This is a genomic window from Halostella sp. PRR32 (genome assembly GCF_034808085.1).
GTDB lineage: Archaea > Halobacteriota > Halobacteria > Halobacteriales > Natronoarchaeaceae > Halostella > Halostella pelagica.
On record NZ_JAXHGL010000002.1, the window covers coordinates 815,110 to 925,745 of the forward strand.

113 protein-coding genes and 1 pseudogene (2 of these 114 only partly in view) are annotated in these 110,636 nt (G+C 66.0%); 53 read left to right on the plus strand and 61 right to left on the minus strand.

Annotated elements, in window-relative coordinates:
* Both SM753_RS09210 and SM753_RS09215 read left to right on the plus strand, forming a co-directional pair.
* Nucleotides 1-1,117, plus strand: the 3' portion of a protein-coding gene (locus SM753_RS09210; protein WP_323191369.1) for a phosphoglucomutase/phosphomannomutase family protein. The gene continues 263 nt to the left of window position 1, outside the view; the window shows 1,117 of its 1,380 coding nt (coding positions 264-1,380); its start codon lies off the left edge, out of view; it ends in the stop codon at nt 1,115-1,117.
* Nucleotides 1,118-1,141: 24 nt separating this feature from the next.
* A complete protein-coding gene (locus SM753_RS09215) occupies nt 1,142-1,303 on the plus strand; it encodes a hypothetical protein (protein ID WP_168192905.1) in 162 nt (53 codons plus the stop codon).
* 81 nt (nt 1,304-1,384) lie between these two features.
* On the opposite strand, the gene SM753_RS09220 is transcribed toward SM753_RS09215, so the two are convergent.
* The 3 genes from SM753_RS09220 to SM753_RS09230 form a co-directional block, all read right to left on the minus strand.
* The gene (locus tag SM753_RS09220; RefSeq protein WP_323191370.1) at nt 1,385-1,798 is read right to left on the minus strand and encodes a GNAT family N-acetyltransferase; all 414 of its coding nucleotides are present in this window, start codon (nt 1,796-1,798) and stop codon (nt 1,385-1,387) included.
* The gene (locus tag SM753_RS09225; RefSeq protein WP_135536777.1) at nt 1,795-1,992 is read right to left on the minus strand and encodes a ubiquitin-like small modifier protein 2; all 198 of its coding nucleotides are present in this window, start codon (nt 1,990-1,992) and stop codon (nt 1,795-1,797) included. The genes SM753_RS09220 and SM753_RS09225 overlap by 4 nt, the downstream gene beginning before the upstream one ends.
* Nucleotides 1,993-2,089: 97 nt before the next feature.
* Nucleotides 2,090-3,148: a polymer-forming cytoskeletal protein gene (locus tag SM753_RS09230; protein ID WP_323191371.1), complete on the minus strand. Its 1,059-nt coding sequence runs from the start codon at nt 3,146-3,148 to the stop codon at nt 2,090-2,092.
* Nucleotides 3,149-3,253: 105 nt separating this feature from the next.
* Here SM753_RS09230 and SM753_RS09235 point away from each other — a divergent pair, with 105 nt between their 5' ends.
* Nucleotides 3,254-4,237 carry a replication factor C small subunit gene (locus SM753_RS09235; RefSeq protein WP_323191372.1) on the plus strand — a complete coding sequence of 328 codons (984 nt, stop codon included), beginning with the start codon at nt 3,254-3,256 and terminating at the stop codon, nt 4,235-4,237.
* Nucleotides 4,238-4,252: 15 nt separating this feature from the next.
* On the opposite strand, the gene SM753_RS09240 is transcribed toward SM753_RS09235, so the two are convergent.
* Complete coding sequence (locus tag SM753_RS09240) at nt 4,253-6,115, minus strand: ATP-binding protein (protein ID WP_323191373.1); 1,863 nt, start codon at nt 6,113-6,115, stop codon at nt 4,253-4,255.
* 188 nt (nt 6,116-6,303) lie between these two features.
* Here SM753_RS09240 and alaS point away from each other — a divergent pair, with 188 nt between their 5' ends.
* Together alaS and SM753_RS09250 are read left to right on the plus strand one after the other, a co-directional pair.
* Nucleotides 6,304-9,078: an alanine--tRNA ligase gene (alaS, locus tag SM753_RS09245; RefSeq protein WP_323191374.1), complete on the plus strand. Its 2,775-nt coding sequence runs from the start codon at nt 6,304-6,306 to the stop codon at nt 9,076-9,078.
* Between the two features lies 1 nt (nt 9,079).
* Nucleotides 9,080-9,406, plus strand: a complete 327-nt coding sequence (locus tag SM753_RS09250) for a hypothetical protein (RefSeq protein ID WP_323191375.1) — start codon at nt 9,080-9,082, stop codon at nt 9,404-9,406.
* Nucleotides 9,407-9,423: 17 nt separating this feature from the next.
* On the opposite strand, the gene SM753_RS09255 is transcribed toward SM753_RS09250, so the two are convergent.
* Nucleotides 9,424-10,629, minus strand: coding sequence for an HD domain-containing protein (locus SM753_RS09255; RefSeq protein ID WP_138796447.1), 1,206 nt, complete (start codon nt 10,627-10,629; stop codon nt 9,424-9,426).
* An 80-nt stretch (nt 10,630-10,709) separates the two neighbouring features.
* On the opposite strand from SM753_RS09255, the gene SM753_RS09260 reads away from it, so the two are divergent.
* The 6 genes from SM753_RS09260 to SM753_RS09285 all read left to right on the plus strand — a co-directional run bounded on the left by SM753_RS09260 (nt 10,710) and on the right by SM753_RS09285 (nt 16,244).
* Entirely contained in the window at nt 10,710-10,976 is a 267-nt protein-coding gene (locus SM753_RS09260; protein WP_323191376.1) for a hypothetical protein, read from the plus strand.
* 139 nt (nt 10,977-11,115) lie between these two features.
* On the plus strand, nt 11,116-11,910 hold the full coding sequence (locus SM753_RS09265; RefSeq protein ID WP_135536769.1) for an alpha/beta fold hydrolase: 795 nt from the start codon (nt 11,116-11,118) through the stop codon (nt 11,908-11,910).
* Between the two features lie 92 nt (nt 11,911-12,002).
* Nucleotides 12,003-12,704, plus strand: a complete 702-nt coding sequence (locus SM753_RS09270) for a type 1 glutamine amidotransferase (RefSeq protein WP_323191377.1) — start codon at nt 12,003-12,005, stop codon at nt 12,702-12,704.
* 145 nt (nt 12,705-12,849) lie between these two features.
* Nucleotides 12,850-13,683 (plus strand): hypothetical protein, encoded by an 834-nt coding sequence (locus tag SM753_RS09275; RefSeq protein ID WP_323191378.1) that lies wholly within the window; start codon nt 12,850-12,852, stop codon nt 13,681-13,683.
* 49 nt (nt 13,684-13,732) lie between these two features.
* Entirely contained in the window at nt 13,733-14,920 is a 1,188-nt protein-coding gene (locus tag SM753_RS09280) for an acyl-CoA dehydrogenase family protein (protein WP_323191379.1), read from the plus strand.
* A 151-nt stretch (nt 14,921-15,071) separates the two neighbouring features.
* Nucleotides 15,072-16,244: an MFS transporter gene (locus tag SM753_RS09285; protein ID WP_135536765.1), complete on the plus strand. Its 1,173-nt coding sequence runs from the start codon at nt 15,072-15,074 to the stop codon at nt 16,242-16,244.
* Nucleotides 16,245-16,388: 144 nt separating this feature from the next.
* Here SM753_RS09285 and SM753_RS09290 read toward each other — a convergent pair whose 3' ends face one another.
* The 9 genes from SM753_RS09290 to SM753_RS09330 form a co-directional block, all read right to left on the minus strand.
* On the minus strand, nt 16,389-17,138 hold the full coding sequence (locus tag SM753_RS09290) for a 3-oxoacyl-ACP reductase FabG (RefSeq protein WP_323191380.1): 750 nt from the start codon (nt 17,136-17,138) through the stop codon (nt 16,389-16,391).
* On the minus strand, nt 17,135-18,082 hold the full coding sequence (locus SM753_RS09295; RefSeq protein WP_323191381.1) for an ACP S-malonyltransferase: 948 nt from the start codon (nt 18,080-18,082) through the stop codon (nt 17,135-17,137). Before SM753_RS09295 ends, SM753_RS09290 begins: the two co-directional genes overlap by 4 nt.
* Nucleotides 18,083-18,109: 27 nt before the next feature.
* Nucleotides 18,110-18,568: a 4'-phosphopantetheinyl transferase superfamily protein gene (locus tag SM753_RS09300; RefSeq protein ID WP_323191382.1), complete on the minus strand. Its 459-nt coding sequence runs from the start codon at nt 18,566-18,568 to the stop codon at nt 18,110-18,112.
* A 2-nt stretch (nt 18,569-18,570) separates the two neighbouring features.
* Nucleotides 18,571-19,776, minus strand: a complete 1,206-nt coding sequence (locus tag SM753_RS09305; RefSeq protein ID WP_323191383.1) for a beta-ketoacyl-[acyl-carrier-protein] synthase family protein — start codon at nt 19,774-19,776, stop codon at nt 18,571-18,573.
* Between the two features lie 19 nt (nt 19,777-19,795).
* Nucleotides 19,796-20,041, minus strand: a complete 246-nt coding sequence (locus tag SM753_RS09310; RefSeq protein ID WP_323191384.1) for a phosphopantetheine-binding protein — start codon at nt 20,039-20,041, stop codon at nt 19,796-19,798.
* Nucleotides 20,042-20,111: 70 nt separating this feature from the next.
* Nucleotides 20,112-21,083, minus strand: coding sequence for a zinc-binding alcohol dehydrogenase family protein (locus SM753_RS09315; protein WP_369335346.1), 972 nt, complete (start codon nt 21,081-21,083; stop codon nt 20,112-20,114).
* Between the two features lie 2 nt (nt 21,084-21,085).
* Entirely contained in the window at nt 21,086-21,934 is an 849-nt protein-coding gene (locus SM753_RS09320; protein WP_323191386.1) for a ribonucleoside-diphosphate reductase, read from the minus strand.
* Between the two features lie 175 nt (nt 21,935-22,109).
* Nucleotides 22,110-22,475 carry a DCC1-like thiol-disulfide oxidoreductase family protein gene (locus SM753_RS09325; protein WP_323191387.1) on the minus strand — a complete coding sequence of 122 codons (366 nt, stop codon included), beginning with the start codon at nt 22,473-22,475 and terminating at the stop codon, nt 22,110-22,112.
* Nucleotides 22,475-22,942, minus strand: a complete 468-nt coding sequence (locus SM753_RS09330) for a cupin domain-containing protein (protein ID WP_135536763.1) — start codon at nt 22,940-22,942, stop codon at nt 22,475-22,477. Before SM753_RS09330 ends, SM753_RS09325 begins: the two co-directional genes overlap by 1 nt.
* A 212-nt stretch (nt 22,943-23,154) precedes the next feature.
* Here SM753_RS09330 and SM753_RS09335 point away from each other — a divergent pair, with 212 nt between their 5' ends.
* Nucleotides 23,155-23,478 carry a ferredoxin family protein gene (locus SM753_RS09335; protein ID WP_135536762.1) on the plus strand — a complete coding sequence of 108 codons (324 nt, stop codon included), beginning with the start codon at nt 23,155-23,157 and terminating at the stop codon, nt 23,476-23,478.
* A gap of 93 nt (nt 23,479-23,571) precedes the next feature.
* Here the strand turns inward: SM753_RS09335 and SM753_RS09340 are convergent, their stop codons facing one another.
* Nucleotides 23,572-23,736, minus strand: a complete 165-nt coding sequence (locus SM753_RS09340; RefSeq protein WP_168192906.1) for a DUF6757 family protein — start codon at nt 23,734-23,736, stop codon at nt 23,572-23,574.
* Between the two features lie 37 nt (nt 23,737-23,773).
* Nucleotides 23,774-24,553: a PHP domain-containing protein gene (locus SM753_RS09345; protein WP_135536761.1), complete on the minus strand. Its 780-nt coding sequence runs from the start codon at nt 24,551-24,553 to the stop codon at nt 23,774-23,776.
* A 141-nt stretch (nt 24,554-24,694) separates the two neighbouring features.
* Here SM753_RS09345 and SM753_RS09350 point away from each other — a divergent pair, with 141 nt between their 5' ends.
* Nucleotides 24,695-24,982, plus strand: coding sequence for a DUF2795 domain-containing protein (locus SM753_RS09350; RefSeq protein WP_135536760.1), 288 nt, complete (start codon nt 24,695-24,697; stop codon nt 24,980-24,982).
* 112 nt (nt 24,983-25,094) lie between these two features.
* On the opposite strand, the gene SM753_RS09355 is transcribed toward SM753_RS09350, so the two are convergent.
* Nucleotides 25,095-26,099, minus strand: a complete 1,005-nt coding sequence (locus tag SM753_RS09355) for a DUF5784 family protein (protein WP_135536759.1) — start codon at nt 26,097-26,099, stop codon at nt 25,095-25,097.
* A 125-nt stretch (nt 26,100-26,224) separates the two neighbouring features.
* Here SM753_RS09355 and SM753_RS09360 point away from each other — a divergent pair, with 125 nt between their 5' ends.
* A complete protein-coding gene (locus SM753_RS09360) occupies nt 26,225-26,398 on the plus strand; it encodes a DUF5786 family protein (RefSeq protein ID WP_237561366.1) in 174 nt (57 codons plus the stop codon).
* An 83-nt stretch (nt 26,399-26,481) separates the two neighbouring features.
* Here the strand turns inward: SM753_RS09360 and SM753_RS21370 are convergent.
* Nucleotides 26,482-26,669: pseudogene (locus SM753_RS21370) on the minus strand (YkgJ family cysteine cluster protein); the annotation flags it as partial.
* A 152-nt stretch (nt 26,670-26,821) separates the two neighbouring features.
* Here SM753_RS21370 and SM753_RS09365 point away from each other — a divergent pair.
* On the plus strand, nt 26,822-27,037 hold the full coding sequence (locus SM753_RS09365) for a hypothetical protein (RefSeq protein WP_135536758.1): 216 nt from the start codon (nt 26,822-26,824) through the stop codon (nt 27,035-27,037).
* A 31-nt stretch (nt 27,038-27,068) separates the two neighbouring features.
* Entirely contained in the window at nt 27,069-28,898 is a 1,830-nt protein-coding gene (locus SM753_RS09370; RefSeq protein WP_323191388.1) for an ATP-dependent DNA helicase, read from the plus strand.
* Between the two features lie 89 nt (nt 28,899-28,987).
* Here SM753_RS09370 and SM753_RS09375 read toward each other — a convergent pair whose 3' ends face one another.
* The 3 genes from SM753_RS09375 to SM753_RS09385 all read right to left on the minus strand — a co-directional run bounded on the left by SM753_RS09375 (nt 28,988) and on the right by SM753_RS09385 (nt 31,373).
* The gene (locus SM753_RS09375) at nt 28,988-29,185 is read right to left on the minus strand and encodes a hypothetical protein (RefSeq protein ID WP_323191389.1); all 198 of its coding nucleotides are present in this window, start codon (nt 29,183-29,185) and stop codon (nt 28,988-28,990) included.
* 75 nt (nt 29,186-29,260) lie between these two features.
* Complete coding sequence (locus tag SM753_RS09380) at nt 29,261-30,259, minus strand: class I SAM-dependent methyltransferase family protein (protein WP_323191390.1); 999 nt, start codon at nt 30,257-30,259, stop codon at nt 29,261-29,263.
* Nucleotides 30,252-31,373 carry a 60S ribosomal export protein NMD3 gene (locus tag SM753_RS09385; RefSeq protein ID WP_323191391.1) on the minus strand — a complete coding sequence of 374 codons (1,122 nt, stop codon included), beginning with the start codon at nt 31,371-31,373 and terminating at the stop codon, nt 30,252-30,254. Before SM753_RS09385 ends, SM753_RS09380 begins: the two co-directional genes overlap by 8 nt.
* A gap of 196 nt (nt 31,374-31,569) precedes the next feature.
* Here SM753_RS09385 and htpX point away from each other — a divergent pair, with 196 nt between their 5' ends.
* From htpX to SM753_RS09415, 6 genes are all read left to right on the plus strand, one after another.
* Nucleotides 31,570-32,451, plus strand: a complete 882-nt coding sequence (gene htpX, locus SM753_RS09390) for a zinc metalloprotease HtpX (RefSeq protein WP_135536754.1) — start codon at nt 31,570-31,572, stop codon at nt 32,449-32,451.
* Between the two features lie 87 nt (nt 32,452-32,538).
* Entirely contained in the window at nt 32,539-33,192 is a 654-nt protein-coding gene (locus tag SM753_RS09395) for a hypothetical protein (protein ID WP_138796460.1), read from the plus strand.
* 114 nt (nt 33,193-33,306) lie between these two features.
* The gene (gene glmM, locus SM753_RS09400) at nt 33,307-34,683 is read left to right on the plus strand and encodes a phosphoglucosamine mutase (RefSeq protein WP_323191392.1); all 1,377 of its coding nucleotides are present in this window, start codon (nt 33,307-33,309) and stop codon (nt 34,681-34,683) included.
* Between the two features lie 79 nt (nt 34,684-34,762).
* A complete protein-coding gene (locus SM753_RS09405; RefSeq protein ID WP_323191393.1) occupies nt 34,763-35,476 on the plus strand; it encodes an SDR family NAD(P)-dependent oxidoreductase in 714 nt (237 codons plus the stop codon).
* A 38-nt stretch (nt 35,477-35,514) separates the two neighbouring features.
* Complete coding sequence (locus tag SM753_RS09410) at nt 35,515-36,096, plus strand: hypothetical protein (protein WP_323191394.1); 582 nt, start codon at nt 35,515-35,517, stop codon at nt 36,094-36,096.
* Nucleotides 36,093-36,743 carry a hypothetical protein gene (locus tag SM753_RS09415; RefSeq protein ID WP_323191395.1) on the plus strand — a complete coding sequence of 217 codons (651 nt, stop codon included), beginning with the start codon at nt 36,093-36,095 and terminating at the stop codon, nt 36,741-36,743. The genes SM753_RS09410 and SM753_RS09415 overlap by 4 nt, the downstream gene beginning before the upstream one ends.
* An 11-nt stretch (nt 36,744-36,754) precedes the next feature.
* Here SM753_RS09415 and SM753_RS09420 read toward each other — a convergent pair whose 3' ends face one another.
* Nucleotides 36,755-37,879: an ORC1-type DNA replication protein gene (locus SM753_RS09420; RefSeq protein WP_323191396.1), complete on the minus strand. Its 1,125-nt coding sequence runs from the start codon at nt 37,877-37,879 to the stop codon at nt 36,755-36,757.
* Nucleotides 37,880-38,020: 141 nt separating this feature from the next.
* Nucleotides 38,021-38,179 (minus strand): hypothetical protein, encoded by a 159-nt coding sequence (locus tag SM753_RS09425; RefSeq protein WP_161972977.1) that lies wholly within the window; start codon nt 38,177-38,179, stop codon nt 38,021-38,023.
* A gap of 149 nt (nt 38,180-38,328) precedes the next feature.
* On the opposite strand from SM753_RS09425, the gene SM753_RS09430 reads away from it, so the two are divergent.
* Complete coding sequence (locus tag SM753_RS09430; protein ID WP_323191397.1) at nt 38,329-38,640, plus strand: hypothetical protein; 312 nt, start codon at nt 38,329-38,331, stop codon at nt 38,638-38,640.
* Nucleotides 38,641-38,844: 204 nt separating this feature from the next.
* Here SM753_RS09430 and SM753_RS09435 read toward each other — a convergent pair whose 3' ends face one another.
* Nucleotides 38,845-40,887, minus strand: coding sequence for a helix-hairpin-helix domain-containing protein (locus tag SM753_RS09435; RefSeq protein ID WP_323191398.1), 2,043 nt, complete (start codon nt 40,885-40,887; stop codon nt 38,845-38,847).
* A gap of 466 nt (nt 40,888-41,353) precedes the next feature.
* Here SM753_RS09435 and larE point away from each other — a divergent pair, with 466 nt between their 5' ends.
* Together larE and SM753_RS09445 are read left to right on the plus strand one after the other, a co-directional pair.
* A complete protein-coding gene (gene larE / locus SM753_RS09440; protein ID WP_323191399.1) occupies nt 41,354-42,286 on the plus strand; it encodes an ATP-dependent sacrificial sulfur transferase LarE in 933 nt (310 codons plus the stop codon).
* Between the two features lie 254 nt (nt 42,287-42,540).
* Nucleotides 42,541-42,927, plus strand: coding sequence for a hypothetical protein (locus SM753_RS09445; protein WP_138796468.1), 387 nt, complete (start codon nt 42,541-42,543; stop codon nt 42,925-42,927).
* 96 nt (nt 42,928-43,023) lie between these two features.
* Here SM753_RS09445 and SM753_RS09450 read toward each other — a convergent pair whose 3' ends face one another.
* Nucleotides 43,024-44,016: a twin-arginine translocase subunit TatC gene (locus SM753_RS09450; protein ID WP_135536742.1), complete on the minus strand. Its 993-nt coding sequence runs from the start codon at nt 44,014-44,016 to the stop codon at nt 43,024-43,026.
* 107 nt (nt 44,017-44,123) lie between these two features.
* Here SM753_RS09450 and SM753_RS09455 point away from each other — a divergent pair, with 107 nt between their 5' ends.
* From SM753_RS09455 to SM753_RS09465, 3 genes are read left to right on the plus strand one after another with little or no spacing between them, the layout of a single operon-like run.
* A complete protein-coding gene (locus tag SM753_RS09455; RefSeq protein ID WP_323191400.1) occupies nt 44,124-46,364 on the plus strand; it encodes a twin-arginine translocase subunit TatC in 2,241 nt (746 codons plus the stop codon).
* Between the two features lie 57 nt (nt 46,365-46,421).
* The gene (locus SM753_RS09460; RefSeq protein WP_135536740.1) at nt 46,422-46,604 is read left to right on the plus strand and encodes a ribbon-helix-helix domain-containing protein; all 183 of its coding nucleotides are present in this window, start codon (nt 46,422-46,424) and stop codon (nt 46,602-46,604) included.
* Nucleotides 46,605-46,647: 43 nt separating this feature from the next.
* The gene (locus SM753_RS09465) at nt 46,648-46,851 is read left to right on the plus strand and encodes a hypothetical protein (RefSeq protein ID WP_135536739.1); all 204 of its coding nucleotides are present in this window, start codon (nt 46,648-46,650) and stop codon (nt 46,849-46,851) included.
* A gap of 28 nt (nt 46,852-46,879) precedes the next feature.
* Here SM753_RS09465 and SM753_RS09470 read toward each other — a convergent pair whose 3' ends face one another.
* Complete coding sequence (locus tag SM753_RS09470) at nt 46,880-47,653, minus strand: SAM-dependent methyltransferase (protein ID WP_323191465.1); 774 nt, start codon at nt 47,651-47,653, stop codon at nt 46,880-46,882.
* 240 nt (nt 47,654-47,893) lie between these two features.
* On the opposite strand from SM753_RS09470, the gene SM753_RS09475 reads away from it, so the two are divergent.
* Nucleotides 47,894-48,637 (plus strand): DNA polymerase sliding clamp, encoded by a 744-nt coding sequence (locus SM753_RS09475; protein WP_323191401.1) that lies wholly within the window; start codon nt 47,894-47,896, stop codon nt 48,635-48,637.
* 29 nt (nt 48,638-48,666) lie between these two features.
* Here SM753_RS09475 and SM753_RS09480 read toward each other — a convergent pair whose 3' ends face one another.
* Nucleotides 48,667-49,308, minus strand: coding sequence for a hypothetical protein (locus SM753_RS09480; RefSeq protein WP_138796471.1), 642 nt, complete (start codon nt 49,306-49,308; stop codon nt 48,667-48,669).
* A gap of 311 nt (nt 49,309-49,619) precedes the next feature.
* Here SM753_RS09480 and SM753_RS09485 point away from each other — a divergent pair, with 311 nt between their 5' ends.
* Complete coding sequence (locus SM753_RS09485; RefSeq protein WP_135536736.1) at nt 49,620-50,645, plus strand: DNA primase large subunit PriL; 1,026 nt, start codon at nt 49,620-49,622, stop codon at nt 50,643-50,645.
* A gap of 1 nt (nt 50,646) precedes the next feature.
* On the opposite strand, the gene SM753_RS09490 is transcribed toward SM753_RS09485, so the two are convergent.
* From SM753_RS09490 to SM753_RS09505, 4 genes are all read right to left on the minus strand, one after another.
* Entirely contained in the window at nt 50,647-50,895 is a 249-nt protein-coding gene (locus SM753_RS09490) for a hypothetical protein (protein WP_135536735.1), read from the minus strand.
* Between the two features lie 41 nt (nt 50,896-50,936).
* A complete protein-coding gene (locus SM753_RS09495; protein WP_323191402.1) occupies nt 50,937-51,986 on the minus strand; it encodes an iron transporter in 1,050 nt (349 codons plus the stop codon).
* Between the two features lie 68 nt (nt 51,987-52,054).
* A complete protein-coding gene (locus tag SM753_RS09500; RefSeq protein WP_323191403.1) occupies nt 52,055-52,567 on the minus strand; it encodes a helix-turn-helix domain-containing protein in 513 nt (170 codons plus the stop codon).
* Complete coding sequence (locus tag SM753_RS09505; protein WP_323191404.1) at nt 52,564-52,974, minus strand: hypothetical protein; 411 nt, start codon at nt 52,972-52,974, stop codon at nt 52,564-52,566. Before SM753_RS09505 ends, SM753_RS09500 begins: the two co-directional genes overlap by 4 nt.
* 103 nt (nt 52,975-53,077) lie before the next feature.
* Between SM753_RS09505 and SM753_RS09510 the strand changes: the two genes are divergently transcribed.
* On the plus strand, nt 53,078-53,716 hold the full coding sequence (locus SM753_RS09510; RefSeq protein ID WP_138796475.1) for an SWIM zinc finger family protein: 639 nt from the start codon (nt 53,078-53,080) through the stop codon (nt 53,714-53,716).
* 498 nt (nt 53,717-54,214) lie between these two features.
* Nucleotides 54,215-55,342: a methyltransferase gene (locus SM753_RS09515; RefSeq protein WP_323191405.1), complete on the plus strand. Its 1,128-nt coding sequence runs from the start codon at nt 54,215-54,217 to the stop codon at nt 55,340-55,342.
* 70 nt (nt 55,343-55,412) lie between these two features.
* On the opposite strand, the gene hjc is transcribed toward SM753_RS09515, so the two are convergent.
* Together hjc and SM753_RS09525 are read right to left on the minus strand one after the other, a co-directional pair.
* The gene (gene hjc, locus SM753_RS09520; RefSeq protein ID WP_323191406.1) at nt 55,413-55,928 is read right to left on the minus strand and encodes a Holliday junction resolvase Hjc; all 516 of its coding nucleotides are present in this window, start codon (nt 55,926-55,928) and stop codon (nt 55,413-55,415) included.
* A 156-nt stretch (nt 55,929-56,084) separates the two neighbouring features.
* The gene (locus SM753_RS09525; RefSeq protein WP_135536728.1) at nt 56,085-56,732 is read right to left on the minus strand and encodes an HAD family hydrolase; all 648 of its coding nucleotides are present in this window, start codon (nt 56,730-56,732) and stop codon (nt 56,085-56,087) included.
* A gap of 161 nt (nt 56,733-56,893) precedes the next feature.
* On the opposite strand from SM753_RS09525, the gene SM753_RS09530 reads away from it, so the two are divergent.
* Entirely contained in the window at nt 56,894-57,700 is an 807-nt protein-coding gene (locus SM753_RS09530) for a helix-turn-helix domain-containing protein (RefSeq protein ID WP_323191407.1), read from the plus strand.
* Nucleotides 57,701-57,758: 58 nt separating this feature from the next.
* Here the strand turns inward: SM753_RS09530 and SM753_RS09535 are convergent, their stop codons facing one another.
* Nucleotides 57,759-61,418: a PAS domain S-box protein gene (locus SM753_RS09535; RefSeq protein ID WP_323191408.1), complete on the minus strand. Its 3,660-nt coding sequence runs from the start codon at nt 61,416-61,418 to the stop codon at nt 57,759-57,761.
* A 236-nt stretch (nt 61,419-61,654) separates the two neighbouring features.
* On the opposite strand from SM753_RS09535, the gene SM753_RS09540 reads away from it, so the two are divergent.
* The gene (locus SM753_RS09540) at nt 61,655-61,903 is read left to right on the plus strand and encodes a HalOD1 output domain-containing protein (RefSeq protein ID WP_323191409.1); all 249 of its coding nucleotides are present in this window, start codon (nt 61,655-61,657) and stop codon (nt 61,901-61,903) included.
* A gap of 72 nt (nt 61,904-61,975) precedes the next feature.
* On the opposite strand, the gene SM753_RS09545 is transcribed toward SM753_RS09540, so the two are convergent.
* The 6 genes from SM753_RS09545 to SM753_RS09570 form a co-directional block, all read right to left on the minus strand.
* Nucleotides 61,976-63,262, minus strand: a complete 1,287-nt coding sequence (locus tag SM753_RS09545; protein WP_138796482.1) for an adenosylhomocysteinase — start codon at nt 63,260-63,262, stop codon at nt 61,976-61,978.
* A 253-nt stretch (nt 63,263-63,515) separates the two neighbouring features.
* A complete protein-coding gene (locus SM753_RS09550) occupies nt 63,516-64,580 on the minus strand; it encodes a hypothetical protein (RefSeq protein ID WP_323191410.1) in 1,065 nt (354 codons plus the stop codon).
* A 288-nt stretch (nt 64,581-64,868) separates the two neighbouring features.
* Nucleotides 64,869-66,167, minus strand: a complete 1,299-nt coding sequence (locus SM753_RS09555) for an oligopeptide/dipeptide ABC transporter ATP-binding protein (RefSeq protein WP_323191411.1) — start codon at nt 66,165-66,167, stop codon at nt 64,869-64,871.
* Complete coding sequence (locus SM753_RS09560; RefSeq protein WP_323191412.1) at nt 66,160-67,251, minus strand: ABC transporter ATP-binding protein; 1,092 nt, start codon at nt 67,249-67,251, stop codon at nt 66,160-66,162. The genes SM753_RS09555 and SM753_RS09560 overlap by 8 nt, the downstream gene beginning before the upstream one ends.
* Nucleotides 67,252-68,442, minus strand: coding sequence for an ABC transporter permease (locus SM753_RS09565; RefSeq protein WP_323191413.1), 1,191 nt, complete (start codon nt 68,440-68,442; stop codon nt 67,252-67,254).
* The gene (locus tag SM753_RS09570) at nt 68,439-68,621 is read right to left on the minus strand and encodes a hypothetical protein (RefSeq protein WP_323191414.1); all 183 of its coding nucleotides are present in this window, start codon (nt 68,619-68,621) and stop codon (nt 68,439-68,441) included. Before SM753_RS09570 ends, SM753_RS09565 begins: the two co-directional genes overlap by 4 nt.
* Before the next feature lie 125 nt (nt 68,622-68,746).
* On the opposite strand from SM753_RS09570, the gene SM753_RS09575 reads away from it, so the two are divergent.
* Nucleotides 68,747-69,703: an ABC transporter permease gene (locus tag SM753_RS09575; RefSeq protein WP_323191415.1), complete on the plus strand. Its 957-nt coding sequence runs from the start codon at nt 68,747-68,749 to the stop codon at nt 69,701-69,703.
* A gap of 110 nt (nt 69,704-69,813) precedes the next feature.
* Here the strand turns inward: SM753_RS09575 and SM753_RS09580 are convergent, their stop codons facing one another.
* Entirely contained in the window at nt 69,814-71,112 is a 1,299-nt protein-coding gene (locus SM753_RS09580) for an amidohydrolase (protein WP_323191416.1), read from the minus strand.
* Between the two features lie 118 nt (nt 71,113-71,230).
* On the opposite strand from SM753_RS09580, the gene SM753_RS09585 reads away from it, so the two are divergent.
* Both SM753_RS09585 and hisG read left to right on the plus strand, forming a co-directional pair.
* Nucleotides 71,231-71,809, plus strand: a complete 579-nt coding sequence (locus SM753_RS09585; protein WP_323191417.1) for a stage II sporulation protein M — start codon at nt 71,231-71,233, stop codon at nt 71,807-71,809.
* A 41-nt stretch (nt 71,810-71,850) separates the two neighbouring features.
* Nucleotides 71,851-72,708: an ATP phosphoribosyltransferase gene (gene hisG, locus SM753_RS09590; protein WP_323191418.1), complete on the plus strand. Its 858-nt coding sequence runs from the start codon at nt 71,851-71,853 to the stop codon at nt 72,706-72,708.
* 39 nt (nt 72,709-72,747) lie between these two features.
* On the opposite strand, the gene SM753_RS09595 is transcribed toward hisG, so the two are convergent.
* Both SM753_RS09595 and SM753_RS09600 read right to left on the minus strand, forming a co-directional pair.
* Nucleotides 72,748-73,119 (minus strand): hypothetical protein, encoded by a 372-nt coding sequence (locus tag SM753_RS09595; protein WP_138796488.1) that lies wholly within the window; start codon nt 73,117-73,119, stop codon nt 72,748-72,750.
* A gap of 39 nt (nt 73,120-73,158) precedes the next feature.
* Nucleotides 73,159-73,719, minus strand: coding sequence for a TATA-box-binding protein (locus SM753_RS09600; protein WP_135536715.1), 561 nt, complete (start codon nt 73,717-73,719; stop codon nt 73,159-73,161).
* A gap of 259 nt (nt 73,720-73,978) precedes the next feature.
* Between SM753_RS09600 and SM753_RS09605 the strand changes: the two genes are divergently transcribed.
* Entirely contained in the window at nt 73,979-75,031 is a 1,053-nt protein-coding gene (locus tag SM753_RS09605; RefSeq protein ID WP_323191419.1) for a THUMP domain-containing protein, read from the plus strand.
* Here SM753_RS09605 and SM753_RS09610 read toward each other — a convergent pair.
* Both SM753_RS09610 and SM753_RS09615 read right to left on the minus strand, forming a co-directional pair.
* Nucleotides 75,023-75,430 carry a hypothetical protein gene (locus tag SM753_RS09610; protein ID WP_323191420.1) on the minus strand — a complete coding sequence of 136 codons (408 nt, stop codon included), beginning with the start codon at nt 75,428-75,430 and terminating at the stop codon, nt 75,023-75,025. The two genes, SM753_RS09605 and SM753_RS09610, sit on opposite strands and share 9 nt — an antisense overlap.
* A 233-nt stretch (nt 75,431-75,663) precedes the next feature.
* Nucleotides 75,664-76,662: an AAA family ATPase gene (locus tag SM753_RS09615; protein WP_138796491.1), complete on the minus strand. Its 999-nt coding sequence runs from the start codon at nt 76,660-76,662 to the stop codon at nt 75,664-75,666.
* 125 nt (nt 76,663-76,787) lie between these two features.
* Between SM753_RS09615 and rnz the strand changes: the two genes are divergently transcribed.
* The 4 genes from rnz (at nt 76,788) to SM753_RS09635 (ending at nt 82,037) form a co-directional block, all read left to right on the plus strand.
* Nucleotides 76,788-77,732 carry a ribonuclease Z gene (rnz, locus tag SM753_RS09620; RefSeq protein ID WP_323191421.1) on the plus strand — a complete coding sequence of 315 codons (945 nt, stop codon included), beginning with the start codon at nt 76,788-76,790 and terminating at the stop codon, nt 77,730-77,732.
* 61 nt (nt 77,733-77,793) lie between these two features.
* On the plus strand, nt 77,794-78,756 hold the full coding sequence (locus SM753_RS09625) for a PhzF family phenazine biosynthesis protein (RefSeq protein WP_323191422.1): 963 nt from the start codon (nt 77,794-77,796) through the stop codon (nt 78,754-78,756).
* 54 nt (nt 78,757-78,810) lie between these two features.
* The gene (locus SM753_RS09630; protein ID WP_323191423.1) at nt 78,811-80,790 is read left to right on the plus strand and encodes a DUF460 domain-containing protein; all 1,980 of its coding nucleotides are present in this window, start codon (nt 78,811-78,813) and stop codon (nt 80,788-80,790) included.
* 260 nt (nt 80,791-81,050) lie between these two features.
* Complete coding sequence (locus SM753_RS09635) at nt 81,051-82,037, plus strand: tyrosine--tRNA ligase (RefSeq protein WP_135536703.1); 987 nt, start codon at nt 81,051-81,053, stop codon at nt 82,035-82,037.
* Nucleotides 82,038-82,052: 15 nt separating this feature from the next.
* Here SM753_RS09635 and SM753_RS09640 read toward each other — a convergent pair whose 3' ends face one another.
* Both SM753_RS09640 and SM753_RS09645 read right to left on the minus strand, forming a co-directional pair.
* Nucleotides 82,053-82,538, minus strand: coding sequence for a cupin domain-containing protein (locus SM753_RS09640; protein WP_323191424.1), 486 nt, complete (start codon nt 82,536-82,538; stop codon nt 82,053-82,055).
* An 88-nt stretch (nt 82,539-82,626) separates the two neighbouring features.
* The gene (locus SM753_RS09645) at nt 82,627-82,815 is read right to left on the minus strand and encodes a hypothetical protein (protein ID WP_135536699.1); all 189 of its coding nucleotides are present in this window, start codon (nt 82,813-82,815) and stop codon (nt 82,627-82,629) included.
* Nucleotides 82,816-82,907: 92 nt separating this feature from the next.
* On the opposite strand from SM753_RS09645, the gene eif1A reads away from it, so the two are divergent.
* Both eif1A and rio1 read left to right on the plus strand, forming a co-directional pair.
* Nucleotides 82,908-83,192 (plus strand): translation initiation factor eIF-1A, encoded by a 285-nt coding sequence (gene eif1A / locus SM753_RS09650; protein WP_135536696.1) that lies wholly within the window; start codon nt 82,908-82,910, stop codon nt 83,190-83,192.
* Nucleotides 83,193-83,253: 61 nt separating this feature from the next.
* A complete protein-coding gene (gene rio1, locus SM753_RS09655) occupies nt 83,254-84,114 on the plus strand; it encodes a serine/threonine-protein kinase Rio1 (RefSeq protein WP_323191425.1) in 861 nt (286 codons plus the stop codon).
* 157 nt (nt 84,115-84,271) lie between these two features.
* On the opposite strand, the gene SM753_RS09660 is transcribed toward rio1, so the two are convergent.
* Complete coding sequence (locus tag SM753_RS09660; protein WP_323191426.1) at nt 84,272-85,153, minus strand: alpha/beta hydrolase; 882 nt, start codon at nt 85,151-85,153, stop codon at nt 84,272-84,274.
* Between the two features lie 250 nt (nt 85,154-85,403).
* On the opposite strand from SM753_RS09660, the gene SM753_RS09665 reads away from it, so the two are divergent.
* From SM753_RS09665 to leuS, 6 genes are all read left to right on the plus strand, one after another.
* Nucleotides 85,404-86,522 carry a tryptophan--tRNA ligase gene (locus SM753_RS09665; protein WP_323191427.1) on the plus strand — a complete coding sequence of 373 codons (1,119 nt, stop codon included), beginning with the start codon at nt 85,404-85,406 and terminating at the stop codon, nt 86,520-86,522.
* 75 nt (nt 86,523-86,597) lie between these two features.
* On the plus strand, nt 86,598-87,278 hold the full coding sequence (locus SM753_RS09670) for an MBL fold metallo-hydrolase (RefSeq protein WP_323191428.1): 681 nt from the start codon (nt 86,598-86,600) through the stop codon (nt 87,276-87,278).
* Nucleotides 87,279-87,361: 83 nt separating this feature from the next.
* Nucleotides 87,362-87,910, plus strand: a complete 549-nt coding sequence (locus tag SM753_RS09675) for a pre-rRNA-processing protein PNO1 (RefSeq protein WP_135536688.1) — start codon at nt 87,362-87,364, stop codon at nt 87,908-87,910.
* Between the two features lie 142 nt (nt 87,911-88,052).
* The gene (gene thsA, locus SM753_RS09680; protein ID WP_138798584.1) at nt 88,053-89,741 is read left to right on the plus strand and encodes a thermosome subunit alpha; all 1,689 of its coding nucleotides are present in this window, start codon (nt 88,053-88,055) and stop codon (nt 89,739-89,741) included.
* 235 nt (nt 89,742-89,976) lie between these two features.
* A complete protein-coding gene (locus SM753_RS09685; RefSeq protein ID WP_323191429.1) occupies nt 89,977-90,963 on the plus strand; it encodes an ornithine cyclodeaminase family protein in 987 nt (328 codons plus the stop codon).
* A gap of 266 nt (nt 90,964-91,229) precedes the next feature.
* Complete coding sequence (leuS, locus tag SM753_RS09690; protein WP_323191430.1) at nt 91,230-93,893, plus strand: leucine--tRNA ligase; 2,664 nt, start codon at nt 91,230-91,232, stop codon at nt 93,891-93,893.
* A 10-nt stretch (nt 93,894-93,903) separates the two neighbouring features.
* On the opposite strand, the gene SM753_RS09695 is transcribed toward leuS, so the two are convergent.
* Both SM753_RS09695 and SM753_RS09700 read right to left on the minus strand, forming a co-directional pair.
* Nucleotides 93,904-94,092, minus strand: a complete 189-nt coding sequence (locus SM753_RS09695) for a hypothetical protein (protein WP_323191431.1) — start codon at nt 94,090-94,092, stop codon at nt 93,904-93,906.
* A 48-nt stretch (nt 94,093-94,140) separates the two neighbouring features.
* Nucleotides 94,141-94,572 carry an Hsp20/alpha crystallin family protein gene (locus SM753_RS09700; protein WP_323191432.1) on the minus strand — a complete coding sequence of 144 codons (432 nt, stop codon included), beginning with the start codon at nt 94,570-94,572 and terminating at the stop codon, nt 94,141-94,143.
* 127 nt (nt 94,573-94,699) lie between these two features.
* Between SM753_RS09700 and SM753_RS09705 the strand changes: the two genes are divergently transcribed.
* Complete coding sequence (locus SM753_RS09705; protein ID WP_323191433.1) at nt 94,700-95,110, plus strand: hypothetical protein; 411 nt, start codon at nt 94,700-94,702, stop codon at nt 95,108-95,110.
* A gap of 185 nt (nt 95,111-95,295) precedes the next feature.
* Here SM753_RS09705 and SM753_RS09710 read toward each other — a convergent pair whose 3' ends face one another.
* The 11 genes from SM753_RS09710 to lipA all read right to left on the minus strand — a co-directional run bounded on the left by SM753_RS09710 (nt 95,296) and on the right by lipA (nt 106,572).
* On the minus strand, nt 95,296-95,745 hold the full coding sequence (locus SM753_RS09710; RefSeq protein WP_138796502.1) for a peroxiredoxin: 450 nt from the start codon (nt 95,743-95,745) through the stop codon (nt 95,296-95,298).
* A 71-nt stretch (nt 95,746-95,816) separates the two neighbouring features.
* On the minus strand, nt 95,817-96,668 hold the full coding sequence (locus SM753_RS09715; RefSeq protein WP_323191434.1) for a prephenate dehydratase domain-containing protein: 852 nt from the start codon (nt 96,666-96,668) through the stop codon (nt 95,817-95,819).
* 80 nt (nt 96,669-96,748) lie between these two features.
* The gene (locus tag SM753_RS09720) at nt 96,749-97,519 is read right to left on the minus strand and encodes a heptaprenylglyceryl phosphate synthase (RefSeq protein ID WP_323191435.1); all 771 of its coding nucleotides are present in this window, start codon (nt 97,517-97,519) and stop codon (nt 96,749-96,751) included.
* Nucleotides 97,520-97,611: 92 nt separating this feature from the next.
* Nucleotides 97,612-97,860 carry a 3-methyl-2-oxobutanoate hydroxymethyltransferase gene (locus tag SM753_RS09725; protein WP_369335340.1) on the minus strand — a complete coding sequence of 83 codons (249 nt, stop codon included), beginning with the start codon at nt 97,858-97,860 and terminating at the stop codon, nt 97,612-97,614.
* A 125-nt stretch (nt 97,861-97,985) separates the two neighbouring features.
* On the minus strand, nt 97,986-98,729 hold the full coding sequence (locus tag SM753_RS09730; protein WP_323191436.1) for a hypothetical protein: 744 nt from the start codon (nt 98,727-98,729) through the stop codon (nt 97,986-97,988).
* A 191-nt stretch (nt 98,730-98,920) separates the two neighbouring features.
* Nucleotides 98,921-100,372 carry a dihydrolipoyl dehydrogenase gene (lpdA, locus tag SM753_RS09735; RefSeq protein ID WP_323191437.1) on the minus strand — a complete coding sequence of 484 codons (1,452 nt, stop codon included), beginning with the start codon at nt 100,370-100,372 and terminating at the stop codon, nt 98,921-98,923.
* The gene (locus SM753_RS09740; protein ID WP_323191438.1) at nt 100,372-101,898 is read right to left on the minus strand and encodes a 2-oxo acid dehydrogenase subunit E2; all 1,527 of its coding nucleotides are present in this window, start codon (nt 101,896-101,898) and stop codon (nt 100,372-100,374) included. Before SM753_RS09740 ends, lpdA begins: the two co-directional genes overlap by 1 nt.
* Before the next feature lie 20 nt (nt 101,899-101,918).
* Nucleotides 101,919-102,911: an alpha-ketoacid dehydrogenase subunit beta gene (locus SM753_RS09745; protein ID WP_323191439.1), complete on the minus strand. Its 993-nt coding sequence runs from the start codon at nt 102,909-102,911 to the stop codon at nt 101,919-101,921.
* A gap of 3 nt (nt 102,912-102,914) precedes the next feature.
* Nucleotides 102,915-104,024, minus strand: a complete 1,110-nt coding sequence (pdhA, locus tag SM753_RS09750) for a pyruvate dehydrogenase (acetyl-transferring) E1 component subunit alpha (RefSeq protein WP_138796508.1) — start codon at nt 104,022-104,024, stop codon at nt 102,915-102,917.
* Nucleotides 104,025-104,288: 264 nt separating this feature from the next.
* Nucleotides 104,289-105,518 carry a hypothetical protein gene (locus tag SM753_RS09755; protein WP_323191440.1) on the minus strand — a complete coding sequence of 410 codons (1,230 nt, stop codon included), beginning with the start codon at nt 105,516-105,518 and terminating at the stop codon, nt 104,289-104,291.
* A 76-nt stretch (nt 105,519-105,594) separates the two neighbouring features.
* Entirely contained in the window at nt 105,595-106,572 is a 978-nt protein-coding gene (gene lipA / locus SM753_RS09760; protein ID WP_323191441.1) for a lipoyl synthase, read from the minus strand.
* A 219-nt stretch (nt 106,573-106,791) separates the two neighbouring features.
* Here lipA and SM753_RS09765 point away from each other — a divergent pair, with 219 nt between their 5' ends.
* On the plus strand, nt 106,792-108,189 hold the full coding sequence (locus SM753_RS09765) for an MATE family efflux transporter (RefSeq protein WP_323191442.1): 1,398 nt from the start codon (nt 106,792-106,794) through the stop codon (nt 108,187-108,189).
* Between the two features lie 176 nt (nt 108,190-108,365).
* On the plus strand, nt 108,366-110,636 hold the 5' portion of the coding sequence (locus SM753_RS09770) for a DEAD/DEAH box helicase (RefSeq protein WP_323191443.1). 111 nt of this gene lie beyond the right edge of the window; 2,271 of the gene's 2,382 nt are visible here — the first part of the coding sequence; it begins with the start codon at nt 108,366-108,368; its stop codon lies beyond the right edge, outside the window.

Consider the following 110,636-nt stretch of genomic DNA (forward strand, 5'->3'; position numbering starts at 1 on the left):
CATCGTCGACCGCGACCTCGCGGGGGCGTTCATGGTGACGGCGTCGCACAACCCCCCGGAGTACAACGGCGTGAAGTTCATCCCGGACGACGGCGCGCCGGCGCTACCCGAAGTGACGGACGCCATCGAGGAGCGCCTCGCCGACCCGGACCCGCTCCCGCCCGAACAGCACGGGAGCATCCGCGAAACCGACCTGACGGCGTCGCACTTCGACCACGCGATGGATCTGGTCGACGCGGACCTCTCGGATCTCACCGTGGTCTACGACGCGATGCACGGAAGCGGCCGCGACACGACGGACGCTCTCCTCGAACGGGCGGGCGCGACCGTCGAACGCCGCCGGTGCGAACGCGACCCGGAGTTCGGCGGCGGTGCCCCGGAACCGAGCGAGGAGAACCTCACGGGCCTGGTCGACGCCGTCCGCGAACGCGACGCCGACCTCGGGATCGCGAACGACGGCGACGCCGACCGCATCGCTATCGTCACGCCCGAGCGCGGGTTCCTCGACGAGAACCTCTTTTTCGCCGCCGTCTACGACCACCTGCTCGCGTCGGAGTTGGGGCCCGCGGTCCGGAGCGTCTCGACGACGTTCCTGATAGACCAGATCGCCGAGGCCCACGGCGAGGACGTCGTCGAGACGCCGGTCGGATTCAAGTGGGTCGCGCAAGCGATGGCCGAACACGACGCCCTCGTCGGCGGCGAGGAGAGCGGCGGATTCACCGTCCGCGGTCACGTCCGCGAGAAAGACGGCGTGCTGATGGCGCTGCTCGCCGCCGCCGCGGCGGACGAAGAGTCGCTCGACGCCCGCGTCGCCCGCCTGCTCGACGAACACGGCGAGATCCATCAGGGCAGGATCTCCGTGGACTGCCCCGACAGCGAGAAAGACCGCGTGATCGACGAACTCGAAGGCGTGATTCCCGACGAGGTAGCCGGTGCCGCCGTCGAGGATATCGTCACCGTCGACGGGTTCAAACTGCTTCTCGACGACGGGTCGTGGACGCTCGTCCGTCCGAGCGGGACGGAGCCGAAACTCCGGGTGTACGCCGAGGCCGACAGCGAGGAACGGGTCGAGGCGTTGCTGGCGGACGGGCGTGAACTTGTGAAACCGCTGATTTAACTCGCCGGGCCGCGACGGGGAGGTATGGTCTCGCAGGAGACGAAGATATCGCTCGCATTCGTCCTCGCCGGCGTCGTCCTCTGGTATCTCACGTCCATCACCGTCGAGAACGACCTGTGGGCGTGGATCGTCCTCGTCGGGGTCGGCGTGCTCGCGCCGACCGTCATCAACGAACGCCGCGGTTAGCCTATAGCAGAAATCAAACGCAATGACACACTCGACCAGCACCCGGAGTGCCGGTCGATGTGTACATAGTTTCAATTCCTGCTATATCGTCCCGCGAAGGCGCTCCTCGCCCTCGCCGGTCGGCTCTATCTCGAATCCCAGCGACTCGTAGAACGGGCGCACGCCGGGATCGAAGTCGGCGGTGAGGCGGTCGGCGCGTTCGGCCGCGGCCTCGACGAGCGCGGTCCCTATCCCCTGTCCGCGCCGTGAGCGGCGGACGGCGACTGCCTCGACGTGCGCGCCCCTATCCCGCGGGTCGAGGACGAGCGCGCCGAGGACGGTGTCGTCAGCGACGGCTACCAGCGCGTCTCCGCGGTCGATCGCGCCCGCAACGTCGCCCGGTTCGAGCATCGCGGCGTCGAGAACGCGGCGGACCGCGACGCGCTCGGCCGGCCGAGCCTCGCGGACGGCGACGGCGTCGGTCGCGCGTGAGCGCCCGGACTCGGACCCCGTCATCCGCCCTTGATCAACCGAACGACGGTGACGCGGTCGGTCTCGACCGGCTGGTCCTCCGGGACGGGCCGGCCCTCGACCATCACCGACACCTCGTGCGGCGAGAGGTCGATCTCGGCGAGCAGGTCGGCGTAGGTCGGATCCGGCACGGATAACTCGTGCGTCTCCTCGCCAGCGACCTCGACGGTGACGTCCATAGGCGAGCCTTGCCGACGGTCGGTCGTAAGCGTGTCGTCACGGGAGCGGAGCCGTTCTTGCGACCCGCTCTCCGACAGCCTCAGGAGACGGACAGCCTCAGGAGAAGTCGACGGACGGGTCGTCGGTCGCCGCTCCACCGCGGCGGCGGCGACGGTAGCCGCCGACGAGGACGCCGACGAACGCGCCGAGGCCGACCAGGAACACGAGCAGTCCGAACAGGCCGCCGGCGATCGGGACCTGCGTCACCAGCGCGACGACCACGAGACCGACGACGAGCGCCAGCCAGCGGTTGGCGATCTCCGTGAGCGAGAGGAGTCCCTCGCCGACGACGTACGCGCCGTAGACGCTGCCGACCCACGCGAGGAAGAGAAAGAGAAAGAGCCACACGAACGCGAGCGGGATGCCGACGATCGTCACGAGGAGCAAGACGAAGAGGACCGGCGCTATCAGCAGTGTCGCGAGACCGAACCCGCCCGCCCGGAACGGGTTGTTCAGACCGTAGCCGGCGACGCGGGCCGAGAACGACGGGAGAAGCGCCAACAGGAGCGCGCCGAGTAGCAGGTTCGTGAGGAACCCGTAGACTGTCCCCGCCCACGCGAAGCGGGGCGGTTGCGGACCGGGTGCTATCGACGCGTCGCGGATCGTCTCTCCGCCTATCGTCGCACCCTCGGCGACGGTTAGCTCCCCGTCGTACCGCAGGTCGGACTGCACGACCGCCGTCGACCCGAGCGTTATCGACCCGGAGGCGATCTCGGCCGCGCCGACCGTGCCGTCGACGGTCACCGACCCCGCGGCCGCTTCGAGGGTCCCGCTGACGGTTCCGTTCTCGGCGATCACGACGTTGCCGCCGGCCGCTGTGACGTCGCCGCCGACGTCCCCGGCGATCCGGACGTTGCCGGAGAACGCCTCGACGTTGCCCTGCACCTCGCCCTCGATGATCACGTTACCGCCGGCGACGGTAAGGTCGCCGGTGACGGTTCCCCTGACGATCACCGTTCCGCCGGCGGCGGCGAGGTCGCCGCCGACGGTTTCGTCCGCACTGACGACGACCGTGTCGCCGCTGCGTGTCTCCTGTGCTACCGCGACGCCGGGCAGGAGCGCCAGGACGACGAGCAGGGCGAGAACGGCGGCGGGCGCGCTTCGACTGCGGTTCATACGCGTGTAGACGACGGATACGGCAAAAAGTGTGCGCCCGTCGACCGGACCGGTACGCTGTCGACTCTCGGGGGCTTTATCATCGTCAGGGCCCACCACCGAGATATGAGTACGGCGGACGCCGACGACGAACCGACGCCGGGTCGGAACGAGATCTGGATCGAGAAGTACCGCCCGACGTCGCTCTCCGACATCCTCGGACAGGAGGAGATCACGGACCGTCTGAAGAGCTACATCGAGCGCGACGAACTGCCCAACCTCATGTTCTCGGGCGAGGCCGGCATCGGCAAGACGACCGCGGCCACGAACATCGCCCGCGAGGTGTACGGCGACGACTGGGAGGAGAACTTCCTCGAACTCAACGCCTCCGACGAACGCGGGATCGACGTGGTCCGGGGTCGCATCAAGGACTTCGCGCGGGCGAGTTTCGGCAACTACGATTACCGCATCATCTTCTTAGACGAGGCGGACTCGCTGACCAGCGACGCCCAGTCCGCGCTGCGCCGGACGATGGAGCAGTTCTCCGGCAACACCCGCTTCATCCTCTCCTGTAACTACTCCAGCCAGATCATCGACCCGATCCAGTCTCGCTGTGCGGTCTTCCGGTTCTCGCCGCTGTCGGACGAGGCCGTCGAGGAACAGATCCGCCAGATCGCCGACATCGAGGGGATCGAACTCACCCAGGACGGGGTCGACGCCATCGCTTACGCCGCCGACGGCGACATGCGCAAGGCGATAAACGCCCTCCAGGCCGCCGCCGTGATGGGCGAGACGGTCGACGAGGACGCAGTGTTTACCATCACCAGCACCGCCCGCCCCGAGGAGGTGCGTGAGATGGTGACGACGGCCCTGAACGGCGATTTCGTCGCCGCGCGGTCGACGCTCGACGAACTGCTCACCGAGAAAGGGATCGCCGGCGGCGACGTGATAGACCAGTTACATCGTTCGGTCTGGGAGTTCGACCTCGGCGACGAGGCGGCCGTCCGACTGATGGACCGCGTCGGCGAGGCCGACTACCGCATCACCGAGGGAGCGAACGAACGCGTGCAGTTGGAGGCGCTGCTGGCGTCGCTGGCGCTCGAAGACTGACTCCGACCGACTGTCTCACTCTCCGACCGAGAACTCGAATCGCGCGCCGCCGCTTTCGCTCTCGACCACATCGACCGTCCAGCCGTGGGCCTCGGATATCTGTTCGACGATGGAGAGGCCGTAGCCAGTTCCGTTCTCGTGAGTCGTGTACCCCGACTCGAAGACGAGCGACCGTTCGTCTTCGGGGATGCCGGGACCGTTATCAGCGACGAAAAAGCCGCCCTCGAAGTCGCCGACGCGGACGCGAGCCGTGTCGGACCCGCGGTCGCGCGTCTCGTCGGTGTCGGACTGGTCGCTCGTCGACCCGTGCTCGATGGCGTTCCTGAAGAGGTTACGGAGAAGGTCGCCGAGGCGGTCCTCGTCGGCGTCGACGACTCGTTCCGTCTCCACGAGTAGCGTGCACTCATCGGTGTCGACCGACGCCCAGGCCTCGGTCGCCACGACGCGGAGTTCGACCGGGCCCATCTCGCCCACGATGTCGCCCTGTCGGGCGAGCGAGAGGAGTTCGTCTATCATCCGTCCCATCCGGTCGTGAGCGGCCGCCACCTGGTCGAAATGCTCGCCGTCGCCGGACTCTCGCGCCAGGTCGAGGAAGCCGCTCGCGACGTTTAGCGGGTTGCGCAGGTCGTGGCTGACGATGCTCGCGAACTCGTCTAACCGCTCGTTCTGCCGTTCGAGTTCCCGCTCTCGGCGCTTCTGGTCGGTGATGTCGGTGTAGACGGAGTAGCCCTGTTGGCTCCGTTCTCCCACCTCAAGGGGAGCGACGTGCAGGAGGAAATCGCGGACGCCGTCGGCCGTCTTTCGGCGGACCGTGGTCTGGAACCGCTCGCCCGCGACCACCGACTGGTTGATCTCCTCCGCCGCCTCGACCCGTCCGTCGGGAACGACGTAGTCGTCGAGGTTCTCGCCGACTATCTCCGCGGCGTCGTAGCCGAACGTCTCCTCGAACTGGCCGTTGATATCCGCGACGACCGGGGCCCCGTCCTCGATCTCGTAGCTGACGACCGAGTCGGGGACGTTCTCGAACAGGGCGGCGAACCGGTCCCGTTCGGTGACGAGTTCCGCTTCGCGCCCCAGCAGCGCCTCCTCGGCGAGGATCCGCTTTCGCGTCTCCGCGACGTGCGAGAGGAGCAGTTCCGCGAGTTCGCGGTCGCGTTCGTCGAACGCACCGATCTCCGTCGCCGCCGCCTGGAAGAGCGCGGCGTCACCGACGGGGACCGAGAGGATAGAGCGGTATCGGTCGCTCGCCAGTTCGGCGTCGTCGTCGTTTCGAACGTCGTCGACGAGCACCGATTCCCCCGTCCGGTGCGTCCGGCCAGCGATACCCTCTTCGACGGAGAGTCGGTTGAACCCCTCGTCGGCCATACCGGTTGAAACGGACCGCGGGATGAGGTATCCGTCCTCGACTTTGTCGATGCCGCAGATGTCGAAATCGAGGATCCGCTCCGCGGCCTCGATCGTCCGGTCGAACAGTTCCTGTTCCGTCCGGCAGGCGACGAGGTCCGCGGCGCTCGCGTGGAGGGCCTCGATCCGCTCCATGTTCGACTCGGACCGGGTGGCCCACGTCGCCTGGTCGACTACTCGGTCGATGTCCGGGTCGTCGGGGTCGTAGCGGACGTAGCCAGCGGTCCCGTCAACCGGAATCTCCGAGGGTGGGTCGGCGCTCCACACGACGACCGGAACCGAAAGGTCCGCGTGGCGACAGTCGCGGACGAACGCCGCGTCCGCAACCAGGCAGTCGACAGTCGGTGAGGAGGAGACCGCATCGGGCGACGACACGTCGGCTGACAGGTCCGGCCGCCCGTCGATAGCGTCGGCTGTTTCGGCTCGACGCACCGCGTCCGAAACGACGAAGAGAACGCTCAGCGACCGCACCATCGTGCATCAGTCATTCAAGTTAGGTTACATTAGTTAGAACTAGTGACAGTATAACGGTTGTGGTTGATCGTTCACATACAACCGAGAACGGGAACAGTCGCCGATACGGCTGCACGCGACGGGCCGCAGGCGGGCGATCCAGCGTTTACGGAACTGTTATACGGGCTGCGGAGCCACATTCCTGTATCATGAGCGAGCTCGAAGCGGAGTACCGTCTCGAATATTTCGAGACGAACGACTTCGTCCGAAAGGAGTGTACGGAGTGTGGCGCTCACTTCTGGACGCGGGACGAGAGCCGCACGACCTGTGGCGAACCGCCCTGCGAGGAGTACGGGTTTATCGACAATCCCGGTTTCGACGACGAACACAGCTTAGAGGAGATGCGCGAGGAGTTTCTCTCCTTTTTCGAGGCACACGACCACGAGCGCATCGACCCCTATCCGGTCGCGGCGAACCGCTGGCGCGACGACGTGTTGCTGACTCAGGCGTCTATCTACGACTTCCAGCCGCTGGTCACGAGCGGCCAGACGCCGCCGCCGGCGAACCCGCTCACCATCAGCCAGCCCTGCATCCGGATGCAGGACATCGACAACGTCGGGAAGACTGGCCGGCACACCATGGCGTTCGAGATGATGGCCCACCACGCGTTCAACACGCGAGAGGACGTCGACCCCGACAAGTACGCCTACCACGGCGAGGTGTACTGGAAGGACCAGACCGTCGAGTACTGCGACGAGTTCTTCGAGTCGATGGGCGCGAACGTCGAGGAGATCACCTACATCGAAGACCCGTGGGTCGGCGGCGGCAACGCCGGGCCGGCAATCGAGGTCATCTACCGCGGGGCCGAACTCGCCACGCTGGTCTTCATGTCGATGGAGCAAGACCCCGACGGCGAGTACGAGATGAAAGACGGCAACCGCTACTCGAAGATGGACACCTACGTCGTCGACACCGGCTACGGGCTGGAGCGGTGGACGTGGGTGAGCCAGGGGACGCCGACCGTCTACGAGGCGGTCTACCCCGACATGATCGACTTCCTCAAGGACAACGCCGGGGTCGACCTCACCGACCACGAGGAGGCTGTTGTCCACCACGCCGCGAAACTCGCCGGCCACATGGACATCGACGAGGCCGAGGACATGGAGGCCGCCCGCGACACCATCGCCGACGAGATAGGCATCGACGCGGCGGACTTAGAGGAACTGATGGAGCCGCTGGAGGACATCTACGCCATCGCCGACCACTGCCGGACGCTCGCGTACATGCTCGGCGACGAGATAGTCCCCTCGAACGTGGGGACGGGCTATCTCGCCCGGATGGTGCTCCGACGGACGAAGCGGCTCTGTGACAACGTCGGCGTCGACGCGCCGCTGGACGAACTCGTCGACATGCAGGCCGAGCGCCTGGAGTACGAGAACCGCGACACCGTCCGCGACATCGTCCGAACGGAGGTCGAGAAGTACCGCGAGACGCTAGACCGCGGCTCCCGTCGCGTCGAACAGCTCGCCGAGGAGTACAGCCAGTCGGACGACCCCATCCCGACCGAGGAACTCATCGAACTGTACGACTCGCACGGCATCCAGCCGGACATGGTCGAAGAGATAGCCGACGAGAAGGGCGCGTCGGTGGAGACGGTCGACGACTTCTACGGTCTCGTCGCCGAGCGCCACGACACCGGCGGAGCCCTCGAAGCGGAGACCGAGGGGGACGAGCGCCTGCAGGACCTGCCCGAGACCGACCGCCTCTACTACGAGGACCAGGAAGGCACCGAGTTCGAGGCCGTCGTCCTCGACGTGTTCGAACGCGAGGACGGGTACGACGTCGTCCTCGACCAGACCATGTTCTACCCGGAGGGTGGCGGCCAACCCGCCGACACCGGGTCACTCTCGACTGACGAGGCGACCGTCGAGGTGACCGACGTTCAGCGCGTCGACGGCGTGATCCTCCACCGCACGGACGGAGAACCGGGGAAAGGCGAGTTCGTCCGCGGCAAGATAGACGCCGGCCGCCGCCGGCAGTTGATGCGTCACCACACTGCGACGCACGTCGTCATCCACTCGGCGCGCGAGGTGCTCGGCGACCACATCCGACAGGCGGGCGCACAGAAAGGCGTCGACTCCTCGCGGATCGACTTCAACCACTACGACCGCATCTCCCGCGAGGAGATAAAGGAGATAGAGCGGGTCGCAAACGAGATCGTGATGGAGAACACGTCGGTCAGCGAGGAGTGGCCCCACCGCAACGAGGCCGAGGCGGAGCACGGCTTCGACCTCTATCAGGGCGGCATCCCGCCGGGAACGAACATCCGTCTCATCCACGTCGCCGAGGACGTGCAGGCCTGCGGCGGGACGCACGTCAACAGGACGGGCGACATCGGCGCGATCAAGGTGCGCTCGACCGAACGCGTCCAGGACGGCGTCGAGCGGATCACCTTCGCCGCGGGCGAGGCCGCGATCGAGGGCACCCAGCGGTCCGAAGACGCGCTCTACGAGGCCGCCGAGATACTCGACGTGACCCCCGAGCAAGTGCCCGAAACCGCCGAGCGGTTCTTCGGCGAGTGGAAAGAACGGGGCAAGCGCATCGAGGAACTGAAGGAGGAACTCGCCGCGGCGCGCGCAGGGGGCGCGGGCGGCGGCGAAGAGGTCGATGTCGGCGACGCGACGGCGGTCGTCCAGCGACTCGACGCCGACATGGACGAACTCCGCGCCACCGCGAACGCGCTGGTCGAGGAGGGGAAGATAGCCGTCCTCGGAAGCGAGTCCGACGGTGCGCAGTTCGTCGTCGCGGTGCCCGAGGGCGTGAACGTCAACGCCGGCGACGTGGTCGGCGAACTCGCCGGAAAGGTCGGCGGCGGCGGCGGCGGACCGCCAGACTTCGCGCAGGGCGGCGGCCCCGACACCGACGCGCTCGACGACGCGCTCGACGACGCGCCGGACGTACTCAGACAGGTACGGAACGCCTGACATGGACGGGTCCGAGTACGACGCGCTCGTCGACCGCCTCGCCGACAGGGTGATCGGTTCGCTCCGCGACGAGGACGGACGCCGGATCGACGGCGCGGACGACGACGACGCACTCTGGTCGGCCGTTGGTGCGTTCGTCCCCGAGATGGAGGCGGACGTCTGCGAAGCGGTGCTCGACAACGCCGCCGCAGAGCCCCTCGACGACCTCGTCGAGGAGGTCGCGGCCATGCGGGAGTCGGACGAGAACGAGCAGTTGCGAGCGGAGGCGTTCACCGTTCTCCTGCAGGACGTCAACGCTCGCGTCGCGGCGCGGGACGGCTACCAGTAGAGCGTCTCGTCTCCGGGTTATCGCACCGGGTCGCCGGCCGCCGTTTCCACCGTCGCGTCCCCCGCGTCGAGGTCGAGTACCGCAACGGCGGCCCGTCCGACTGTTTCTGCGAGTTCCTCGGGCGCGTACACGCCGAGTCGCCACTGCGTCCGCTGGGCGGCCTGTAACCCCTGGACGAGCGCGGACTGCTCGTGGAGGCGGCGGACGTCGCCGTTGACGACGACCCGCGTCGAGGACTCCGGCATACTGGGGCGACCCGGACTGTCCAGGATCACCGCCCGCTCGGGGACGCCAGCGTCCTCGGCTATCTCGGTTTCGAGCGCGCGCACTCGCTCGTGGTCCGCCCCGACAACCGTTTCGGGGACGGCGTCGAGTTCCGCCCACACTGCGCGCTTGTACAGGTCGCGCGTCGCAAGGCGGGCCGCGCCCTCGGCCGTCTCGTCGTGCCGGCGCAGCGCCGCCATCAGTTCGTCGTCGGTCATCCGGGCGAACTCCTCGGGTGCGAGGTCCGTCGCGTCGAGCAACCGCTCGCAGACCCGTTCGAGCATCGCACCGGCGATCCGCGAGACGTGGTGGCGGTACACCGTCGCGTTCATCAGCGCCCGAGCGACGAGTACGCTCTCCGCGGTTGCGACGTTGCCCTCGGCCAGCGCCAGGTCGCCGTCGACCAGCGTGAGCGACCGGAGCAGGCGGCCGTGGTCGATAGTGCCGTACGGCACGCCGGTGTGGTGAGCGTCCCGCACCAGGTAGTCCATGCGGTCGACGTCCAGTTCTCCCGAGACGAGTTGGCCGAGTTCCCCCTCGCCCGCGACCAGGTCCGCCACGACGTCGGCGTCGAGTCCGTGCGATTCGAGGACGGCCGCGAGTTCCCCTTCGCCGAGGAGGCCGTGGATGTCGTCGTGGTGACGGCCGAGTCGCCGCCTGATGATCCCCTCCGTCTGGTGGCCGTACGGCCCGTGACCGACGTCGTGCAGGAGCGCAGCGGCCTGAACCGCCTCGGCCCGGGAGCCGTCGACGCCGAGTTGGTCGAGCGCACGTCCGGCGAGGTGGTAGACGCCGAGGCTGTGTTCGAACCGCGTGTGGTTAGCAGAGGGGTAGACGAGACGAACGGTCGAGAGTTGCTTGACGTAGCGCAGACGCTGGACCGCTTCGGCGTCCAGCAGGTCCCGCGCCACGCCGTCGACGTCGACGTAGTCGTGGACGGAGTCCTTGATCGCGTTCATGCACACCCTGTGACAGCGCGGGGGCAAAAACCGGTCGGGATGGCGAACGGTTTATTGTACGCCCGCCGTTCGGCGAACGTATGCATCCGAAACGGCTGGCGGACATCCTGTTTTTCTACGCGGGCGTACTGAACGTCGCGCAGTACGTGACCGCTCACGGCGTGCAGGTAGTGCCGGGGTCGGCGTGGCAACTGTTCACTGGCTTCCTGTTCTGTCTGTACGCGGCCTACCGGTGGACCCGTCTGGATGACGAGGCGGGTCCGACCGAGTACGGCCCGTTTATATACTTCCTCGTTGCTCTGTGCGTAGTGCTGACGGTGATCACGGTCGGTTTCGCTGCTTCCTGACCGCCGCTGGTGGCGGACGGAGCGACGCTGCACCGAATGGGTCGATAGACGAACCGGTACGGCCGACGCGACTGATGCGGGCGTCGAACCGGCGTGACAGCGAGGCGGTTAAGATGCCGGCGGACCGTAGCCACGACAGATGCCGACCGCGAGCAACGAGGACACGTCGCTGTACTACGACATATCGGGCGAGGGAATCGCCGGCGAAACCGTCGCGTTCGTCGGGGACGTGGGGTACGGCGCGTGGCTCTGGGGGTGGCAACAGCCGGCCGTATCGGGGCCGTTCGAGGCGCTGGTCTGGGACTTGCGCGGGACGGGTCGCTCGGACGCGCCGCCGGGGCCGTACGACGTCGCAACGCTTGCCGACGACCTGGAGGCCGTGCTGTCGGACGCCGGCGCGCGGAACGCCCACCTCGTCGGCGTTGGACTGGGCGGGCTGGTCGCGCTGGAGTACGCCCACCGACACTCGCGGGCCGAAACGCTGACTCTCATGAGCACCGCCGCGAGCGGCGACGAGTTCGAAGCGCCGGAACGGAACCTGTTTGCAGACCCCGGCGACGAGGCGGCGCTCCGCGGGTCGCTCGACGCGGCGTTCTCTCCCGGGTTCCGCGAGCGCCAACCGGACGTGGTCGATGGTATCGTCGAGTGGCGACGCGACGGCGACGCAAAACCGGACGCCTGGCGGGCGCAGGCCGCGGCGCTGGAGAGCTACGACGCCGGACCGCTGTACGAGATCACGTGCCCCGCGTTCGTGATGTGCGGCGAGGACGACCCCGTAGTGTCCGTTTCGGCGGCCGAGAGCCTCGCCGCGGAACTGCCGAAGGGCGAACTGGCTGCGTTCGAGGGTCGCCACCTCTTTTTCGTCGAGCGGTCGCGGCCGGTGAACGACCGACTGCAGGGCTTCCTGGAGGAACACGCGGACCTCGAACTGTGAGCGGTGCCGCGGCGCGACCGCCTGTCACGAACTTCGGCAGAAGTACCGGACAGGCGAAACGCACTTCTCCCCGGGTGTACTGAATGCAACTGATGAGTCGACCGCGTATCGCCGTGCTGAACGCCGCACACGATCCCGAGCACAACCGTCGAAACTTCCGGCGGGAGCTCGACGCCGATGTCGTGGAGTTCGACGTCGTCAGTCAGGAGCTCCCGGAGACGTTCGATTTCGACGGCTGTCTCGTCACGGGCTCTCGGGCGTCAGTATACTGGGACGAGGAGTGGATCGACCCCACCAAAGAGTGGGTCGAGACGGCTATCGACCGCGGCCTTCCGTTCCTCGGCGTCTGTTGGGGACACCAGCTCCTCGCAGACGTGCTCGGCGGGCGCGTCGAACCCATGGGCGAGTACGAGATCGGCTACCGGACGGTCGAGCGAACTGGCGAGTCGCCGCTGCTCGCTGGCGTCGACGAGGCGTTCACTGCGTTTACCACCCACTCCGACGCCGTCGTCGACCTGCCGCCGGGCGCGGAGCGCCTCGCGGAGAACGACTACTCGATCCACGCCTTCCGAAAGGACCGCGTCTTCGGCGTCCAGTTCCACCCCGAGTACGACATGGAAACCGCCGAGTCGGTGACGAAAGGAAAGGACCTGCCGGACCAGCGGATCCAGGCCGTGCTTGACGGCATCAACGAGGAGAACTACGCGGCCGCCTGCGAGGCCAAGACGCTGTTCGACAACTATCTCGAGTTCGTGCGGGAACTCCGAACCGGCGAACCGTCGGCCGCAGACTGATACTGTCGGCTGTACTCCCTTGAAGAATATCGGACCCCCCGGAGGCCCGAGTATCGTTACGAAGGTACAGCCGACAGTCTGAGTCCGCCGAACCGACCGCGTTGCGACTGAACTTATTTACTTCGCGAGAATGAAACCGGGACCGATGAGTGCCCCGTGCGCCCTCGATTCCCTTCGCCAACCGGAGTACACCGGCGATAACCGCTGTACGCCGTGTACTCTCGTAAACGTCGCGCTCGCGCTCGCTGGTAGCGCCGCCGCGGCGTGGCTGACCGCGACCACGGTGGGGCCGACCGTGGGCACCGCCGCGGGTATCTCGGCGTTTGCCCTGGCGACGGTGACCATCTACCTTCGCGGCTATCTCGTCCCCGGGACCCCCCGACTCACGAAGCGCTACCTTCCCGACCGCGTGTTGGGATGGTTCGACAAAGCGCCGGAACCGGCGACCGGGGCGACCGCCGCGGAGACCGCGCCGGAGGAGAACGTGAATCCCGAGCGGGCCCTTCTGGACGCGAACGCGGTCGAACCCTGCGAGGACATCGACGATCTCTGTCTGACCGACGCGTTCCGCGACGCGTGGCGCGACGCGAGAACCGAGGATATCACCGCCGAAGACGCCCTCGATGCCCTGGGCCTCGACCGGTCGGACTGCACGCTCGAATCGCACGACGACGCCTACCGCCTCACGCAGGACGGACGGCATCTCGCCCAGTGGCCGTCGAAGGCCGCGCTGATGGCCGACGCGGCAGGGGCACGGGCGCTCGCGGACAGCTATGCGGGGTGGTCCGGTCTCGCTCCCGCGAGTCGCGGACGACTGCTGAGCGGGCTTCGCCTGTTCGTAGAGACCTGTCCAGTCTGCGACGGACAGGTGTCGCTCGGCGAGGAGACCGTCGAATCCTGCTGTCGGTCGTACGAGGTAGTGGCGGTCACGTGCGAGGACTGCGAGGCCCGTCTGCTGGAGGAGCGCTGGCAGGGATAGTGGCAAGACTTGCGGTGCGCTTTTTACGAACCGGCCGAGAGGGTAACGCATGCTTGACTACGTAGGACTGGAGGCGGACCTCGGCGAGGAAGAGCGCATGATCCGGGACACGGCCCGGGAGTTCGTGGAGGACCGCGTCGATCCCACCATCGGCGACCACTTCGAGGACGGGACCTTCCCCGAAGAGCTGATCCCGGAGATGGGCGAACTGGGCTTTTACGCTCCGAACCTGGAAGGGTACGGCTCACCGAACGTCAGCGAGACGGCGTACGGGCTCCTCATGCAGGAACTGGAAGCGGGCGACTCCGGCATCCGTTCGATGGCGAGCGTTCAGGGCGCGCTCGTGATGTACCCCATCCACGCCTTCGGGAGCGAGGAGCAGAAAGACCGCTGGCTCCCCGACCTGGGCCGCGGTGAGGCAGTCGGCTGTTTCGGGCTGACGGAACCGGAACACGGGTCGAACCCGTCCGGGATGGAGACCCGCGCCGAGCGCGTCGACGACAGCGCCGGCGGCGGCACCGCGGGCGAGTACGTCCTGAACGGCTCGAAGACGTGGATCACCAACTCTCCCATCGCCGACGTGGCCGTCGTCTGGGCGCGGGACAAATCGGCCGAGGACGACCCCGTCCGCGGGTTTCTCGTAGAGACCGACCGCGACGGCGTCACGACGAACAAGATCGACGACAAGCTGTCGATGCGAGCCTCCGTCACCGGCGAGATCGGTCTGAACGACGTGGTCGTTCCGGAGGAGAACGTCCTCCCCGGCGTCTCCGGAATGAAGGGGCCGCTGTCGTGTCTCACCCAGGCCCGATACGGGATCGCCTGGGGCGTCGTCGGCGCGGCGCGAGACTGCTTCGAAACCGCTCGCCAGTACGCCACCGACCGCGAGCAGTTCGGCGGTCCCATCGGACGGTTCCAGCTCCAACAGCAGAAACTCGCGGAGATGGCCACTCAGATCACCACCGCGCAACTGCTGGCTCACCGCCTCGCGGACCTCAAGGAGCGCGGTGACCTCCGCCCGCAACACGTCTCGATGGCCAAGCGCAACAACGTCAACATGGCGCGCGAGCAGTCGAAGGTAGCCCGCGAGATGCTCGGCGGCAACGGCATCACGACGGACTACTCTCCCATGCGCCACATGGCGAACATGGAGACGGTGTACACCTACGAGGGCACTCACGACATTCACACGCTGATCCTCGGCGAGGATCTCACCGGGATTCCAGCCTACGAGTAGCGAGCGGCGACGCCGTCTTGAACGAACAGCGGAGCCGTGAGTAACGTGCCAGCGCTTCGGAACCTCGTTCCCGGACTGCCGGAATCGACGCTCTCTTTGGGCGACCGATATGATTTCCACGCGTAACCGATGACGACCGGTTAGTGACTCGATGGAGTGGCGATACAAGGAAACGGTCCTCGTACTGAGCACGCTGGCGTTTTTCGCGACGATGGCCGCGCGACTGGTTATCAGTCCGGTCATCCCTGCGATCACCGACGAGTTCGGCGTCTCGAACGCCGTCGTCGGCGTCGCGATGACGGGGCTCTGGATGGCGTACTTCGCGTCGCAGTTCCCGAGCGGCGTGCTCGCCGACCGGTTCGGCGAGCGGTCAGTTATTCTCGTGGCGGTGAGCGGGACAGCGGTGACGAGTCTGCTCATCGCGGTTGCGCCGCTGTTCGCCGTGTTCGTCGTCGCGACGGTACTGCTCGGCGCGGTCGCGGGCCTGCACTACAGCGTCGCGGCGACGCTTTTGGCTCGGACGTACGACGACATCGGAATCGCGATCGGGTTTCACAACTCCGGCGGGCCGGCCGCGGGACTGGTGGCACCGGTGCTCGCCGCGTGGGTTGGCGTCCGATACGGCTGGCGGCCCGCGGTAGCGATCGGAGCGGTCGTCGCCGTTCCAATCTTCGTGCTGTTCGCCTGGCGCGTCCGGCCGACCGAACCGCGCCGGCCGGACGAACCGATGCGAAACCGGTTCGAACTCGAACCGGTCGTCGAACTGATCTCGCGGCCCAAGATCGCCTTTACCGTCTGTCTCGCGATCGCCGGGGCGTTCGTCTGGCAAGCGACGTCCTCGTTCCTGCCGACGTTTCTCGTCGAGTACCGCGGGCAGTCGACGACGACGGCGGGTGCCGTCTTCTCGGCGTACTTCGTCGTACAGGCGGTCACGCAGGTCGGCGTCGGGGCCGCGTCGGACCGCTACGGCCGCGAGATAGCGACCGCCGGCTGCATGGCGCTCGCCGCGGCCGGCTTCGCGGTACTCATCGCTGTCCCCGGGTTCGTCGCCGTGGCGGCGGCGGTGATCCTCGTCGGGACCGGACTCGGCTGGGGCGGCGCACTCCTCCCGCGGTTCATGGACGAACTCTCCGAGAGCGAGCAGGGTGCCGGGTTCGGCCTCGTTCGGACCGTCTACGGCGTCGTCGGATCGCTCGGATCAGTTGCGACCGGGTTTTTCGCCGACGCCTTCGGATGGGCAGTCTCGTTCAGCGTGCTAACCGCACTGCTGGCGCTCGTGGTCGTCGCACTCGCCGTCAACTGGGCGCTCGGACTTGGGTACTAACGCTCGAACGAGCGCGCCGAACAACCCGCCAGTTCCGGGGCGGGTACGAGTCGGCGGAGTGGATGCGCGAATTCGTCTTCGCAACGCTCGACGAGTTAGAACACGGGGGATGAGAAGCGACGCGCGGCCGACGATAGCCCGCCCTCACAGCGCTAACCCGTCGTCGACCCGCACGACCTCGCCGTTGACGTACGACGCGGCGTCGCTGGCCAGGAAAGAGATCACGCCGGCGACTTCTTCAGGCGTGGCGACGCGGCCGCTCGCAGTGTCCGCCTCGACGGCCGACTCGTGGCCCTGCGACCCCTCCAACAGCTCTGTGTCGGTGTAACCGGGCGCGACGGCATTAACGCGGATACCCTTTCCGCCGAGTTCGCGGGCCGCCGTCCGGGTGAGGCCGAGAACGCCCGCCTTGCTCGCGGCGTAGTTGGCCTGCCCGGCCCAGCCGCGCTGGGCCACGACGCTGGCGACGTTGACGATCCGGCCGCCCCGGTCGTCGCTCCGAAGCATCCATCTGGCCGCTTCCCGCGTACAGTTGAACGTCCCCGTGAGGTTGACATCGATGATGCGTTGCCACTGCTCGGGCGTCATTCGAAGCAATAGGCCGTTGTCCATCGTCCCGGCATTGTTGACGAGGATCGACGGGGCTCCGAAGCGCTCGGCGACGGTCTCGAAGGTCGCCGCCACCGCGTCGTAGTCGGCGACGTCGAACCGCTCGACGGCGGTGTCGGCGCGGGAGTCGGCCAGCGCGGTCTCCGTCCGCTCGGCGGCCGCCTCGTCCTCGTGGTACGTGGCGACGACGGTCGCACCTCCCTCGGCCAGTTCCTCCGCAACCGCACGGCCGATACCCCGAGTTCCGCCGGTGACGACCGCCACCTCGCCGTCGAAATCCGTCACGCGAACGCCTCCCGAGCGTCCGCGGGCGTTTCGAGCGAAATACAGTCTGCTTCCGGAGCGACGCGCTCGACGAGGGTCGACAGCACACCGGCCGGCGGGAACTCGACGAACCGCTCGATACCCCGCGTGCGGAGTCGCTCGACGACGCGCACCCAGTCGACCGGCGACGTTATCTGCGCCGTCAGGTCTCGGCGTGCGACGCTCGGATCCGTATAAACCTCGCCTGTCACGTCCGAAACGACGGGTATCCCGGCCTCGCGGAGCGTCACTCCCGTCATCGCCGTTTCGACGCAGTCGACCGCCGACGCCATCACCGGCGAGTGGAACGCCGCCCCGGTGTCGAGTTCGCGAAACCGGGCGGGCGTCCGCTCGTCGAGCGTCTCTCGCACCGCCGCCACTCCCTCGGCGGTGCCGCTAACGACGGTCTGTTTCGGCGCGTTGTACAGGGCGACCCCGACGTCTTCGCGGGCGGAACACGCCTCCGCGACGGCGTCCGGGTCGGCCAGCAGGACCGCCACCATCGTCCCCGGGCCGTCGGCGGCCGCCGCCCGTTCCATGCACTGCCCACGCTGGCGGGTGAGTTCGACCGCGGCTTCGGGGTTCATCGCTCCCGCCGCGGCCAGTGCGGTGAAGTGGCCGAGGCTGTGGCCGGCGACGAGCGCCGGTTCGACGCCGAACCGGCCCGTGACACCCTCGTATACCGCGATTCCGGTCGCCAACAGCAACGGCTGGGTGTTGCTCGGGCGTCGTATCGCATCCGCGGTCCCGTCGAAACACAGGCCCCGAAGGTCGCGGTCCAGCGCGGCGTCGAGTCTGTCGAACGTCTCGCGCACCTCGGGCCAGTCGTCGTGGAAATCCCGACCCATGCCGACGGTCTGGCTCCCCTGTCCGGGGAAGAGAAACGCAGTCCCGTCGAGCGTCGTCGGTGCCTCCTCGGAAACCATGTTGGTGGTGTGAGTCGAAGCAACCGCTTAGTCGTGTCGGCTCGCCGTACTCACAACGGTCACTGACCCGACGGCGTAGCCCGCAGTCAGGTCGTGGCTGAGGCTGACAGCGGTGTCGGCCGCCTCGGGCGAAACGCCTCGCTCGTCGAGCGTCGCGGCGAGGGCGTCGGCCGCGGCGGGTGCTAGCGACAACCGCGGCCCGTCGGCTCGGCGCTCGATTTCGATGGCGGCGGTCGGCACGCTGGGGGAGGGATCGGACAGCGATTTCAGAAACGCCTCCTTGGCCGCCCAGCGGGCGGCGTAGTGCTGTTGCGGGGTCCCCTGACTCTCACAGTAGGCCTGCTCGTCCGGGGTGAACACCCGGTCGCGGAACGAGTCACCGAACTCCGCGAGAAGGTCGGCAATGCGAGCGATAGACACAACGTCGACGCCGTGGCTGACCGCGAGATCGGCGTCGACGGGCGGGTCCGGCACGTTTTCGGGCATAGTCACGGCCGCTCGAATACGAGTGCGCCGTTCGTCCCGCCGAAGCCGGCTGACGTACTCACGGCGAGGTCGACGTCCGCTTCGCGGGGCTCGGTGACGACCGGCACGTCACAGTCCGGGTCGGGCGTCTCGTAGTTCACCGTCGGCGGGAGGGTCCCCTTGGCGATGGTCCGTGCGACGACGGCGGCCTCGATGGCGCCGGCGGCCCCGAGCGAGTGCCCGAGATGACCTTTAACGCTCGTGACCGGCGGGATCTCAGTGTCCGCAAACACCGCTTCGAGAGCGTCGGCTTCACGGGCGTCGCCGACGGGGGTACTCGTCGCGTGGGCGTTGACGTGGTCGACGGCGCTCGGCTCGCTGCCGGCGTCGGACAGCGCCCGCTCGACACAGCGCCGGAGTCCGTCCCCCGATTCGGCCGGCCGCGTGACGTGGTGTGCGTCGGCGGTGCGGCCGGACCCCGTGACGGCGGCGTACGGCGTTGCACTGCGTTCGCGGGCGTGGGCCCGTGACTCCAGCACGACGATACCACATCCTTCGGCGAACACCAGCCCGTCCCGGTCGGCGTCGAACGGGCGACTCGCCGCGCCGGGGTCGTCGGTGCGCGTGCTGAGCGCCCGCATCGCGTCGAAGCTCCCGACGCCAAGCGGCGATACCGCCGCGTCGGTCCCGCCGGCGACGACCACGTCGGCCCGCCCGCAGCGAATGTCGTCGGCCGCGGCGGCGACAGCGTGGGTGCCTGCCGAACACGCCGTCCCCGGCGCGCGGTTTGGCCCCTTCGCGTCGACGTACATACTGACGTGCCCGGCCGCCAGGTTCGTCAGCGCGGTCACGAGAAAGGAGGGCGATGGACGGTCGCCGGTCGCGGCTTCGATCTCCGAAAGCCCGGCCAGGCCCGAGCCGACGCTGGTCCCGGCCCGTTTCGGGTTCCAGTCGGGGCCAGCGGGGTCGAACCCGGCGTCTTCGAGCGCCTCGGCGGCGGCGACGACGGCGAACTGCGCGTACCGGCCCATGGTCCGGTCGTCGATGCGGTCGGACGACTCGACGGCGGCCGAATCCGCTCCGACCTCGCAGGCGATGTCGGCTCTCACGCCGGCCTCGTCGGGGTCGAACCGCGTTATCGGTCCAGCCCCGCTGGTACCGTCGAGCAGTCCCGCCCAAGTGCTGTCGGCGGTTTCGCCGATCGCGGTCACCAGTCCGAGGCCGGTCACGACGACATCTCGGCCCACGTCAGGCGCGCTCGTCGACGTACGTTACGAGATCGCCGACCGTTTCCAGGTCTTCGAGGTCCTCGTCGGGGATGTGGACGCCGATATCGGCTTCGATGGCTTCGGCGATCTCGACCATGTCCAGCGATTCAGCGTCGAGCGCCTCCCCCTCGAATCGCGTCCCATCGTCGAACGCGTCCGAGTCGACGCGCAACCGGTCCGTGACGATGGTTTCGACGCTGCTACTGACGTCCAGAGTGTCGGACATGTGCTGGCCTTTCCTAACTATCGTTAAAACCGTCCCGGTTTCTGTCGATCCGGGTTGCCTGCCACGCCGCTTAGGGTTCGAGGACGACCGTTCCGGCGGTTTCGCGGTTCGCAAGGGCCTCGTGGGCCTGCCGGGCCTCGGAAAGCGGGACCGTTCGGTCGACGACGACCCCGACCCGGCCGGACGCGAGGTGGTCGGTCAGCGCCGGGAGCGCTCCCAGCACGCGCTCGGGAACGTGGTCGAGCGCGTGTACGAGATGGTAGCCAAGGACCGACTGGTTCGCAAAGAACAGTCGCGGCGTCGCCACGGTCGGGACCGACCCGCTTGCCATCCCGAACGAGACGATCCGACCGACCGGCGCGAGCGCCTCGACGCTGGCGGCGAAGGCGTCGCCACCGACTCCGTCGACGACGAGGTCGACGCCGGCACCGTCAGTCCGGGCCAGCACGGCGTCCGCAACGTCCGTCTCCGTGTAGTCGATAGCGTGGTCGGCACCTAGCTCCCTGCTGCGGTCGCGTTTTGCCGCGGTACTCGCTGTTGCGAACACGGTGGCTCCGGCCGCGTCGGCCAACTGGACGGCGAGTGAGCCGACGCCGCCCGCTCCGGCGTGAACTAGCACCCGCTCCCCGGCCGACAGGTCGCCCCACTCGTGGAGGACGTTGTGGGCGGTCAGTCCCTGAACCGGCAGCGCCGTCGCCTCGGCCCAGGGAAGCGACTCGGGTATCCGGAACGTCCGCTCGACCGGTGCCGTCGCCCTCGCCGCGTACCCACCGCTGGACGTGAGGGCGGCGACCCGGTCGCCGGCTTCGAGGTCGCTCCGCGCCGGGGCGGCCGTGACGGTGCCGGCGACCGCAAGACCGGGGACGAACGGCGGCGACGGCCCGTCGTGATAGTTCCCCCGGCGTTGCTCGATGTCCGCGAAGTTGACGCCCGCGGCCGCGACGTCGATGCTGACCTCGTCCGCGTTCGGGGTCGGCGCTGGCCGATCGGTGACAGTCAGAACCGAACTGTCGCCGTATCCGGGGACTTCGACGGCTCGCATCTTCATTCTGCGGCCCTCCGTCCGGCGCCGTCTCCGTCGGGCAGTTGCGTCAGTCGGTCGCGGCGCTGCTGGACGGCAAATGCCGCGAGACCGTCGCTGTCGGGGCCCGGAAGGCGTTCCCAGCCCATCTTCTCGACGACGGCGTCGACTGGTTCGGCGAGTCCCGCGACGGTCTCCTCGACGAACGACCGCTCGACCCTCTTGCTCCGCAGGAGGTCGGCGAGTCGGTCCATCCCGTAGCCGACGTGTCGGCCCTCGTCCTGTCGGATGGCCTCGAACCCTTCGACGAGGGCCGGCAGCGACGGTCCGTCCGTCTCCGGGCCGAAGGTCGCTTCGACGGCGTGGAAGCCGGTCTGGCCGAAGACGCTCTCGACCGTGAGGTGATAGTGACAGAACGCGCTGGCGCGGTTCGCGGGCGTGTCCGCGTCCAGCAGTCGGTTCATCGCCGTCGCCGTCCGGTCGAACACCGTCTCGTAGGGGTCGGTGAACCACCGTCCGTCGGTCGGTTCGGTCGGTTCCAGCCCCCGGGCGTCTTCGGCCGGTCTGATGGCTTCGGTCCAGTAGCGGTCGAAGAACGCGGCGTGCTTGGCCTCCTCGTAGAGGTGGCTGGCGACGAACCGCTGGTCGCTTTCCCTGTTTACGGTCGCGGCCAGCGGGACCAGGTCCTCGGTCACGCTCTCCTCGCCCGCGCCGAACATGGCGACCGTCGCGCGCAACTGCGTAAACGCGGACCGGCTAAGCTCCGTGAGGGTCTCCCTGTCGGCCGTCAGGTCGACCTCGTACGGACTCCAGTGGCGCTCGACCGCGTTCCTGAAGTATCGCTTTGCCGTTGCCCCGTCCTCGGTTGGCATGTCCACCCCGTTGGACCAACCGAGAAATAAGACTGGTCGTTCCAGCCCGCGAGTCGACTCTCTCAGGGTCGGTAGGACCCCGGCGTGGACGACCGCTGTTGCGACCGCCGCGAACGACCGCTGTTGCGACCGCCGCGAACGGCCGCTGGCGCGACCGCTGTGTAGCCCAGTCCGGTCACCGACGGAGCAGTTTTCCCCACAGCGACCGACGGTCGGCCACCCACATGTACAGCGGTTCTCTGACCCGTCCACTGCCCGGTGCGGCTCGGAAGAGCGCGACGGCGAAGCGGTGCGAGAGTCCGAGTTTCGCGGTCGCTATCTCGATGGCCTCGCCGCAGGAGTAGACGGCGTCTTGCGTCAGCAGGTGCGCGCAGTCCTCGTACTCGTCGGGCAGGCGGGCGCGCTGGTCAGGCGTCAGTTCGGCGAATCCGACGAGTTCGAACGTCCCACGGGCGGCGGCGTACTCTGCACACCAGGTGCAGAAGCCGCAGTCGTCGTCGTAGACGAGGCGGGGCGGCGGCGACGCGTCGGAGTCGGCCATCAGTCGAAGCGACCGGTCTCCGCGTCGCACTCCTCGCACAGCGCGACGACGGCGTCGCGGTCGTCAGTCATCTCGATGCGCTGGGGCGTCGGTTCGCCGCAGTCGGCGCAGTCACGGAGGATCTCCGTCTCGCCGGCGTCCTGGGGCGCACCGAGTGCCAGGGCTACGACGCGGTCTTCCCCGCGGTTGACCCCGCGCTGGTACTCGCCCGGTCCGAACCGGACCAGTTCACCGGCCTCGACTTCGATGTCGCCCTCGCTCGTCGTGAACGTCACCGTTCCCTCCTGGACGTAGAACACCTCCTCCTGCTTCTCGTGGGCGTGGAACCCGTATCCGAAGCTATCGTCCGGCGCGAGTTCGTAGTAGTTCAGCGCCAGGTCCGTCGCTCCGAGCGCGTCGGTCAGCGGCCGAACCACGTCCGCCGGTCCCATCCGGGACTCCATGTCGTCGAGAGTCTGTCGCTTCATGTGCGAACCGTCGTGACGAACGAGGAAAAACCCACCACAGTCCGACTGTGACGAGGTATCGGTGTGCGGGGGTTTATTTACTCCCGGCTCACGTCCGTCCGAACACGTTCGGATGCGTGCAGGCGGTTTTATCGTCAGCCGCCTGGATATTGCCGCTCAGTTTTATAAGTCAAAGCGTGGGTTTAAGGCGACGAGCCACCAGTACGTCGTACATGGCTATCGACCCGCAGTTCCACGAAAACCGCGAGAAGGTCGACGAACACGAGGGCCACGACGTGTGGGGCCCGGTCGAGGAACCGGAGAAACTCGGCATTCACGGGACTCACGTCGCCGTGGACTTCGACATCTGTCTCGCGGACGGGGCGTGTCTGGAGGACTGTCCCGTGGACGTGTTCGAGTGGGTCGACACGCCGGACCACCCCGAAAGCGAGATCAAGGCCGACCCCGCGAACGAGGCCCAGTGCATCGACTGCATGCTCTGTGTCGACGTCTGCCCCGTCGACGCTATCGACGTCGACGCCGGGCGCTCAGGGTAGCGACAGTAGTACTAACCGATCCTGAAAAGGTCACTCACTCCGCCCGGTCCACATTCAATCGACGTGAACCGGTACAACGTTCGGATAAAACCCTCACTCCGCCCGGTCCACGTCGACTTTCTCCTGTATCTGCTCTAACGCGTCAGATTCCGACAGCTCTTCGAGGCGGTCACGGAAGTGATCCTCGCAGAGCCCCACCCGGATGCCGTCCGATTCAGCGGCGAAGGCGGCTTCCCGGTCGCAGTAGTGGCACTTCATACGCGAAGTAAGGGCGCGAGTGCGTTTGAACCCTACGCTACGAGAACCGACCCCGGATCGCGTGGAACTCGGACTCGGAAAGACCGGCGACGCCGAGCGTGTCGTCGTGAGCGTCGCTCCCCCCGGTTCCGACGAGGTCGTGTTCCGCGATAGCGCGTTCGACGGGTCGCACGTCGACCGCGTCGCCGTACGGATAGAACCGCTCGACGCCGTCGAGATACTCGGTGAGTGCCAGCGCCTCGTTCGGGTTCGGATACCGTAGCGGATGCGCCAGCGAAACGAGGTCACAGGCGGCAGAGAGCAGGTCACGTCCGCGGTCGAACGGCGTAACGTCTCGTGCGACGAAGCAGTCGCAGTCGCTGCCGATCAGTTCGCTGAACGCGTCCTCGTAGTCGTAGTCCGCGTCCGGGTGTTCGTCGACCGCCCGAGCGATGTGCGGGCGGCCGATCCCTTCGCTGATGTCCACGTCCAGTTCCACGCCGATGCGGTCCTCTATGTTCTCGACGATGGAACGACCTCGCTCGATCCGGTCCCGTTGGAGTCGGTCCAGTTCGTCTTCGAGGGCCGGCGTCGGGGAGACGCCGTAGCCGAGCAGATCGACGCGCTGGTCGCCGGTTTCGACGCGGAGTTCGATTCCCCGGATGAGTGTCACGCCCTCGTGCTGTGTGACGGGCGCGTCCAGGTCCGGGTGGATGCGGTCGTGGTCCGTGATGGCCGCGACGCTGACGCCCGCCTCGCGGGCGGCGGCCGGCACGTCCGACAGCGACATCTCGCCGTCGGAGCGCGTCGTGTGAACGTGAAGATCCGCGTACACCATACGGTCGATATCGTTCCCAGCGACAAATCCCTGCCTATCGCGTGGTGTATAAGGACAAATTATGAAGGAAAGGAGTACCGTCAACTGGAAGGTCGTATATGGACAATGTTTATAATTATCTTTCACCCAGTATGGATTACGATGCTACGCGGCACCACCGATCGACTGCTAGATGAGACGGAGTTTCCGACAACGTCCGAACAGTTCGTCGAGCGCCACGGCGACAAAGAACTCGAACTGCCCAACGGAACGGAGACTATCGCCGAGGTACTCGCCCACGCCGACGCCGAGACGTTCGATACGGCCGAGGACGCCCGTCTTACGGTCTACTCCTCCCTCAGCAGTAAGGCCATCGGGCGCAAGGGCTACAGCGACCGCGACCCCATCACGCCGGGGAGCGAGTACGGTCCAGACCAGATCTCGTTCTGAGACGACCTTTTTCTCGTCGGGTGTCCTCGCGAGCCTCTAGCTCGCTGCGGGCATCCTCCTCGAACGTTTCACCGCGCGAGCGGAGAGCGCACCCGAAGCGAAAAAAGGCCGTTTATACCCACTCGATAGCGCCGCCTAGATCGAGCGGAACCGCTCCCTTGGAGTAGCCTTGGACTCGGCCGTCCGGACGGACGCGATAGACGACCGCGGGACGGTGGCGGACTTCCGGTTGCTCGCCACTGACCGCCTGCCACTCGTCGTCGCGGAAGCTAGAGCAGTCCACGAAGAGGACGGCACCGCCGCCGTGTTGGCTGAGTTGCCCGTTGGTTTTCGTCTCGGCTGTCTCGCGGACGGCGGCGACAGCGGTACTTGCCGCACGCTGGGTCGGCGGCCGGGGTCGCGTCACCTCGACGAGCGGCTGGTGGTCGCCGCGGGCCGCCCGGAAGTCGAGCGAGTGGCCGGTCGTCACCTCTATTTCGGGCGTTATCCGGTAGCCCGCGTCGGTGAGTATCTTGGCGGCGGCGAACTCGGCCATCGCGGAGCTCATACGGACCACGTCGAACTGCTCGCTGGTGCCGAGTTTGCCGGCCATCTCGTCGCGGTAGGGGTCGAGAACGCCGGTCGAGAGGAACGACTCGTAGAATCCGAGCGCCTCGTCGCGGGTCGCGTCGGGAAAGCCGGCGGCGTGGTCGTGGAAGAATCTGCGGGTCGTCTCTCGGCCGTCCTTCGACATGAAGACTGGGAGGAAAAACCACGAGATGTGGGGGTACGGTTCCAGCCACGGGGACCCCTCGTAAAGGTCAGCGAGCAGTTCCCGCTGTGCCCAGCGGGCGACCTGATAGGGGATGTCGTCCCAGTCGTACTTGTCCGTCCGCCAGAGGGCGCTCGGTGTCTCCGTGTTGCCCATCCAGTACGCCGCGTCCTCGTCCCAGATAAACAGGGCGACGTCGCCGTTGTCCATCTCGAACCGGCGGGTCTCCCACTCGCCGGCGGGCTTGAAGCGGGGGTCGACTGACGTCGCTCCGAGGTTCTGGTCGAGGTCGGTAAACAGTTGGTCGTGAACTCGGGACGCGGTCCAGCGTTCTGGAGAGCGCCGAAATCGGAGCGGACGTGCCACGAGAGGTGATACGTGATGCGGCGGTATACCTCTTGTCGTCGGCCGGACGTGTACGCCGCGCAGCGTCTTTCCTGAACGACCGTTACATTGAAATACGACAGTTTCCTATCCTGTAAATGAGTGCCATGTCAATGGGTGCCTATGACGATGACGAACACGAGCGGCGCGAGCAGAAAAACAGCGAGGTAGACGCCGACTTCGACGACGAGCGAACCGTCTACCGCGGATCCGTCGAGTACGAGTCCGGCGAATCGACAGAAGACCTCCTGAACCAGTTCGAGCAGATCAAAGAGCAGTAGCGCCGCTCTCTTCTTCGGCCTTACCCGTTCGTCGGCCATCTGGCCGGCGAAGCACCGTCCGGAGTGACTACCATCCGGGCGCACCGCGGTCGAATGGCGTCGCCCGTATCGGCGTCGAGAAAGGCCCGCACCTCGTCTCGGGTGAGCGCGACTAGGTCGTATGCGTCGTCCAGCGGGTCGTACGGACCGCGGCGCTCGCGGTCGAGGTCACATCGGCGAGCGAGCGCCAGTCCAGACAGCAGCCCGCACAGCCCTCGCAGTTGACCTCCATGTCCCCGGGTTTGAATCCTCGGCGAAAAGCGCACCGGGGGACTCGCTTCGACCCGGAGTGTGGCGTACTGCCGGCAGTGTCCCCTTTGCAGAAACTCGCCACCCCGGCGAAGGGTATCCCTTTAGGTGAGTACGGCCGACAATGTACGTGTCATGACCACGGACCCATGTGACGGGTGCGACCGTCCCGTGAAGATCGCCGGCGGCATCGCTAACCTCTGGTCGTTCGAGGGGGACCAGACCGGCGGCGTCACCCTGGAGTTCGACGCCGACGGGACGGAACATTTCCTCTGTTTCGACTGCATCGAGGACCTCCCGGACGATCCGGCGGCCGCGGACGTCGCGGCGTTGCCCGGACGCGATAGGTAGGTTTAGGACGCCGGACGACCGTCCACCGACAGTGAACCCCGAGCGGATCCACGACGGATTTCCCGCGCCCTCCTACCGCGGCAACCAGCGGCAGGCGCTCGACGACATCCGGACGGCGTTCGCCGACGGAAACGACGTCGTCCTCGTGCGCGCGCCGACCGGAAGCGGCAAGTCCCTCCTGGCGCGGGCTATCGCCGGTTGCGCCCGTCGCGGGGAGGACGCCTCGCCGAGCGACGCTACCGACGCCTACTACACGACGCCGCAGGTGTCGCAACTCGACGACGTGGCGGCCGACCCCCTGCTCGAAGACCTCAACGTTATCCGCGGGAAGGGAAACTACACCTGCATCCTGCCGAACGAGGAGAACACGCCCGTCAACCAGGCCCCCTGCGTCCGAGAGTCGGGGTACGACTGTTCGGTGAAACACCGCTGTCCGTACTTCTCCGACCGCGCCATCGCATCGAACCGCCGCATCGCCGCGATGACGCTCGCGTACTTCATGCAGACCGCTGGCTCCGACGTGTTCCGCAAGCGCGACGTCTGCGTCATCGACGAGGCCCACGGCCTCGCGGAGTGGGCCGAGATGTACGCGACTATCGAACTCGACCCCCGCTCCGTCCCGATCTGGGAGGAGCTTCGAGTCCCCGAAATAGATTCCGTGGAGCGCGCAGTCACATACGCCGACGGCCTCGTCGACATCTGTGAGCGCCACAAGGACGACCTGCTCGCGCAGGGCGAACTGACGGCGGAGGAGGTGCGAACCCGCGACCGCTTACAGGAACTGCTCTCGGAACTCAACTGGTTCGTCGACGACTACCGCGACCCTCAGAGCGCGACCGAGTGGCTCGTCGACCAGAGCGACCCCCCGGACGGTGATGCGAGCGATGGCGAGGGCGGCCCGCTCACGATCAAGCCGATGAACCCCGAGAAGTACCTCAAACACACCGTCTGGGACCGCGGCAACCGCTTCGCGCTCCTCTCGGCGACCATCCTGAACAAGGCCGCGTTCTGCCGTCAGGTCGGTCTCGACCCCGCGAACGTCGCGCTGGTCGACGTCGGCCACACCTTCCCCGTCGAGAACCGACCGCTGTACGACGTGACACAGGGGAAGATGACCTACGCCGAACGCGACGAGACGCTCCCCGACCTCGCCAGGACGCTGGTCCGAATCATGCAGAAACACGACGACGAGAAGGGTATCGTCCACTGCCATTCCTACGCCATTCAGGAACGACTGCGCGACCATCTCGTCGAGTTCGGCGTCGCCGACCGCGTCCGCTCGCACGACCGCGACGGCCGCGACGACGCCCTCGAAACGTGGAAGGCGACGGACGACCCCGACGTGTTCCTCTCCGTGAAGATGGAGGAGGCGCTGGATCTGGAGGGCGACCTGGCCCGCTGGCAGGTGCTTTGCAAAGCCCCGTTTCCCAACACGAACGACTCGCGGGTCGCCCATCGCCTCGAAGACGACCAGTGGGCGTGGTACTACCGAACGGCGCTTCGGACTGTCATCCAGGGCTGCGGCCGCGTCGTCCGCGCGCCCGACGACCACGGCGCGACCTACCTCGCGGACTCGTCGCTGCTCGACCTGTTCGACCGCGCCAAGACGGATATGCCCGACTGGTTCCGCGAACAGGTCGACCGGATCTCGCGGCCGGACCTCCCGGCGTTCGACGCCGACGCGGCGGGCGACGGACGGGCGCGGCGGTCGTCCCGGTCGAGCGCGGGCAACGGCGGAACGGGGAGAAGTTCGGGGTCCGGCGGTCGGACGAACGGCACGAACACGTCGAGCGGTTCCGGCGGATCCAGCGGGCGCTCGGAGAAGAAAAGCCCCATCTCCGACGTGTGGGACGTGGACTGACCCTGTCGCGTCATAGGGGCTGCTGTGAGTTGATTCGGCAGGTCGCCGACCCGGGTCGGCGACTACCGGCATCCAGTTACGACAGTCTCTCAGATGATAGTCGCCGCGTAGGCGATAGACGACCCGAGCATCAGGAACACGAGTACGAGCGAGATGATCTGTTGGCGGTCCATATCCCCAACTCGCGGCCGGACGAACATGAAACTGTACTTTCGGCCGCACCCGTTCGCACGCGCTCGTCGGAGGTGAGACTGCTGTGCTGACGGCCGACAGTATATAGTAGCCACTGAAAGTCATTGTACACCCGATCGCACGACGGCTGTGCGATCGGTGTGTAAACCGTTTCAGTTGTTACTATAGGTCTACTCCACCCGCGCGTCGACCACGACGTGTGCGACGCCCTCGCTGTGGCTCTTGACGCGCCGGCGGTTCAGCACGCGGACGGTCCGGCCGCGCTCTGCGGCCGCGCTCTGTACGTGTCCGACGGGTCGCTCCCACAGCAACTCGTCGGGACAGGCCTCGTGCATGTGGACGACGCCGCCGGGTTCCAGCGCGTCGAGGGCGGCGTCGAGATACTCGTACGCGTCGTAATACCCCATCACGACGCGCTCCGCCGACACGTCGACGTCGCGGCAGTCCGAGCGGTAGAGGCTGACGCGCTCCTGTACGTCGTTGAGAACCGCGTTCTCTGTGAGATATCGGAACGCCGTCGGGTTGATCTCGGTCGCGGTGACCTGTGCCCCCGCCCGGGCCATCGGGAGCGTGAAGTAACCGACGCCGGCGAACATGTCGAAGACGCGTTCGCTCTCACCGACGGTTGCGCCCATCCGCGCGCGCTCGGCCTTGTTTCCGGGACTGAACATCACTTCCGCCAGATCCAGCGCGTAGCGCGTGCCGTGTTCGGTGTGGACGGTCTCGGTATCGCCCGTTCCGGCGACGACGCGGGTTTCGGGTTCGCGCAACTCGCCGGAGACGCCCTCGGTCGCGAGAACGGTGTCGGCCTGTCCGTGCAGTTCAAGCAGCGCCTCGCCGACCTCTCCCTCGCGGGGACAGTCCTCGAACGTCACGAGGACGACGGTGCCGACGACGGCCCACGACCCCGGCGCACGCGCTATCTCCTCGTCCGTCCACCCGCGTTCGCGGAGCAACGTCTCCAGGTCCGGACTCCGCGGTTCGGGGTCGACCTGCCGAACGACCTCCCGCACGGCCGTCTCAGACGGCGGTTCCGTCACGGGCAGGGCAACGGCCGCGTCGCCGTACTCGCGGACTTTCCGCGCGTCGTCGTACACACCTTCGGTGCGAAGCTCCTCGATAGCGATCTCCGCGCGGGATTTCTCGACGACGGCGGCGAGATCACTCATCGTCGGGCGTCGCGGACTCGGGGAGGACGTGCAGGCCAGCACGACTCTTCAATACGGGCACGGTGTCGGCGTCCGGGTCCACGTAGTCGGGGCGGGCGATGGTCTCGGCCCGGTAGGTCTCCGGGTCGAGCACCTGTACGGCGTTCTCGTCCTCGACGGTGACGAGCGTCGTCTCCTCGGCGTCCTCGACGGTGCCGAGCTTCCGGGCCTCGGGCGCGTCGCCGTCCTCGAACGACGCCTCGTACGCCTCGCCCGTCGTGACGCGCGTCCCCTTCAGGTTCCCCTGGACGCTCCGGACGAGGACCGGCCCGTCGTCGTCGGCGGTGTCGATGACGTCGCCGGGCCGGAACGGCGGCAGGCGGACGGCGTAAGTGACGCGGTACACCTCGTTCCCGTCCTCGTCTTCGGTGACGAGCGTCTCGTAATCGCCGACGGTGCCGCCGAACTCCTCGACGGTTTTGCGGGCGATCTTCTGGCCGATCTTGTTGGTCGAGACCTTGAGATTCAGCCCGTCGTCCGTCTCGCTGGCATCCGTGACGAAGGCGTTGCGGTCGCCGGTGTCTTCCATCTCGGCGACGACCTCGTTCGCGATCGCCTCCGCCCGTTCGACCTCTTCCGTCGTCGGCGTCCGGTCGGCGGCCCGTATCTGGACGATGCTCGCGTAGTAGTCGCCGGCGATACGGCCGCACCGGTCGCAGGTCCCCCGAGAGATCTTCACCGGGACGACGATGTCTTCCTCCAGCGGCGTATCGCGGACGATACCGGTGAAATAGCAGTGCATCCGGATCGTGTTCTGGTCGACCTGCTCGGGGTCGACCTGCCAGGACACCTCGGTCGCGTCGACGTGGACGCCCAGCGACTTGCTGACCTCCTCGATGGCGATGTCGGTGTAGTCGCGTGCGTCGACGTCGACCCAGCGGTTGCCGCGGTGAACGGCACCGCACCGCGAACAGACCTGAACCTCGATCCGCTCGGGCGCATCCACGAGGTCGAAATCCTCGAAGTAACACGCGTCACAGAGGTTGGGGTCGCTGCGCGCCTCACCCGGGCGCAACCCCTCTCGCTCCGCGACGGGGTCGCCACAGCGAGGACAGAACGCGCGTGATTCGCTCATTACCCGTGGTACGGCGCTCTCGCTTTTAAACGGCGCGTTCGGTGGTCGTCCGGCATTTCGGTTCCTCGCATCGCTGTAACGCGACGCTTTATACTGTCGGCTGTACCTTCGTAAAGATAACCGGACCGAGAGGGTCCGATATTCTTCAAGGGATTACAGCCGACAGTATTAGGCGTCAGGTCCCGTACGAAGACCCATGCAGTGGAAAACGGACTGGGGGCTTCGCCTGCGGATGTTCGTGACGATGTTCCTGCTGTTCGCGCTGTACATCGTCTTCGCCGCGGTGATCGTCCAGTACATCGGCGGCGGCATCCTGATGATGGGACTGATCTTCGGCGGGTTCTCGCTCGTACAGTACTTCTTCAGCGACACGTTGACGCTGTGGAGCATGGGCGCAAAGGAGGTGTCGGAGGAGGAGTATCCCGAACTTCACGCCGCGATGTCCCGGCTCTCGCAGCAGGCCGACCTCCCCAAGCCGAAGGTCGCGGTGGCGGACGACAAGGTTCCGAACGCCTTCGCCACCGGTCGGTCTCAACGCAATGCGGCCGTCTGCGTGACGACCGGCCTCATGCGGACGCTGAACCAAGACGAACTAGAAGGCGTTCTCGCCCACGAACTCGCCCACGTCAAGAACCGCGACATGATGGTGATGACGCTCGCCTCCTTCCTCTCGACGGTCGCGTTCGTCGTCGTCCGCTGGGGCGCGTTCTTCGGCGGCGGCCGTCGCCGCGACGGGGGCGGTGGCGGCATCATCGTCGCCATCGGCGTCTCGTTGCTGGTGTGGATAATCAGCTACGTTCTCATCCGTGCGCTGTCGCGCTACCGCGAGTACGCCGCGGACCGCGGCGGTGCGAGCATCACGGGCCGGCCGTCGGCGCTCGCGAACGCCCTGCTGAAGATATCGGGCGAGATGGACAACATCCCGAAACAGGACATGCGCGACGAGGCGGAGATGAACGCCTTCTTCATCATCCCGATCTCGAAAGGCATGATCTCCCGCCTGTTCAGCACACACCCGCCGACGGAGAAACGCGTCGAGCGCCTGCGCGACCTCGAACGGGAGATGGAAGGGTACTGACGGCTCTCCGCCGTCCGGATGCGAGTAGCGGGTGCAATCGCACTCCCAACCGTCAGTATAAGGCCCGAGCGGTCCGACGGTTGAACCATGGGACTGCTCGACGGGTTGCGCGAACTGCTCGGCACCCGCGCGGAGTCAGACGCGACGCGGGACGCTGACCCCGAGGACCTGTTCGGCATGAGCACCGCCTACCTGACCATGCAGGCGGAACTGGGCTACGACACCGTCGACGAGGCTGCCCTGTGTTTCGCCGGCGTCGACAGCACGGACTTCGCCGATACGGTCGACGAGGTCGTCGCCATCCTCGAACGCGGGCAGGAGGAAACCGGCACCGAGGCGGAACTCCACGAGGACGGCCACGGCTACCGCTGGGTCGTCCTGCGCGACGAGGACGACTACGAGGACCTGGTGACCAGCATGCATTTCGCCGCGGACACGTTCATCGAACGCGACTACGGGTCGCGCCTGCTCGCGGCCGTCTTCGGGTTCGAGAAGAGCGATGGCTCTGCGAGCCATCGAGGGGGAGGCGGTGGAACCGCCGACCGCGACCCGGCCTACTGGATCTACTCCTTCCGCCGCGGCGCGTACTACCCGTTCGCCCCGCGTCCGGGCAACGAACGCGACTCCAGCGTCGAGTTCAAACTGGAGAGCGTGCTCGACGGCGAACTCGGTGTGGAGAGCGACAAGGAGTACTGGTATCCGCTCTGGCCGAGCGAAACGGGCGAACACCCCTGGGAGTAGCCGGCGAACGCCGTTGAGAACTGACCGTCTGCAGAACAGGGCCAACTCGCGCCGGAACTGTTCGTGCTTTCGGATCCCGCATCGCTTTTCCCACCCGCCATTGTCCTCACTGGTATGTTCGGAACGAGCGGTATCCGCGGGAAAGTCGGAGAGGACGTGACGGCGGACCTCGCGCTCTCCGTCGGTCGGGCGCTCGCCGTCGAGGCCGACTGCGTCGTCGTCGGCCGGGACCCCCGAGAGAGCGGCGCGTTCCTCGCCGACGCACTGACCGCCGGGCTCCGGGAGTGCGGCACCGACGTCGTCGACCTGGGGCGGGCGGCGACCCCCACGGTCGGCCGCGCGGTCGCATGGCAGGATGCGGACGCCGGCGTCGCCGTGACTGCGTCGCACAACCCCGCGCCGGACAACGGGATCAAGCTCTGGTCTCCGAGCGGGCAGGCGTTCGACGAGAGCCGGCGCGAGACGATGAAAGAGCGGATCCTGGCGGACGACCACGACCTGCGCGAGTGGGACGCCTTGGGGACCCAGCGCCGGTGGGACGGCGCGTTCGACCGCCACGTCGAGGCGCTCGCGGCGTCGGTGACCGTCGACGACCCGCCGAGCGTCGCCGTGGACGTGGGCAACGGGATGGGCGGCGTCACCGTCGCGGCGCTGTCCCGACTCGGCTGCGACGTGGAGACGCTGAACGCGCAGGAGGACGGGTCGTTCCCGGGTCGACCGAGCGAACCCACTGCCGAGAACTGCGCGTCGCTTCGCGCCCTGGTCGAGCGGACAGACGCCGACCTGGGCATCGCGCACGACGGGGACGCAGACAGGATGAAAGCCGTCACGTCCGACGGCGAGTTCGTCTCGGGCGACGTGTTGCTGGCGCTGTTCGGCCGCGAGGCCGCGGGCGAGGGCGACCGCGTCGCCGCGCCGCTAAACACCAGCCTCGCGGTCGACGACGCCCTCGCCGAGGTCGGCGCGTCGCTCACCCGGACGCGAGTCGGCGACGTGTTCGTCGCGGAAGCGGCGACCGCGCCGGACGTGGCGTTCGGCGGCGAGGAGAGCGGGGCGTGGATCTGGCCCGAGGAGACGCTCTGTCCGGACGGCCCGCTCGCGGCCTGCAAACTCGTCGAACTCACGAGCGAAACCGGATCGCTCGCCGCGCTCGTAGACGATATCGACACCTACCCCATCCGCCGCGACAGCATCGAAACCGGCGAGAAGGTCGCCGCCATGGACCGCGTCCGCGAGGCTGTTCTCGGGGAGTACGAGGAGATCCAGACGGTCGACGGCGTTCGCGTGGACCTCGGCGACGGCTGGTTCCTCGTCCGCGCCAGCGGGACGCAACCGCTCGTGCGGATCACCGCCGAGGCGCGCGATCCCGACCGCGCCGACGCCGTCTTCGAGGAGGCGTCGGCTCTGGTCGCGGACAGCGTCGCCGGGGACGACCGGGAGACTGCCGTCTCGTCAGAACCGGACGGTTCCGAGACGACGGAGACGCACTGACCGAACGGACCGCGTGTAACTGCCGTGGCGACCGTCCGTTCGGCCCGAACGTTTTGTCACCCGACGACTATGCTACTGTATGGCACGAACTGCGGTCGTAGCGGGCGTTGGTCCCGGTCTCGGCGAATCGATCGCCAGGAAGTTCGCCAGCGAGGGCTGTAACGTCGGCCTGTTCGCCCGTTCCGACGAGTACCTGGGTGAACTGGCCGGCGAACTGCACGCGGAGACGGCGGGGGACGCCGCCGCCGTCCCGACGGACATCACCGACGAGTCGCAGGTCGAGAGCGCGTTCGAGCGCGTTCGCGAGACGTTCGGTCCCGTCGACGTGCTGGTCAACCACGCCGGCGGCGGCGGGTGGAGCGGTCTCCGCGAGTCGTCGGCCGAGGAGTTCGAGGACGCGTGGCGTTCCTGTGCATACGGCGCGTTCCTCTGTTCGAAGCGAGCGGTGTCGGACATGGTCGATGGCGACGGCGGGACGGTCATCTTCACGGGCGCTACCTCCGCCGTCCGCGGCCGCGGCGGCGCTGCCGGGTTCAGCAGCGCGAAGTTTGCGGTCCGCGGCCTGGCCGAGTCCATGGCTCGTGAACTCGGCCCGAAGGGGGTCCACGTAGCCCACGCGGTAATCGACGGGCAGATCCTGACGCCGGACGCGAGAGAACAAGCCGACGGCCGCTCCGAGGACACCTTTCTCGACCCGGACGCTATCGCGGAGTCGTACTGGCATCTCGTCGAGCAAGACCGCACCGCATGGACGTTGGAACTCGACCTCCGGCCGGCCGTCGAGGAGTTCTGACGTCCGACGCTTTTGCCGCCGGCGACCGTACGTCGGACATGTCGCAATCCATCCTGTCGGACGAGCGAACGAACGCTGCGCTCTCGTGGCTGTCCGTCGCCTTCCTCCTGTTCGCGACCGTCGAGAGCTTCGTCACGGGCGAACCGCTGTGGGGCGGGTTCGCAGCCGTCGTCGCGGCCGTTGCTCTCATCCCCGCGGTCGTCCGGCGGTCCGCGACGACGATGCCGCCGCCGGAACTCGTCGGCCTCGCGGCGCTGCCTGCCGTCGTTCGGTCGTACGGACTCTACACGCGGATCGCCGGGTACGTGGCCGTCGCCGCGCTCGCGCTTCTGATCGCGGTCGAACTCGACGTGTTCACTGAGATCGAGATGACCGCCCGGTTCGCCGTCGCGTTCGTCGTCATCACGACGCTTGCCGTCGCCGGCGGCTGGACCGTTGCGCGGTATTTCTCCGACCTGTACCTCGGCACCAACTTCTTCGCCGACATCCCGGACATGATGTGGGACCTGGTTACCGCGGCCACCGTCGGCGTGGTCGCCGGCGTCGTCTTCGAACTGTACTTCCGCCGGTTCAGCCCGGCAGCGACCGTCACGCGCGACGGTCGGGAGGAGTTCGGATGAACCTCCGCGACGCGGTCGGCCTGACCGACTCCTCGCTGTGGCTCGCTGTCCGCGGGCTACAGCTCCTGTTACTCGGCATCGCCGGGTACGCGGTCGCGACACTCAACTTCGGACTCGTGGTCAACGCTGTCTTGCCGCTCCTGGTGACGCTCACGCCGGAGTTCGTCGCCTGGCGCTACGACCACACCATGAGCGGCGGTCTCGCGCTGTGGATCGCCACCGCGGCGTTTCTCCACTCGGTCGGTGCGCTGGGCCCGTACAAATGGGTCGGCTGGTACGACCAGGTGACACACACCCTCTCCGCGACTCTGGTCGCCGGCGTGGGCTACGCTCTCGTGCAGGCGTTAGACGAGTCGTCCGACGCCGTCGACTTCCCGCCGAAATTTCGGTTCCTCTTCATCGTCCTGTTCGTCGTGGCGTTCGGCGTCGTCTGGGAGATAGCGGAGTTCGCCTCGGGGGGTCTGGCCAGTCTCGTCGGCGGACAGGCGGTGCTCGCCCAGTACGGCATGAGCGACATCGTACTCGACCTCGTGTTCAACGGTCTCGGCGCGGTGGCGGTCGCGCTCTGGGGAACCGGCTACTTCGACGGTGTCGCCACGGTACTCTCCCGCGGTATCGCCGGCGTCTTCGGGCGGCAGGAAAGCTAGGCTACGGCTGATCAGAGCCGTTCGAGGACGGCGTCGGGGTCGTACGCCAGCGTTAGCGACCGCGACCGCCCGCGCCCCTCGACGTCCGTGTACTCCGTCTGGACCAGACCGAGGTTGTCGAGTTTGTTGATTATCTCCGAGTAGCGGGTGTATCCCAGGTCCGTCTCGTCGTGGAACGCCTCGTACACGTCGCCGGCCTGTTCACCCTCGTGTTCGGCGATGACGCGAACCAGCGTTCGCTCGCTGTCGCTCAGGTTCTCCAGGCTCCGCGAGAGGTGGACGAACTTCGACTTCTCGTACGCGCTCTCGACGTCCTCGACAGTGACGTTCTTGCTCGCGCGCATCTCAGCGTTCAGCCCCGCCCGTCGCAGGAGGTCGATACCGACCCTGAGGTCGCCACTCTCGGCGGTGAGTTCGGCCACCCTTTCGGTGACGGAGTCCGCGATCACGTCGTCGTGGAAGCCGCGCCTGACGCGCTCGTTCAGGATGTCGACGATCTCCTGCTGGCCGTAGACGGGGAAGTAGATCTCCTCCGGGCGGAAGACGCTCTGGACGCGCCCGTCGAGTTCGTCGATCAGGTCGAGGTCGGGGTCCGACGAGATGACGATGACTCCGATCCGTGCGCCGGTGTGTTCCTCGTGGGCCCGCAACAGCGAGTACAGCGTGTCCGAGGCCTCGCTCTCGTAGAACAGGTAGTTCACGTCGTCGAGCGCGACCACCAGCACCTCGTCTTCCTCGACTAACTTCTCCGTGATCTGACCGAACAGTTTCTTGAAGGAGATGCCGCTGGAGGGCGGTTCGTAGTCGAACATCGCCTCGAACAACTGCGAGAACACCGAGTAGCGGGTGGCATTGACCTGGCAGTTCACACGCGTCGTCCGGACGCTCGGCTTGCCGGACAGTTCGCCGAACATCTTCTGGATCGCCGTGGTCTTGCCAGTCCCGGGTGGTCCACGGACCATCGCATTCAGGGGTCTGGACCCGCGGACCGCCGGTCGAAGACAGTGTTTGAGGCTGTCGACCTGGCTTTCGCGGTGTCTGAACGCCTCCGGAACGTAATCTATTTCGAAGACGTGTTCGTTCTGGAACACCGATTCGTCCCAGGACAACATCCCCTCGTCGGGGTCGTCCGCCATTACTTTCACCACGCTGCCGTAGACACTTAGTCTTTCGGCAGACAGGTGTCAGACTCTTCGCTTTCGGGCGTTTTGCCCGCCTGACCCCCACAGTCGAGCTATCGGGTTCTGACACGTCACGGCGGCGGGTGTCCCTGCGGTTTAGGGCCCTATGATCCGCTCTTCGACTTCGGCGCGTTTCCCCGCTTCGTCGTGTTTGTCCTGACGGTGTTGCTGGGCGTCTTCGACGACGCTCTCCATGTCGTTGTCCCGCGCGCTGTACTCGCAGTTCGCCTCCGGACAGTCGTAGTTGTACGGCACGTGTTTCCCCCCTTCGACGGAACGACCGACGACGACGTAAGGGTTTGGCCGCTCTCTCCGGTCCGCCGTCGCGATCCCGGTTTCCCGCGTCGCTCTCGCGACGGACTCCGCCCAAAAGTTAAAATACTGATAAACCGCACGGAGTTCGTATGGATCTGGAGCCTTCCGACAATATCCCGGAGTTCCTCGTCGAACGTTTCCACGAACTGCCGGCCGAAGAACTCCGAGCGGTCGCGGAGTACGTCCAATCGGACGAGTTCTTCACGTCGAGCGACGTACCGGACGACCTCACTACATCGTTCGAACTTCAGGACGACCAGACGATGGAAGCGATCGGGGAACACGTCGAGAAGTTGGCCGTCTACAGCGAGGAACACGGCGGACAGCCGATCGAGGAAATAACCGACGAATCGGAAGAGGACGAAGAAGACGACGACGCACACCGCTGGCACGGGTTTTGAACAGAGGGGACCAAATCGCTCGCTGTTGGCCGGTAGGACGCTTTCGCTCGTCGGAACACGGATCGGACCGAGAGTTACTCTCCCGCTCATACTGTCGGACGGACCGACGCGACGAGATTCGACACTTCGGAGTATCGACCGTTTTCACCGGCCTCGTCTGACAGTATCAGTCGCCCGTCCCAGCGTCGCTTTCCGCCGCGACGGTCAGGACTCGAACTTCTCCAACAGTCCGTCGTAGAACGCCGCCGCGTGGTCGGCGGCGCTTGCGCCCCCGTCGCCGTCCGCGTCCGTCGCTAACTTCTCAACGATGAGTTCCGGCGTCGACCGAGCGAGGTGGTCTTTGACCGGCGAGCGGTTCACCTGCAGTTCGCCGTCTTTCAGGCCCTTCGCCTCGATGCCGTCGATAGTTACGTCGAAGTCGGCGGCGTCGCGGATCTCGCCGGCGAGGTGCGAGACGAAAACGCCCGCGGCACCGTTCTCGTGGAGGGCTTCGAGGATGCCGGCGATTATCTTCGCGCTCGCGCCGGGTTCGGTGATGCTCTCCAGTTCGTCGACGAGCACCAGCGACCCCTCGCCGCCGGTCGCGAGGTCGGCGAACTCCCGCACGGTGGACTCGAACGCGCCCGCGTCCAGCGTTCCCTGCGTCTTGGCGTGGTAGTGGAGTTCCTCGACGCGTTCGACCCGCGCGTACTCGGCGGGGACCGGTAGGCCCATGTGCGCCAGGACGACCACCGTCGCTACCATATCGAGCGTTGACGTTTTCCCGCCGCTGTTGACGCCGGAGAGCAGGGCGACCCCGTCGACGCCGTAGTCAACCGGATCGACCGCTTCGTGTGGGACGTCGAGCAGCGGCGAGCGCCCGCGTTCTATCTCGAACCCGCCGCGGGATTCCGTCCCGTCCGATCCGGCGAGTCCGCCGCCGAACTCGGGCATCGTGCAGTCGAAGTCCGCGGCGAAGCGCGCGACGGCCAGTTCCACGTCGAGTTCCAGTGCCGTCCGCACGAGCGCCGCGGCCGGGTCGCGCAGGTCCGCGAGGTCGCTCGCCAACTCGCGTTTCAGCGCCGTGGCGCGTCGTTCCTTCTCCGCGGCGAGGTCGTCGCGGAGGCGGGAGATGGCCTCCTCGTTCCGCTCGACCGGAAACGTGGGTTCGTCGGAGAACGCCCGCTTTATCATCTCGGCCTCACCGGCGTCCAGGTCCAGCGCGTCGATCACGTGGTCGCGAGCGGCGTCGGCCGCCGCGGCGTACTCGTCTGCCAGTTCCCGCGAGAGCAGGGAATCGACGCCCGCACCCTGTTCGACCAGCGAGAGGAGGTCGGCCCCTTCGACGGTCACGTCTCGCTCGCGGATCGACTCCCGGAGGCGGTCGTTGGCGACGCTCTCGGCGGTGCCGACGGCGGCGTCCAGGTCGTCGACGGCGGCCGTCAGGCGGTCGAGTTCGTCATCGCCGACGACGGTTCCGTCCTCGTCGATGCGGACGAGGGCGTTTTCCAGGGTGTCGAGGTCGCAGGGGGCGTCCATACCCGCCGCGCGGTGAACGTCGACGGCGGCCCGCAGGCGGTCGCGGTTCGCCGCGAAAAACGAAAGCACGCGTTCGGGTACGACGTCGGCGGGGTTCTCCAGCGCCGACGGTGCGACGCGAACGTCGCCGTCCACGTCGACGCCGGCGAACTCCTCGTCGAGCGCGACGACGGTGGCGTACCCGCGGGCGAGTTCCGCCAGGTCGCGGGCGTCCTCGACGACCTCGACGCTCAGTTCCGGCAACGCGTCGCGCGCCTCGCTGTAGCGCTCTGCGTCTTTAGTCGCGACGCACCGGTCCCGAACGCGGAGGTCGTCGGGGCTCGACAGCGGTTCCACGCCGTCCAGCGCCTCGACGAGTTCCGGCGTCGGGTCGCGGTCGGTCGCCGACGCGACGAACTCGCGGACCTCCTCGATGCGCGACGCCGACGCGCTCGGGTAGAACGTCTCCAGACGCTTCTCGGCGTACTCCGTTACCGTCCGCTCTCGGAGCAGGCTCAACACCTCGTCGTACACCTCTCCGGCCCTGTCGGTCGCGAGGAACCCGCCGGGGTCGTCGTGGTCCATCCGGATCGCTGCCCGCGCGATGCGGGCCGCTCGGCCCTCGCTGATACCCGGTGCATCCGAAAGCGTGGCCACGTCGCCGGCCTGCAGCGCTCGCTCGGCGTCGTCGAGTTCGGCGAGCGCCGTCGCGGTCTTCTCGCCGACTCCGGGGATCGCCTCGAACTCCATCTACCTCCCCAATTTGGGGGGGAGGGGAAAAATCCCCCGCCCGGAACCGCCGACACGACCGGCGGCGTTCGGCGCGCACCCCTCGGCTTCCGGTGGAGATGTCCGCAGAAGTCACACGACCGGTCGATCCGCCACCTCTCCGGCGGCGTCGGGTTCCACCGGAAACGCGGCACTGTGTTAAACGTTGGCGTACTAACTCGAAAACCCCACCGCTTCAGGTGGAACTCCCTGGGTCCGCACCGACTGGCTGTCGTCGGAGCGATACTCGACGAGGTTGGCCCCGTCGTCACTGACATCTCGACGGGGGTGACGACCTACCTCACTGTTCGACTATCTTTCCCGCCGTCTGCGGTGCGGATCCGACGTCGGTAGTGCAGAGTTCGCGCTGGTTTCCGCAGCACTGCCCAGGTCCGGCTCGTCGTCGACGATGTAGAAGGCTTTTGCGCGCCGGATGCAAACGCTAACTATGTCCCTCAAAGAGAAGATCACGGCCGTCCGCGAGGACCTGGCGGAACGCGACGGCGTGTTGATCGCGTTCAGCGGCGGCGTGGATTCGGGCGTCGTCGCTGCCCTCGCCCGCGACGCCCTCGGCGACGACGCTGTCGCCTGCACGGCGAAAAGCGAGACGCTCCCGGCGGCCGAACTCGACGACGCCCGGCGCGTCGCCGACGAAATAGGCATCCGCCACGAGATAGTCGAATTCAGCGAACTCGACAGCGCGGCGTTCGTCGAGAACGACGGCGACCGCTGCTATCACTGTCGGTCGATGCGGCTCGGGCGCATGTTCGACGCCGCCGAACGGCTGGGTATCGAGGTCGTCTGCGACGGGACGAACGCCAGCGACCCGGGAGAGGGTCATCGCCCCGGCCTGCAGGCGGTCGACGAACTCGACGCGTACTCGCCGTTGCTGGCCCACGGCATCACCAAGGAGGAAGTCCGGGAGATCGCCGACCGCTTCGACCTCTCGGTCGCGGACAAGCCCTCGATGGCGTGTCTCTCCTCGCGGATCCCGACCGGCCTCGAAGTGACCGAGGAGCGTCTCTCCCGCGTGGAGAAAGCCGAGACGATCCTCCGTCAGTGGGGCTTCTCCCAGTTCCGCGTCCGCGACCACGACGGTCTCGCACGCATCGAGGTCGCGCCCGACGAACTGGACGCGGCGCTGGATCTCGACTTCGTGGAAGCGGTCCGCGACCACCTCGCGGACGTCGGCTTCGACCACGTCACGCTCGACCTGCACGGCTACCGTACCGGCAGCGTCAGTCCCGACGAGGACGACGAACCGGTCGTCGAGAACGTCTTCGCAGAGGGCGACGGCGACGGCCGCGGTGACGACGCCGTCACCGGGGACGACTCCGACAGCGGCGACGTGTTCGCCACGGACTACCCGCGAGCGGAGTAACCACCGTTCCGACCGTCCGCTCGAACACGCACTCGCGGCACTCACTACGGGATCGCCGCGGACCCATGCTCGACGCGTTCGTCGCTGCGGCTGCGTCCGAACCACCGTTTGACGCCTCTGGTGGTACACAAACGTTTGATTATCCGCCGAACGCGTTGGCCTGTTCTGAAGTACCCGTACAGAAACCGTTCGAACCACCGCGAATATTGACCGAACCTTCACGGAAGTAAGGTAACGGACGGTAGGGATCCGTGATGGATGGAGACGAAAGCCCGACGAACTGGGAGCGCAGAACGCACGAGATGCGGTCAACCGTGTACGTGGATTACGTTCACGGCTCCGAGGACGTTCGAATCCGGATCACTCCGCCGGAAAACACCGCGGACGGCGGGCACGCCCTCGACGTGACGCTGTTTCCGTACACCGAGAGTTCGGAGTCCTACGACGTGCGGGCGGTGGCTTCTCGCGACCGCGCCGAACGGATCGCCCGCGAGTTCATCGACCTCTTCGATGGCGCGTACGATGGTCCCGGCGGCGACGGCGGTGGCGGAACGGCGCTGGAGGGTGCCGCGACCTACGCCCTCCAGCGGACGCGCCCCACCGAGGCAGTCGGGACGGACGTGCCGTCGCGGGACTCGTAACTACATTACACCCGGTCGGTCGGTGGCCGCCCGTTCACGCCCTCGACCCCGACCGCTCCGAGTCCGGTGTTCGAAGACGCGTCTGTCAACCGCGCGTCAGCGGCCGACCCAGCGCAGTATCGCAAGCGTCCCCTCGAACAGGATCACCATCGTCGCGGCGATGATGATGGGCGCCATCCCCGTCGGGTCCGGGCTGAACAGGAAAGCGATCCCGAGGAACGCGCCCCAGAAGTAGAGGCGGCGGTTCGCGAGCCACTTCCGGGTCGTGATCCCCATCATGATCGCGAGCATGATGAAAAGCGGGATCTGGAACACGACCGCAAGCATCCCCATCATCATGAGGATGAGATTGAACGTGTCCTGAAGCGCGAACGCGATGTCGGCGGTCTGCTGGGAGTAATAGAGGAAGTACGTAAACAGCGCCGGGAGGACGAGGAAGTACGCGAAGGCGACGCCGACCACCGCGAGAACGAGACTGGTCGGCACCGCAGCGAGGTAGTACCGTCGCTCCTGCGGGTAGAGGCCGGGCCGCATGAACAGGTACGTCTCGTAGACGAACACCGGCAGGGCGAGGATCAGGCCGGCGAGGCTGGCGAGTTTCAACTCCGCGAGTTTCAGTTCGAGCGGGCCGTAGACGTGGGGCGGCGCACACGACTCGGCACCCGGACACTGCGTTATGGTTCCGGGGTGGATATGGTACCAGATGGTCGTGATGAACTCCGAAGCGAAGGGGAAGGCGGCGCTCGTCACGATGGCCGCGAGAAACAGGACGACCGCCAGCCGGCGGATCATCTCTTCGATGTGGACCGCTAGGGGAAGTTCCTCGTCGTCCGGCGGGTCGGTCCACTCCTCGTCGGCGTCGGGTTCGGGAGCCTCGCCGTGTCCCGGCGTTCCGGCAGGCGGCGCGTCGACGTTGTCTCCCGTTGCCGTCTCGGCGGACGGTTGCGGGAACGGGTCGTCGGGGGCGTCGTCGGCCGTCGGGACCTGATGCTCCGGGACCTCCTGCAGGTCGGGCGACTCCCACGTGTCGTCGGGATCGTTTTTTGTCAGCCCAGAATCGTCGTCCGGGTCCTCCGGCTCCTCCGGCATTCGTCCGAGAATAGGCGGGCGGCATCTTATAGGCCTTTTTGTACCGAGTACGCCGCCGACGAGAGAAGAAGATTGATAACTCCGAGCTAGTAACCCTCCGACGACGAATGAGTTCAGCCGTCGACGAAGATACAGCGAAGGCCATCAACTCCGGCCGGGAAACCATCGGCGCGATGCTCTCGTCCGCGCAGTCACACCTTCAGAAGGTGTTCATGGTCTTCGTCGTCGGTCTCGTCGGAACCATCTACGCGCTCCGGACGTTCATCTGGGACTTCCTGCAGTCGAACACCACGTCCCAGCTCGCCGGCACCGTCGCCGAGGGACGGGTCAATTTCATCGTCCGGACCCCGTTCGACGTGATCCTCTTGCAGGTGAAGATAGGCCTGCTCGTGGGCGTTTTACTCGCGATACCGTTCTTGCTTTACTACTCGAAAGACGCGCTGAAAGAGCGTGGGTACGACTCCGTCGTTCCGGTCACTCCTGCGCGGGTCGCCGGGTTCATCCTCCTCTCGGTCCTGTTGTTCGCGGGCGGCATCGTGTACGCCTACGCCGTCTTCTTCCCGTTCATGTTCGAGTTCCTCGCGGTCAACGCCGTCCGCGCGGAGATCAAGCCCAGTTACGGTATCGTCCTCTACACGCAGTTTCTCCTCCTGTTGACCGCCTCGTTCGGCCTCGCCGCGCAACTCCCGCTCGCGATGAGCGTCCTCTCGTACGCGGAGATCATCCCCTACGAGACGTTCCGCGACAAGTGGCGCTACGCCATCGTCGGCATCTTCGGGTTCGGCGCGCTGTTTTCGCCTCCCGACCCGTTCACCCAGATCATGTGGGCCGCGCCGCTGGTCATCCTCTACGTCATCAGCCTCGGCCTCGCCAAGGTGGTGACGAACGTCCGGCGGGCAGGTGCCGCGCCGGACGCAGTCGAGAGCGGGTCGATGGGTCGGACCGTCGCGCTGGTCGTCGCCGCCATCCTCGGCACGTTCGCCGGGACGGTCGGCGCGATTCGAACCGGCGGCGTGGCCTACGCGAACCGCGAACTCCTGCCGGTCGTCGAGCGAACCGTCGTTCCGGTTCTCAACGACACCCTCCTCCCGATGCTGCCGTTCGGCCCGGGACAGGTGACGACTCGGCCGCTGTCGACGCCGCAGGCGTTACTTGACCAGGCAGTCGTTGCGGCGGAAATCGGCGTCCTCGTCGGCGTCTTGCTGGTACTCGTCTTCACTGTCCGGGTACTCCGTGCGCCCGTCGCACCGCGGTACGACACCGTCACGGGCACGCCGGACCCGGAGGATATCGACGTCGATGCGCTGGACGCCGAGGGCGTCCGCGCCGCGCCGCCGGAGGTGTTCGCTGACTGGGGCGAAGACGATGCGCTCCGGCACGCGCGCGAAGCGATGAACGACGACCGACCGGAGAAGGCCGAAGCGCTCCTCGACCGCCACGACGAGGTGACGGCGATGCAGGCCGAGGCCAACGACCCGGCGGACGCTCCCGGCGGCGAGTCGGCTGCGGCGGAGGACGACGGCCCCGGCGTCGTCACCAGCACGACCACGGGCGTCGTCGACGCGTTCACCGAGGACGACACTGACGAGGAGGACATCGGCGGCTACTACTACGACATCAGCTTCGTCCTCCAGAGCCTCACCTCGAAGATGTTCCGCATCGTCGGGGTGTTCATGGCCGTCCTCGCGACCACCTTCTTCTGGCTCTACCGCGGCGGTATCGGCCAGATCCGGGAGGACTTCCTGCGGAAGATGCCGCCGGAAGTGATCGGCGAGGTGCAAGACCCCGTCATCGCGATGCACCCCGTCGAGGCGCTCATCTTCGAGGTGAAGGTAAGCACCATCCTCGGCGGCATCGCCGTCCTGCCGATGATCGCCTACTACGCCTGGCCGGCGGCGGCCGAACGCGGGATCGTCAGCGGCGACCGCCGCGTGTTCGGCTTCTGGGGCCTCGCCATCGTCGCCGGTCTCGTCGGCGGGAGCGCGGTCGGCTACCTCTTCGTCGCGCCGACGATCATCTCGTATCTCGTCTCGGACGCACATCAGGCCGGGATGGTCATCTCCTACCGCCTGAAGAACTTCTTCTGGCTCATCTTCCTCACGACTGCGGGCATCGGCATCCTCGGTAACATCCTCGTCACGCAGATCCTGTTCCACGTCGGCGGTCTCATCTCCTTCGAGGCGATGTACGAGCGCTGGCGGATCGTCACGATCCTCATCTTCGCGCTGGCCGGCGTGTTGACGCCCTCGGGCATCCTGACGATGATGATCGTCTCTATCCCGGTCGCACTGACGTATCTGCTCGGCCTCGGGATCCTCTTCGTGCTGACGCTGCCCGGACGGCTCTGACCGGCGTTCTGCTCCGACCCGGCCGGTTTTAACACCGTCCTCCGATATTACACGGCTATGCCCAAGATAAGCGTCGAGATCCCGCAGGAACTGCTGACGGATCTGGACCGACACGTCGGCGAGGACGGCAAGTACGTCAACCGGAGCGAGGCCGTTCGGGCGTCGATACGGAAGAACCTCGATATCTTAGACGAGATAGACGAGCGTCACGGCCGCCTGGAGGACTCGGAGCGGTCGTAGACAACGGTCGTGGACATTTCCGTGGGACCGTCGTAGGTCGGGCATGGGCTCGGACGGCCTCATCGAACTGGACGAGGAGTGCTGGACGGCGCTCGCGAAGTACAATCTCCTGTTGAGTACCCTGTTCGCAGCCCTGTTGCTCGTGACGCGGACGGTAGCGCCGGAGCAGACTGTCCTCATCGTCCAGAACGGGGTACTCGCGCTGCTGTTCGGCGGCGTCCAGACGTACTGCTGGATCTCGCGGTAGTCCGAAGCGGAGAAGTAAGCGGCCGGGTTCAGTCGGTTCGCTTCGCGAAGCCGAAGCGCGGCTTCACGTCCGTCACTTCGATCTCGACTTCCTCGCCCTCGTCGGAGTTCCGCACGAACAGCGTGTAATCGTCGACTTTCGCCACGCCGTCGCCTTCGCTGCCTTCGTCGACGATTTCGACGGTCAGGCGGTCGTCTACGCGGACGGGCGCGGTCAGGCGGCCCTTCGCGATCAGGTACATCTCCGAGGACTCGTCGCGTGAGGCGTCGGGACTGGTCGTACGGACGTACTCGAACTCCGCTTCCATATCCTCGCGCAGGTCGTCCAGGTCCGGGCCCTGGAACACTTTCACGGCGAAATCTCCGCCGGTATCGAGGAGTTCCAGTGCCGTCTCGAACGCCTGCCGGGCGAGGTGAACCGAGCGCGCGTGGTCGAGACTGTACTCGCCGGTCATGTTCGGTGCGAGGTCGGAGATGACGACGTCGGCGGAGCCGGCGATGTCGACGACCTCCTCGCGCGTCTCGTCGTCGGTCATGTCCCCGCGCACCGTCTCGACGTGAGCGCCGTGGTCGTCCTCCAGCGGGTCGATCCGCTGACGGTCGACGCCGATCACGGTACCGCCGTTACTGGCCATCTCCGCGGCGACCTGCATCCATCCGCCGGGAGCAGCACCGAGGTCGACGACGGTGTTTCCCGGGCCGATCAGGCCCTCCAGCTGGTCGAGTTGCTTTAGCTTGTAGGCGGCGCGGCTGCGGTACCCCTGCTGTTTCGCTTTGTTGTAGTACTCGTCGCGGCCGGACACCATTACCGGACCCCTCCGGGACCCTGAACCGATAGAACAGCGGCAAATTCTCTCATCTTGGTCGCAGATACGGCGGTACGACGGAAAAGCTGACCGATGCGCCGGACGTATCGCGACCCGAGACGACGTGGGGTCTCGTCCCGTCCTGAAACTCCCCACGGCAATGCGGCGAGTGGGCGCTCGCGCGGACGCGCGGAACGCGTGCCTTTTTATAGCGGGGAGCCAAATCTCGACGCAATAATGTTCAAGGCGATAGTGAGCGCGGAAACGCTCCGGACGGCGCTCGATTCCGTGAGCGTGCTGGTGGACGAGTGTAAGATCCACTTGAACGAGGACGGTATCGAAATCCGGGCCGTCGACCCGGCCAACGTTGGGATGGTCGATCTCTCGCTCTCGGCGGACGCGTTCGAATCCTACGAGGCCGACGGCGGCCTCATCGGCGTCAATCTCTCGCGACTGGAAGACATCGCCGGAATGGCCGACGCCGGCCAGCTCGTCGAACTGGAACTCGACGAGGAGACCCGGAAGCTTCACACGCAGATCGACGGTCTCGAGTACACGCTCGCGCTGATCGACCCCGACTCGATCCGCCAGGAACCGGACATTCCCGACCTGGACCTGCCCGCGGAGATAGTTATCGAGGGTGCCGACATCGACCGCGCTGTCACGGCCGCCGACATGGTGTCGGACCACATCGCGCTCGGCGTCGACGAGGCGGACGAACTGTTCTACATCGACGCCGAGGGAGACACCGACGACGTCCACCTCGAACTCGACCAGAGCGACCTCATCGACCTGCAGGTCGGCCCGGCTCACTCCCTGTTCAGTCTCGACTACCTGAAAGACATGAACAAAGCCATCGCCAAGGACGCGGAAGTGACGATGGAACTGGGCGAAGAGTTCCCCGTCAAACTCCACTTCGACATCGCCGAGGGGAACGGGCACGTCACGTTCATGCTGGCACCGCGCATCCAGAGCGACTGATCTAGACTGCGTTCGACTGTCGTCTCCGATTACGTTCGACGGTCGATAACTCGCTTTGCGGCCGTCGCCTTCTCCTTCCAGCCGTACCCCTCCTCGTAGACGTGACGCTTGCTGGTGACGAGTTCCTCCGGCGAGGCTTCCTCGAACCCCCCACGTGACCAGGTCCCGCTCTCGTGAAGCCACTCGACGACCTTCTCTTTCGTCTCGCGCCAGGAGAACCCGACCATCTCGTAGTACGCGATCATCGCGAAGACGGCGTTGTCGTGACAGCCCGGTACGGACCCTTCGCGGTAGATAGTCCGGAGCGGGTCGCGGTCCGGTTGGCTCAGATGTTCGCGGCGCTGTTCCGGACTGGTCAGCGCAAGGTCGCCGTCCTCGGCGCGGACGCGGTTGGCGGCGTCGTCTCCCTCCGTCCCGTCGCTGCCGACCTCGTAGACGCGGTACTCGTCGCGCAGCAGCGACAGCGCAGCGGCGTGAATCGATCCCCAGTCACCATCGACGGCGTCGCGGACCGCGGCCTCCGGCCGGGGGTCGGCCGAGAGGACGGCGACGATGTCGACGTAGGCTTTCTCGATCTCCGCCCACGACGTGCCGGCGAACCGACAGTCCGTCTCGTGGAGGTCGTTCGTCGTCCGGCAGTCGGGACAGGGGTAGTCGAAATACGGTACCACGAACGCTCGTAGGGAAACGCTCGGACTTAGTTCGTCCGATCGCCGGTTGATCGCGACTCGACTCCGCGGTCTGTGTGTCCGGGTCCGGGTGCCGTAGCGACGGATCTCCTGTCGCGACGCGAAAACGGTTCGTCGCGCGGGGAGCGGCCCTCTGATCGCTTGTCACGCGGTATACGAACGTCGGCGTTAGTAAGGCGGTGTTACGGTTTCAGGGTAGACGCGCTCTACGCGTGACTCAGTCGTTCTGAGAGGTAAGAACGGCTTACCGCTTACCGGGTGATTTATCGGTGCCCGCGAAGAACTGAGCGGCGATGAAACGGTTCCACGCTCGGTACCCTTTCCTCGACGCCGCGCGGGAGGCGGTCGACGAGGCAGCGGTCGATCTGGCCGACCTCGTGGCCCGCGATGACCCCGCCGCCGTCGCGCGCGCCGTCGGCCGCGTCGAGGCCGCCCTCTCCGGGGAGACGACCGGCGACCCACACCGGAGGCCGCGGGTCGAACTGCTCTCCTATCCGATCGCGCGCGTCCTCGTCTCGCTCGTCGAGGACCCGGTCCTGACTCGAAAGTACGCCCGCGCCGAAGCCGTCACCGCCTACCTGCGATTCACCGACGACTTCGAGGGCGACGAACTCCGGAGCGCCAGCGGCGAGCGGATGACGCTCGACCGTCTCCTCCGTGAGTTCGACCTGGCCGCCGCCATCACCGAAGCCGACGGCGGGTTCCGGGTCGACGTCGGCGAGTATCTCTCGCTCTCGGGCGATCTACCGGGCGACCGGTGGCAACTCACGACTCGGGCGCTGTCTGACGGCGGCGTTCCCGTCGACCGCGAGGAACTCCACCTCCTCCTGCGTCAGGCGGTCGAACGCCGGGTGAGCGCCGGCCTGCCGCTGAGAGTTCCCGAGGCCATCGCCTCGGAACTCGAAGCGGCGGTCGACGACGTGGAGGAGTCGCTCGCGGACCTGGAACTGGCAGGCGACATCGACACCGTGGTTCCGGACCTGTTTCCCCCCTGCATGACGAACCTGGTAGACCGAGTTCGGGACGGCAAGGACCTGCCCGAACACTCCCGATTCGTCCTCACGTCGTTTCTGACCGCTATCGGGATGGACGAGACGGAGATAGCTGAGTTCTGTAGCGGCGACGCGGACGCCTACCGCACGGAGCGGATCGCGACCGCTGACGGCGGGACGGAGTATCCGCCGCCGAGTTGCGAGACGATGGTCGCCTACGGGGACTGCGTGAACACCGACGAACTGTGCGAGACGATACCGCACCCGATGAAGTACTACGAGAAGCGACTCGATTCGGCCGACGCCGCGAGCGACTGGCGCGATTAGTTCACACGCCGTTTGCGTTGTCCGATTCGACCTGCTCGGCGTCGGACTCGAAATCGGCTTTCGCCAGGCCGTAGCCGACCCCGAACATGAGCAGGATGAACAGGAATATCACGCCGACGAACACCTTCCCACCCTCGGTCGTCAGTTCGCCGTTCTCGGAGAACGTCGTCCCGACGAACATCATCGCGCCGATCATGACCCCGACGGACCCCACGGAGACGGCGATCTCGACCAGCGTCTGTCGTTCCATACGTCCGCCGATACTCCCGGCGGCCAAAAGCGCTTCGAAGGTCACTCGACCGAAAGCGTCGTCTCCGACGAGGCGACGAACGCGGTTTCGTACCCCTCGTGACGCGCGGTCTGCGGCGGGACTTCGACCTGGATCGTTAGCTCGTCGCCCGACTCGACGCCGTCTACGGCGGCCCCGTAGTGGTAGTTCAGTTCGGGATCGAGCGCCCGTTCGAAGGGGCCGTCGAACACCGTTTCACCGTCGCGTTCGAGCGTCCCCGACACCGCCATCTCCGGAAGCAGCATCTCGTTGTATCGGGTTCGAGCGGACAGAGCGAGATACGTTCCGTCACCGCCGAAATCGGCGGCATCGAGGGCGGTAGCGACGAAGACGGCGTCGCCGCTTTCGGCCTCGCCGAGGCGCTTGCCCGGCAGCGGGTCCGGGGCGACGGCGTTCGGGAACGACATCGACATCGGTGAGAGTGCTTCCCGCGCGCCGGCGTCGTCGAACTCCTCGAACGCGAGTGACTCCGTTCGCTCCTCGCTGTACTCCCACTCGATCGTCACGCTGGCCGGGTCGCCGAACTTCCCCTCGAACCCGCGTGTTCGACGGGTACTCGTGCCGCCGACGCTGACGCTTACGTCGTAGGTGCCGTCGCCGTCGAGCGAGAAGTTAGCGCCGTAGTGAAAGCCCATCGTCTGGGAGATCATCGGATAGATCACCTCTTCGCTGGTGAGGTCCCCGTCGGCATCATGGATCTCCAGGGTCAGTCCGGTGTCGGGGAGGACGGTTCGGCTCTCCGGGTCCCAGACGACGGCCATGACGTGCGCGTCGTGTTTATCGAGCAGTGACTGCTTCTCGACATCCTCTCCGGTCACGGTCCAGAACCGGTGGGGGTAGCTGTACGTCAGCGCGAACTTGTAGTCGCCCGCCTCCGCGCTCCCGACCATCGCCATGCCTTCGCGGTGGGTCGGCAGATAGACCGCATCGGGCCGGTCGTCGAGTACCGGCGGTATTCCGGAGGAGTCGGTTTCTAACAGGCTTCCGAGACAACCGGCCAGCGCGGTGGCTCCGAGGCCCCCGCCGGCGCGCAACACGTCGCGTCGATCCATACGCATCCCTCCGTATTCGGCGAGAAAACGCGTTCTGGTTCACGTGTCGAATCCGATCGGCCAACGGCTCACTCGGCGAGCATATTGTCGACGAGGCGGGTGAACCTGTCGACGAGGCGCTCCGGAATCGACGGCTCAACGGCGTCCAGAAGACGGGCCGTCGCCTCGGGTCTCGCGAGGACGAGCGTCACCCGACCGCGGTCGTCGCGCTCTTTTCTGACGAGATCCTGTTCGGTCAGATGGTTCAGGTGGTACTCTAGCGTGCTCCGGGCGACGCCGAGTTCGTCGGTCAGGTCGGCAGGTCGTTTCGGGCCGTACACGAGCAGCATCGCTATCAAGTCGCGCGCGGTCTCGCGGCGACACATCGCTAGCGCTCCCCGTTCCCACTCGTCGGTGCCCGGCGGGAAGTAGTGCGTACGGCCGTACAGGTTCTCCCGAACGAGTCGGTCGGAGTCCAGCAGTCGGCCCATGTGGTACTGGACCTGTCCCGACGCGAGGTCGAGCGACCGGACGAGTTCGTTGAAGTGGACGCCGGGATCGGATTCGACCTGCTGTTCGATACGGGTGCGAGTGGCGCTCATACGTCCCCCTCCGTAACGTCTGGTGCTGTCGTCCGGGACGCGTACACCGCAGCGATGACGAGACCGGCCATGGCAACGTCGAGTGCGTGTTCCGAGAGGTGGTGGACCCCGTCGGAAAGGATCCCCATCATCGTCAGCGCCGCGACGGACGTTCGGGCCACGAGCGTCCCCAGCGCGAGGACGATAAGCAGGTAGGGCTTCGTCTGCCGCCGGAAGAGCGCCGCCAGACCGAGACCGAGGATGAGGGCGGAGGCGACGCCGGCGAGACCGATAACGGTGACCAGCGCCGGGTCGCCGGAGGTGGGCGAACTGTGGAGCGGGTTCATGCGTTCGCCTACGAGGAGCGTCGGCCTTAGGGTTGTGATTTTGCACCACGTCCGCCGCCCCGAACTCTCTCGATCTGTCATATCGATCCACGTACGTGCAAGACTTACCCGTACCGAGCCCCAAGAACCGGTACAGAGTACGGCAACGCGCCGGAACACGGCGCTTCGCCGACTCGCATCACCCATGACGCAAACAGAAAACACAGTCGCGTCATCGAAAGCCACGCTCGACGTTCCTAGGGACACGGAACTCGACGAGCGGTCGCTTCGAGCGCGCACCGAACAGATGTCAGTCTCCGCCTTCGGCACCGATCTCTACGAGGTCGCGTCCGAGAGCGGCAACACGTACCACGTCAACCTGCCCGCCGGGCGGTGTACCTGTCCTGACCACGGCATCCGCGGCGAGCGGTGCAAGCATCTCCGCCGGGTCGCTATCGAGATCAACGAGGGTCGCGTCCCGCCGCCGGGACAGGTCACCGCCGACTGCGCGGTCTGTGACGGGACGACGTTCGTCCCCCGCGACACCTCGGGACCGCACCTCTGTCCCGACCACGCGGTCAGGGCCGGCGACCGCGTCCGCGACCGCGAGACGGGCGACCTGCTGACGGTCGTCACCGTCTCCGAGACGCGCGCCGACGAGGTCGCTATCGACAACTCCGTCTACTCGGTCGCGGAGTACCCCTCGAACCGCGACTACGACCACGACGACCCCGTCGCGGGCGTCGTCTACCCGCAGTCGGTTCGGATCGACAGGGACGGACCGAAGCCCGAGTCGCTCAAGGTGTACTCGTTCCCGCTGTCCCGTCTGGAACGGCTGGAGTAGGACGGGTCGCGCTTTCTTTCGGTATTCCGCCACGGTCACTCGACGAGAGCCGCTCGGCCGGGGAGACCACCAATTTTTACTGCTCGGGCCCTAAACACCGCGGTACATTGACCACGGGCTCCGGGTCGAACTCCGTCTCCGAGTGATTCGCGCCACCGCGCGGAAACGAGGACGGGTTCGGCCGGCTCGCCAACTGTGGGCGTTTCGGTGACTCGACCGGATTCGCGATCGGTCGTGGCTCTCGGCGGGGCGTCACGCTGATTGGCACTTCGTACACGCCCTGCGCCTAGTCGCGCGTGAACCCCTTCTACGAGTTCTCTCCGACGAGCGCGCAGTGCGTGGGACGATTCGCTAGCCGACTGCCGCGAGTTACGACCCCACGTCAATGCCAGACACTACATCGACGAAGCCGACGTACAGCCGACAGCGACGCTTACCCGTCCACCAAACGACCGCCCGCTGTTTTCGCGGGTTTCCGGACCCGGCCGGAGGATCGCCATGACGAGCGCTTCTCGCGAGTTAGCCCTCGAATCGCGCGTTCCGGGCGCTCGTCCGACCTATCGCTTCGACACCGCGGACGGCGTCTGCTCGAAACGCTCGTTCCGGACGTCCGAACTCCTGCTTTTAGAATCCCTCTGGGACGCCGACCTCGGCCGCCTGCTGACCGTAGAATCCAACTACGGGGTCGTCGGTATCGTCCTCGCCGACCGCGCCTCGTCCGTCCGAATGGTGGAGTCAAGCGCCCGTGCGGTGCGGCTCTGCGACCGAAACGCACGCAGAAACAGCGTCGACGCCACGACCGCGCTCGTGGCCGATATCTCTGCGCTCGACGAGTCGTTCGACACGGTCGCGTACGCTCCGAAGCCCTACACCCCGATTTCGGTTGGAATGCAGCGGATCGTCGACTCCCTCTCGGTGTTGCGACCCGGCGGGAGTCTCTATCTGGCGGCGTCGAAACAAACCGGGCTCACGCGCTACGAGGACTGCCTGCATCAGACAGCCGCGTCCGTCGAACGGCTCTCCGAGCGCGACGGGGTCGCTCTCCTCGAAGCGACTCGACCCGGGTCGTTCGACCCGCCATCGCACGTATCGCCGCGGTCGATACGGCCGGAGATAGACGAGACAACTCTCTCGCTGGTGACCGTTCCGGGTCTGTTTTCGGCCTCCGGACTGGACGACGGGACGCGTCTCCTGCTGGAGACGACGAGTATCGAAGACGACGAAACAGTGCTCGATCTCTGCTGTGGATACGGAGCTATCGGGACGTACGCCGGGCGAGTTGCGGACTGCGAGGTGTGGCTCAGTGACGATGACCGAGTTGCGACGACGTGTGCGCAACAGAGCCTTCAGGCGTCCGGCGTCGACGGGACCGTGGTAACCGCTGACTGCGTTGCGGGCGTCGCTGACCGGACGTTCGATCGGGTTCTCTGTAACCCACCGACGCACGCCGGCGCTGGCGTGCTCTCCGAACTCCTCGACGGCGCACGTGACGTTCTCGCGCCCGGCGGCGAACTCGCGATAGTGCATCACCGCGAACTCGACCTCCGCGACCACCTCTCTCGGTTTGACGCGATAGAACGGCTTCGGACGGGGGCCGACCACGTCGTCCTGAGCGCGACCGACTGACCGGTTTCGCAGTCCGCGGCTCGGTCCGTTGGCGACGACCGGCGGCGAAGCGGCGTTCGACTCCGGTCCGCTACTCCAACATCGCCGCCGCCTCCTCGACCGACATATCGCCGCGCTCGACGGCCTCTAACACGTCGACTACCCGCTGGTCCGGGCCGTCGGTCTCGCCGACTTCGTCCAGAGTGACCTTCTCGGACTGGCCGGTGAACTCCGCGAAGTCGGTTCCGTCCGCGAGCGCCGTCTCCTTTTTCACGCGGTAGTTTCCGCCGTCGGTCTTGTACAGGCCGCCCGGGTGGAAGAAGTACCAGTCCTCGCGGTCGAATCGGATGCCGACCCGGGGTTTCGCTCCGAAGTTCTGCGAGAAATACACCAGAGCCTCCACCTCTTCGCCGGTGAGGTAGATCGGGTCGCCGGCGCTGGACTTCGCCTCGATAGCGTAGAAGCTGCCGCCATCACCGGCTAGCACGTCCGGGAGTTCGCGCTCAGTGGCGCTCCCGCTCGCCGGCGCGCGCATCACCGCGAACCCCGACTCGTCCAGTTCGTTCACGAGTTCCCGCTCCCGCCGGTCACCCTTCGCGTTCGACATCGACGAGACGTATCGTCGCCAGGTGCTTAAAGGAGTTGTCACCGTTTTGCGGGAGACATCACCGACCCGTCTGTGATATCTGGTACTCGATCGGTGTGGAGATATCGTTTCAAAGCACCCCAGAACGAGGACCCTCCTCGCCGACGAGGTTGGCTGTCAGCGGAGCGCGTCCGGTAGCTCCGCGACGCTCTCGATGCGCGCCGTCGCGGCGGGTGCGTCCGGCGCGTCGCCATCCCTGTCGACGAGCACGGCGTCGACGCCCGCGCGGTTGGCGGCCGCGATGTCGACTCCCCTGTCGCCGACGTACGCCGCCGCGTCGGCGTCGAGTTCGTCGAGCGCAGTTTCGATGTGGTAGGGGTCAGGTTTCTGCCGCTCGATACCCCACGGGTCGTACGTGCATCCGCGGATAGTATCGAACAGGTCGTAGAGGCCGACGCTCCGGAGGAACTGTTCGACGACGGCCGGCTGGTTGTCGCTAACGACGCCCAGCGGAACATCGAGCGACCGAAGCGCGCTGACGTCAGCGTACGCGGTTCTGGCGCCCGATTCGAGCTCTCGGTACTGTTCGCGTGCGGAGTTACGGGCCGCCCGGTAACAGAACTCCATCGTGTCGATGCCGTGGTCCCGGCAGAACCGCGCGATCTCGCTTACGTCGCCGGACTTGAGCGTGTCGAGGTGGTTCGACGCGGGGACGTCGACGGCGAAACTCCGAAGCGTCTCGCGGCCCGCCCGAACGATCGATTCTCGCGACGGCCCCTCGACGAGAACGCCGTCGTGGTCGAACAGTATCGCGTCGTATTCCATGTCCGTGGGACGGGGTGCAGCCCAGATGAATGTATCCGGCGGCCACGTTCACGGCGTGAACGTGTTCGCGGTGTGGACGGCGGACTGGTTCGGTCGGCGGACGCCGTTTGCGGTCGACGCGGTGGGGAACGCCTAAGTCGTAACCGCTCGCAGTGGCCGACATGACCCGAGAGTCGGCTGACGAGACGTTAGAGCGCCGGCTCGAATCGCTCCAGTTCGCCGCCGGATCGTCGGTTCGCGTCCGGATCCTCCGGACGCTCGCCGACGGCGACCGGACCAGCGACGATCTCAAGCGCCGACTCGACGTCCCACGGACGACGCTCCGGCGAAACCTCGTCGAACTGACCGACCGTCACTGGATCGACCACGACGCTGCAGCCGACGCCTACGGACTCACACCCGCCGGGGAACTCGTACTCTCGGGCGTCGAGGACGCCATCGAACCGGTCGGGGCCGCGACCGATGTCGGCGCTTTCCTCCGAGACCTCCCCGTGTCGCCGCCGGTCGCGCCGTCGGCGCTCGCGGCCGCCGAGATAACCGTCGCGACGGAGGCCGACCCGTTCCGCCCGGTCTCACGGGTCCGAGAACACCTCGACGGGACGGGCCGTGTCCGTGGGTTCGTCCCCGTCATTAATCCGGTGTACGTCTCCGCAGTCGCGGACCTTCAGAGCGACGCCGTCCCGTTCGAGTTCGTCACCGACGCCGCCGCCATCGAGACGCTCCGGGATACCCACCGAGACGCGTTCGACCTCCTGCTGGCGTCGCCGACGGCCGACCTCTACGTCGCCGACTCGGTCCCGGAGTACGGAATCGCGCTCCTCGACGAACACGTCTTCGTCGGCGGGTACGACGGAACCATGCGTCCCAACTCCATTCTCCGGGCGGACCGCGGCGAACACCGCTCCATCGTCGAGTGGGCGACCGATGCGTTCGACCGGGTCAGGGCGAGGGCGACGCCGCTGGACTGACCGCTGCGTACCGTCTGACCACTGGGCCAAAACCCGTTCTCGGGTCGGCCGCGACCGATCATTCGTCGTCTCCGTCGCGCCCGTTCTCGAACAGTTGCGACAGGATCCGCTGCTGGCCGACGCGGAGGTGGCGGTTGACCGTCGGCTGGGTGACGTCGAGCATCTCGGCGACCTCCTCGCCGGTGCTCTCTCGCGGCCAGTCGAAGAAGCCGGCGAAGTAGGCGGTCCGAATCACTTCGAGTTGCCTGTCGGTCATCCCCTCGAACAGCGCCGTCACCACGTCCCGTCTGGTCTTGAGCGCGCGCTGGACGTCGTGGCGGGCGACGAGTTCGACGCTCCGGTAGTCGTCTTCGAGCGCCCCGACGAACTCGCGGACCGAAGTCGCCGGCGGTACGTCGACGACGACTTCGAGTTCCGTTCCGTCCGCCCGTATCGTCCGGGGGCGCCCCCCGCGTCTGACGAGTTTCGCCGCCAGCGCGTCGCTTGCGATGGTCGCCTCGAACCGACAGCGGTCTGCTGTTTCGCTCACCAGCCGATACGTCTGTACGGAGACGAGGTCGTCGAGTAACGTCTCGACGGTTTCCGGGTCCGCGCCGATGGTCTCGAAGAACAGTTGCGTCTGGTCGGGCGTGTTCGCGCCGAGCCCTTCGTACTCGACCTGACATCCGGTTTCTCTCGCCACCTTCGAGAGGAACTCGTCGAGGGCGTCCACTCGAAGCGTGAGTTCGAGGAGGGTGTCGGCGTGCAGCGCTCGCCGCGTCTTTGCGGCGTTTATCGAGTTGGCGATGTTGCGCCCCAACTCCTCGAACACCGTCCGCTCCAGGTCGCAGAACGCGTTCGGCTCGTCCGCGTACACCGTCAGAACGCCGTGGTCGTACTGGCCGAACGAAAGCGGGACGCTGACGACAGAGTGCAGGTCCGCGGCCAGCGCGTGCTTTCGCCAGTCCTCCGCTTTCAGCTGTTCGACGACGCTGCCGACGACCGTCGATTTGCCAGACAGCGCGGCAGCAACGGACGGTTCCGCGTCGTCCTGTCGGAGCGAAAGGGCGTTCAGATACTCTGGAGCGGACCCGGCCCACGCTCGCGGGGTGAGTTCCGTCCGTCCGCTCTCGAAACCGCCGATCCAGGCGAAAGAGATGTTCTCCGCATCGACTAGTCGCTCACACACCGTCTCTTCGATCGCTTCCTGACTGTCGGCCTGGATGAGCGTCCGGTCGATCGAGCGAATGATCTCGTTGATACCGATCTGCCGTCTGAGTCGACGGTTCTGCTCGCTGAGTTCCGCGTCGCGTTCCCGGAGTGCAGCCTCGCTCTCGAGGCGGTCGAATGCTGCTTCCGTGGTCGCGGCGAGCGTTTCGACGAGTCGTCGCGTCTCGTCGTCGATAGTCGTCGTCTCCGCCACAGCGACGAACACGCCGTGGTCACCCAGCGGGACTAACAGACCGTTCCCGCTAGTGGGGCACACCGCTTCGTCGACGGGGTCGACGTCGTCGAGCGTAGTTTGCGTTCGCGTGACGAACGTGTCCCACACTAGCGAATCGTTGTCGCCGATGTCAACGGGGCTCGGGCCGTCACAGACATCGACGAACCCGTCCGTGTACGCGGCCGGGTCGAGGCAGCTCTTCTCGCCGTCGAGGAGGTACACTGCGATGCCGTCGACGTCGAGAACGTCACCGGCGGCGTCGGCGACCAGTTCCGCTACTTCGGACTCCGTCTCGGTGTTTAACAGACTGTGAGCCACGTCGTGGAGTGACTTGAGCGCGAGTTCGCGCTCTTTTTGCTCGGTAATGTCCTGAATCGATCCCCGGACCCGATCTACCTCGCCGTCCTCGTAGACGGGTTCGCCGATAGACCGCACCCATCGTTCGTTCCCCTCCCGCGTGACGATCTTCGCCTCCAGGTCGTACTCCTCTCCGTTCTCTATCGCGTCTCTGACGGCGTCCCGGACGCGCTGGTGGTACTCGGACCGGTAGAACTCGATCCCGTCGTCGACGCTGATATCCTCCTCAGGGGGGACATCGTGGATGTGATACACCTCGTCCGTCCAGGTCATGTCGGTGTCGCCGTCGCGGACGTCGAATTCCCAGGCGCCGACCTGAGCGAGGTGTTGGGACTGCTGGAGCATGTTTTTGGTTCGTTTCAGTTCCCGCTCGCGCTCTTTCTGCTCGGTGACATCTCGACCGATACCGGCGATCACTCTCTCTCCCTGAGGGTCTTCGAGCGGTGCTGCGACGAACTCGTAGGGTATCTGTTCGCCGTCTTTCGTCAGTATATCCGCCCGTAGATACTCGCCTATCATCTCGTCTATTCGACCGATGGCCGCCGTAACCGCCTCTCGGTCGTCTTCGACGAAGAAATCCCGCGCGTGCATCGATTCGACCTCCTCGCGAGAGTATCCCGTCACGCGACACAGGCTCTCGTTCCACCGCTGGAGGGCCCCGTCCTCGTCGAAGACGTAAAACATGTCGTCGATCGTGTCCAGGATCTTGTCGGTGTACTGCCTGTGACGTTCGAGCTGTCGCTCCCGTTCGCGTAGCTTCCGTTCTCGCTTCTTGCGGTCGGTCACGTCCCGGCCGATACCGACAATGATCGTGTCCTCGCCGCGGACCGCCAGTTCGGACGCAACGAACTCGTAGGGTATCTGTTCGCCGTCTTTCGTCAGGAGTGGTGCCTCCACCCGCGCGTGTCCCTCCTCGTACACCGTTTCGATCGCCGACAGTATCCTGTCGACGTAGGGCTCGTCGAAGAACTCCAGCGAGTGCATCGACTCCAGTTCCGCGTCCGTGTACCCCGTCACCTCGTTCAGGGTCCGGTTCCACTGTCTGAGCAGTCCGTCTCGGTCCAGAACGTAGAACACGTCGTCGACGGCCTCCAGTATCTTTCCGGTGTGGGCCCGGTACTGTTCGAAGCGGCGCTCGCGCTCCCGCGTTTCGAACACGTAGCCGGTCCAGCGAGAGATGAGGCCGACGATCGCCTTCTCGGCGGGCGTGAACGGTTCGTCGCGGGGGTCCCGGCCGACGAAACAGAGCGTCCCGTAAACCTCGCCGCGAACGGTCAGTTTCCCGCCGAGATACCAGCCGACGTTACTGAACTCGGAGTCCATCCCGTCTGCAGTCGACGCATCGTACACGCCGCGGATGTCGTCCGACTCGACGGTGTCCCGGCAGTACGTGTTCGAGATGTCGGTTTCCGAACCCTCGCTAACGAGGTCACTCCCGTGAACCGTCCGTATCTCGTATCGTCCCGAGGACCCGTCGATCCGACTGACGAACCCGCTCGCCGCGCCGAGGTGGTCGCAGCCGAGTTCGAGCAGTCGCCGGACCTTGACCTCGTCGTCGAGCGACGCGTCGGACGCGATCCGGTACAGCCTCGGGTGGTACTTCTCGGTCACCTGTTCCGTCCGTTCACGCTCTCGCAACGTCGACGCCAGGTCGTCGACGGCGTCGGCGAGTTCCCCCACGCCGTCGTCTCTCTCCGCCGTCACCGTCACGTCGTACTCGCCCTCGTCGAGTCGTTCGACGGCCTCGATCACGCGTTCGAGGTCGTCAGTCGGTCCGTCCACGGTGGCGAGAGCGACGCCGCCGACCATGAGGACCCCCTCTAGCGCCGGGCGCGAACCGGCGATAGCTGCGACTCCGGCCGCGGCGACCGAGAGAGCGGCTATCACCCCCGGCCCGATACCATTCGCGATAGCGATACGGAACGAGCCAGTTTTCATTGGACGCTTTTCGTGTCGAACAACTATGATGGCACCGGGTAAATATATATTTCCATACTAATAGCAACTGGATTAATGGATAGAGGAACCTCAGTCGGTGAGAACGAGTCTCGGGAGAAAACACCCCGGATCGGAGTTCCATCCGACTTGCGGAAAACATGTATCGTGTCGCAGAGGCCGCGCGTTTACATACGTAGTGAACAGTTCGATACCCGAGTCCGGACAACTACCCGGCGATGCTCGACGCCAGTTCGTCCGAGGACCCGACCCGTCCGAGTGCCTGGATCGTGGAAGCGTTGGCCGACGCGGTCGACATCGATCCGGTCGCGCTGCACCCGCCGCTCTACGACGTGATCGATCTGGACACGCTCGACCGGCTTTTCGGGTCCGAGAACGTGACTACTGTTGAATTCGAATATCACGGCACTGCGGTCACGGTACGCGAAGACGAGATCGTCGTCGACGGAACCGCGTACGAACCCTGACACGTCGACGCTATCTCCCTCGGCCGCAGTCCCGGGCAGTAAAACAGTCAACGCCCGTCTCGTCGAGGAGCGCTACGTCCCGTGCTGCCAGGAGCCCATGTACTCGCGCTGTTCGTCCGTCAGGTCGTCGAACTCGACGCCTTCGGCAGCGAGTTTTATCTCCGCGACTTCGCGGTCCAGGTCGTCCGGCACGTCGTGAACGCCGGCGTCGTACTCTTCCGGATTGGCGACTATCTCACGGACGCAGGCGGCCTGAATCCCGAAGCTCTGGTCCATGACCTCCACGGGGTGACCCATCGCGATGGGGCTGGCGAGGTTGACCAGACGCCCTTCCGCAAGGACGTTCAGGCGCGTCCCGTCCTCCAGTTCGTACTCGTGGACGCCGTCGCGAGCCTCGCGCTCGCTCACGGCGAGATCCGAGAGCGCGTCGAGATCGATCTCGATGTCGAAGTGGCCGGCGTTTGCGAGCAGGACGCCGTCTTTCATCTTCGGATAATGCTCGCCCGTGATCACGTCGCGGTTGCCCGTCGTCGTGATGAACACGTCGCCCACTTCGGCGGCCTCCGCCATCGGCATGACGTCGTACCCCTCCATGTGCGCTTCGAGCGCGCGGCGGGGTTCGACCTCGGTGACGATGACGTTCGCGTTCTGGCCGGCGGCCTTCTTCGCGACGCCCTTGCCGACGTAGCCGTGCCCCGAGATGACGACGTTTTTGCCGGCCCACGAGAGGTTCGTCGTCATGGCGATGTTCGCCAGCGAGGACTCGCCCGTCCCGTGGACGTTGTCGAACAGCTGTTTCATCGGCGTGTCGTTGACCGCGAAGACGGGGTATTTCAGCTCGCCGTCGTCGTCCATCGCGCGGAGACGGTGGACGCCCGTCGTCGTCTCCTCGCACCCGCCGACGATGCCGTCGATGAGTTCGGGGTAGTCCTCGTGGATGGCGGCGACCATGTCCATCCCGTCGTCGACGGTGAGCGTCGGTTCGTGGGCGATGACTGCCTCGATAGCGGCGTAATACTCCTCGTCGTCGACTTCCCGCTTGGCGTAGCTGGTGATCGAGTCGTTAGCGTCCAGCGCCGCGCTCACGTCGTCGTGGGTCGACAGCGGATTACAGCCGGTGATGGCGACCTCCGCCCCGCCAGTCGCGAGCAGTTCGACGAGGACGGCGGTTTTCGCTTCGACGTGCATCGCCATACCGATCCGCTCCCCGTCGAGCGGACGTTCCGTCTCGAACTCCTCGCGGAGCGACTCCAGGATCGGCATGTGCTGGCGCGCCCAGTCCATCTTGCGGCGGCCCTCTTGGCGAGCGGTCTCTACGTCGTCTAGCTGCTCGCTGATGGCCGGATAGCCGTCAGTCATGTGTACTGCGAGGACGAGAAGCGGGAAAACGCTACCGAACCGTTCCGACGACACGCCGCCGAACGGCACAGTCCCACCCCCGCTCGCCGTACTCGGAGGAAAACAGAGCGGTGTGATAGGCCGGGAATCGGAATGACAGTGTTCTACGTCTCGGTGTATCGCAGGCGGCCCGCGCTCTGTGGGTGAGGCGTCGTTCGGGGTGTCGAAAGCAGAGTGTGTTTCGCGTGCGAGTGCGTCAGGTTACGGTGAGCGGTTACGACCCGTTGCCGTTACCGTTGTTGCCGTTACCGTTGTTGCCGTTCCCATTGCTACCGTTGTTCCCGTTGCCATTGTTCCCGTTTCCGTTCCCGGGACCGCCGTCGTTAGCTCCGTCCGCAGTTTCGTCTTCTTCCTCTTCGTCTACTTCGTCTTCTTCGTCTTCCTCATCTTCCTCCTCTTCATCTACTTCGTCTTCTTCGTCTTCCTCATCTTCCTCCTCTTTTTCATCTTCGTCGTTACCGCGGTCCGCAGGCGGCCCACGGTCGTCGTCATCGTCCGGTCCCGCGTGACTCGGCGGACCCTGATCCGTTTCGTTGTCGTCACCGTCGGGGCCGCGGTCTTCGGGCGGGCCGCGTTCCGTTTCGTTCTCGTCACTGTTCGGGCCACGGTCCTCGGGCGGGCCTCGATCCGTTTCGTTGTCGTCAGCGTCGGGGCCGCGGTCTTCAGGCGGGCCGCGTTCCGTTTCGTTCTCGTCGGGACCGCGGTCCTCGGGCGGGCCGCGTTCAGTTTCGTTGTCGCCGTCCGGACCCGCGTGGCTCGGCGGACCCGTCTGACCGGGCGCGTTACTTGGGTTGTTCGACACGACGAAGTCGGCGATCAGGAGTCCGCGCGGGCCGTCGGTGTCGCTGCTGTTTAACTCCCCCATGAAGCTCGTTAGGTAGAGGCCGAAGTTCTTCTGCTCGTACCCCTGTTCGTCCTCCCCGCCAGCGACGAGCGTCGCCTCGGTAGACGCGGACGTGTCGTCGACGGTGGCCGTGACGCTGACGTTCACCGTCTCGGACGGGGCCGGCAACTCGACTGTTCCGTTCGTGATCCCGTAGTCGCCCGCTCCGCCGTACGTGGCGTTGTCGTCGGTGACTGCGACCGACACCGTTCCGTTATCCACGTCGTCTCCCGTGACGGTCACGGTAGCTGTGCCATCGCTGTTTTGCGCGACATCGACGGAGAGATCCGTGTTCGCCGCGGCCGCGACTCCGCCCGCAGCCATAGCGGGTGCGACCATCGATACCACCAGCGCGACGCCGACCACGAGCGCCGATAGCTTTCGTATCTGACTCATTTCACTCCGAGAATGACCGGTACTGCGCATAAACCCCGTTTCCCGTTCAGTTCGTTCAATAATTCGATAGAGGGGGACAGAACGTTTTAGAGCGTTCAAAAACAGATCTGAGAGTTTAAAATCCGACTAATTCGGCGGGTGTGGGACGGTCGACCCAGTTTCAGGGTGTCCGAATTACGGTGCCGTCGTCACCGCACAGCACGCGTCTGATACTGTCGGACGGACCTGCGTGACGAGGTTCGACCTCTTTGTGTGGACAGTCCTCATCGCCCTGTCCGACAGTACGGCTCACTCGTTTCGGCTCGTGTTCGACGAGTCGTCCGGCCGGTAGTGGTGACACGTAACGGCGCAGCCGTCGGATCTGTGTTGCGCCGGTCGCTCACGCTCGCAGACGCTCGGAAACGTCTCCGCGAGCCGCTCCGACGCGGCGCTCGCATCGCCGTCGGCGAACGCTGTGAGCGCCTCCGATAGCGACCGCTCCGCCCGTTCGTTGGCGAGTTCCTGCGCCACGCCGTACTCCTCACGAACGGCCGCCGCGACTGCGGCCGGGGACGGTGTTTCGTCGTCGCCGCCGAGGCGCTCGCGGACTGATTCGAGGCCGATGTCGCCGTTCCGGAGGCCAACGCGGAGCGCGAACACCGACTGGAAGGTCGACTGGTCAATATCGAGGTCGTCGGGCGGGATGACTGCCTGACAGCGCGTGTGGAAGCGGCAGCCGTCGGGCGGCGAGGCGGGGTCGGGAACCTCGCCGTCCAGTTCGGCGTCTCCGAGTTGCTCGTGTGGGTCAGGATCGGGAATCGCCGCGAGGAGCGCGCGCGTGTAGGGGTGTTTCGGGTCGTCGAACAGGCTCTCCGTCGGACCGCGTTCGACGAGTTCGCCCAGATACATCACCGCGACCCGGTCGCAGAGTCGCTCGACGACGCTCATGTCGTGGCTGATGAGCAAGATGGCGAGGTCGAAGGCTTCCTGAAGGTCCTGAACCAGAGCGAGTATCTCCGCCTGAACGGAAACGTCGAGCGCGCTCACGGGTTCGTCCAGTACGAGTACGTCCGGGTTCAGCGACAGCGCCCGGGCGAGCGCGGCCCGCTGTTTCTGCCCGCCGGACAGTTCGTGCGGGTAGCGCTCGCGGTCGTCCGCGGCGAGGCCGACGACTTCCAGCAGCGATTCGACGCGCTCACGCCGCCGCTCCGCGTCGTCGAGGCCGTGAGCGACAATCGGTTCGGCGACGGACTCGCCGATAGTCATTCGCGGGTCGAAACTCGAACCGGGGTCCTGAAACACTATCTGGACCCGCCGTCTGAAGCGCTTTCGCTGGGTTCGAGATTGGTCTGCGATGTCTTGCCCGGCGACCGTCACCGATCCAGCCGTGGGGGATTCGAGCGAGAGCACCGTTCGCGCGACCGTCGACTTGCCGCAGCCGGATTCGCCGACCAGTCCGAGCGTCTCCCCGCGCCGGAGGTCGAAGGAGACGCCGTCTACCGCCCGGACGCGACTCGTCTCGCGGTTCAACCACCCGCTCCGGACGGGGTAGTGCTTTTCGAGGCCGCGGACGGACAGAAGCGCCGACGAGTCGGTGGCGTCACTCATCGTCGCTCACCCCCAGCGACGACGCCTCGCCTGTCGACCCCGCGTCGCGCTCCCCGTCCGGATCGGCTCCGTCCATCGTATCCGACTCGCTCGCGTCCTCCCGGAGCGCGGACGGGTCGCGCCCGTCGCCGTAGTACACGCACGACGCCGTGTGGTCGTCCCCGTCGACCGCTTCCAGAGGGGGCTGTCCGTCCGTACTGCACTCCTCGACCGCGTGCGGGCAGCGCGGATGGAACCGGCATCCGGACGGCGGGTCCGTCGGGTCCGGGAACGACCCGTCGATCGGTTTCGAATCCCGGCCGCGCCGCGGGAGACAGTCAAGCAACGCGCGGGTGTACGGGTGTGCCGGACGGTCGAAGATGTCGACGACGTCGCCTCGCTCCATCACCTTCCCGGCGTAGAGTACGACGACCCGGTCCGCGATCTGAGCGACGACGCCGAGGTCGTGTGTGACGAACACGATAGCCATCCCGTGTTCGTCCTGGAGGTCCTGGAGCAGTCGTAGGATGCCGGCCTGCGTCGTCACGTCGACCGCCGTCGTCGGTTCGTCGGCGACCAGCACGTCGGGGTCCGACGCGAGCGCCATCGCAATGACGGCCCGCTGTTTCATGCCGCCGGAGAACTCGTGGGGGTACTCGTCGACTCGCTCCGCCGGGTTCGGGATCCCCACCCGGTCGAGCAGGCGCACCGCGCGTCGCCGCGCGTCCGACCGGGACACATCGCGGTGAATCCGGATCGACTCGACGAGTTGCTGTCCGACGGTGTAGACCGGATCGAGCGCGCCCTGTGGGTTCTGGAACACGTGGGCGATCCGGTCGCCTCTGACCGACCGGAGTTCGCGCTCGGACGCGGCCAGCAGGTCCTGCCCGTCGAACCGGATCGTCCCGTCCAACTTCGCCGGCGGCGACGGGACGAGGCGAGTGAACGACTCGCAAGCGACGGTTTTCCCGGACCCGCTCTCGCCGACCAGACAGACTGTCTCCCCTCGCCGAACGTCAACGTCGAACCCGTCGAGGGCCGTGACGGTGCCGCGGTCGGTGTCGAAGGTGACCGAAAGGTCAGACACCGAGAGCAGCGGGGCCATCTACGTCTCACCCCGCGGGTCGAGAACGTCTCGAAGCGTGTCCCCGACGACGTTGAGCGCGATCACGGTCGAGGAGAGCAGAACGACCGGGAACAGCCAGACCCACCACTTCGCCATCGGCGACAGCGCCGCAAGCGGTGGCATCCCGCCTGCCGTCCTGAACCCGTTGCGGATCGTCTGGCCGAACGACGGGTACCACCGTCCGATGTCGCCGAGGCTGAGAAACGTGATCGCCGCCTCGATCAGGATCAGTTGCGGCACCTTCTGGGTAGCGCCGACCAGCACCGTGTTCGACACGTTCGGGAGAACGTGTCGTCGGAGGACGGTGAGATGGCCGACGCCGGCGCTTCTGGCCGCCTCGATGTACCCCTCCTCCCGTCGCTGTAACGTTTCGCTCCGAACGAGTCGGGCCATGCTTCCCCAGCTTAACAGACTGAACACGACGGCGAGCAACAGCAAACTACGCCCGTAGATGAAGATCAGGATCACGTAGATGACGAAGGCCGGAACCGACTGCTGGACGTCGACGTACCCCATCAGTAGGGTGTCGACCCACCCGCCGACGTAGCCCGCGACGACGCCGACGGCCGTGGCGAGCGGCACCATGATCACCGTGGCGATCACGGCCATCTGCAGGCTCGTCCGCAGGCCCCAGAGGAGAAGCGTGTGCATGCTGTATCCCCGGTGAGCCGTACCGAGCGGGTAGTTAAGCGTCCCTCGACAGAACTCCTCGCCGCCGGACGTGACGACCGGCCCGATGCAGTCGTCCCCGGCTGGTGCAGTGATGAACGCCGGTGGCTGGTGTTCGATGTACAGGTTGAGTTGCGCCCGCTCGACCAGTACTGGGGCCAACAGTGCGAGACTGACCACGACAGCGAGATAGCCGAGACAGACGACGGCGACCCTGTTGGACGCGAACCGGTCCCAGTAGCGGCGAGTCCGCGCCGGGTCCCGGACCAGCGGCGGAACGACGATGAACGCGAGCACGACGAGGCCCGCCCGGTACACCCAGGTCAGTCGGGACGGGAACATGAGGACGGCGTCGCCGTGTTCCCCGTAGTGCAGGCGAAGCGCCAGGAGGGCACCGAGCGAGAGGACCAGTCCGACGAACTGCCACGGGACCGACCACCCTCCGTCGCGGCTCTCCCAGTTGATCGACTCTATCAGGGGCGAATCGTTCTCGGAACTCATGCGACGATATACCCCTGAGACCGACCGGAGAACGGCCGCGTAGCGCCTGATCGAAACGCGCGTTGTTGGATGGCGAACGACCGGACCGAGTACGGTTGGATGGCGAACGACTGGCCGGAGTACAGTTGGATGGCGGACGACTGGACGGCGTTCGGGTGTTTACTGTGGAGGGGAGTCATCGTGGGTGATTTCGGGTTCTGGCGGCAGTTATGCGGTTACTATGGTTATGTTAGCATTTCTCCAGAATCATTCATTAATTTTTTGTATTCTCTCCCTCACACTCGATCCGTCAGAGCCCTCCACAATGCCGCCCTGGAAACACGTCACGAAACGAGTCCTCTTCGCAGCGTTCGCCATGTATCTCGTCGTGTCGGTTACGTTCGGCCTCGTCGCGTTGACTGAGGACCCGAACGAGGCTCAGGTCGCCCATAAAGCCACCGAGGAGGCGAGTCCGGGTCAGGAAGAAGAAGCGGTCGAGGAAGCCATCAGCGACTACCGGGAACGGAACAACCTGGACGACCCGATCACGGAGCGGTACGTCCGCTGGGTAGTCGGCATCGCGACGTTAGACTGGGGGTACTCGTCCACGCAGAACGCGCCCGTCACGGACGTGATACAGCGAACGCTTCCCGCGACCCTCGCGTACGTCCTGCCCGCGATGCTGGTCGCACTCGTCGGGGGTGTCGGACTCGGCGTGTTCTCGGCCATGAACGACGGGACGGTCATCGAGCGCTTCTCGACCGGCGGGCTCTCGCTCGCGTACGGCGTCCCGAACTTCTGGTGGGCGCTCGTGATACCGATGGTCGCGCCGCGGTTTGTCGGCGACGCGCTGTCTTCTATCCCCGAGTTCCAAACGATCGTCTTGCCGGCCGGCATCCTGGGCACGAGTCTCATGGCCGCCCAGCTCCGGTACGCGCGGGCGGAGTCGAACGAGTACGTCAACCGGGAGTTCGTCAAGCTTGTCCGCGCGAAAGGGGCCTCGAACGTCCGGGTTGGACGCCACGTCCTCCGGAACGCGGCGCTCCCGCTGTTCTCGCTGTTTTTCGTCGAACTGCTGGGCGTCCTCGTCGTGAACGTCTTCGTCCTCGAACAGATCCTCCCGATCGGGGGGATCGGTGCCGTCGGTCTCCGGGCGATCAACGACCGCGACATGGCGCTCATCATCGGCGTCGCGATAGTCACCGCCTTCGCGGGTATCGTCGGCAGCCTCGTTCAGGACCTCGCACACCTCTCTCTGGACCCGAGGGTCGAGGCGGACTGATAGGGGCGGTGGTAACTGTGTCCCGGTAGTTGCGACGCGGCCCGCCGAACTACCGAACTGGCTTCCAACAGGCCCTATGAGTCGGAAAACGGACGGCGGACTCGGCCAGCTTACTCCGTTGCGCGCTCGACGAGGGCGGACGCTCGCCGCTCGGCCCGTTCTACGACTGCCGTCTCGTCGACGGTCAGCACGTCGCGGTCCCGCATGAGCACCTCGCCGTCACAGACCGTGTGTCGAACGTCGCTGCCGGACGCGGCGTACGCGAGGTGGCTCACGAGGTCGTGGTGCGGCGTCAGATGCGGTGCCGACAGGTCCACGACCGCGAGATCTGCGTTCGCGCCGGCCTCGATCCGGCCGCTGTCGATGCCGAGCGCGGCCGCGCCGCCCCGGGTCGCCATCTTGACGACCCGCTCCGCGGGCACCGCGCTGGCGTCGTCAGTGGCGAGTTTCCCGACCATCGCGGCGTCGCGCATCTCGTCGAAGAGGTCGAGGTCGTTGTTCGAGGCCGCGCCGTCCGTGCCGAGGGCGACCGTGACCCCCGCGTCGACCATGCGCTGGACGGGCGCTATCCCGCTGGCGAGTTTCATGTTCGACGCCGGGCAGTGGACAACGGCGGTTCCCCGCTCCGCCAACAGTTCGATCTCCGTCCCGTCGACGTGGACGCCGTGGGCGACGAAGTCCTCCGGCCCGAGCATCCCGCGGTCGTCGGCGTAGGCGAGCGGTCGCTCTCCCCGCTCCTCGACGATAGGGTCGACCTCGTCGGTCGTCTCGTTGGCGTGGTAGTGGAGCGGAATTCCGGACTCGCGGGCGCGGTCGGTGTACTCGGACAGATACTCGTCGGCGACCGTCGTCAGACTGTGGGGCATCACGGCCGTCGAAACGCGGCCGTCCGCCGCACCGTTGTACTCCTCGGCGACGTCCAGACACTCCTCGAAATCCGCGATGGCGACCTCCTCGTCCTTTCCCACCGTGACCACGCCGTGGCCGACCAGAGCGCGCATTCCCGACTCGTCGACGGCGTCGACTATCTCCGGGACTTCGAAGTACATGTCGCCGAAGGCGGTCGTCCCGGACCTGATCATCTCTACGATGCCGAGATCCGCCCCGGCGCGGATGTCCTCGGCCTGAAGGGCACCCTCGGCCGGCCAGATGTCTTCCTGCAGCCAGGCGTCGAGCGGTTTATCGTCGGCGTACCCGCGGAGGAGCGTCATCGAGACGTGCGTGTGAGCGTTCACCAGGCCCGGGATCACGAGGCCGCCGCTCGCGTCGAGTCGGTCGTCGGGGTCCTCGCCGACATCCTCGCCCACCGCCAGTATTTCACCGGCATCCCGGTCGACGAGTACGTCCGCGCGCCTCACTGTCATATCTGGACGGAGCACTGACCCGTCCGAGACCAGCATGGTGGTCATACCGTGGGGTTTCCGGTCCTGTGTCGTCAATCTACCGGGTCCGCGTCGGCCGGTTCGCTCACCGAACGCCGGACGCGTGCGACCGGGATTTATTTTCCCGGGCTCCGTCGTCGTTCGTATGCAGTTCCAGTGGCTCAGCTTGGCGCTTCGAGAACACCGTCGGTATCTACTGGTCTCGGTCGGCCTGTTCCTCCTCGGGACCGTCGTGGGCGTCGGGCTGGTCGCTCGCGGCGTCGACCTCTTGGCCGAACTCGAACTGGACTCTCTCCAACAGGTGTTTCCCGCGGAGCCGACCGTCTCGTTCATCCTCGTGAACAACACGCGGGCGTTTCTCGTCTTTCTCGTCGGCGCACTTTCGCTCGGCCTGATCACGGTTCTCGGACTAGTGGTCAACGGTGTCCTCCTCGGCTACGTCGGCGCGCTTGCGGCGGGCAACGAGGGTATCGGCTTCGTCGTCCTCGCCATTGCCCCCCACGGGATCCTCGAACTCCCCGCGCTGTTTGCCGCCAGCGCGGTCGCGTTCCGCGTCGTCGCGCGGGCCGGTGCGAGGATCGCTGGCCGACGCTCCACCGTCATGTCCGTCGATGAGTGGCGGCGGACCGCCGGGTTCGTTGCGGCGGCCTGGGTGGTCCTCGCCGTCGCCGCGTTCGTCGAGATATACGTCACTTTCGGGCTGGTCGAGGCGCTGTACGGGTAGCGAACGAAAAGCAGTTCCACGCGGACCTCGTTGACCCGACCATGCGCATCGCCGTGCCGAACAAGGGTCGTCTCCACGAACCCACTATCGAGTTGCTCGAACGCGCCGGTCTCCACGTCGTCGACGGCGCGGACCGAAAACTGTACGCCGATACGGTCGACCCGGACGTGACGCTACTGTTCGCCCGGGCCGCGGACATCCCGGAGTACGTCAGCGACGGCGCGGCCGACGTGGGCATCACGGGCCTCGACCAGGTTCGCGAGGCAGAGCCCGGAAACGTGATCGAACTCCTCGACTTGGAGTTCGGCCGCTGTCGCCTCGTCCTCGCCGCGCCGCGCGACGGGACGATCGAGTCCGTCGACGACCTGGAGGGCGGCACCGTCGCGACTGAGTTCCCCAACGTCGCCCGGACGTACTTCGAGACGACGGGCGTTTCGCCGGACATCGTCGAGGTTACCGGTGCGACGGAACTCACTCCGCACGTCGATATGGCCGACGCCATTATCGACATCACATCGACGGGGACGACGCTCAAGGTGAACAACCTCGCCATCATCGACGAAGTGCTTTCCAGTTCCGTCCACCTGATCGCGCGCGACGACGTGCTTGACGACCCGAAAGTCGAGCAGACGGAGACCGCGTTCCAGTCCGTTCTCTCCGCAGACGGCAAGCGCTATCTGATGATGAACGCCCCGCAGGACCGCCTCGACGAGGTGCGCGACGTGATCCCGGGCCTCGGCGGCCCGACCGTGATGGACATCGCGGACGAAAACGGCGGCGAGAAGGTCGCTGTCCACGCCGTCGTCGACGAGAGCGACGTGTTCGAGACGATCACGGAAGTGAAAGAACAGGGCGCGAGTGGCATTCTCGTGACGGAGATCGAGCGGCTGGTCGAATAGCTCCGCCGAGCCGGACGGTATCGGTCCGCCCGTACAGCGTCACGTCGGTGCCGTCCCGAGCAAGCCGACCAGGTTCACGAGCGTGATTCCGGCGATCACGGTCACCGTGTAGTGGATGACGGCGACCAGTCCTGCGAGCCGGTAGTTCAGCCGATACGCGCTCCGAATGGCGAGGTAATCACCGAACATCGTAACGCCGATCGTGATCGCCGGACCGTACTGCTGGAGCAGCACGGAAGCGGCGGCGGGGACCGGTCCGACGAGCAGGGCCCGCCGCGCCGATACCTCCCCGAGAACGTACCGCGCGGCGATATGCGCGGTCACTGAATAGCCGAGTGCGAATATCAGAAAGGTCCCGACGTATGCCACCAGCGTTCCGCCGGCCGGATCCAACTGTGCGACGAATGCCATGTCGACCGATCGGAGTCCGACAGGTAGTGCGTACCGATCTTACTCCAGCAGACCGAGGTCCTCGAGTCGAGAGACGATCTTGTCGACCGCGTGTTCGGCGTCTTCTGGCTTTTTCCCGCCGGTGATGACGAGCTTCCCGCTGCCGAACAGGAGCGCGACGACCTCAGGCTCGTCGAGGCGGTAGACGAGACCCGGGAACTGCTCGGGCTCGTACTCGATGTTTTCGAGACCGAGACCGATCGCAATAGCGTTGAGGTTGAGATTACGACCGAGGTCCGCGCTCGTGACGATGTTCTGGACGACGATCTCGGGGTCTTCGTTGACGTTGATCTCCAGTTCGCGGAGCTTGTCGAAGACGATACGGAGACTCTCGTGGACGTCGTCAGTCGACTTCGCGCCAGTACAGACGATCTTGCCGGACCGGAAGATGAGAGCGGCGGATTTGGGGTCCTGCGTACGGTAGACGAGACCGGGGAACTGCTCGGGGTCGTAGTCGGCCCCTTCCAGGTCCATCGCGACGCTCTGCAGATCCAGTTCCTGCCCGATACCCGTCGAGGCTACCACGTTTTCGATATTAATGGTTTCCTTGGGATCAGTCATGAGTCGACTTAAAAGACGTATTTAAGGTTTATAAAGGTTGGTGCCGTCCGCAGACAGGTCGTCCACGAGACACACCGAATGGGCCGTTTATACCGAGCCAATCGACCAAATACGCTACACTGTCGGCCGTACGTCAGTGACGAGATCCGACACCCTGGTGTATCGACAGTCGTCAGAGGTCCCCGTCCGACAGTGTGAAACAGTATGCTCGCCAGTATCAGCCGACAGTATCATTGTCGGGCCACCCGGACCCTCTGTCGTGTACGTCCTCGAACTCGGCGGTGAAGACGACGCGTTCGCGGCCCGCGAGGCTGCGAGCGCCGCCGCTGACGTCTCGATCGTCGGACCTGGTCTCGCCACCGCGACGGCGATCAACCGCGACCGCGTCCGGACGCTCGCCTACACGCACCGAGCGAGTGAGATGATCGGCCGCGCGGACGCGACGGTCGACGGTGCTCGCGCTCTGCTCTCGGCGTCGACGCTCGACCGCCAGGGGACCGTCGCCGTCCGCGCACGAGACGTTCGCGGGAGCGCCGATATCGATACGCAGGCCGTCGAACGCGAACTCGGCGACGTGCTCGTCGACCGGGGGTTCACGATAGACCTCGACGACCCCGACCACGAAATCCGTGCGGTGTTCGCCCGCGGCGAACCGTCGGGTGATGTCGACGCCGACCCCGCAGATACATCGATTCTGGGCTGGCTCGCCGCCGAGAGCCGGCGGGATTACGGCGAACGCAAACCGACCGACCGCGCCTTCTTTCAGCCCGGGAGCATGGACCCGCTGCTCGCCAGAGCACTCGTAAACATCGCTGGCGCGGCACCCGGCCGGACGATCCTCGACCCGATGTGCGGAACTGGCGGCGTCCTCGTCGAAGCGGGCCTCGTCGGCGCGCGCGTTCTCGGTAGCGACGCGCAGGCGCGGATGGTTCGAGGGTCCCGCGACAACCTGGCTCAGTTTCTCGGCACTGACGGCGATTACGGAGTCGTCCGAGGCGACGCCACTCGGTTACCGTTTGCCGGTGACGCCACTAACAGCGACGAAGATGCCTCATCAAACTCACGGAGTTGGCCCGTAGACGGCGTGGTCTTCGACGCGCCCTACGGCCGCCAGTCGAAGATCGCCGCTCACGACCTGGACGACCTGGTCGCCGGCGCGCTGGCGGAGGCGCGCCGGCTCGCGCCCCGGACGGTGATGGTCGCTGATCGTTCGTGGGCCGGTACCGCCCGCGAGGTGGGCTGGGAGATCGAATCGTCGTTCGAGCGCCGCGTCCACCGATCGCTGACGCGGCACGTGCTGGTGTTAGAGTAGGCGGTCGCACAACCACTCTCGGCCGGCGACGACGGCACCGACGAGGAGTCCGGTGAGCCAGGCCCCGAGGACGACGGTCCTGTCGGCCGTCAGTTGGTTCGACCCGGTGGCACCGAGCAGAAGGAGCGTGACGAACCAACTCGTCAGCGAAAATGACCAGATCTGGCCGTACGAGACGGGGATACGGTCCGTCGAGGCGAGGACGCCAACGACGAACCCGGGTGCAAACACCAACACACCTGCTATCCAGGGAGGCTGTCCGGCATCGAGAAGATGGGACCCGATGACTCCCATCGGCAGGGAGAGCAGGAGCGTCGCCCCGACGACGACCCCGGCCCGCTCCAGTCGCGCGGGAAGCGAGGCGTCCTCTGAGCTCTCGGTGACGGCGTTTTCAGTCATGCTCCCTCCCGGGGAGAACGATCGACGGGGTCTGACGGACTCTCGACATGGTTCGGCTTGGCGGATGCTTCTGATAAGTGTATCCCCCATGAAACTAACAGGCGACACCGCATGTCACGGGACGAGTCGTCGCACAACCGCCTCGTCCGCCCCGTGTCGTCTGGTCAGGTCACGAGGGGTCTGGCCGCGGTTCGGTACAAAAAGGTGTAGACGCGGATCGATCGTCGAACCGCTTACCGGCCTATCTCCGCGAGCAAGTGCGAGACGTGCAGTCTGTCGTTCGTCCCCTCCGCGAGGTCCATATCTATCTCGCCAGCGATGCGGTGGAGTTCGGCGAGATGTTCGCCGCCGTAGCGCGAGCGCGCGATCCGGAGGATGTCGTCTAGGACCTCCTCGCCGCTGAACCCCTCGTCGACGAGCAGGTCGTCGAGCGTACTCCGGGCGTCGGTGAACTCCCCGGCCTCGGCGTCGTCTAACATCTCTTTCACCTGGGTGTCCGCGCCGACGTCGCCGAGCGTTTCGTAGGCGGCGTTCATCGTGACCTCGCCTTCGGCTTCGCTGGTGGTCTGGGCGGCGAGGATCGCCCTCCGGAGGTCGCCGCCGGCGTAGCCGGCGACGTACTCCAGTCCGTCGTCGTCGTGGTCGACGCCCTCCGTCTCGACGATGTTTTCGAGGACGGCGACGACCTCGTCGTCGGTCGGTGCGCGCATCGGGACCGGGAAACAGCGCGAGCGGATCGGCGGGATGAGCTTGGTCGGCTGACGGGTCGTGATGACGAACTGGGTCATCTGGTGGTGGCGCTCCATCACGCGGCGAAGCGCCTGCTGGAAGTCAACGCGGATCCCCTCGGCGTTGTCGAGTACGACCGTCTTGTACGTCCCCGAGACGGGTGCGTAGCTCGCTGATTCCTTGAGGACGTGGTTTATCATGTCCCGTTTGGCCATGCTGCTGCGCCCGTTGAGGAAGGAGGCAAACCGCGGGTCGTTTTTGATCTCCTTTTTCGTCCGGTCGAAGAAGTCCGCGACGTTTATCTCGACGAGGTCGTTGTCCGGGTCGTCGTGAGCTGCGCGGGCCAGCGCTCGCACGGCGGCGGTCTTGCCGCTCCCTTTCGGGCCGTGGACGACGAGGTTCAGCGGTTCGTCGACGGCCTTCTGGAGGTACTCCCGAACGTCGTCCTGCGGCAGGTCCGCGAGATCTGGGGCGTAGGTGTCGGTCCACAGCGGCGCGTCCATCACCCACTGGTAGTTCCGTCAGGGGTAAGAATCGGTCGGTTCCGGCGGCCGCGGTTGCGGGCGGAGGAGCGACTCCGGTCACCGTTTCGAAGCGGGTTTAGGCGAGGGCGGCCGACGATACGTCAATGTCGATTCGCGTCACCTTCCTCGGGACCAGTGGGGCCGTGCCGACGACCGAGCGAAACCCCAGTAGCCTGATGGTCAACCGCGAGGGTGACGGCCTGCTGTTCGACGTGGGAGAGGGGACTCAGCGCCAGATGATGCGGTTCGGAACCGGCTTTTCGATCTCGCACATCTTCATCACGCATCTCCACGGCGACCACGTTCTCGGCCTTCCGGGACTGATCCAGACGATGGACTTCAACGACCGGGAGGAACCGCTTGCGATCCACGCGCCGCGAGGGACGCGATCCGAGGTCGAGGACCTGCTGTACGCCGCCAACACGCGGCCCTCGTTCGGGGTTCGCGTCAACGAGGTCGACGACGGCGACGTGGCGCTGACACAGTCCGACTACGAGGTGCGCGTCTTCGAGGCCGACCACCGCACCAAGGCTATCGGCTACGCCATCGTCGAAGACGACCGCAAGGGCCGGTTCGACCGCGAGAAGGCGGAGGAGTTGGGCGTCCCAGTCGGCCCGGAGTTCGGCCGTCTTCACGAGGGAGAACCCGTCGAACTGGAGGACGGAACTGTCGTCCGCCCCGAACAGGTCGTCGGGGATCCGCGGCCCGGCCGACGCGTCGTCTACACCGGCGATACCCGGCCGATGGCGGCGACAGTCGAGGTGGCCGAGGACGCTGACCTGCTCGTACACGACGCAACGTTCGCTGACGACTTCGCCGAACGCGCCGGTCAGACCGGCCACTCGACGGCGCGCCAGGCCGCGGAGATCGCAGCGCGGGCGAACGCGAAGCGCCTCGCCATGACGCACATCTCCTCGCGCTACGCGGGCGACGTTTCCGACCACGAACGACAGGCGCGGGAGACGTTCGACGGCGAGGCGTTCGTTCCCGACGACGGACAGACCGTCGAAGTGCCGTACCCGGACACTGAGACGACCGACGGTATGTGAGACGACCGCACACCCTGGAAAACGTTTTTTCGTCAGTGGTCGAACTGCCAGTGAACCCCGTATGTCTCACCGATTCCATATCTGTGACGTGTTCGCTACGGAGCGCTACGCCGGTAACCAGTTGGCCGTCGTCGAGGAGGCGGCCGATCTCTCTACCGACGAGATGCAGGCTGTCGCGAACGAGATGAACTACTCCGAGACGACGTTCGTCACGGGTTGCGACGCCGACGGTTGGGATGTCCGCATCTTCACGCCGAACGACGAGGTGCCGTTCGCCGGTCACCCGACACTCGGCACCGCGGCGGTGATCCGCGACCACCTCGCCGACCGCCGACCCGACGAGGTGACCCTGCACCTGCAGGTCGGTGACGTTCCCGTACGCGTCGACGGGGAGACGTACTGGATGTCCCAGCGCGCACCCGAATTCGGGCGGGCTTTCGACCGCGAGACGGCGGCGGATGCGCTCGGTCTCGCTCCCGCCGACCTCCGCGGGGATCTGCCCGTCGAGTGGGTGTCGACCGGCCTCCCGACGGTTGTCGTCCCCCTGCGCGACCGGGACGCGCTTGAACGGATCGACGTCGATCCGGCGGGATACGAGGCGCTTACCGGCGATCACGACGGGAAGAACGTGCTGGCGTTCTGCGCTCACCCCCGCGACGACGGCCACGACTACGCCGACAGGGTGTTTGCCCCGTACTACGACGTTCCGGAGGACCCGGCGACCGGCAGTTCCAACGGCTGTCTCGCGGCGTATCTCGCCCGACACGGCGACGGCGAGGTCGACGCTATCGTCGAACAGGGCTACGAGATGGGCCGCCCGTCGCTGCTTCGCCTCCGGGCGACCGACGAAGCGGCGACGGCGAGGAGTGCCATGGACGAGACGACGGAGACGAGAGAGGGTGTCGACCAGGCGGAGAGCGGGGCCGACGAGGGATCTTCGGACGCCACTTCCGGCCCCGACGACCGAGTGGCCGTCGATGTCGGTGGGCGCGTCGTTCCGGTCGCTGAGGGGACGCTCTACTGAGGTCTTCCGACTTCCGCCCGGTCTTTTATATCTGTGACTCCCTTACGCCGTCCTGTGAGTACCCGCACGAGTGCCCTCGACACGGTAGTCTTCGGCGTCGACGTGCAAAGCGGCGACGTCCGCGGCGACGCTCCCTCTTACGCGCTCGTCGTCTTCGACGGCGAGGACATCGACCGCGATGTCGTCACGTACCGGAAGCTCAGACGCCTGATCGAGGACGAGCGCCCGGACATCATCGCGACCGACAACATGTACGAACTCGCGGAGGACAAGGACGCGCTCGTGCATTTCCTCGGCGAACTCCCGGACGAGACGCGCCTCGTTCAGGTCACGGGCGCGGAACAGCCGGAACCACTCTCTCGGGTCGCCGGCAGGCACGGCGTTCCCTACGGAAAGGATCCGATGCAGGAGGCGGAAGCCTCGGCCCGCCTCGCTGCCCGCAACGTCGGGCAGGAGGTGTCCGCATTCACGGACACGACCGAGGTGAAGGTCTCTCGCGGCCGCTCGACCGGCAAGGGCGGGTGGAGCGAGGACCGCTTCACCCGTCGGATCCACGGGGCGGTCCGTACTCGGGCCCGCGAGGTTGAGTCAGCCCTCGACGACGCCGGTCTGGAGTACGAGAAAGATGCAACCGAGAAGTACGGCGGCTACTCCAACGCCGTCTTCCGCGTGACGGCCCGTCCGCAAGACATCCCAGTCTCCCGCCGGCGGAACGGCGACACCCGGACCGAGATCGAGCGCGTCCGGCGCGACGGTATCGAGTTCCGGCCGCTCGCCAAGCGACGGGACCACGTTCTCGTCGGCATCGACCCCGGGACGACGACCGCCGTCGCCATCGTCGACCTGGACGGTGGCGTCCTCGACGTCCTCTCGACGCGGACCGCAGACACCGCCGCCGTCATCGAGTGGATAGTCGAGCGCGGCCGACCGCTGCTCGTCGCCGCGGACGTGACGCCGATGCCCGAGACCGTCGAGAAGATCCGTCGCAGTTTCGACGCCGCGGCGTGGTCGCCGATGTCGGACCTCCCCGTCGACGAGAAACAGCACCGGACCCGCGATATCGGCTACGACAACGACCACGAACGGGACGCGATGGCCGCCGCGCTGTTCGCGTTCGACGACCACGAGGACCAGTTCGAGCGCATCGCCCGGAAAGTGCCGCCGCGGATGAACCGCGGCGAGATCACCGCCCGCGTCATCGCAGGCGACGAGTCAGTCGAGTCGGTTATCGACGACCTCACCGAAACCCCCGAGGAGGAGGAAGAGACCACCGAGCACACCCCCCGCGAACTCACTGCCGAGGAAAAGCGCATCCGAGACCTCGAACGGCAGGTCGAGCGCCTGCAAGCGCACGTCGAGGACCTGAACGACACCGTCGCGGAGAAAGACGACCGCATCGACGAACTGGAGAGCGACCTCGACGCGGCCCGCAGCGAGGAGCGCCGCGAGGTCCGCAAGGACCGCGAGGTGACCCGCCTCGAACGCGAGACCGAGCGCCTCGAACGCGAATTAGCGGAAGAACGCGAGCGCAACGAGGAACTCCAGGGGAAACTCGACCGCCTCAAGGAACTGTGGAAACTCGACCACTCGAACTTCAGCGACGTGGCGGCCGAGAAGAAGGGCCTCGTTCCGGTCAAACCGGTAGAGAAGTTCACCAGAGGCGCGCTAGAGGCGGCAAACGAGTCGTACGGCCTCGCGGAGGACGACGTGATCTACCTTCGGGACGCAAGCGGCGCGGGCCGCAGCACCGCCGAAAAACTCGTCGACGTGAACCCACGCGTCGTCCTCAAAAACGGCGGCGCGATCTCCGATATCGCCGACGAGATCCTCTTCGAGAACGGGATCCCGGTCGGCCCCGCGGACGACGTGGCCATGCAGGAGGTCGACGAACTCGCGGTCGCCCGCGAGAGCGAGGTCGAGGCCGTCATCGACGACTGGGAGGACCGCGCGGAGGAACGGCGCAAGGAACGCAAGGCCGAGGAACTCGACCGGCTAATCAGCGAACACCGGGCGGACCGCGGCGAGTCCGACTAACGCGACCTTTTTTCTCGTCGGGTCGCCGAAGGCGACCACTCCTCCAAAAAATGGCCGATCAAAAAGCCGCTTGCTCACTCGCTACGCTGGTTCGCTCGCGGACCGTTCTCTTGTCGCGCCTGCCTGCCCTCCCCCGAGTCGCACGGTTCGTCGCGTCCGCTCCTCACCGCGCTCGCCGGCCGTAACTCGGAATGATCGGATCCGACGCCCGTTCGCCGAACACCGTAGCGTTGAAACCCTCGCTCGTCCACCCTCTCGGTATGGATACGTACGACCTGATCACCCGGAACGCGGCCGAGGTGGTCACCGAGGACGAGGTGGAGGAGATGGCCGAGAGCCCCGAGGTGAAGCGGGCGTACGTCGGCTACGAACCCTCCGGCGTCCTCCACATCGGTCACATGTTAACCGCGAACAAACTCATCGACCTGCAGGAGGCCGGTTTCGACGTGACCGTCCTGCTCGCGGACGTCCATGCCTACCTCAACGACAAGGGGACGTTCGAGGAGATCCGCGATACGGCCGAGCGGATGCAACAGCAGTTCATCGCGTACGGCCTCGACGAGGACAAGACCGACTTCGTCTACGGTTCCACGTACCAGATGGACGAGGAGTACGAACTCGATCTGCACGCCATGCAGGTGGAGACGACGCTGAACCGCGCCCAGCGCGCGATGGCCGAGATCCAGAGCGGCGAGACGGCGAAGGTGAGCCACGTCGTCTACCCGCTGATGCAGGCGTTGGACATCGAATATCTCGATGTCGACCTCGCAGTGGGCGGGATAGACCAGCGGAAGGTCCACATGCTCGCCCGCGAGAACCTGCCGGAACTGGGCTACGACTCGCCGACCAGTCTGCACACGCCCATCCTCGCCGACCTGACGACGGGCGAGGGGAAGATGTCGAGCAGCGAGGGCGTCACCATCTCCATGGAGGACTCAGCCGACGACTTAGCGGAGAAGGTCAACTCGGCGTACTGTCCGCCGACGCGCGATCCGGAACCGGACGACGACGGCAACGAGCGGGAGAACCCGGTCCTTCAGATATTCGAGTACCACGTGTTCCCGCGGTTCGAGGAAGTCGTCGTCGAGCGCCCCGACCAGTACGGCGGCAACCTCGAGTACGGAGACTACGCAGCGCTCGCGGACGACCTGGAGAGCGGCGAACTCCACCCTGCGGACGCGAAGTCGGCGCTTGCCGACTACCTCGACCGCCTGATCGAACCGGGCCGCAAGCAACTGCAGTCCTGACCGGCGGGCGCTCTGTTACTTCACGGGTAACTCCCCGTTGCACTCGGGACAGACCAGCGGTTCGCCGTCGGTTCCCGGAATCTGCATGTTGTCGTGTCCGCAGTCGGGGCAGGCGACGTTGCCGACGCCCGGGATTCGGGCGATGCGAACGTCCTCGGTTTCCCGCGGCGCGCCGAGCGCGAACGCCACCAGATCCTCGTCGCCCTCGTTCCCGCCGGTCTGGAACTCGCCGGTGGCGAACCGGACCGCCTCGTCCTCGCTGACGGTGACCTCGCCCTCTCTCGTTCGGAACGTCGCCTCTCCTTCGACGACGAGGAATATCTCCTCCTGATCCATGTGCGCGTGGAGCGCGCCGCTGAACCGCTCGCCGGGTTCGAGGACGTAGCGCGCGACGGCCACGTCGCCGGCGTTCAGCGGCTCGGTGAGGCCGCGACGGTCGTGCGTCCGGTTCTCCGGATCGAACGTGCTCGGTTCCACGTCGTCGATCGAGACTTTCTCCATGGTCGCGGCTTCGACGGGCGGGATCAAAAACGTTCGCGGCGACGGGGGGTGTAAAAATAAGGGGGTGCGAAGCGGTTCTCCCGCAGTGTTACATCATCCCGCCCATGCCGAACGACGAGAGCAGGTTGCTGACGAGTGCTTTCACCGTGAGGACGAAGCCGAGCAGCATGAGCGCCAGTCCGGCGGCGATGATCTGACTCTCCCACGCGACGAGCGCTAACCCCGCAAGCACGACGACGATACCGACTATGCCGACAGCGCCGAGTTTCTTTATCATGGGTTCGAAGACGTGAGTCTACACTTAAAGGCCGGCGATGTATCGCGGCCGTCTCCCGCGCATTTAAAGGTCTGCCGTACCTTATCTCGCGTATGAGCGACAACCAGGGGCGCAAAGACCTTCGCATGCCTGACGAGGACGAGGTGTTCGCCACAGTGACGAACATGCTCGGCGCGAACCGAGTCAAAGTCCGCTGTGCGGACGGGACGGAACGGACGGCCCGTATCCCGGGCAAAATGCAAAAGCGGATCTGGATCCGCGAAGACGACGTCGTGCTGGTCGAACCGTGGGACTGGCAGGACGAGAAGGCGGACATCACCTGGCGCTACGAGAAACAGGAAGCTGACCAGCTCCGCGAAGAAGGACACATTCAGTAGCTCTTCTCATGGCGACGCCGTATCCCGACGACCGACTAGCGGGTGATCCGCCGGTGCGACGATGAACGACGAGTACGCACTGGTCGACCAGGAGAACGCAGACGGCCCCGGCGACGAGTGGGAAGAACTCGACGTTTCCGACACCGAGGCGGACGAAATCGCCCGTCAGCGCGACCGCGAGTTCGACGAGTTTCGCAAGAAGATCAAAAACAGCGAGCGATTCAAGGTCGAAGCGTCGGTGTTCGACGACGCCACGTTCGCCGCCCTCTACAAACTCGTTCAAGACGGATACGTCGACGCACTGGGCGGCCCCGTCTCGACCGGCAAGGAGGCAAACGTCTACTCCGCGCTCGGTAGCGGCGGCGAAGTTGCGATCAAGGTGTACCGAATCAACGCCAGCGACTTCAAAGACATGCGGGAGTATCTCGTCGGCGACCCCCGCATCGAGGAACTCGGCGGCGACAAGAAACGGACCGTCCTCGCGTGGACGAAAAAGGAGTTCGCGAACCTCAAACGCGCCCAGAAGGCGGGCGTCCGCGTCCCGAACCCCATCGCCGTCCAGCGCAACGCCCTCGTCATGGAGTTTCTGGGCCACGACGGCGAACGCGCGAAGCGTCTCGCGGAGGTCGACGTCGAGAACCCCCAGACGGCATACGAGGTCGTCCGGGAGTACATCCGCCGCCTCTACGACGCCGGCCTCGTCCACGGCGACCTCTCGGAGTACAACGTCATCGTCTACGACGACCATCTCGTCGTCATCGACGTCGGGCAGGCGGTGACGATCCACCACCCCAACGCCGTCGATTTCCTCGAACGCGACTGCGAGAACGTCGCGAACTTCTTCTCGCGGCAAGGACTCCCGGTGTCCGGCGAGGACCTGCTCGCGTACGTGCAGGAACACTCCGAGCCTCGCGAAAACTGATCGAGTCTCCCGAAAACCGATACCGTCGAACGGACCGTCGTGACGAGATTCGACTCGGTGTCGACAGTCTTGGCCTCCGTCCGACGGTACAGTAAACGCCGACCCCATGTAGACCGTCGCCGATCCTATGTAGACCGTCGCCGAGCCCTCTCACCGATCAGTCGGAAAACCATTCGACTGCCGACTCCCGACTTTCGACCAGCGCCGACAGGTGGTCGTCGTTCGGGAGCCGAGTCAGTTTGGCGTCCGGAAGCCGTTCGGCGAGATGTGCCGCCGCCGCTGGCGGGGCGTTCGTATCTGCCTCGCCGTGCCAGAGACGGACCGGAGCGGCGACAGCGTCGATGTCGAACCCCCAGTCGCGGACGAACAGCCGACTCTCGCTAGCAGCGGCCGCGCTCCCCTGGCGATACGCCTCGCGGAGGTTGGCTTCGACGAGTGGACCGAACGGTCGCTCGGTTCGTTCCTCGAAGTTGGCGAGCGGCCGGTCGCTGAACTGCCCGACCAGCGACTCGGCGTCGGACCGCTCGACGGCGAACGCCTGTAGCCGGAACAGCGCGCCAGTCAGTAGCGACGACCGGCGAGCGACCGCGTCCAGCGTCTTGCTCGTCAGTCCCGCACCGTCGTTCGGTGCGGACGGCGGACCGACGGTGCTTACCAGCGCGACGCGGTCGACGCGCTCGGGGTGACGAGCGGCGACCGCGAGTGCGTGTGGACCGCCGCCGGAAAAGCCGAGGACGCCGAACTCGTCGACGCCGAGGCCGTCAGCGAGCGCAACGGCGTCGTCCGCCCAACCGCCGAGACTCCGGTTCGCTACCGGGTCGGACTGTCCGGTTCCGGGCCTGTCGGGGGCGATCAGCCGTACCCCGTTCGACTCCGCGATGTCGTCGAACGCGGCACCGAGGAGCCGGGACCCGGGCGTCCCGTGGTGGTATATCACCGGCACCCCGTCCGGGGAACCGTATTCGTCGTACGCGACCGTCCGCCCGTCCGGCAGATCGACTGTCCCGTCGGGGTCGTTCGCGTCCACGCTCGTCGTCATGCAGAGATGTCTCTGCTTTGACTACAATTGGATTTCGTTCGGGCGGCGTCCAAAACAGTGATGTACGGAACAGTACGTACTCCCGCTCGATGAGGTCCGCTCCCGTTCGCTGCTGGCGCTGGCCGACCCCGGGAGCGGACAGTGTCGGCAGTTCGGTCGGCGCGGCGTAACCCGTCGCCCGGGCGGTCGACGCTCACTCGCTTTCTCTCGCGCACCGCTTTCGACCAGCCGCGACTCCGACCACGACTCTATGCCAGACGACACAGACTACGACAAGTTACTCGACGAGTTCGGCGCGGACGCACTGACAGACGACCAGATCGAACGGTTTCCGGACCCGCCCCACCCACTCGTCCGCCGCGGCGTCTACTACGCCGAACGGGACCTCGATCCGTTCCTCGCGGCGGCCGAACGGGGTGACACCCACTCGATAGTGACGGGCATCGGCCCTTCCGGACCGCTCCACCTCGGACACGTGGTCCCGCTGTACTTCGCGAAACACGTTCAGGACCGGACGGGCGCGCACGTGTACGTCCCCGTCTCGGACGACGAGAAGTACTTCACGCGGGACCTCACGTTCGACGCGGTCCGCGAGCATCTCCGGGAGAACCTGCGCGACCTGCTCGCCGTCGGGTTCGACCCTGACCGGACGCGGATCGTGATCGACACGGCCGACGCCGACGCGCTGTACCCGCACGCGGCCTCGTTCGCGGGCGACATCACCCAGGCCACCGTCGACGCGACGTACGGCACCCCGGAGAACGTGGGGCAGTCGTTCTACCCGGCGATGCAGACTGCGCACCTGCTGTTACCCCAACTCGTCCACGGCGAACACCCCACGCTCGTTCCCATCGCCGTCGACCAGGACCCCCACGTCCGGGTGTGTCGCGACGTCGCCGCGAAAGCGAAGTACAAGGTCCGCAAACCCGGCGCTCTACTCTCGAAGTACCTGCCCGGACTGGGCGGACCGGGGAAGATGAGCAGTTCCGACGACGCGCCGTCGATACGGCTCACCGACGACCGCGAGACGGTCGAGCGGAAGATCAAGAAACACGCTTACTCGGGCGGACGGGAGAGCCTCGACGAACACCGAGAACGCGGGGGCGATCCGGACGTGGACGTTGCCTACCAGTACCTCTACTCCTTTTTCGAGGACGACGACGCCGAGGTGGTGCGCCTCGCCCGCGAGTACCGCTCCGGGGAGTTGCTCTCCGGGGAGATGAAGGCGCGCACCATCGACCGCATCGCGGATTTCCTCGACGCGCATCAGCGCCGCCGCGAGGTGCTGGGTGACCTCCCCGAGGAACTCGAACTGTACCGGCTGACAGAGGACGAGCGCGAGCGGTTGCGCGCGGACCCGCTGGGGTAGGCGTCGACCCCACACGAGGTATCGCGGTTCCCCGGCCGGGGAAACGATAATACGGCCCGCGTTCAACCGTCAGTAATGACAGTACAGTTACCGGACGGTCTCTGGCAGCTCGATTGCCAGACCCGGGATAAACCGAACGCGTACGTCGTCGATGACGGGGAGATCACGCTCGTCGATGCCGGATGGCCCGGCGACGAAGTGACCGTGAGAGACGGCCTCAGTGACGCCGGCTTCGAACCGTCGGACATCGACCGAGTCCTGTTGACTCATTACGATGCTGACCACGTGGGCACGCTCTCGAAACTGACGCCCGCTCTGGACGCACCAGTGTACGTCCACCGATTGGAGGTATCTTACGTCGCCGGTGACCGGCTTCCACCGTGGACTGCCCGCTGCGGACTCGAAGCCCTTCACCGACTGTACTACCGACGCCTCACGCTCCCCGATCTCCCTATCCGTGCCGTCGAGGACGGCGATACGATCGGCGGCTTTCGGGCGTATCACGCGCCGGGACACACACCTGGTCACGTAGTCTACGTTCACGAAGAACTCTCCGCCTCGTTTTTGGGTGATCTCGCATACGGACTCGGAGACAGTCTCCGCCCCTCCGGCCGGATCACGAGCTACGACCATAAACAGGTCGAGGAAAGTATTCAGTCACTCTCCGATCGGACCGGGAGCTTCGAATACGCCTGTCCCGGACACGGTCCCCCGCTTCGGGATGGTCACCACCGGCTGTCGAGTCTGGTCGAGTAACCCCGCAGGCGAACGTACACCGGTCCCGTTTCGGACTGCCCCCTTGCCGAACCCTTAAAACGGCACATCGCCTACACCCTCTCATGCAGCACGTGAAGATACCGCAGGACCGCATCGGCGTGCTCATCGGCGAGGGCGGTGAGACGATGCGAGAGATCGAGAACCGCGCCGAAGTACGCCTCGACATCGATTCGGAGAACGGCTCAGTGAGTATCGACAAGACGGGCGACCCGATCAGCGGACTGAAAGGGCCGGACATCGTCAGAGCCATCGGTCGCGGCTTCAAGCCGGAGGAAGCGCTGACGCTGCTGGACGACGAGATGATGATGTTCGACCTGATAGACATCAACTCCGCAGCCCGAAACAAGACCGACCTGAAGCGAAAGAAGGGGCGGCTCATCGGCGAGAACGGCCGGACCCGAGAGCTGATGGAGGAACTCACCGGCGCGTCCGTCGTCATCTACGGGTCGACGCTGGGCGCTATCGGCACTCCCCAACAGGTCGAAATCGTCCGCGAGGCCGCGGAGATGATCTTAGAGGGCGCTCCCCACGGTTCCGTTTATTCCTTCCTCGAGCGCAAGCACAACGAACTCAAGCGCCAGGGTATGGAGTACCACCAGTTCACCGGATAGGCCGATCTCGGACATATAAACCCCGTCCTTGACACGGCGTGGCATGACGAACCGTGGCGGTCCCTTTGGTGGTTCTGTGCCCTCTTTCCGGTACTTTTATATAGAATCACATTCAACCTAAAGCTTGTATATGGCGCAGCAGATGGGCAATCAGCCGCTTATTGTACTTTCCGAGGACAGCCAGCGAACCTCCGGAAAGGACGCACAGTCGATGAACATCACCGCCGGGCAGGCGGTTTCCGAGTCCGTTCGGACCACACTCGGTCCGAAAGGCATGGACAAGATGCTCGTGGACTCCACGGGCGATGTCGTCGTCACGAACGACGGCGTCACCATCCTGAAAGAGATGGATATCGAGCACCCGGCGGCCAACATGATCGTCGAAGTCGCCGAGACCCAGGAGAACGAGGTCGGCGACGGCACCACGAGCGCCGTCGTCGTCTCCGGTGAACTCCTGAGTCAGGCGGAGGAACTCCTCGACCAGGACATCCACGCGACGACCCTGGCTCAGGGGTACCGCCAGGCCGCCGAGGAAGCGAAGAACATCCTCGAAGACATCGCCATCGATGTCGACGAGGACGACACCGACATTCTCACCCAGATCGCCTCCACGGCGATGACGGGCAAGGGTGCCGAGAACGCCCGCGAACTGCTCGCCGAACTCGTCGTCGACGCCGTCCGCTCGGTCGCCGACGACGACGACATCGACACGGACAACATCAAGGTCGAGAAGGTCGTCGGCGGTTCCATCGAGAACTCGGAACTCGTCGAGGGCGTCATTGTCGACAAGGAACGCGTCCACGAGAACATGCCCTACTTCGTCGAGGACGCGGACGTTGCGGTGCTCGACGACGCTCTCGAAGTCAAGGAAGCGGAGATCGACACCGAGGTCAACGTCACCGACCCCGACCAGCTTCAGCAGTTCCTCGACCAGGAAGAGGAACAGCTCAAGGAGATGGTCGACCAGCTCGTCGACGTCGGAGCCGACGTCGTCTTCGCAGAGGACGGCATCGACGACATGGCCCAGCACTACCTGGCCCAGGAAGGCATTCTCGCGGTCCGTCGCGTGAAATCCAGCGACGCTGAGAAGCTCGCGCGCGCCACGGGCGCTCGCTCCGTCGCCAACCTCGACGACATCGAGGCCGACGACCTCGGCTTCGCCGGCAGCGTCGCCCAGAAGGACGTCGGCGGCGACCAGCGCATCTTCGTCGAGGACGTCGACGAGGCCAAGTCCGTCAGCCTCATCCTCCGCGGCGGCACCGAACACGTCGTCGACGAGGTCGAGCGCGCCATCGAGGACTCGCTCGGCGTCGTCCGCGTCACGCTCGAAGACGGGAAGGTTCTGCCCGGCGGCGGCGCACCCGAGACTGAACTCGCTCTGAAACTTCGCCAGTTCGCCGACAGCGTCGGCGGCCGCGAACAGCTCGCAGTCGAAGCGTTCGCAGACGCGCTGGAGATCAACCCGCGCACCCTCGCCGAGAACGCTGGTCTCGACCCCATCGACTCCCTCGTCGACCTGCGCAGCCAGCACGACGGCGGCAACACCGCCGCCGGTCTGGACGCCTACTCGGGCGACATCATCGACATGGAATCGGAGGGCGTCGTCGAGCCGCTCCGAGTCAAAACGCAGGCCATCGAGTCCGCCACCGAGGCGGCCGTGATGATCCTCCGCATCGACGACGTCATCGCGGCGGGCGACCTCTCCGGCGGTCAGGTCGACCCCGACGACGGCGGTGACGGCGGCGCAGGCGGCCCCGGCGGCGCGCCCGGCGGTATGGGCGGCGGCATGGGCGGCATGGGCGGTATGGGTGGCATGGGCGGCGCGATGTGAAGTCGGGCAACGACTGATTTCACGGACGCCGTCGACCCCCCGGTACCCACGTCCGTCCGCGACCGCTCGGACGAATCACCGTACGGGAACGTGTGTTCTCGACTAACGCGTCGCGTTCGCCCGGCGGCGGTACGGTAGCCGGGCGACACGGTTCTCTTCGGATATTTTCGCTTTCGTTAGCCGATCTGTAGCCGTTCCGATTCACCTAAGTGAGCTACTGCAATATTTGCTATATATGGACACGCTGCTGCTGAACAGCGATGCGGTCGACGAAAACGCGCGAATGGACGCTATAATTCGCTCCGTCGAAGAGGCGTTCGGAGCGTACCAGCGCGGTGACGTACAGATGCCGGCGAAGTCCTACATCGAACTCGAACGATACAACGGTGACTTCCGGTCGATGCCGGCGTACATGGACGCCGGCGACTGGGACGCTGCCGGGATCAAGTGGGTGAACGTCCACCCTGACAACCCGGCGGACCACGGCCTGCCGACCGTGATGGGGACGATGATCTACTCGGACCCCGAGACGGCCTACCCGCTTTCGGTGATGGACGGGACGACGCTGACGATGAAACGGACGGGCGCGGCCGCCGCGGTGGCGACCGACCACCTCGCCGTCGAGGACGCGACCACCCTCGGGATCGTCGGCGCGGGCGTCCAGTCCTACACGCAACTGACGGCTATCGCGGAGGTCCGTCCCATCGAGACGGTCGTCGTCGCCGACAAGGACTCCGACCGGATCGACGCCTTCCGCGACGAGTTCGGCGACCGCTTTACCGTCCGGGAAGGCTCTATCTCCGACGCCGCCGCCTGCGACGTGCTCTCGACGGTGACGCCCGTCCGAGACCCGATCGTCTCGCTCTCTGACCTGGGCAAACACACCCACGTCAACGCGATGGGCGCCGACGCAGAGGGCAAACACGAACTCAGCGACGAGATCCTCCTGTCGTCGAAACTCGTCATCGACGACCACGAACAGTGTACGCACTCCGGCGAGATCAACGTCCCCTGGCACGATGGGACCCTCGGCGACGACGACCTCTACGGCGAGATCGGCGAGATCGTCGTCGGCGAGAAGGAGGGTCGCACCGCGGAGGACGGGGTAACAGTGTTCGACTCGACGGGCCTGGCTATCCAGGACGTCGCCGCCGCCCGCGTCGTCTACGAGGAGGCCAAAGACGGCGACGAGGGCACGCCGTTCGACCTCGTGCAGGCGTAGGCGTCGGCATCGAATCACGCCCCGCCCGCGGACGGTTTTGCAGTTGCGTAGTAGTGCCGGAGGCTGCCGACCGACAGGCCCCGGACGAGACCAGTACGCGCAAGCAGCAGTACGAGCAGTGTCGGTGCGCCGGAACGGGGTTTGATTTTCTTCGTCCGAACTCGCGTCGACCCGTCAGCGTCGGCTTCCGACGGCGTCCTCTATCCCGGCGCTGCTGTCGGATAGAAAGGTATAGGGAGTCGACCCGCCGAAACACGTACAAGCGAATGAGCGACGAGAGTTACGACCACGCGGCGATAGAGACACGCTGGCAGGAGGCGTGGGACGACGCGGCGGTGTACCGGACGCCGGACGACGTCGAAGACCCGACGTACGTCCTCGGCATGTACCCGTACCCCTCCGGGAAGCTTCACATGGGCCACGTCCGGAACTACACGATCACCGACGCGTACGCCCGCTACCGTCGGATGCAGGGCGACGACGTGTTGCATCCGATGGGGTGGGACGCGTTCGGCCTGCCGGCCGAAAACGCCGCCAAGGAGCGGGACACGAACCCCCGCGACTGGACGTTCGACTGCATCGACACGATGAAAGGGCAGATGAAGTCGATGGGGTTCGGCTACGACTGGGAGCGGGAGATAGCCACCTGCACGCCCGACTACTACAAGTGGAACCAGTGGTTTTTCACCCGGTTCTACGAGGAAGGACTCGTCGAGCGACGCGACGCCGACGTCAACTGGTGCCCGTCTTGTGAAACTGTCCTCGCGGACGAGCAGGTCGAAGGCGAGGAGGAACTCTGCTGGCGGTGCGACAACCCTGTCGAGCAGCGCGAACTGGACCAGTGGTTCCTGCAGATCACGGACTACTCGGACGAACTTGTCGACTACATCGACGAACTGGAGGGCTGGCCCGACTCCGTCCGGCAGATGCAGCGCAACTGGATCGGCCGCCAGTACGGGACCCGCCTGCCGTTCGACGTCACCGGACCTGACGGCCACGACCACGGCACCGTCGAGGCCTTTACCACCCGCGCCGACACCGTCTACGGGGCGACGTTTTTCGCGCTCGCGCCGGACCATCCCATCACCGAGGAACTGGTCGCGGAAGACGACGACGTCCACGAGTTCGTCCACCACGAGGCAGACCCCGACGGCGACGAACCGAACGGCGTCGAGACGGACCTCACCGCCACGAACCCCGTAACGGGCGAGGAGATCCCGGTCTACGTCGCCGACTTCGTCCTCTCTGACGTGGGGACCGGCGCGCTGATGGGCGTCCCCGGTCACGACGACCGCGACCACGAGTTCGCCTCGAAGATGGGCGTCGACATCGTGCCCGTCGTCGCGCCCGATCCGGGCGAGGACGACGGGCCCGAAGCGCCCGACGTCTCCGAGTCGGCGTTCACCGACGACGGCGTCCTCGTCAACTCCGGGGAGTACTCCGGTCTGGACAGCGAGAGCGCCCGCGAGGCGATCACTGCGGACACCGCGGGAGCCGAGGAGGCGACCCAGTACCGCCTGCGCGACTGGGGCATCTCCCGGCAGCGCTACTGGGGCACGCCGATCCCCGTTATCCACTGCGACGACTGCGGCCCTGTGATGGTGCCCGAGGAGGATCTGCCGGTGGAGTTACCGGAGTTCATCAACACGACCGGTAACCCGCTCGACGAGGCTGAGGAGTGGAAACAGACGACCTGTCCCGACTGCGGCGCGGACGCGGTCCGCGAGACGGATACGATGGACACCTTCGTGGACTCCTCGTGGTACTTCCTGCGGTACGTCTCCCCGGACCTGTCGGACGCGCCGTTCGACCCCGCACGGACCAACGACTGGATGCCGGTCGACCAGTACGTCGGCGGCATCGAACACGCCGTGATGCATCTGCTTTACTCTCGCTTCTTCACGAAGGCGCTCGCCGACTACGAGGGATTAGAGCACCGCGAGCCGTTCACCAACCTGCTGGCGCAGGGGATGGTTCAGTTAGAGGGAGAGGCGATGTCGAAGTCGAAAGGGAACACGGTCTCGCCCCAGCGCATCGTCGAGGAGTACGGTGCCGACACCGCTCGCCTGTTCATGATGCAGGCGGCCCAGCCCGAACGCGACTTCGACTGGACCGAGGAGGGCGTCCGCTCGACGTACCGGTTCCTCGGCCGACTGAAAGACCTGGTGCAGTCGTTTGACCCCGACGCCGGCGGGTCGGGAGACGACCCGATAACCGACTACGTCGCCGACGAGATAGACGCCTCCGTCGCCGTCGCGACCGAGGAGTACGACGACCTGACGTTCAACGTCGCGCTCCGTGAGGCGCAGGAACTGGTCGGAACGCTGCGACAGTACCGCGACTACGCCGACCCTCACCCCGAGACGTTCGAGCGCGGACTGGCTGTCGCCGTCCGATTGCTGGCCCCGGTGACGCCGCATCTGGCCGAGGAACTGTACGACGAACTCGGCGGCGACGGGTTCGTCGCCGAGGCCGAGTGGCCGAGCGCTGACGTCGACCGAGAGACGGCCGAAAAGCGCCGGCAACTGGTGGAAAACACCCGCGAAGATGTCCGTCAGATCGTCGAGGTCGCGGGCATCGAAAACCCCGAGCGCATCGACATCGTCGTCACGCCCGAGTGGAAGTTCGACGCACTCGGCATCGCGGTCGAGAGCGACGCCGACAACCTCATCTCCGAACTGATGGGCGAGTCCCACATCCGCGAGCAGGGCGACGCGGCGGCCTCTTACGGGCAGGACCTGCAGGCGGAGCGCGAGGCGCTGTCGATGACGCTCGCTCCCGAGGACGAGTACGAGTCTCTCGTGGCCGCGGCGTGGCTCGTCGAGCGCGAGTTCGACGCCTCGGCCCGCGTCGTCCGCGCCGACGAGGCGGACGACGACGTCGCGAACACGGCCGAACCGGGCCGTCCCGCCATCGACATCGTGGAGTAACTCTCCCGCGTCACCGATATCTGATCGCCCAGGTGGTGGCCGTCCCGGCGAGAAATGCCGCGACGCCGGAGAGAACGGCCGTCACCGCGCGCGAAACCGGGTCCAGCGAAGCGCTGAACCAAGCGAACACGGTTAGTATCACTGCGACCGCCAGGATCGATGCCCACTCCGTATCGGAGAACTGAGTGACACCCGACATACGTTCAGACTGACCTCTCCCGTACTAAATACTGGGCGTTCGAACCCGTCACTCGATATCGATCTGGCGTCCCTCGGTCGACCCCTCCCGCTTGGGGAGAATCACCGTCAGAACGCCGTTGGCGTACGACGCCGAGACGGCGTCCTCGTCCACTTCCCCGGGCAGCGTTAGCGTTCGGCTGACCGACTTCTGGCGTCGCTCGCGGCGGTGGTACTGCATCCCGTCGCTTTCGCTCTCCTGTTCGTGCTCTCGTGCCGTGCTCGCCTCCAGTTTGAGGCGGTCACCCGCGACGGTGAGGTCTATCTCGTCGGTGCCGTACCCTGGCAGATCCGCGGTCACGACGAATTCCTCGTCGTCCTCCGCTACGTCGACCGCGATACCCTGTAACTCCGCCCCTGCGCCGCGGAGCAGTCCTTCCTCGGCCTGCCGACTCATCCGGTCTAGCATCTCCTGAACGTCGTCGAATGGATTGTGTTGCATGGTCCCCCTCGTGATTCAGTAGCACGCTATCGGGCTTAAAGTTCGTCCCTGCGACGCCGCCCGGGAGATATTTTCCCGCTCTGAAGCCGAGAGAATGCTTTATTACGATCTGGGCGGTACTGTACGTATGAAACGCCGGTGGCTCACCGTACTCGGCTGTCTCATCGTCGCTGGCTGGACCGCCGTGTTTCTGGCGTTCGGATCGTTCCAGTCCCCCGACCCGCTGTTTCTGGTCGGCACAGTGCCGTTTCTGCTCGCGGGCGTCCTGTTCGTCCTCGCAGGAACGACCGAGAGCCTCGGCGGCATCGAGTGGTATCAGCTCTCCGGCCTCGGCGACGTACTGATAGGACTATCCATGTCCGCCCAGTTCCTGTGGACCGCGACGCGGAGCGGTAGCGTTCCCGGGGACGTGCTCGTCGTCGACGCGATCATGGCGGTCGGCGGTCTCTCGCTCGTGTTCATCGGGATCGACTGGATACGCGGCGGCAAGCACTTCGACCTCTCGACGTACGAGTCCGGGCCGATATTCGACGGGTAATACTGACGGACGGAAGTCAGTGAAGAATCTCGCGGGGACGTTCCCGCGAAATATCTGAAACAGTTACGTCCGACAGTATAAGCGCCGTCGGTGCCGGCCGGTCCATAAGAACTACTGTAACTGTGTACCGCTACGACCGCACGCACTCGTGCGGTCGATACCGAAATGACTTACAGCAGTCCCTATCAGAGCGCCGCGAGACCGTCGTCCAGCAGGTCGCGGAGCACCTCGCGAGCGTGACCGTCCGGGGCCACGTCCTCGTAGACCGCGTACACCTCGCCGTCCGCGAGGACGAACGTCGTTCGGTCGGTCACGCCGCCGGTCCGGTCGACGTCGAACGCGTCGGCGACGTCGCCGTCGGGGTCCGCTAATAGGTCGAAATCGAGCCCCTCGGCCTCGCAGAACGCGCGGTGGTCGTCGACGGTGTCAGTGGAGACGCCGTACACCGTGATTCCGGCGTCGCGATAGCTCTCCAGTTCGGCCTGGAACTGCCGGGCTTCGGTCGTACAGCCGGGTGTGGCGTCTTTCGGATAGAAGTAAAGCACCGTCGGAGCGTCGCCGTCGATGCGGACCGTTCCGTCGTCCTGGTTGCGGGCGGCGATCTCGGGCGCGTCGTCGCCGGGCGCGAGTGTCATACGCCGTCTTCGGCCCGGAGTGGAAAAGGCCCTCCGCACGAGCGTCAGCGGTGGGTCTCCGTCCGACAGTATCAGTAGAGGACGTGTTCGCTGTCGTAGGAGCCGAGGCGGCGGACCCAGCCGTTCTCGGCGATGTCTTCGATGACTTCCAGAGCGTCCTGCGTGCGGTCCTCGTACAGACCGGCGGCGATGTCGATGTGGAAGACGTAGTCCCCGAGACGCTCGCCGCTGGGTCGGGATTCGGCGCGCGTGAGGTTGATGTCCCGCTCCGCGAACGGTTCGAGCAGTTCGAGCAGGAGACCGGGGTAGTTCGCGTTGGGGTAGACGATGATCGACGTTTTGCCGCCGGCCGGCGAGCGGTCGCCCACCGGCGCGAGGACGAAAAACCGCGTGGCGTTAGAGGTGCGGTCCTGGATGTCTTCGGCGAGGACCTGCAGTTCGCCCGCTGCGTCGTCAGACCGCGACTGACTGCTCGCGGAACTCGGTCCCGCGGCGTTTTCCGGGTGGCCGATAGCGGCGACAGCGGCGTCCTCGCGAGCGCGCTGGACGCCGCGAGCGGTGCTGGCGACGGCCTCTAGCTTCGCTGACGGGTACTCCGCTTCCAGATAGTCCCGACACTGTGCCAGCGCCTGCGAGTGGCTGGCGACGACGGAGAACTCCGTTTCCTGGGCGAGGAGTGCGTGTCGGATCGGCGTGACTATCTCCTTGACGACGGCGATGTCGTGGGCGGCGAGCGCGTCTAACGTCTCCGTGACGCTGCCCTCGATGCTGTTCTCGATGGGGACGATACCGCGGGGATACGTCCCGTCCGCCACCGCCTCGACGATTCCGGCGACCGACTCGCGGAACTCCACCGCGTCGGCGACGGCGCTGGCCGCGCGGTGCGAGTAGGTCCCCTCGGGTCCGAGCGTAACTGCCTTCATCGCTCGGTGTATCGCCCGTCACCGTCAAAAGGACTCTGATGTGACCGGGACGCCGGTTCACGCCAGAGGCTGGTCTTGTCTCACGAGCGCGAGGGTATCGTCTCCAGGAACCGCTCGGGGTCCTCGTGGAAGCAGTCTCCGACCACGATGGCGTCGGCACCGGCGTCTATGATCTCGTCCGCTCGCTGTTTCCTGTCGATACCACCGCCGTAGAGAAACACCGTGTCGTCGAGATACGTCGCCGCCGCCTCCACGTCGGCGGGACCGCCGTAGGTTCCGGAGTATTCGAGATAGAAGACGGGAAACCCGTAGAAGGATTCGGTCGCCAGCGCGGCCCCCGCTACCTGCTCACTCGAATAGGCCGCGTCGACGCCCGACACTTCCGCTGCCGTCGATTCCAGGTTCTGGATCACGTACCCCTCACCGATTATCTTGTTGGCCATCCGCGAGACGACGTCGAGACCTTTCGACGCGATCAGGTCCCCGAGAACGGGCAGACCGGTCCCGAAGATCTCGTCCGGTTCGCTTCCGACCTCCGTGAAGAGGTCGACGTGCTTTTCGACGAAATGTTCCTTGTCGCCGTTGTACACCGCAGGTATCGCGACGAAGTCCGCTTCCTCGACCGTGTCCGTGGAGACGTGACTCGAACTGTACGGCTCTTGCAACACCGGTTTCTCCGGGAACCGCCGCTTGATCGCCCGGATCGTATCGAGCGTGTTCTCCGCAGTGACGCCGTCCGACCCTCCGACTAACACCGCGTCCGTGCGATCGAGGACGTCGATATCGGCCGGCAGTTCCTTTGCCGGGTCCGCTTTCGTGACGTGAGTGATATCGCTCCAGTTCAGGTTCATATACGTCGAGACAGACAAAAGCAGTAAATAGCTGTTTTTCTTCCAGCGATCGGCATCGCTGGAGAGGCCTGTGACGGCCCGTCCCGACCGAATCACTCGGATTCGCCGACCGGGTCGTACACGTTCTCCATCGCGGGGAACTCCCGGTTTTCGACCTCGTACCACAGATGGTTGTGTCCCGCCGAGTCCCCGACGAGGATCATGTCGACGCCGCCCGCGTCGACCTGTCGCGCGATGGGCGCGTCGTACGCCGTCAACATTGTCAGCGGTTGGCCGCTCTCGTACTTCTCACGGACGTCCCGTATCGAAACCCGCGACAGATAGTAGTCACTGAAAGCCACTGCACACCTGATCGCACGGCGGCGATGCGATCAGCGTGAGGACCGTTTCAGTGACTACTATCGTTCGACCAGACGGACGAACGCACCGTAACTCTGTAGTTGGGGCAATAGCAGTCTGATCTCCCCTACTCGCCGCATCCGCCCGCCGAGATCGTGACCGTTTCGGAGAGAGAGAGCGCGATCCGCTCGGGGTCGTCACGGGGGCCCGAAAGCGCCGTCCAGTTCTCGACCGTCCCGTCGTAGAACTCGCCGTACAGCGCGGCGTCCTCGTTGAACGCTGGCGCGATCGTGACGGAGAAGCCGTCGCCGAGTCCGGAGTACGCGCCCCCGTCGGTACGTCTCTCGTCCCACGTCCAGTCGATCCGGTGAGTTTCGCCCTCAGTGGTCCAGTTGTCGTAGTTGTTTGTGTCGTTGTACTGGTCGTCTTGGACAGTCCACTCCCCGCTATCCGACAGACCGGTGATGGTGAACGTAGCCGCGCCGCCGGTAGACGTGGTGTTGTTCGCCCCGTGGATACTCACCAGACTGAGAGTTCCGTCGGGGTCTTCGTACAGGAACAGCGTACTCGAATTCGGCTCCTGAAGGTCGTTCGTTCCGTCCGATCTGTACGAGGCGTTGGTATCGTTCCCCGTCGTATCGGGACTTCCGTAGTCGTAGAACTCCGCCACCGATCCGTTACCGGATATCGGCGTAACCGTGTAACACTCACCGCCCTGCTCGACGGAGTACGGTTCGTCCTCCTGTGCCGCGACGGTCCCGACCGTCATCGACAGCGCGGCAGCAATAACCACGAGTACGGTGATGACCCGCGTCGCCGTCTGCCGATCCGCGTTTTCGAACGATCCGTTCAGTAGAGCCCTTATTTGCATGCAGTCCCGCTTGCCCGACGGTCCCTATTGTAATGATTGGAGTAGCGGGTCCGTGACGAAGCAAAACCGTCCCTATTCGCGGACAAGTGTAGGTTACTGAACTGCTCGCGAGAAGCGAACGGTCAGCGCGGCGTCCGTCGTTCAGGCGTCGGCCCCGCTCGGACCGGCCGACAGGAGTACCGGAAGCCGCGCTATCGGTTCAGCGTGTGGATCGCCTGTCCTAGCGCGTTCTCGCAGGCCTCCATCACGGCCTCCGCGAGCGTCGGATGGGTGTGAATAGTCGCGGCAACGTCCTCCAACGTCGCACCCATCTCGACCGCGAGAGTGAGTTCGGCGACCAGCTCCGAGGCCTCCGGGCCCGCTATCTGCGCGCCGAGGATGAAGCCGCTCTCCTCGTCGGCGACGACGCGGACGAACCCCTCGCTGTCGCCTGTCGTCAGGGCGCGGCCGCTTGCACGGAACGGGAACTCGCCGACGACGGGGTCGAAGCCGTCCGCTTCGGCCTCCTCCTCGGTGAGACCGACGGTGGCGATCTCCGGGTCGGTAAACACCGCGGCGGGGACGGCCTGGTAATCGAGTGCGGCCGGTTCCCCGGCGATGACCTCCGCGGCGACTTCGCCCTCCTTGCTCCCCTTGTGGGCGAGCATCGGTTCGCCGGCGACGTCGCCGACGGCGAAGATGTGGTCTTTCTCGGTCCGGGCGCGGTCGTCCGTCTCGATGAAGCCGTTGTCGTTCGTCTCGATGCCCGCTGCTTCCAGGTTGAGCGTGTCCGTCACCGGCTGGCGGCCGACGGCGACGAGTACGTTGTCGGCGTCGAACGTCTCCGCCGCACCGCCGTCGGCTTCCGCGGCGACTTCCTCCTCCATCGCTTCCGTCGAAACGCGGATGCCGTCGTCGGTTTCCTCCCACCCGGTCGCCGTCCGGCCGAAGTGGAAGTCGATGCCGAGTTCTTCTGCGCGCTTTTTCACGGGCCGAGTGAGGTCCGACTCGTAGGCCGGAAGCACGGAATCAAGCATCTCGACGACGGTGACGTCAGTGCCGAGTTTCGCGAAGACGGTCGAGAGTTCCATGCCGATGTAGCCCGCACCGATGACGACCAGGCGTTCGGGGACCGAGTCGAGAGCGAGCGCCTGCCGCGAGTCCAGTACCGGTTCGTCGTCGAACGAGAAGCCCGGAATCTCGATGGGGCGCGACCCCGTCGCGATGATCGCGTGCTCGAACTCGACGGATTCGCTCCCCTGTCCCTCGCCGGAGTGACCGACGCGGACGCTGTTCTCGTCGGCGAACTCCGCCTGCCCCTCGATGAGGTTGACGCCGTTTGCCTTGTTCAGTTTCTCGACGCCGCCGGTCAACTGGTCGACCACGCTGTCTTTCCACTCGACCATCTGGGCCATGTCGACCGCGGGGTCGGCGTGGATCCCCATCTCCTCGGCGTTGCCCGCCTCGTGGGCCACGTCGGCGGCGGTTATCATCGCCTTCGAGGGGATACAGCCGTGGTTGAGGCAGGTCCCGCCGTAGGCGTTCTTCTCGACGAGCGTCACGTCGAGGTCTAACTGGCCGGCGCGGATAGCGGCGGTGTACCCGCCGGGCCCCGCGCCGATGACCAGCACGTCCGTTCCAGTTGCGATGTCTCCAACGACCATTATTCTAGTAGCAGTAGTTCCGGGTCCTTCAGGTATTCCTTCACGCGATTCGTAAAGCGGGCGGCGTCCGCCCCGTCGACGAGTCGGTGGTCGACCGACAGCGACAGCGGCAACGTGTGTCGCGCGACGACCTCTCCGTCCTCGACGACCGGACGCTCTTCGATGGCTCCCAGCGCGAGGATACCGGCCTCGGGGTAGTTGATGATCGGCGTCGCGTATTCGCCGCCGATGCCGCCGACGTTCGTGACCGTGAACGTCCCGCCCTGCATCTCCTCACGGGCGATAGAGCGGTCGCGGGCCTTCTGGACCAGTTCGTTCATCTCGGAGGCTATCTGGAGCAGGCCCTTGTGGTCGACGTCGTCGACGACGGGGACCATCAGTCCCGCGTCCGTCGCCGCGGCGACGCCGATGTTGTAGTAGTTCTTCTCGACTATCTCCTCGTTCTCCTCGTCGAGGCTGGAGTTCACCATCGGGAAGTCCTTCAGCGCCGCCGTGACCGCCTTCATGATGAGCGGCATGTAGGTGAGCTGAATGCCGCGTTCCTCGGCGCGTCCCTTGAGCCGCTCGCGGATCTCGACGAGGTTAGTCACCTCGACCGAGTCGTGGTGGGTGATATGCGGCGCGGAGTATTTCGAGCGCTCCATCTGGTCCCCGATGGACTTGCGGATGCCGCGATACGGCGTGCGCTCTTCCCGTTCCGCGGGCTCCTCCCGAAGACCGAGCGCCTCGGTGTCGGCCTTCTGGGCCTCCTGTTGGGCCTGGGCGTACTCGCGGACCGCCTCGGGCGTGACGAACGGTTCGCCGTCCCGTTTTTCGGTCGCCGGCACTGCATTCAGGTCCACGCCCTCCTCGTCCGCGAGACGGCGCGTGGCGGGCGCGGCGAGCGTCTTCTCCCTGTCGGCGGATTCGACCTGCTGCGGGGCTCCGCCGGCGGTCGAGCCGCCACTGGCCGCTCCGGCGCTTTCGGCGGATGCCTCGGCCGCGGATGCGGACTCGCTCGCTTCCGCGGTCGCGGTCTCCGGTTCGGATCCGCCGCTGTCGGCGGCGGCGCGTACGTCGTGTTCCGAGATGCGACCGCTCGGGCCGCTGCCGTCGACTTCGGCGATGTCGACGCCGAGTTCTCGGGCCAGACGGCGTGCGCTCGGTGCGGCGAACACACGGCCTTCGGGTGTTTCGGCCGCTTCGCCCGCCGTCTCCGTCCCCTCGTCGCCGGCGGGTTCGGGGTCGGCTCCGTCGGCCTCGGCCGCGTCCGCAGCCTCTAGATCGGTCGTCTCCTCGACCGGTTCGCCCTCGACGTCGAAGGTGATGATCACGTTACCGACGGGGACCATCTCCCCTTCGTCCGCCCGGATCTGCCGGACGGTCCCGTCTACGGGGGCCGGAACCTCTACGACGGCCTTGTCGGTCTCGACCTCGGCGACCGGTTGGTCCTCTTCGACGGTGTCGCCTTCCTCGACTAACCACTGTACTATCTCGCCTTCGCTGACGCCTTCTCCGACGTCCGGAAGCTTGAATTCGCGTACCATGTTGGGTTATCGTCTATCGTTCAGAACTCCACCGCGTCGCGGATACCGTTTTTGATACGTGCAGGTTCGGGTAGGTAGTAGTCTTCTAACGCATACAGCGGGAACGGCGTGTCGAAGCCAGTGATCCGCTCGACCGGTGCCTCCTGGTACAGGAGAGACTCCTCCTGAATGATGCTCGTTATCTCCGCGCCGAGGCCGCCCGTCTTGGGCGCTTCGTGGACGACGGCGGCGCGACCGGTTTTCTCGAACGACTCGACGATGGCGTCGCGGTCGAGCGGGGAGAGAGTGCGCAGGTCGACGACCTCGACGTCGATGTCGCCGTCGAGTTCCTCGGCCGCCTCCAGCGTCGGTCGCGTCATCGCACCCCAGGTAAACACCGAGATGTCGCTGCCCTCGCGGCGGACCGCGGCCTCGCCGAGCGGTACTTCGTACGACTCCTCCGGCACCTCGCCGCGGAACGCGCGGTAGATGAGTTTCGGTTCGAAAAACATCACCGGGTCGGGGTCGCGGATGGCAGCGGTTAGCATCCCCTTCGCGTCGTACGGCGTCGAGGGGATGGCGACCTTGAGCCCCGGCTGGTGGACGAAGAAGGCCTCCGTCGACTCCGAGTGGTGTTCCGGCGCGCGGATGCCGCCGCCGTACGGCGCGCGGATGACCATCGGGCAGGTGTACCGCCCGCGGCTTCGGGTGCGGAGGCGCGCGGCGTGGCTGACGATCTGGTCGAACCCGGGGTAGATGAATCCGAGGAACTGGATCTCGGTCACCGGACGCAGGCCGTAGGCGGCCATGCCGACCGCGGTGCCGATGATGCCGGATTCGGCGAGGGGCGTGTCGATGACGCGCTGGTCACCGAACTCGTCGTACAACCCTTCGGTGGCGCGGAACACGCCGCCGTTTTTCCCGACGTCCTCGCCCATGACGAGCACGTCGTCGTCCTGGCTCATCTCCGTCTCCAGTCCGTCTCTGACCGCCTGTACGAGTGTAAGATCCTGAGCTTGAGATTCTGCTGCCATAGTTTACTCCTCCAGTAGTGCGTCGTCGCCGTGCGTTTCGCGTAGTCGCTGTAACCACTGCATCTGCTCTTCGAGCCGTTTCGGCATGTCCGCGTAGACGTGTGCGAATATCTCCTCCGGGTCCGGCCGTTCGACCGATTCGGCGGCGTCGATAGCGTCCGCGACGTCTTCCTCTATCGACGCCTCGATAGCGTCGACCCGTTCGTCGTCGAGACGGCCCGACTCCCGTAGGAACGTCTCCATCCGCGGTATCGGGTCCTTTTGCTTCCAGCGCTCGACCTCTTCCTCGTCGCGATACACCGAGGGGTCGTCCGCCGTCGTGTGTGCGCCGAAGCGGTACTGCACCGCCTCGATGAGCGTCGGTCGCAGTTCCTCGTCTCCGGGGTTTTTCGTCTTTTCGACCGCTTCGCGGGTGACCTTATACACGGCGAGCGGGTCCATCCCGTCGACCTGTACGCCTTCGAACCCGTAGGCGTTGGCCTTCTGCGCCAGCGTCTCGCTGGCCGTCTGGCGCTCGCGGGGGACCGAGATGGCCCACTGATTGTTGTTACAGAAAAACACCGTCGGAGTGTCGAACACGCCGGCGAAGTTCAGCCCTTCGTGGAAGTCGCCCTCGCTCGTCGCTCCGTCGCCGAAGTAACAGAGGAACGATTTCTTTTCGTCCCGAAGCTTCGACGCCCACGCCGCACCCGTCGCGTGCGGTATCTGCGTGGCGATGGGGACGGCGGCGCTGAAGATGTTGGCGTCGTCTGGAATGTCCATTCCCTCCTCGCTGCCCATCCAGTACAGCAGCGTCTGCTTCAGCGAAAACCCGTGAACCAGCGCGGCCCCGTGTTCACGGTAACTCGGGAACAGCCAGTCCTCCTCGTCCAGGGCGTGCGCGCTTCCGATCTGCGCGCCTTCCTGTCCCGACAGCGGCGGGTACGTCCCCATCCGCCCCTGTCGTTGAAGGCTGACCGCTCGCTGGTCGAAATGTCGCGCGAGACGCATCTCGCGGTACATCTCGACCAACTCTTCGTCCGATAGGTCGGGCACTTCTGCGTCGTCGAGTACCCGGCCCGTGTCGTCCAGCACCTGTACGCGGTCCTGGGGATCGTGCTGTAGCGTACTCACGGTCGGACCCTCCGTACCATACTCCCATGGACAATCGCTCGGGTTATATGATTTTCGTAAATACTTTACTATCAACTCTATTCTTGCCTCGGTCTCGTAAGGACGTACGCCCGAGGCGGGAGATACACGACGCACGAATAACTGTTGGGTGAAGAACTGAAAATATCGGCACTTGCCACTCACGTCGAACGCGTTCTCTGGACAGACGGTCAGCGCCTCGGTGACAGTTTCCCGTCCGAGTCGAACGGGCCCATCCGAACGCGGTCACGGGACGGCGAACGCGCCGAGCGTGACCTCGGAGTTCGGGTCGACGGAGGCTGTCCACCGGACGCGGACGGTCGTGGCGCGCTCTACGTCGACGGTGACGGAGTCACCCTCGGTGACGTGCCGCCGATCGAACGTCTCGTGGAACCCGCCCGGTAACGGCCGGCCGCCGGCGGTGACGGTCAGGTTCGTCCCCAGGATACGCTCGTCGCCGTCGTGCGTGACCGTCACCGACCCGTCGCCGTACTCGAAGACGAACGTCGCGTCCGGTTGTACTGGGTTCCCGTGGTGGAGCAGGTCGAACTGCCCCGTCGCTATCTCTCCCTGGACGCTGAGCGTCCGGTCGTCGGCGCGTACAGTGCGGTCGACGAACTCCTCGACGCCGCCGACGTATCTGTCGCCGGACCCGTCGCCGTAGCGGTCTTCGACGGCTTCGACCTCGGGCGTCCCGTCCGGATAGTCGAAGACGATCCTGCCGGCGGTCGCTCGTTCGCCGACGGTCCACCCGACGCCGGTCGCCGCCGGCGTTCCGATCGGTGCGGTCGGACGGTGTGGGTCGAGACCGGGGTTGCTGTCGAGCGGACTGCCGACCGTGGCGACCGGCGGCGCGCCGACCGCCTCGGCGACGCTCCGGACTGCGGGCGGGAGCGACTCGTCGCGTTCGAGCTCCTCGACCGACCCGTCCCAGTTCCCGTACCGCGAGTGGACGATCCCCCGTTCGTCCGGACGGTCCTCTCGGGCGTCCGCGACCGCAGGTACGGAGACGATGACGCGGTCACTGAACAGGACGGGCGACATCGGCGTTCCGTACACGACCTCGAACTCGCCGTCGTTGACCGCCTCGGGCGTCCCTTGCGCGTCCGCGAGTGCGGTCCTGGCCGTCGACCGGCGGAAGTTGCCGACGACGAACATCGACCGCCCGGTTGCGACGAAGTGGTCGATGTCTTCGAACGGGAGACCGGTCCACGCGGTGTTTTGCCGCAGTCCGTCGGCAACCGGCGCGGCGACGGACGGGAGCGCGTCCGCTACCCTGCTCGGTGCGAGATAGAACGCCGCCCGCCCTGGCGCGTCGGTCGACCCCATGAATCTGACGTACGGGTCCGGATCGCGGTCCTCGTACTCAGGAGCGTCGGCGCGAAACGCCGCGGACTCGGCCGTACAGCCGGCGACCGCTCCGACTGCTCCGACTGCTGTCGCCCGGAGCGCGTCGCGGCGCGTCCACTCGTCCATACGCTGCCGTACTTCGACTGAACACAAAATAGTCGGGTGGTGAGATGTCAGCCGTCGTCCATCTCCGCGCCGTGGGTCAGTCGTCGCTCGCTTCCGGCGCGACGCTCTCGCGGGCGCGCTTGCGGGCCTGCTCGACGGATTTCCCGTCGCGCAGGACGGCGTCGACGAACAGTTCGCCGGCCTTGTACGAGGACCGCACCATCGGCCCGCTGGCGCAGTAGAGAAAGCCGAGTTCCTCCTCGGCGACGCGCCGCCAGGTTTCGTACTTGTCGGGATGGCTGTACGCCTTCACGGGGAGGTGGTCCCGCGAGGGTCGGAGATACTGGCCGAGCGTCACGACGTCGACGTTCGCCTCCCGCAGGTCTGCGAGGGTCTGGTACACCTCGTGGTCGTACTCGCCGTGGCCGAGCATGATCGACGTCTTGGTGTAGATATCCGACTCGCGGTCGACCTGTTCGAGGACGCCGAGGCTCTGTTCGTACCCGGCGCGCGGGTCTCGGACGGGCCGCTGGAGGCGCTCGACCGTTTCGATGTTGTGCGCGATCACGTCCGGTTCTGCCTCGATAATCTTCCGAACTAGCCGTTTTTCGCCCTGGAAATCCGGGATCAGCACCTCAACGAGAATGCCGGGGTGGCGGCGCTTTATCTCGCGGATGGTTTCGGCGAAGTGACCAGCACCCTGTCCCGTCAGGTCGTCCCGGTCGACGGAGGTCAATACGACGTAATCGAGACCGATCTCCGCGACGGCGCTCGCCACGTTCGACGGTTCGTCCGGGTCGAGCGGTTGCCCTCCGCCGGTGTCGACGTCGCAGAACCCGCAGTTTCTGGTACAGGAGTCCCCCATGAGCATGAACGTCGCTGTGCCGCCGCGGTCCCCCGAGGCCCCGCCGGACGGCTTGTTTCGACCGCTCCAGCACTCCCCGAGGTTCGGGCAGTTCGCCTCCTCACAGACGGTGTTCAAGTCGTGCTCCCGCAGCGTCTCCTTGATCCCGGTGAACTCCTGACCCGCTGGCGGTTGCATCTTCAGCCAGTCGGGTTTTCGCGGGCGACTCATGGACGGTACTGATGATTCGTCGGGTGAAAAACGTGGGGTTTTTGCGACAGTGACGACCGTAGGGCGTCTCCGTCCGGAGAGCGTCGACGCCGTCCGAGGGTGCGATGCCGTCGCGACGTTCGACGAGTCGCCGGACCGACACTAATGACAACGTGTTGATTTTTCCGACTCCAAAACTATAAAAAGATGTCTCTATTCGGGGTTGAATATCGAAAGACCATGTGGGAAACTAGCCCGGAGGACATCACGGAGGGGTCGATCGCCCGGGTACTGGTGGTCCTCGCCGCACCGCTCGTCGTCCAGAACCTCGTACAGGTAGTTCAGCAGGTCGTCGACACCTTCTGGCTCGGCCGGATCGGCGAGGACGCCGTCGCGGCTGTCGGCCTGAACTACCCGGTGGTGGCGATGCTCGCTTCCGTCGTAATCATGGCTCCGTTCGTCGGGACCCAGGTGATCGTTTCGCAGCGAGTCGGCGCGGAGGAGTACTCCCGCGCCCGGCGGATCGCCGTTCACGGGTTAGCGGTCGGGCTCGTCCTCGCTCTCGTCGTGGGCGCAGTCGTCGCTGTCGGGGCGGACACCGTCGTCGAGGCTCTGGGCGCGGGCGACGACGTCGCACCGCTTGCCGCGACGTACCTCGCGACGTACGTCATCGGCCTCCCGGCGATGGCGTTGAGCGACGTGCTCGAAGGGGGGTTCATCGGCTGGGGCGACTCCCGCGCGGCGCTGTACATCAACGTCGTCGCCGTCGTTGTCAACATCGGTCTCGACCCGATCCTCATCTTCGGGTGGGGGCCGGTCGACGCCTACGGGATCCGGGGTGCGGCCTTGGCGACGGTGATCGGTTACACCGCGGGGTTCGCCCTCGCCCTCGCCATGGCTCTCGGCCTCCGGAACACGTTCACGCTGAGCCGCGACGCGGTGACGTTTCGGGTGGACGAGTTCCGGGAACTGCTCGACGTCGGTATCCCGTCGGCCGGCCGTCGGATCGCACAGGACGGCGTCAGAGTTGTGATCGTCGGCATCGTCGCGGCAGTCAGCGGCGCGGCCGGCCTCGCTGCGTACACCGTCGGCGCACGTATCGCAAGCGTCGCGTTCATCCCGGCGAGCGGGTTGAGTCAGGCGGCACAGAGCGTCATCGGCCAGAACATCGGGGCGGAGCGTCCCGCGCGGGCGCGAAAGACGACATGGATCGGCGTCGGCATCGGGGCCGGCGCTCTCTCGGTCGTCGGTGCCCTGCAGTGGGTGTTCCCCGTCGGTCTGACGCAGTTGTTCGTCCCCGACATCTCGACGGACGCGCTCTCGCTGACAGTCGATTACCTCCGGATCCTTGCGTACGGATACTGGGCCATCGGGGCGACGTACGTTCTGCGAGCCGGGTTCAACGGCGCGCGGCGCACCCGGACCAGCATGATCGCCTCGCTCCTCCAGTACTGGGGGGTGCGACTCCCCATCGCCGTCGGCGGCATCGCGCTGTTCGGCATGGGCGTCCACGCCGTCTTCTGGGCGGTGACGCTGTCGAACGTGGCCGTCGCGGTCGGCCTGGGCGCGTACTACTACTACAGCACCGAGTCCGGGATGTTAGACCGCGCCGTCACGCAGGCCGTCGCGGACGACTGATACTGCCGGACGGAGTCCCGCGACGAACTCCGCCACATCGGGTGTCGAATCTCGTTACCACGGTCTGTCGACAGTGTGGCTGTGCCGGCCGCCGGGTCGGGGTCTGTGGACCCGCCGCTACACGATCGACCGCTACGGAAACGCCTTTGACCCCCGGACCCCCCGAACCACACGAGATGGAAGTCGCCGAGGTGGTTCCGGAGTTCGCCGACGCGTTCTCGTTCGAGGAGTTCAACGACATGCAACGCGAGGCGCTGCCAGCGATCGTCGACGGCGACGAGAACGTCGTCGCCAGCGCCCCCACCGCTAGCGGGAAGACGGCGCTCGCGGAACTCGCTATCTGCAAGACGCTCGCGGAGGGCGGCACCGCGCTGTTTATCGCCCCGATGCGCGCGCTCACTAACGAGAAGGAAGACGAGTGGGAACGCTTCGAGGACATGGGCTACTCCGTGTACGTCGTCACCGGCGAACGGGACCTGAACCCGCGACGCGCCCGGCGCGCGGACATCCTCGTAATGACGCCGGAGAAGGCCGACTCAGCGACCCGGAAACACGACACGCCCCGGTACTCGTTCATCGCGGACGTCGACTGCTGCGTCATCGACGAGGTACACCTGCTGGACTCGGACCGCCGGGGGAGCGTCCTCGAAGTGACGGTGTCGCGCCTGCGCCGCCTCTGTGACCCGCGGACCGTCGCCCTTTCGGCGACGATGCCGAACGTCGAGGACGTCGCCGCGTGGCTCGACGCTCCGCCCGAGTCCACCTTCCAGTTCGGTGACGAGTACCGCCCCGTCGACCTCAACGCCGGCGTGAAGACGTACACCCACGGTGACAACGCCTTCGCCGACAAGTACCGACGGCTCTATCGCTCGCTCGACCTCGTGGAGCCGCACATCCGCGACGGCGGGCAGGCGCTGGTGTTCGTCTCCTCGCGACAAGACACCGTCCAGGCGGCGAAGAAGGCACGCGACGAGATCGGCGAACGCGACATTCCCGTCGGCGCGCGCGGCGACTACGACTTCCACACCGAGACGAAGCAACTCGAAAACGACACGCTCCGGAAATCCGTGTTAGACGGCGTCGCCTTCCACCACGCGGGGCTTTCGAAAAACGACAAGGACCTGATCGAGGAGTGGTTCCGCCAGGACCGCATCAAGATCCTCTTTTCCACCTCCACGCTCGCGTGGGGGGTCAACCTCCCCGCCCGCTGTGTCGTCATCCGCGATACGAAGCTCCACGACCCCCTCGAAGGCGAGGTGGACATGAGCCCGCTCGACGTCCTCCAGATGCTCGGCCGCGCGGGGCGGCCTGGGTACGACGACGTGGGCTACGGCTGGGTGGTCTGTGACCGCTCCGACGCCGACAAGTACCGACGCCTGCTCCGGGAGGGCAAGGAGATCGAATCGCGGCTTGCAGGGGTCCCCGACTCGGGCGCTCGTCAGCGCAACTCCGACGGCGACCTCGACGCCCACCTCAACGCCGAGATCGCGATGGGCACTATCCAGGACTTAGACGACGTGATGGAGTGGCTCGAAACCACGTTCTACTACGTCCGCGCCCAGAGCAAACCGGCAGAGTACGACTTCGAGAACCTCCGCGACCGCGTGCGGACCGAACTCGAACGGCTGGTCGACCGCGGCTTCGTCGAGACGGACGCGAACCTCGGCGTCGAGGCGACGGGGCTCGGCCTGCTCGCCTCGAAGTTCTACCTCCGCCTGGAAACCGCTGAGCGGTTCCACGACCTCGCCGTGCGTGACTCCATCACGACGGACGCCATCCTCGAAGCGGTGGCGAGCGCGACTGAGTTCGACAGCGTCAGCGCCCGGCAGTCCGAGCGGGACGCGGTGGAGGCGGTTCTTTCGAGTCAGAACGCCGGCGACCTAGACCACGGCCCGCGGAAAGTGCTCGCCATCCTCCGCTCGTCGATGACGGGGTCGACCCCCGCGGAACTGCGCAGCGACGCCTGGGTCATCCGCCAGAACGCGTTGCGTCTCGTCTCCGCGCTCCGGGGCTTTCTCGATCGCTTCGCGGACCCGCGCGACGCCAACCTCGCGCGCCGCGTCGAGGCCCGCATCGAGAACGGCGTCAGCGACGACGCCGTCGGCCTCACCGCCATCGACGGCGTCGGCTCGGGCCGCGCGAGCAAACTCGCCTCCGAGGGGATCGAGACACCCGGCGACGTGGTCGACGCCGGCGTCGCTGGACTGGCCGACGCCGGCCTCTCCGAGGGCGTCGCCGAACGCGTCGTCGAGAGCGCCCGTGACCTCCCCGCCGTCGCCGTCGAGTGGGGCGACTTCCCGACGACCGTCGCCCCCGGCGAGAACGACATGCGCGAGGTGACAGTTCGGAACTCGGGTGCCGCGGCGCAGGCGGGCGTCCGCGTCACGGTAAACGGCGTCGAGATGACGACGTCCGACGGCTATCTCGACGACACGCTGACCGCGCCC

What these genes read in the sequence shown, in the direction of transcription:
- SM753_RS09215 (WP_168192905.1), top strand. Translation starts at nt 1,142, where the DNA reads ATGGTCTCGCAGGAGACGAAGATATCGCTCGCATTCGTCCTCGCCGGC.
- SM753_RS09220 (WP_323191370.1), bottom strand. Translation starts at nt 1,798, where the DNA reads ATGACGGGGTCCGAGTCCGGGCGCTCACGCGCGACCGACGCCGTCGCC.
- SM753_RS09225 (WP_135536777.1), bottom strand. Translation starts at nt 1,992, where the DNA reads ATGGACGTCACCGTCGAGGTCGCTGGCGAGGAGACGCACGAGTTATCC.
- SM753_RS09230 (WP_323191371.1), bottom strand. Translation starts at nt 3,148, where the DNA reads ATGAACCGCAGTCGAAGCGCGCCCGCCGCCGTTCTCGCCCTGCTCGTC.
- SM753_RS09235 (WP_323191372.1), top strand. Translation starts at nt 3,254, where the DNA reads ATGAGTACGGCGGACGCCGACGACGAACCGACGCCGGGTCGGAACGAG.
- SM753_RS09240 (WP_323191373.1), bottom strand. Translation starts at nt 6,115, where the DNA reads ATGGTGCGGTCGCTGAGCGTTCTCTTCGTCGTTTCGGACGCGGTGCGT.
- alaS (WP_323191374.1), top strand. Translation starts at nt 6,304, where the DNA reads ATGAGCGAGCTCGAAGCGGAGTACCGTCTCGAATATTTCGAGACGAAC.
- SM753_RS09250 (WP_323191375.1), top strand. Translation starts at nt 9,080, where the DNA reads ATGGACGGGTCCGAGTACGACGCGCTCGTCGACCGCCTCGCCGACAGG.
- SM753_RS09255 (WP_138796447.1), bottom strand. Translation starts at nt 10,629, where the DNA reads ATGAACGCGATCAAGGACTCCGTCCACGACTACGTCGACGTCGACGGC.
- SM753_RS09260 (WP_323191376.1), top strand. Translation starts at nt 10,710, where the DNA reads ATGCATCCGAAACGGCTGGCGGACATCCTGTTTTTCTACGCGGGCGTA.
- SM753_RS09265 (WP_135536769.1), top strand. Translation starts at nt 11,116, where the DNA reads ATGCCGACCGCGAGCAACGAGGACACGTCGCTGTACTACGACATATCG.
- SM753_RS09270 (WP_323191377.1), top strand. Translation starts at nt 12,003, where the DNA reads ATGAGTCGACCGCGTATCGCCGTGCTGAACGCCGCACACGATCCCGAG.
- SM753_RS09275 (WP_323191378.1), top strand. Translation starts at nt 12,850, where the DNA reads ATGAGTGCCCCGTGCGCCCTCGATTCCCTTCGCCAACCGGAGTACACC.
- SM753_RS09280 (WP_323191379.1), top strand. Translation starts at nt 13,733, where the DNA reads ATGCTTGACTACGTAGGACTGGAGGCGGACCTCGGCGAGGAAGAGCGC.
- SM753_RS09285 (WP_135536765.1), top strand. Translation starts at nt 15,072, where the DNA reads ATGGAGTGGCGATACAAGGAAACGGTCCTCGTACTGAGCACGCTGGCG.
- SM753_RS09295 (WP_323191381.1), bottom strand. Translation starts at nt 18,082, where the DNA reads ATGGTTTCCGAGGAGGCACCGACGACGCTCGACGGGACTGCGTTTCTC.
- SM753_RS09300 (WP_323191382.1), bottom strand. Translation starts at nt 18,568, where the DNA reads ATGCCCGAAAACGTGCCGGACCCGCCCGTCGACGCCGATCTCGCGGTC.
- SM753_RS09310 (WP_323191384.1), bottom strand. Translation starts at nt 20,041, where the DNA reads ATGTCCGACACTCTGGACGTCAGTAGCAGCGTCGAAACCATCGTCACG.
- SM753_RS09315 (WP_369335346.1), bottom strand. Translation starts at nt 21,083, where the DNA reads ATGCGAGCCGTCGAAGTCCCCGGATACGGCGACAGTTCGGTTCTGACT.
- SM753_RS09320 (WP_323191386.1), bottom strand. Translation starts at nt 21,934, where the DNA reads ATGCCAACCGAGGACGGGGCAACGGCAAAGCGATACTTCAGGAACGCG.
- SM753_RS09325 (WP_323191387.1), bottom strand. Translation starts at nt 22,475, where the DNA reads ATGGCCGACTCCGACGCGTCGCCGCCGCCCCGCCTCGTCTACGACGAC.
- SM753_RS09330 (WP_135536763.1), bottom strand. Translation starts at nt 22,942, where the DNA reads ATGAAGCGACAGACTCTCGACGACATGGAGTCCCGGATGGGACCGGCG.
- SM753_RS09335 (WP_135536762.1), top strand. Translation starts at nt 23,155, where the DNA reads ATGGCTATCGACCCGCAGTTCCACGAAAACCGCGAGAAGGTCGACGAA.
- SM753_RS09340 (WP_168192906.1), bottom strand. Translation starts at nt 23,736, where the DNA reads ATGAAGTGCCACTACTGCGACCGGGAAGCCGCCTTCGCCGCTGAATCG.
- SM753_RS09345 (WP_135536761.1), bottom strand. Translation starts at nt 24,553, where the DNA reads ATGGTGTACGCGGATCTTCACGTTCACACGACGCGCTCCGACGGCGAG.
- SM753_RS09350 (WP_135536760.1), top strand. Translation starts at nt 24,695, where the DNA reads ATGCTACGCGGCACCACCGATCGACTGCTAGATGAGACGGAGTTTCCG.
- SM753_RS09360 (WP_237561366.1), top strand. Translation starts at nt 26,225, where the DNA reads ATGTCAATGGGTGCCTATGACGATGACGAACACGAGCGGCGCGAGCAG.
- SM753_RS09365 (WP_135536758.1), top strand. Translation starts at nt 26,822, where the DNA reads ATGACCACGGACCCATGTGACGGGTGCGACCGTCCCGTGAAGATCGCC.
- SM753_RS09380 (WP_323191390.1), bottom strand. Translation starts at nt 30,259, where the DNA reads ATGAGTGATCTCGCCGCCGTCGTCGAGAAATCCCGCGCGGAGATCGCT.
- SM753_RS09385 (WP_323191391.1), bottom strand. Translation starts at nt 31,373, where the DNA reads ATGAGCGAATCACGCGCGTTCTGTCCTCGCTGTGGCGACCCCGTCGCG.
- htpX (WP_135536754.1), top strand. Translation starts at nt 31,570, where the DNA reads ATGCAGTGGAAAACGGACTGGGGGCTTCGCCTGCGGATGTTCGTGACG.
- SM753_RS09395 (WP_138796460.1), top strand. Translation starts at nt 32,539, where the DNA reads ATGGGACTGCTCGACGGGTTGCGCGAACTGCTCGGCACCCGCGCGGAG.
- glmM (WP_323191392.1), top strand. Translation starts at nt 33,307, where the DNA reads ATGTTCGGAACGAGCGGTATCCGCGGGAAAGTCGGAGAGGACGTGACG.
- SM753_RS09405 (WP_323191393.1), top strand. Translation starts at nt 34,763, where the DNA reads ATGGCACGAACTGCGGTCGTAGCGGGCGTTGGTCCCGGTCTCGGCGAA.
- SM753_RS09410 (WP_323191394.1), top strand. Translation starts at nt 35,515, where the DNA reads ATGTCGCAATCCATCCTGTCGGACGAGCGAACGAACGCTGCGCTCTCG.
- SM753_RS09415 (WP_323191395.1), top strand. Translation starts at nt 36,093, where the DNA reads ATGAACCTCCGCGACGCGGTCGGCCTGACCGACTCCTCGCTGTGGCTC.
- SM753_RS09420 (WP_323191396.1), bottom strand. Translation starts at nt 37,879, where the DNA reads ATGGCGGACGACCCCGACGAGGGGATGTTGTCCTGGGACGAATCGGTG.
- SM753_RS09430 (WP_323191397.1), top strand. Translation starts at nt 38,329, where the DNA reads ATGGATCTGGAGCCTTCCGACAATATCCCGGAGTTCCTCGTCGAACGT.
- SM753_RS09435 (WP_323191398.1), bottom strand. Translation starts at nt 40,887, where the DNA reads ATGGAGTTCGAGGCGATCCCCGGAGTCGGCGAGAAGACCGCGACGGCG.
- larE (WP_323191399.1), top strand. Translation starts at nt 41,354, where the DNA reads ATGTCCCTCAAAGAGAAGATCACGGCCGTCCGCGAGGACCTGGCGGAA.
- SM753_RS09445 (WP_138796468.1), top strand. Translation starts at nt 42,541, where the DNA reads ATGGATGGAGACGAAAGCCCGACGAACTGGGAGCGCAGAACGCACGAG.
- SM753_RS09450 (WP_135536742.1), bottom strand. Translation starts at nt 44,016, where the DNA reads ATGCCGGAGGAGCCGGAGGACCCGGACGACGATTCTGGGCTGACAAAA.
- SM753_RS09455 (WP_323191400.1), top strand. Translation starts at nt 44,124, where the DNA reads ATGAGTTCAGCCGTCGACGAAGATACAGCGAAGGCCATCAACTCCGGC.
- SM753_RS09460 (WP_135536740.1), top strand. Translation starts at nt 46,422, where the DNA reads ATGCCCAAGATAAGCGTCGAGATCCCGCAGGAACTGCTGACGGATCTG.
- SM753_RS09465 (WP_135536739.1), top strand. Translation starts at nt 46,648, where the DNA reads ATGGGCTCGGACGGCCTCATCGAACTGGACGAGGAGTGCTGGACGGCG.
- SM753_RS09475 (WP_323191401.1), top strand. Translation starts at nt 47,894, where the DNA reads ATGTTCAAGGCGATAGTGAGCGCGGAAACGCTCCGGACGGCGCTCGAT.
- SM753_RS09485 (WP_135536736.1), top strand. Translation starts at nt 49,620, where the DNA reads ATGAAACGGTTCCACGCTCGGTACCCTTTCCTCGACGCCGCGCGGGAG.
- SM753_RS09490 (WP_135536735.1), bottom strand. Translation starts at nt 50,895, where the DNA reads ATGGAACGACAGACGCTGGTCGAGATCGCCGTCTCCGTGGGGTCCGTC.
- SM753_RS09495 (WP_323191402.1), bottom strand. Translation starts at nt 51,986, where the DNA reads ATGGATCGACGCGACGTGTTGCGCGCCGGCGGGGGCCTCGGAGCCACC.
- SM753_RS09500 (WP_323191403.1), bottom strand. Translation starts at nt 52,567, where the DNA reads ATGAGCGCCACTCGCACCCGTATCGAACAGCAGGTCGAATCCGATCCC.
- SM753_RS09505 (WP_323191404.1), bottom strand. Translation starts at nt 52,974, where the DNA reads ATGACAGATCGAGAGAGTTCGGGGCGGCGGACGTGGTGCAAAATCACA.
- SM753_RS09510 (WP_138796475.1), top strand. Translation starts at nt 53,078, where the DNA reads ATGACGCAAACAGAAAACACAGTCGCGTCATCGAAAGCCACGCTCGAC.
- SM753_RS09515 (WP_323191405.1), top strand. Translation starts at nt 54,215, where the DNA reads ATGACGAGCGCTTCTCGCGAGTTAGCCCTCGAATCGCGCGTTCCGGGC.
- hjc (WP_323191406.1), bottom strand. Translation starts at nt 55,928, where the DNA reads ATGTCGAACGCGAAGGGTGACCGGCGGGAGCGGGAACTCGTGAACGAA.
- SM753_RS09525 (WP_135536728.1), bottom strand. Translation starts at nt 56,732, where the DNA reads ATGGAATACGACGCGATACTGTTCGACCACGACGGCGTTCTCGTCGAG.
- SM753_RS09530 (WP_323191407.1), top strand. Translation starts at nt 56,894, where the DNA reads ATGACCCGAGAGTCGGCTGACGAGACGTTAGAGCGCCGGCTCGAATCG.
- SM753_RS09535 (WP_323191408.1), bottom strand. Translation starts at nt 61,418, where the DNA reads ATGAAAACTGGCTCGTTCCGTATCGCTATCGCGAATGGTATCGGGCCG.
- SM753_RS09540 (WP_323191409.1), top strand. Translation starts at nt 61,655, where the DNA reads ATGCTCGACGCCAGTTCGTCCGAGGACCCGACCCGTCCGAGTGCCTGG.
- SM753_RS09545 (WP_138796482.1), bottom strand. Translation starts at nt 63,262, where the DNA reads ATGACTGACGGCTATCCGGCCATCAGCGAGCAGCTAGACGACGTAGAG.
- SM753_RS09550 (WP_323191410.1), bottom strand. Translation starts at nt 64,580, where the DNA reads ATGAGTCAGATACGAAAGCTATCGGCGCTCGTGGTCGGCGTCGCGCTG.
- SM753_RS09555 (WP_323191411.1), bottom strand. Translation starts at nt 66,167, where the DNA reads ATGAGTGACGCCACCGACTCGTCGGCGCTTCTGTCCGTCCGCGGCCTC.
- SM753_RS09560 (WP_323191412.1), bottom strand. Translation starts at nt 67,251, where the DNA reads ATGGCCCCGCTGCTCTCGGTGTCTGACCTTTCGGTCACCTTCGACACC.
- SM753_RS09565 (WP_323191413.1), bottom strand. Translation starts at nt 68,442, where the DNA reads ATGAGTTCCGAGAACGATTCGCCCCTGATAGAGTCGATCAACTGGGAG.
- SM753_RS09570 (WP_323191414.1), bottom strand. Translation starts at nt 68,621, where the DNA reads ATGACTCCCCTCCACAGTAAACACCCGAACGCCGTCCAGTCGTCCGCC.
- SM753_RS09575 (WP_323191415.1), top strand. Translation starts at nt 68,747, where the DNA reads ATGCCGCCCTGGAAACACGTCACGAAACGAGTCCTCTTCGCAGCGTTC.
- SM753_RS09580 (WP_323191416.1), bottom strand. Translation starts at nt 71,112, where the DNA reads ATGACCACCATGCTGGTCTCGGACGGGTCAGTGCTCCGTCCAGATATG.
- SM753_RS09585 (WP_323191417.1), top strand. Translation starts at nt 71,231, where the DNA reads ATGCAGTTCCAGTGGCTCAGCTTGGCGCTTCGAGAACACCGTCGGTAT.
- hisG (WP_323191418.1), top strand. Translation starts at nt 71,851, where the DNA reads ATGCGCATCGCCGTGCCGAACAAGGGTCGTCTCCACGAACCCACTATC.
- SM753_RS09595 (WP_138796488.1), bottom strand. Translation starts at nt 73,119, where the DNA reads ATGGCATTCGTCGCACAGTTGGATCCGGCCGGCGGAACGCTGGTGGCA.
- SM753_RS09600 (WP_135536715.1), bottom strand. Translation starts at nt 73,719, where the DNA reads ATGACTGATCCCAAGGAAACCATTAATATCGAAAACGTGGTAGCCTCG.
- SM753_RS09610 (WP_323191420.1), bottom strand. Translation starts at nt 75,430, where the DNA reads ATGACTGAAAACGCCGTCACCGAGAGCTCAGAGGACGCCTCGCTTCCC.
- SM753_RS09615 (WP_138796491.1), bottom strand. Translation starts at nt 76,662, where the DNA reads ATGGACGCGCCGCTGTGGACCGACACCTACGCCCCAGATCTCGCGGAC.
- rnz (WP_323191421.1), top strand. Translation starts at nt 76,788, where the DNA reads ATGTCGATTCGCGTCACCTTCCTCGGGACCAGTGGGGCCGTGCCGACG.
- SM753_RS09625 (WP_323191422.1), top strand. Translation starts at nt 77,794, where the DNA reads ATGTCTCACCGATTCCATATCTGTGACGTGTTCGCTACGGAGCGCTAC.
- SM753_RS09635 (WP_135536703.1), top strand. Translation starts at nt 81,051, where the DNA reads ATGGATACGTACGACCTGATCACCCGGAACGCGGCCGAGGTGGTCACC.
- SM753_RS09640 (WP_323191424.1), bottom strand. Translation starts at nt 82,538, where the DNA reads ATGGAGAAAGTCTCGATCGACGACGTGGAACCGAGCACGTTCGATCCG.
- SM753_RS09645 (WP_135536699.1), bottom strand. Translation starts at nt 82,815, where the DNA reads ATGATAAAGAAACTCGGCGCTGTCGGCATAGTCGGTATCGTCGTCGTG.
- eif1A (WP_135536696.1), top strand. Translation starts at nt 82,908, where the DNA reads ATGAGCGACAACCAGGGGCGCAAAGACCTTCGCATGCCTGACGAGGAC.
- rio1 (WP_323191425.1), top strand. Translation starts at nt 83,254, where the DNA reads ATGAACGACGAGTACGCACTGGTCGACCAGGAGAACGCAGACGGCCCC.
- SM753_RS09660 (WP_323191426.1), bottom strand. Translation starts at nt 85,153, where the DNA reads ATGACGACGAGCGTGGACGCGAACGACCCCGACGGGACAGTCGATCTG.
- SM753_RS09665 (WP_323191427.1), top strand. Translation starts at nt 85,404, where the DNA reads ATGCCAGACGACACAGACTACGACAAGTTACTCGACGAGTTCGGCGCG.
- SM753_RS09670 (WP_323191428.1), top strand. Translation starts at nt 86,598, where the DNA reads ATGACAGTACAGTTACCGGACGGTCTCTGGCAGCTCGATTGCCAGACC.
- SM753_RS09675 (WP_135536688.1), top strand. Translation starts at nt 87,362, where the DNA reads ATGCAGCACGTGAAGATACCGCAGGACCGCATCGGCGTGCTCATCGGC.
- thsA (WP_138798584.1), top strand. Translation starts at nt 88,053, where the DNA reads ATGGGCAATCAGCCGCTTATTGTACTTTCCGAGGACAGCCAGCGAACC.
- SM753_RS09685 (WP_323191429.1), top strand. Translation starts at nt 89,977, where the DNA reads ATGGACACGCTGCTGCTGAACAGCGATGCGGTCGACGAAAACGCGCGA.
- leuS (WP_323191430.1), top strand. Translation starts at nt 91,230, where the DNA reads ATGAGCGACGAGAGTTACGACCACGCGGCGATAGAGACACGCTGGCAG.
- SM753_RS09695 (WP_323191431.1), bottom strand. Translation starts at nt 94,092, where the DNA reads ATGTCGGGTGTCACTCAGTTCTCCGATACGGAGTGGGCATCGATCCTG.
- SM753_RS09700 (WP_323191432.1), bottom strand. Translation starts at nt 94,572, where the DNA reads ATGCAACACAATCCATTCGACGACGTTCAGGAGATGCTAGACCGGATG.
- SM753_RS09705 (WP_323191433.1), top strand. Translation starts at nt 94,700, where the DNA reads ATGAAACGCCGGTGGCTCACCGTACTCGGCTGTCTCATCGTCGCTGGC.
- SM753_RS09710 (WP_138796502.1), bottom strand. Translation starts at nt 95,745, where the DNA reads ATGACACTCGCGCCCGGCGACGACGCGCCCGAGATCGCCGCCCGCAAC.
- SM753_RS09715 (WP_323191434.1), bottom strand. Translation starts at nt 96,668, where the DNA reads ATGAAGGCAGTTACGCTCGGACCCGAGGGGACCTACTCGCACCGCGCG.
- SM753_RS09720 (WP_323191435.1), bottom strand. Translation starts at nt 97,519, where the DNA reads ATGAACCTGAACTGGAGCGATATCACTCACGTCACGAAAGCGGACCCG.
- SM753_RS09730 (WP_323191436.1), bottom strand. Translation starts at nt 98,729, where the DNA reads ATGCAAATAAGGGCTCTACTGAACGGATCGTTCGAAAACGCGGATCGG.
- lpdA (WP_323191437.1), bottom strand. Translation starts at nt 100,372, where the DNA reads ATGGTCGTTGGAGACATCGCAACTGGAACGGACGTGCTGGTCATCGGC.
- SM753_RS09740 (WP_323191438.1), bottom strand. Translation starts at nt 101,898, where the DNA reads ATGGTACGCGAATTCAAGCTTCCGGACGTCGGAGAAGGCGTCAGCGAA.
- SM753_RS09745 (WP_323191439.1), bottom strand. Translation starts at nt 102,911, where the DNA reads ATGGCAGCAGAATCTCAAGCTCAGGATCTTACACTCGTACAGGCGGTC.
- SM753_RS09755 (WP_323191440.1), bottom strand. Translation starts at nt 105,518, where the DNA reads ATGGACGAGTGGACGCGCCGCGACGCGCTCCGGGCGACAGCAGTCGGA.
- lipA (WP_323191441.1), bottom strand. Translation starts at nt 106,572, where the DNA reads ATGAGTCGCCCGCGAAAACCCGACTGGCTGAAGATGCAACCGCCAGCG.
- SM753_RS09765 (WP_323191442.1), top strand. Translation starts at nt 106,792, where the DNA reads ATGTGGGAAACTAGCCCGGAGGACATCACGGAGGGGTCGATCGCCCGG.